Raw genomic sequence first — 115,343 nt, 5'->3', positions numbered from 1 at the left:
CGCGCGCGGGCTGCACGTACGGGTCGTAGGCGACGACCTTCATGCCGAAGGCGCTCATGCGCTGGGCGACCAGGGCGCCGATCCGGCCGAGGCCGACGACACCGAGGGTCTTCTCGGCGAGCTCGACACCCGTGTACTTCGAGCGCTTCCACTCGCCGTTCTTCAGGGCGGCGTTGGCCTGGGGGATGTTGCGCGCGGTGGCCACGAGCAGGCCGCAGGCGAGCTCGGCGGCGGTGACGATGTTCGACGTCGGGGCGTTGACGACCATGACGCCGGCCTTGGTGGCGGCGGAGACGTCGACGTTGTCCAGGCCGACGCCGGCGCGGGCGACGACCTTCAGCTTCCTGGCGGCGGCGATCGCCTCGGCGTCGACCTTGGTCGCGGAGCGGACCAGGATCGCGTCGACGTCGGCGATCGCGGGCAGCAGCTCCGCCCGGTCCGCGCCGTTGCACCGGCGGATCTCGAAGTCCGGGCCCAGGGCGTCGACGGTGGCGGGCGACAGCTCTTCAGCGATGAGTACGACGGGTTTGCCGGTGGCAGCAGTGCTCACGTGAGTCCTCACAAGTCCATTGCGGACGGCCGTCCCGACGGCCGCTGGCGGTGGAGGGAGCGGCACCGGGGAATTGCGGGGCGTTCCCGCGTCGTTCGGTGCGTGCTCTCGACGTGCCGGGCGAAGGTCCTCGTAGCGGAGCTACTCGGGCCTTTGGCCGGTGCGGCGAGAGTGCGTGCCGGGCGGCGTGGGGGCGTGCCTGCAATTTCTCGGTGTCGCTTAGCCGCGTGGAAGACGCACGACGCTGTGGGCCCGACGCGAATGTTGAACAGCAGTGTAGTGGCGCGGAGGGGATCGCCATGCGCCTGACTGGAAGGATCACTCGTCCGTGGCTGGACACGGCGGATGAATTGAGCCCCTGGGGGTCCCCCCTGCTCTTCAAGAGCTTGGGGGAGACTGAGGAGCGGGGTCCGGGGCGGAGCCCCGAGGCGTCAGCCCCGGACCCGAGCACCCCTACTCCTCGTCGTTGACCCAAGACATGAGCTTGCGCAGCTCCTTGCCGGTGGTCTCCAGGAGGTGGTTCTCGTCCTGGGTCTTGTACTCGTTGTACTTCTTCAGACCGCCGTGGTACTCGTCCATCCACTGCTTGGCGAAGGTGCCGTCCTGGATCTCGGCGAGGACCTTCTTCATCTCGGCCTTGGTGGCGTCCGTGATGATGCGCGGGCCGGTGATGTAGTCGCCCCACTCGGCGGTCTCGGAGACGGACCAGCGCATCTTCTCCAGGCCGCCCTCGTACATGAGGTCCACGATCAGCTTCAGCTCGTGGAGGCACTCGAAGTACGCGATCTCCGGCTGGTAGCCGGCCTCGGTCAGGGTCTCGAAGCCCGCCTTGACCAGCGCGGCGGTGCCGCCGCAGAGCACGGCCTGCTCGCCGAACAGGTCGGTCTCGGTCTCCTCGGTGAAGGTCGTCTTGATGACGCCCGCACGCGTGCCGCCGATGCCCTTGGCGTACGACAGCGCCAGCTGGAAGCCGTTGCCGGTGGCGTCCTGCTCGACGGCCGCGATGCACGGGACGCCGCGGCCCTCCTCGTACTGGCGGCGGACCAGGTGGCCCGGGCCCTTCGGGGCGACCATGCAGACGTCGACGCCCTCGGGGGCCTTGATGAAGCCGAAGCGGATGTTCAGGCCGTGGCCGAAGAACAGCGCGTCGCCGTCCTTGAGGTTGTCCTTGATGGACTCCTCGTAGACCTGGGCCTGGATCGGGTCCGGCACCAGGATCATGATGACGTCGGCCTCGGCCGCCGCCTCGGCGGGGGTGACGACGCGCAGGCCCTGCTCCTCGGCCTTGGCCTTGGACTTGGAGCCCTCGTGCAGACCGACGCGGACGTCGACACCCGAGTCACGGAGCGACAGCGCGTGGGCGTGGCCCTGGCTGCCGTAACCGATGACCGCGACCTTGCGGCCCTGGATGATGGACAGGTCGGCGTCGTCGTCGTAGAACAGCTCGGCCACTGGGAATCTCCTATGTGTGCTGGTGTTGCGTCCCACCGTACGGCGGGCGGGGGAAGGGAAGTCTGCCGGTCTCGCCATGCGGGCCGGTCGTCGTGGAGCTACGCGCTGCGGTCGAGCGCCCGCAGGCTGCGGTCCGTGATCGAGCGGGAGCCCCGGCCGATCGCGATGGTGCCGGACTGCACGAGCTCCTTGATGCCGAAGGGCTCCAGCATCTTGAGCATGGCCTCCAGCTTGTCGCTGCTGCCGGTCGCCTCGATGGTGACGGCCTCCGGGGAGACGTCCACGGTCTTGGCGCGGAACAGCTGGACGATCTCGACGATCTGGGAGCGGGTCTCGTTGTCGGCGCGGACCTTCGCCAGGACGAGTTCGCGGGCGACGGCGGCGCCCGGCTCCAGTTCGACGATCTTCAGGACGTTGACGAGCTTGTTGAGCTGCTTGGTCACCTGTTCGAGCGGCAGGTCCTCGACGTTCACCACGATGGTGATGCGGGAGATGTCGGGGTGCTCGGTGACGCCCACGGCGAGGGAGTCGATGTTGAAGCCGCGGCGCGAGAACAGGGCGGCGATCCGGGCGAGGATGCCGGGGGTGTTCTCGACCAGGACGGAGAGCGTGTGCTTGGTGGACATGGCTCTGGGTCTCTCTTTCGCTCTCGGTCTCAGTCGTCTTCGTTGTCGCCGAAGTCGGGGCGGACGCCCCGGGCGGCCATGACCTCGTCGTTCGAGGTGCCCGCGGCGACCATCGGCCAGACCTGGGCGTCCTCGTGGACGATGAAGTCGACCACGACCGGGCGGTCGTTGATGGCGTTGGCCTCGGCGATGACCTTGTCGAGGTCCTCGGGGCGCTCGCAGCGCAGCGCCACGCAGCCCATCGCCTCCGACAGCTTCACGAAGTCCGGGACGCGGGTGCCCTTGTTCGGGCCGATGTCCTCGGGGCCGCTGTGCAGGACGGTGTTGGAGTACCGCTGGTTGTAGAAGAGCGTCTGCCACTGGCGGACCATGCCGAGGGCGCCGTTGTTGATGATGGCGACCTTGATCGGGATGTTGTTCAGGGCGCAGGTGGTGAGCTCCTGATTGGTCATCTGGAAGCAGCCGTCGCCGTCGACCGCCCAGACCGTGCGGTCGGGCATGCCGGCCTTGGCGCCCATCGCGGCGGGGACCGCGTAGCCCATGGTCCCGGCGCCGCCGGAGTTGAGCCAGGTGGCGGGCTGCTCGTACTCGATGAAGTGCGCGGCCCACATCTGGTGCTGGCCGACGCCCGCCGCGAAGATCGTGCCCTCCGGGGCGAGTTGCCCGATGCGCTCGATGACGTGCTGCGGGGAGAGCGAGCCGTCGTCGGGCTGGGTGTAGCCGAGCGGGTAGGTGTCGCGCCAGCGGTTGAGATCGTTCCACCAGGCGGTGTAGTCGCCCGTGTGGCCCTCGGTGTGCTCGGCCTGGACGGCCTGGACGAGGTCGGCGATGACCTCGCGGGCGTCTCCGACGATCGGCACGTCGGCGGCGCGGTTCTTGCCGATCTCGGCCGGGTCGATGTCGGCGTGGACGATCTTCGCGTACGGGGCGAAGCTGTCCAGCTTGCCGGTGACGCGGTCGTCGAAGCGGGCTCCGAGGGCGACGATCAGGTCGGCCTTCTGCAGCGCGGTGACGGCGGTGACCGCACCGTGCATGCCCGGCATTCCCACGTGCAGCGGGTGGCTGTCGGGGAATGCGCCGAGCGCCATCAGTGTGGTGGTGACGGGCGCTCCGGTGAGCTCTGCCAGGACCTTCAGCTCGGCGGTGGCCCGGGCCTTGAGGACACCACCGCCGACGTACAGGACCGGGCGCTTGGCCGCCGTGATGAGCTTGGCGGCCTCGCGGATCTGCTTGGCGTGCGGCTTGGTCACCGGCCGGTAGCCGGGCAGGTCCTGCTGCGGCGGCCAGGAGAACGTCGTCTGCGCCTGCAGCGCGTCCTTGGCGATGTCCACGAGGACGGGGCCCGGGCGGCCCGTCGAGGCGATGTGGAAGGCCTCGGCGATGGTGCGCGGGATGTCCTCGGCCTTGGTGACCAGGAAGTTGTGCTTGGTGATCGGCATGGTGATGCCGACGATGTCCGCCTCCTGGAAGGCGTCCGTGCCGATGGCCTTGGAGGCCACCTGGCCGGTGATCGCGACCATCGGGACGGAGTCCATGTGGGCGTCGGCGATCGGGGTGACCAGGTTGGTGGCGCCGGGGCCGCTCGTCGCCATGCAGACGCCGACCTTGCCGGTGGCCTGCGCGTACCCGGTGGCCGCGTGGCCCGCGCCCTGCTCGTGGCGGACCAGGACGTGCCGGACCCGGGTGGAGTCCATCATCGGGTCGTACGCGGGAAGGATGGCGCCGCCGGGAATGCCGAACACCGTGTCGGCCCCGACTTCCTCGAGAGAACGAATGAGGGACTGCGCACCCGTGACGTGCTCGACGGGGGCGGCGTGCTGTCCTGAGGTTCGGGGCCGCGGCTGCGGATGGTGGGCCCCGGAGGCCTGCTCGGTCATCGGCATTCTCTTCTCGAAGCTGAGGGTTTTTGCGGGGGTTTGGCGGGGTTTTGGCGGGTGCCGGTGCAACAAAAAACCCCTCGTGCCGTGAGGCAAGCGAGGGGAGCGCGCCGGGTGCGGTCGCAAGGATTGACGGTATTCGGACCGGTCAGTCCCAGCTTCAGCCGACGCGCTTTCCAAGTACGAGAATTCGGGTGCGCATGGCATTGACCCTCCCCCCGGCACGCAGTGCCTGTCAAGTAGGTGGGACGGGGGTCTCATCATGTGAACGGGCATAGGCCGCGGAGCCGCCCGTGAACGCCGCCGCGGGACCGCTCCCGTACACCCCCGCGGGCCCTCCGTACGCCGCCGGGGGGCCGCCCGCGAGCACCCGTTCGGCGGGGCCGCGCGGCACCGGATACTCGCCGATCGTGAGCGCCCGGCGCAGCCGGTACTCGTCGAGGGGTCCGGCGAAGGCCACGCCCTGGCCGTGCGTACAGCCCATCGCGCGGAGCGCGGCCACCTGCTCGGGCAGGTCGACGCCGTCGGCCACGGAGACCAGGCCCAGATCGCCCGCGATGCGCAGCAGACCGGAGGTGATCTTGTGCAGGCGCGCGGACTCCACGACGCCCTCGACCAGGTCGCGGTCCAGCTTCAGGATGTCGACGGGGAGCCTGCGCAGGGCCGTGATCGCCGCGTATCCGCTGCCGAAGCCGTCGAGCGAGATGCGGACGCCGAGGCGGCGCAGGGAGGCGAGGCGGCGCTCCAGCTCGTCGAGCGGGACCCGGGGGTCGCAGTCGGCGAGCTCGACGATGAGCGCCCCCGAGGGCAGGCCGTGCCGGGTGAGGAGGGCCTCGATGGAGCCCATCGGCATGGAGCGGTCCAGGAGGCGGCGCGCGCTCATCCGGACGGCGACGGGCACCGCATGCCCGGCCCGGCCGCGCTCGGCGGCCTGCTCGATGGCCGCCTCGAACATCCAGCGGCCGAGCTCGGCCGCGCGGCCGGCGTCCTGGCCCTCCCTGGTCTCGGAGACCCGCAGGAACTCGGCGGGCGTGAAGAGGATGCCCTGGGCCGAGCGCCAGCGGGCCTGCGCGGCGACCGCCGTGATCCGGCCGTCGTCCAGCGAGACCACGGGCTGGTGGAGCAGGGCGAACTCGCCGTCGTGCAGGGCGGCGCGCAGCCGGGTGGCGAGCTCCGCCTTACGGACGACGTCGGCCTGCATCTGCGGGGCGTACAGCTCGACGCGGCCCTTGCCGGCAGCTTTCGCGCGGTACATCGCGAGGTCGGCGTTGCGCAGCAACTCCCCCGCGCCGATGCCCGGTTCGGCGAAGGCCACGCCGATGGAGGCCGCCACGCGCACGTCGTTGCCGTCGATGGCGTAGGGCTGGGACAGGGTGATTCTGAGACGGTCGGCGAGCTCGTAGATGTGCCGTTCTCTCGCGGCCTGGTCCCTGGTCCCGTCGCCGACGATGAGGGCCGCGAACTCATCGCCGCCGAGCCTGGAGGCGGTGTCGCTCGAACGCACCGCCTCCTGAAGTCTGCGTGCCGCCTGGATGAGGAGTTCGTCACCGGCCTGGTGGCCGATGGTGTCGTTGACGGCCTTGAAGCCGTCGAGGTCGATGAAGAGCACCGCGGTGCCCCGGTCGGTCACCCGGCGGCCGGTCAGGGCCTGGCCCACGCGCCGGGTGAACAGGGCGCGGTTGGGCAGGTCGGTGAGCGGGTCGTGCTCGGCGTTGTGCTGCAACTGCGCCTGGAGGCGGACCCGTTCGGTGACGTCTCTGCTGTTGAAGATGAGGCCGCCGTGGTGGCGGTTGACGGTGGATTCCACGTTGAGCCACTCGCCGTCGCCGGACTTGAAGCGGCACTCGATGCGGGTGGTGGGCTCCTGCACGGGGTTGGCGGCGAGGAATCTGCGGATCTCGTGGACGACCCGGCCGAGGTCCTCGGGGTGCATGAGCGCGGCCAGTTCGGAGCCCACGAGGTCTTCCGCGTCGCGGCCGTAGACACCGGCGGCGGCGGGGCTGACGTACCGCAGGATGCCGTTGGGCGCGGCGATCATGATGACGTCGCTCGAACCCTGGACCAGGGACCTGAAGTGGTTCTCCTTCTGGGCCAGTTCCTGGGTGAGGGTGATGTTGTCCATGAGCATGATGCCCTGGCGGACCACGAGGGCGAGCACCACGGTGCCGCCGGTGAAGAGGACGACCTTGTCGACGCTCTCGCCGCTCAGGACGGTGTAGAGGATCCCCAACGTGCAGACGGCCGCGGCCAGATACGGCGTGAGGGCGGCCAGCGATCCGGAAATCGGGCGGGTCAGGGCCGCCCGTGGGGCGTCGGGGCCGCTGTCGTACGACACGCGTGCGTGGCCGGGGGCCGGCGCCCCGCGCGTCTGCCAGGGGGCGGCCCACGGGGCGTAGGCCAGGAGCAGTGAGCCGGCGAACCATCCGGCGTCCAGCATCTGGCCGGAGTGGTAGGTGTGCTTCAAAAGCGGTGAGGTGAACATCGCGTCGCACATGACCGTCAGGGCCAGCGCGCCGATCGCGGTGTTCACGGGAGCCCGGTGCGCGGGCGACCGTCTGAAGTGCAGCGCGAGGACCATGCTGACCAGCGCGATGTCGAGGAGGGGGTACGCGAGCGAGAGCGCGTTGCGCGTGACGCCCTTGTCCTCGAAGCGTGCCGCGCTCGCCAGGGCCAGGCTCCAGGAGAGCGTGAGCAGCGAGCCGCCGATGAGCCAGGCGTCGAGGCCGAGGCAGACCCAGCCCGCGCGCGTCACCGGGCGCTTGGCGAGCACCAGGAGGCCGATGATGGCGGGCGGGGCGAAGCACAGGAAGAACAGGTCGGCGAGGCTGAGTTGGGGAACGGCGCGGTCGAGCACGACCTCGTACCAGCCCCATACGCCGTTGCCCAGGGCGGCCATGGCCGAGGAGAGCGCGAAGAGCAGCCATGCGGATCGAAACCGGCTGCGACGCGTGCGCGCGTACCGGAAGCAGGAGACCGCGGCGACCGCGGCGGCGGCGCTCAGCCCGAAGTCGCCCATGATCTGGGCCAGTCGGCCCGATCCCCAGCCGAGCGCGGAGCCGGTGGCATAGGCGCCGCAGATCAGCAGGAGCGCCATCTGGGAGGCGAGACCGCGGCCGCCCGGCAGCGGGCGCCGGACCGGCGGCGTCCTGGGGGGCAGTGTCCGCATGCCCCCGTCCAGGACGGCGGTCGAGGTCGCGGGGGCGTTCATCGGGCCGCCTTGGTCCGTGCCGCTCCCGTGTCGGCCCGGCCGGCACCTCGACGGGGCCTGCAGGGTCGCTGATGCGTGCGTCGGCGGCCGCTCGCGCGGCTCCCGACTCGCCTGCGCCTGCGGGCCGGTGTGCGCCAGAGTCGCCGGCTGCGGTCCCGCCGCGTCGGATCGTTCGCCCATAGGCCGTACATCGCCCGTCGCCCCCCTCGCAGTCTGATGTCGCAATCCCCGGCGCCGAACGGTCGACGACGCATCCCCAGTCGGGACGATACACCAGACTCGTCACTCAGGGACATAGCTCCTCTACGCTCCGTGACTACGGGCGGAGAAGCGGACACAGGGCGCACGCGGTCGGGTGCGGAGCGTGCACAAGGCGTGCTCAATCGATCAACTGCCCGTGATCAGCACGGTGTTGTCGAGCGCCTCCCCGGCCGCGTACCTGGTCAGCTGCGCGGCCAGCAGACGCTTGGCGCGCGGCGCGAAAGCGGACGACGAGCCGCCCACGTGCGGGCTGATGAGCGCTCCGCGAGCGTGCCACAGCGGGTGGCCCGCGGGCAGCGGTTCGGGGTCGGTCACATCGAGGGCGGCGGTGATACGGCCGGACTCCAGTTCGGCGATGAGCGCCTTGGTGTCGACCACGGGGCCGCGGGCCACGTTCACGAGCAGCGCGCCGTCCTTCATGCGCGCCAGGAACTCCGCGCCGACCAGCCCACGCGTCGCCTCGGTGAGCGGCGTCGCGAGGACGACGACGTCCGCGTCGGGCAGCAGGGACGGCAGCTCGGCGAGCGGGTGCACGGGGCCGCGCTCGGTGGCACGGGCAGAGCGCGCGACGCGCGTCACCCGCGCACACTCGAAGGGGGCGAGCCTGTCCTCGATCGCCGCGCCGATCGACCCGTACCCCACGATGAGCACGGACTTGTCGGCGAGCGCCGGATAGAAACCGGAACGCCACTCCTCCTGCCGCTGCCCCTCGACGAAGCGCGGGATGCCCCGCAGCGAGGCGAGAATCAGCGCGAGCGTGAGCTCCGCGGTGCTGGCCTCGTGCACACCGCGTGCGTTGCACAACCGCACACCGGGCGCGAGGAACTTGATTCCCGGCTCCACGTGGTCGATGCCCGCGGTGAGGGTCTGCACCACGCGTACGGAGGTCATCTCGGGCAGCGGGCGCACGGCGGTCTCCGTGGTCTTCATGTAGGGCACCACGTAGAAGGCGCAGTCGGCCGGGTCCGCGGGGAACCGGGGACCGCCGTCCCAGAACCGGTAGGTGAGTCCCGCGCGGGACGCATCGGGCAGCCCTTCGATCTCGTGCGGTTCATACGGAAGCCATACGTCTGTGGTCATGGCTGGAGGCTAGTGCGCGCCGGCCGCCGGCCGCCCGCGGGGAGGCAGCGGTCGGGGCCGGGGCGCCAGCGGTTAGTTTTGGTGATCTCCGGACGAGGAGCGGGAGGGTACGGCCAGGTGGAGCGCAGGACGATCGGCGCGGGGGCGCTCGAAGTGGGCGCCGTCGGACTCGGCTGCATGCCGATGAGCTGGGCATACACCGGCTCCCGGCAGCGCGGCGACGCGTCGCTGCGCACGGTGCACGCGGCCCTGGACGCCGCCGGCGGGGCCGGGCACGGGGTGACGCTGCTGGACACCGCGGACATGTACGGGCCGTTCACCAACGAACTGCTGATCGGCAGGGTGCTCAAGGAGCGGCGGGCCGAGGCGTTCGTTTCGACCAAGTGCGGGCTGCTCGTCGGCGAGCAGCACATCGTCGCCAACGGCCGCCCCGGGTACGTGAAGCGGGCCTGCGACGCGTCGCTGCGCCGCCTTCAGACGGAGACGATCGACCTGTACCAGCTGCACCGGCCCGACCCCGAGGTGCCCATAGAGGAGACCTGGGGCGCGATGGCCGAACTGGTCGCCGCGGGAAAGGTGCGGGCCCTCGGGCTCTGCGCGATGGGGGCGCGCTCGCACCGGCGTGCGGCGCCGGGGCGGCCGGGGCCCGGGGCGCACGACGCGACGATCCGGCAGCTGGAGCGGGTGCAGCAGGTCTTTCCCGTGACGGCGGTGGAGGCCGAGCTGTCCGTCTGGTCGCCGGAGGCACTGGACGCGCTGCTGCCGTGGTGCGTGGCGCGCGGGGTGGGCCTGCTCGCCGCGATGCCGCTGGGCAACGGCTTCCTCACCGGGACGCTGACGCCCGGCCAGGGTTTCGAACCGGACGACCTGCGGGCCCGCCACCCGCGCTTCACCGCCGAGATGATGGCGGCCAACCAGCCGCTGGTGGTGGGGTTGCGCAAGGTGGCTCAGCGGCACGGCGCGACCCCGGCCCAGATCGCGCTGGCGTGGGTCCTCGCGCAGGGCAGGCACGTGGTCCCGATACCCGGCGCGAAACGGGAGCGGTGGGCGGTGGAGAACGCGAAGGCGGCACAGGTGCGGCTGACGGAGCGGGACCTGGCGGAGATCGCGGCGCTGCCGGCGGCGCTGGGGTCCTGGGACTGAGCGCCGGGGGCCGGGCACCGGGGCCGACACCGGGGTCGCGGGCCGGGGATGTGCCGTGCCCTCGATCTCGTGGCGGCGGAAGGGGAACCTGAGGGGCGCGAGCGGTGTATGAACAGGAGAAGCCGCTGCGTCGAAGGGATCCTGATCGTGCGACGACCTGCTGTTACGGCCGTGACGGCCGCTGCCGCCCTCCTCTTCGCGGCCGGGTGTGCCTCCGGCGGCGGTGGCGGGCCCGACCACCGCCGGAGCCCCTCGGAGTCGGGGAGGTCGAGCCAGTCCCCCACCGGCACGTCGGGCGCCGAAGCGCCACCGGAGAAGGGCTCCGCCAAGGTCACCCGCACCCTGGCGACGGGCCTCGAATCCCCCTGGGGCCTCGCGCCGCTGCCCGGCGGCGACCTGCTGGTCTCATCCCGCGACAAGGGGACGATCACCCGGATCGACGGCAAGACGGGCAAGAAGACGGGGCTGGGCTCGGTGCCGGGCGTCTCCCCCGGCGGCGAGGGCGGCCTGCTGGGCCTCGCGCTCTCCCCGTCGTACGCGTCGGACCACCTCGTGTACGCCTACTTCACGACGGAGTCCGACAACCGCATCGCCCGCATGCTGTACGACGAGAAGAAGCCCTCCGGCGAGCAGCTCGGCGCCCCGGACACGATCTTCAAGGGCATCCCCAAGGGCATGATCCACAATGGCGGCCGGATCGCCTTCGGCCCCGACAAGATGCTGTACGCGGGCGCCGGGGAGACGGGCGAGACCGGTCTCGCCCAGGACAAGAAGTCCCTCGGCGGCAAGATCCTGCGCCTCACCCCGGAGGGCGAGCCCGCCCCCGGCAATCCCTTCGACGACTCCCCCGTCTATTCGTACGGCCACCGCAATGTGCAGGGCCTCGCCTGGGACGAGCAGAAGCGGCTGTGGGCCTCGGAGTTCGGCCAGGACACCTGGGACGAGCTGAACGAGATCAAGGCCGGCGGGAATTACGGCTGGCCGGAGGTCGAGGGCAAGGAGGGCAAGGAGGGTTTCCGCGATCCGGTGGCCCAGTGGAAGACCTCCGAGGCCTCACCGAGCGGCATCGCCTACGCCGAGGGTTCCGTCTGGATGGCGGGCCTGCGCGGCCAGCGGCTGTGGCGGATCCCGGTGCGGGGCGTGGAGGGCACACCTAAACCGCAGGACTTCCTCAAGGGTGAGTACGGCCGCCTGCGCACGGTGCTCGCGGCGGGCGGCGACAAGCTGTGGCTGGTCACCAGCGAGACGGATGGGCGGGGCACGCCGGAGAAGGGGGACGACAGGATCCTGGAGGTGACGGTGGAGTAGTCAGGCGGCCGGGTCGGCGCCGGGGCCGTGGCCCGGTCGCGCCTCGGCGTCCGGTGACTCGTCCGCGTCCGGTGACTCCTCGTCCCGCGGCGACTCGTCGGCTCGTGGGGTCGGTACGGGTGGGCGTACGACCACCTTGCCCGAGGAGAGGTCTATCGGTCCGCGTCCCGGGTCGCCGTCGGCCAGGTCGACCCGGGTCAGCTCCAGGCGCTTCTGCTCGTCGTCCGTGTGCTTGCGCCCCGGCGCGAACAGCGCCTCGATCGCGTTGAACACTGCGCCTCCCAGGGGCCGGGTCTCTGCTGTCAAGCGTAAGCGAGGCCGCGGAAAACCGGCCCTGTCCGGGAAGTCGCAGGTGGGGCGGGTCAGGCCGTCAGCGCGCGACCTGCTCCCCGGCCGTCGGGAACAGCCGCAGCCGGTGGGCGAGTGCGGCGGCCTCGCCGCGGCCGGTGACGGACAGCTTGGCGAGGATGTTGGAGACGTGGACGCTCGCCGTCTTCGGGGAGATGAAGAGCTCCTCGGCGATCTGCCGGTTGCTGCGGCCCACCGACACCAGGCGCAGGACGTCCCGCTCCCGGCTGGTCAGGCCCAGCGCCTCGGCGGGGTCGGCCGGGGCCGCAGGGGCGTGTGCGGCCTCGGCGGGGTACAGGGTGAGGCGGGCGCGCTGGGCGAGTCCGGTGATGGAGTCGGCGAGCGGGCGGGCGCCGAGCCGGGCGGCCACTTCACCCGCCCCGCGCAGCAGTTGGGCGGCGCGGTCGCGGTCGGTGGTGTCCGGGGCGAGGAGGGATTCGGCCAGGCGCAGGTGGGCGTGGGCGAGGTCGTAGGGGCGCTCCAGGGGTTCGAGGGCGGTGACGACGGCCGTCCAGTCGGCGGGGCCGTCGCGGCCCTCGGCGCGCCGAAGCTCGGCGCGCGTCCACTCGTCGTAGGCGCGCCAGAGGGGGACGGGGGTGGCGAGGGTCTTGGCGACGGCGCGGATGCGTTCGACGGCGGCGGGGCGGCCGGGCTCGGCGGCGGGGAGTCCGCGGGCGTCGGCCTCCATGGAGGCGGCGGCGAGCAGCAGGGGCCAGCCGTACCGCTGGGTGCCGAGGGGGAAGCCGGTGGCGAGGGCGCGTTCGAGCTCGGCGCGGCCGTCGAGGATGCGGCCCTCCCCCGCGGCGATGCCGAGGGCGATGCGGATGAGCGGCAGGGTGTACTGGGGCTGCGGGTCATGGCTGCCGTAATGCTGGTGGGCGGCCTGCACGTGCCGGATCGCGGCGGCGTGGTCGCCGCTGAAGAGCGCCATGCGCGCGGAGCACAGGGCGGCGGACCCGCGCGGTTTGGAGCTCTGCACGCGGCGCTGGGTCTCCGCGACGGCCTCGGCGGACTCGTCCCAGCGGCCGAGGGCGAGCAGGGACTCGGCGGCGTTGGCCCAGATCCATCCCTCGGTGTCGACCAGGCCGTACTTCCGGCAGAACTCGATGCCCTCCATCGAGACCTTCACGGACTCGGCGGAGCGGCCGACGCTCTCCAGGGCGGAGGGCAGGTTGATATGGGCCCGGCTGAGGTCGGTGATCAGGCCCTCTTCGACGACGCGGTCCCGGACCTCGTACATCTCGGCGAGGCCGGCCTCGGGGTCGCCCGCTTCGATGAGGAGGTTGCCGCGGGTGAGGCGGGCGTTGAGCTCGATGGTGTCGGCCTTGACCATGCGGGCGTACTCGACGGCGCGTTCGGCGGCGGCCAGGGTGTCGGGGCCCGGGTCGTGGAGCATGCCCCAGGAGGCGCGGTGGACGAGGACGTCGGCGTGCACCTCGGAGGGCGGCAGGCCGCGCATCAGCTCCTGGGCCCTGGCGATCTCCGTCCAGCCGTCGCCGCGGCCGAGGGTGGAGACCAGGCGGGAGCGGGCCACCCAGAACCAGGCGGCGCGCAGCGGGTCGCTTTCCTCGTCGAGGAGGCGCAGGGCGCGCTTGGTGATCTTCAGGGCGCGTTCGCGTTCGCCGCAGAGGCGTCCGGCGACGGTGGCCTCGGCCATCAGGTCCAGGTACTGCAGCGGGGTGGCGGTCTCGTCACAGCCGCAGACCGGGTAGCCCTCGACGTAGTCGGCGGGGCGCAGTTCGTCGCGTACGGCGTCGGGGGCGTCGTCCCACAGCTCCATCGCGCGTTCGAGCAGGCGGAGTTGTTCGGCGTAGGCATGCCGGTGGCGGGCCTCGAGGGAGGCGTCGAGGACGGCGGGCAGGGCCTTGGCGGCGTCGTGCGCGTGGTACCAGTAGGTGGCGAGGCGGGTGGCGCGCTGGTCGGCGGAGACGAGGGTGGGGTCGCTCTCCAGTGCCTCGGCGAAGCGGCGGTTGATGCGGGAGCGCTCGCCGGGCAGCAGGTCGTCGCTGACGGCCTCGCGGACCAGGGAGTGCCGGAAGCGGTAGCCGTCGCCGTCCGGCGAGGCGTGCAGGATGTTGGCGCCGACGGCGGCGCGCAACGCCTCGATCAGGTCGTCCTCGCCGAGCCCGGCGACCTCGGCGAGCAGTTCGTACTCGACGGTGGAGCCGCCCTCGGCGACGATCCGCGCCACCCGCTGGGTGTCCTCGGGCAGTTCCTCGACGCGGACCAGGAGCAGGTCGCGCAGGGAGTCCGTCAGGCTCGCGCAGCTGCTGCCGTGCGAGGCGACGGCGAGTTCCTCGACGAAGAAGGCGTTGCCGTCGGAGCGGTCGAATATGTCGTCGACCAGGCTCTGTTCGGGCTGGGCCGCGAGTATGCCGGCCATCTGGCGGGCGACCTCGTCCTTGCTGAAGCGGCCGAGTTCGATGCGGCGCACGGTGCGCAGCCGGTCCAGTTCGGCGAGCAGGGGGCGCAGCGGGTGGCGGCGGTGGATGTCGTCGGCCCGGTAGGTGGCGAGCAGGACGAGGCGGCCGCCGCGCAGGGTGCGGAAGAGGTAGGCGAGGAGGTTGCGGGTGGAGGTGTCGGCCCAGTGCAGGTCCTCCAGCGCGACGACGACGGTGCGGTCGCGGGAGAGGCGTTCGAGCAGGCGCGCGGTGAGTTCGAAGAGGCGGGCCATGTCCTGCTCGTCGGAGCGCCCGACGGGGGCGTGTCCCGGCGGGGCGGGCGCGGCCAGTTCGGGCAGGATCCTGGCGAGTTCCTCCTCCTGGCCCTCGGCGGCGGCGGCCAGTTCGTCGGGGAGGCTGCGGCGCAGCGAGCGCAGCGCGGTGGAGAAGGGGGCGAACGGCAGGCCGTCGGCGCCGATCTCGACGCAGCCGCCGACCGCGACGACGGCGCCCTGCTTCTCGGCGGCGGCGGTGAACTCCTCGACGAGGCGGGTCTTGCCGACCCCCGCCTCTCCGCCGAGCAGCAATGCCTGGGGCTCGCCCGGGCCGGGGCCCCCGGCTCTGTCGAGCGGGGTGCCCGTGGCGCGGGCGAGTGCTTCGTTCAATACGCCCAGTTCATCGGTGCGGCCGACGAACACGGGACTGACGGACCTGGTCTCCACAGCCGCGAGCATCGCACAGTGCGTGGTCGCCGTGTCACCCGATATCCGCGGAGTGGACAGCGGCACCGGGCCCCTCATCTCAGGCGGCCCGTGTGAAGCGGGACTTGAGGAGTGAGGTGGTCACCCGCCCCTCGGCTTCGTCGCGTGCCGAACGGCGGGCCGCGGCGCGGATCTTGCGGGCCTCGCCGATCAGGCGGCGGCGGTCGGCCTCGCGGGTCAGCTCGGCGGCGCGCATCTGGTGCATCTCGTACTCGAACATCTCGTACCCCTCGGGTTGTCGGTGATCTCGCCGGTGTCGTTCCCTGCGATGACTCCACTTTCGTCTCCCAGGGGGGTCGCCCACATCGGGCGGCTGCCGCATCTGTGCGGGGTGAGGGGCCTTAGGTACGGCGAAGGGCGGGGCGGGGGCCTTAGCCCCTGCCCCGCCCCTGCCTTATGTGCGGGCGCGAGTGCTCAGGAGGGTGCCGAGGGCAGCCCGAGGAGCAGGTCGGAGTACTTGGCGACGGCGAGGATCAGACCGATCACGCCGAGCGCGACCCCCGCCCACGCCACGGACTTGATCCACGGCGCCTGTTCCCTGCCGGGGTCGCCGAAGGCGGGCCTGACCAGGACGAGGAAGCCGACGACGAGCGCGGAGAGCGCGAAGATCCCGGCGACCAGCGCGGTGGCCTGCCAGGAGTCGCCGTACATGGCCTGGAGCTGGTCGGAGACGCTCGCGGACTGCTTGGTCTCCAGCTGTCCCATGATGTTGGAGCGGGCGCCGGCGATCGTGCCGAGCCAGCCGCCGGAGAGGCCGATCACGCCGAGCGCGGCGGCGACGACGGCCGCGGCGCCCTGGCCGACGCCGGTGGACCGGGCGGACCGGGCCGTGGCGTCGTACGCGTCGTCGGCCTCGGCCGCGTCCTCATCCGTCTCGGCGCCGGCGCCTTCCGCGTCGGCCTCGGCCGCCCGCTTCTCCGTCTCCGACGTGTCGGAACCGGTCGCTTCCTCCGTCCGGTCGGCGTCCTCGGCGCCGGTGGCAGCCTTGGCCCCGGTCGCGTCCTCTGTCTTGGTACCCATGCTGCGCACCGTACGGACGGAGTCTGAGAGCTCTCTTAACGAACGGCGGCGCCGGCCGCCGAGCCGTCCCGTGCCGCCCGCCACTCGGGGGCGAGGACGGACCAGACCTCCATGTCGTGCCGCTTGCCCTGCCAGGGGAAACTCTCCCGCAGCACGCCGTCCCGGGTGAAGCCGAGCCGCTGGGCGGCCGCCTTGCTGCGTTCGTTGAGCGAGGAGACAAGCCACTCCACGCGGTGCATGCCGCGCTGGTCCACGGCCCAGTCGATGAGGACCTTGGAGGCCTTGTTGACCAGGCCTCGCCCGGCGGCGGACGGTTCGAGCCAGACGCCGATCTCACAGCCGTCGACGCTCGTGTCGAAGATCCGGAAGAGGACGCCGCCGACGAGGGTGCCGTCCAGCCAGATGCCGTAGAAGCGGCCGGTGTCGGCGGCCTGCTTGTCGGCGTAGATCTGGAGGTGCCTCCGCGCGGATTCGACGTCCTTGACGGTCGCGGTGAACGGCACCCACGGCCCGGCGTACTCCCTGGCCCGCTCGACGTGCTCCAGGAACTCCTCGGCCTGCCACGGTTCGAGGGGGCGCAGCTCAGCGCCCTCGGCCAGCGATATCGCGAACATCCTGCTCCTTCAGCCCACTCACGTCGTCGTCCAGCTCCCGCTGTTCCGGGATCTTCGCATGTGCGTCGCGCGAGTTCGAACGACATTCGGGCGGCTCGATGCTGATGCGCGGCAGGAGGCGGTCCAGACGGCGCGGCAGCCACCAGTTGGCGCCGCCGAGCAGGTGCATGAGGGCGGGTACGAGCAGGGTGCGCAGCACGAACGCGTCGAGTGCGACGGCGGCCGCGAGCGCGATGCCGAACATCGCGATGACCCGGTCGCCGCTGAGGACGAAGGCGAGGAAGACCGAGATCATGATCACGGCGGCGGAGTTGATCACGCGGCTGGTCTCGGCGAGGCCGACGCGCACGGCCCGCCGGTTGTCGCCGGTCTCCAGCCACTCCTCGTACATCCGGCTCACCAGGAAGACCTGGTAGTCCATGGAGAGCCCGAAGAGCACGGACACCATGATCACCGGCAGGAAGGGTTCGATCGGCCCGGCTCTGCCGAGCCCGAGCAGTTCGCTCCCCCAGCCCCACTGGAAGACCGCGACGACGATCCCGAAGGCCGAGGCGACCGCGAGGACGTTCATCAGGGCGGCCTTGAGCGGGATGCCGACGGACCGGAAGGCGAGCAGGAGCAGGACGCAGCCGAGCCCGATGACCACGCCCACGAAGAGCGGCAGCTTGCCGACGATGACCTCCGCGAAGTCGTCGTAGCTCGCGGTGACACCGCCGACCCGCATGTGCGGGGAGCCGCCCGCCTCGGCGCGCGGCAGGACGTCCTCGCGGAGCCGGTCGACGAGGGCGCTGGTCGCCTCGGACTGCGGGGCCGAGTCGGGGACGACGGTGAGGAAGGCTGCGCGGCCGTCGCCGTCGTACGTCACCGGGCTGACGGAGGCGACGCCGGGCGTCGACTTCAGGGTCGCGGCGAGGTCGTCGACGGCCACCCGGCCGCCGGCCCCGTAGACCTCGCCGACCAGGGTCAGGGGGCCGTTCACGCCGGGCCCGAAACCGTCGGCGAGCAGGTCGTACGCCTGTCGGGTGGTCGCCTTCTGCGGGTTGTTGCCCTGGTCGGAGGTGCCCAGGTGCAGGGCGAGGGCGGGCAGGGCGAGCACGGCCATGACGAGGGCCGCGAGCGCGCCGAGGAGCCGGGGGCGGCGCTCCACGAAGGCGGCCCAGCGGGCGGCGAGGCCGGTCGGCAGCTCCGGTTGGGGCCCGTGCTCGGCAAGTCTGCGGCGCTCGCGGCGGCTGAGGGCGCGCGGGCCGATCCAGGCGAGGAGGGCGGGCAGCAGGGTGACGGAGGCGGCGACGGTGAGGACGACGGTCAGCGAGGCGGCGACGGCGACGCCGTTGAGGAAGCTGAGCCGCAGGATGAGCATGCCGAGCAGGGCGATGCAGACGGTGGCGCCGGCGAAGACGACGGCGCGTCCGGTGGTGGCGACCGCGCGTTCGGCGGCGACGGCGACGGGCAGGCCGCGTTTGAGGCCCTTGCGGTGCCGGGTGACGATGAACAGGGCGTAGTCGATGCCGACGCCGAGCCCGATCAGGGTCCCGAGCATCGGCGCGAAGTCCGCGACGGTCATCACGTGGCCGAGCAGCACGATGCCCGCGTAGGCGGTGCCGACGGAGACCAGAGCGGTGGCGATGGGCAGCGCGGAGGCGGCGAGCGAGCCGAAGGCGACGAAGAGGACGACGGCGGCGACGGCCACCCCGACGACCTCGGCGACCTGGGCGCCCTTGGACTCGGTGAGACCGACCGCGGTGCCGCCGAGCTCGACCCGCAGATGGTCGGAGCGGGCCTTGCCCGCGAGGTCGACGACGGCCTGTGCGTCGGCCTTGTCGAGGTCGTCGGCCTGCTCGCGGAAGGTGACGGAGGCGTACGCCGTGCGGCCGTCGGCGCTGATCCGGGCGGCGCCCCCGGTCGTGTAGGGGCCGGTCACGGAGGCCACGACGGGCAGCTCGGAGATCTTGTCGAGCGTGTCGGTCATCGTCTGCTCGACGTCGGCGGCGCGGACGGAGGTGCCGGGGCCGGTCTGCCAGACGACGGTGTCGCTGTCGCCGCCGAGGCCGTGGAAGTTCTCGTTCAGGAGGCGGGCCGCCCGGCCCGATTCGGTGCCCGGCACCTCGTAGTCGTTGGAGTAGGCGGTTCCGGCGACCGCGGCGGCGGAGGCGGCACCGCCGAGGGCCAGCAGCCACAGCAGGACGACGACGAGACGGCGCCTGACGCACCACCGGGCGAGAGCTGCCACGGACTGACTCCCTGGATGTTTCGTGGATCTTCACCGGGAGCGACAGTCGACCGACCGGGGGCCCGCAAAGAACGCATGAGTGGCGACATGTGCGCCGGAGTCACTTTGACAGCCATTGAAGATCCTTGGTCCCTTTCGTGGCCATGCTCACAAGGGCACAAGGAGTGTGCGGTGGCCGCGTGCGGCGCGCGCGGGCTCCGGGCGGGGCCTCGCGCGCCGCGTGCGGCCGGGGGCGTCAGCCCGAGACGCTGGCGCGCCCGTTCTCGATGTGCCCCATGAGCCTGCGCCGGAAGGCCGGATCGCCGTCGGCGGTCACCTCGACGTCGTACCAGCCGTGCTCGCCGGTGGTGTGCCAGGCGACGGTGCGGCTGCTGCCGGGCTTGACGCGGACGGTCCGCGACCGCGACCTGATGTCGCTCTCGTCCACGTAGCCGAGCGGCTTGACGGTGAAGACGAGCGGGTGGCGGCCGCGGTTGGCCAGGGTGAGGTGGATCTCGCGGTGGGTGAGCGCGGAGGAGACCCGCGCGCCGCCGCTGCCTCCCTTGCCGCCGCCGGAGCCCTCCTTGGCACCCTCCTTGGCGCCCGCGAACTCGCGCCGGAAGCCGTTCGGCCCGGTGATGGTGAAGGCGTACGTGTCGCCGGGCACCGGCACGGTCCAGGAGCCCTTGCGCACGACGTCCTGATGCTGCGGGATGCGGAACTCCCCGGCGTACGGGTAGAGCGCGAAGTGCGCGCTGGAGCTGCCGCCGTTGCGCAGCCGCACCGTCAGGGTGCCGTCCTCGCCGGGCCACGCGTCCGCGTCGGGCTGGTAGGGCAGCGGGCGGGCGCGGCGGACGCCGGGCTCCTGGACCGGCATGGACTGCTCCAGGGGCGGCTGCGGGGCCCAGCGGCCGCTGAACGCGGGGATGGGGCCCGGCTGTTCGACGTCGGGCTGCCGGTGGCCGCGGCGGAAGTCGAAGGCGCCGGTGAGGTCGCCGGTGACCTTGCGGCGCCAGGCGCCGATGTTGGGCTCCCGCACCCCTGTCCACTTCTCCAGGAAGCGGACCACCGAGGTGTGGTCGAAGACCTCGGAGCAGACGTAACCGCCGACGGTCCACGGCGAGACGACGAGCATCGGCACCCGCACGCCGAGCCCGGTCGGCCGGCCCTCCCAGCGCTCCTCGCGCTCCTCGGGGCTGTCGCCGCCGGGCACGGGCGGCGGCACGTGGTCGAAGAAGCCGTCGTTCTCGTCGTAGTTGATGAAGACGGCGGTGCGCCGCCAGACCTCCGGGTGGGAGGCGAGGGCGTCGAGCACCTTGTAGACGATGGTGGCGCTGTGGATGGGCGAGGAGACGCTGGGGTGCTCGGAGTCGAGGGCGGAGGGCACCAGATAGGTGACCTTCGCGAGCTTGCCGGCCGCGACGTCCGCGGCGAACTCCTCGGCCAGCCTGCCGGTCGGCACGCGCCGCAGCCCGCGCTCGAAGAGCGACCGCTCGTGCCTGTTCAGCGTGGCGACGCCCTGCTCCAGGGTGGCGAGCAGCCGGGCGCGCTCGGTCTCGTCCCGGGCGTCGCGCACCTTGGCGTAGAAGGCCTCCATGTAGGTGAGGCCCGTGGGGGCGAGTGCCTTGCGGGCGATGGCCTTGAAGGTGGTGAAGAACTCGATCTGGTTGTCGGTGAAGTTCTCCCACTCGGTGTACGTCCGCCAGCTCACGCCCGCCTTCTCCAGGCGCTCGGCGTAGGTGCCCCAGCCGTATCCGGGGTGGGTGCCCTCGTCGTACGCGTCGTTGCCGACGGCCCGCCTGCCGTTCGCCTCGTACCCCGTCTTCCCGCTCCAGAGGTGGTTGCGGTTGGGGCTGGTGGAGCTGTGGATGGAGGAGTGGTAGGCGTCGCAGACGGTGAAGGTGTCGGCGAGTTCGTAGTGCAGCGGGATGTCCTCGCGCGTGTAGTACGCCATGGTGGCCGCCGTCTTGGCGGTGATCCAGCCGTCCGTCCAGCCGTCGTGCCAGGCCTTGGCGCCGCCACCCCAGGAGTGGTCGAGCGCGCCGATGTACTGGAGGTCCTTCTTCTGCGTCTCGGCGGCCTGCCGGACGGGGAAGGGCAGGACGGTGCGCAGGGCGCCCGGCTGCTCGAACACGCTCGTGCCGCCGGGGAGCCGGATGGCGTTGCGGTCGCCGAAGCCGCGCACGCCGCGCAGGGAGCCGAAGTAGTGGTCGAAGGACCGGTTCTCCTGCATCAGGATCACGACGTGCTCGATCGCGTCGAGGCCGCCGCCGCCCGGCCGCTCGTGCGCGAGTGCCTCCTGCAGCGACGGCGGCAGGAAGGAGCCCGCGGCGGCGGCGCCGAGCGCGCCCCCGCCGATCGCCATCAGACGTCTGCGCGATATCTCCGGAGTCACGTACGACCTCCCAGTAGTCCGGGCCGGTCCTCGCGGAGCCGGCCGGCAGCCAATGGTTCTCTGCTGATCCATTGGCCTCCTCGGCGGGGACGCTAGTGACGCCCGGTTTCCTTGTGAAGGCCGAGGACCGAAGTAGAGGTGAACGTCCGGGAGTTCGCCGCCGCCGTCCATCCCGGAGGGCGTTGTCAGTGCCGGATGTCACCCTCTGGTCATGGATCTCTCCACCCGCATCGCCGCCTTCACGGACCTGGTCGGACCGCCGCCCGACCCCGCCCCGCCCGTCGACTGGGCAGCCGTCGAGACCTGGCTGGAAGTACCGCTCCCCGCGGAGTACAAGGCGCTCGTGTCGGCGTACGGCCCGGTCGAGATCGGCGACCCGGCCACCGCCTCCGTCCGGCTGCACACCCCGTGCGTCAGCGCCGACGGGCGCTATGAGTACGCGTCATGGGTGGCGGAGACCCACCGGCACTCCGCGATCCGGCCGCGGATGTTCCAGCGGAGCGAGCGCGAGGAGCGCCGCTTCCTGCCCGACGAGGGCGGACTGCTCGCCTTCGCCACCACCTCGGGCGGCGACCACCTCTTCTGGGACACCTCGGTCTCGAAGGACCCGGACCTCTGGCCGGTGGTCCTCATGACGACGTCCATCGCGGTGGGCGCGGCGGAGCCCTGGGTGGCGTACGAGGTCCCCCTCATCGACCTGCTGTCCGCCGCGGTCCGCGCGGGCGTGCCGGACCCCGGCGAGCCCGGCGGCCTCCTCGGCCCCCTGGCCGCCACCGTGCGCACCTGGGCGCCACTGGCGGGAGCCGTGCCCTGGACCCCGCCGCCCCGCGGCAGTTACGTGGACGGCCCGCAGCACGCCGCGCTCACCGAGGGCGAGGGCCTTGCCGCCGTCACCGCGCTCATACCGCCCCCGCTCACCCCCCACCTGGGCGAGGCCACCTGGGAGGAGGTCTTCGAGCGGCTCGGCACCCGCCTGCCCGCCGACTTCACGGCGCTCTGCGAGCGGTACGGCGCGGGGAACTGGAGCTGGTGGATCGACATGCCCGCCCCGCTCGCCCTGACCGGCCGCTTCGGTCTCGCCGCGGGCGTCGAGGAGATGCTGGAGGGGTACGGGCGGCTGCGCGAAGCGCACCCCGAGTACTACCCGATGCCCGCCTGGCCCGAGCCCGGCGGCTTCCTGCCCGCCGTCTCGACCATCGACGGGGACCAGATCGGCTGGTGCGCCGAGGGCGACGACCCCGATCTGTGGCCCGTCGCCGTCAATCCCCGGCACGCGGACCAAGGGCCCCCGCTGGCGGCGAACTTCACCGAGACGCTGCTCGACTGGCTGCGCGGCGGCCGTCCGGCCACCGAGGGCTTCTTCTGGCTGCGCAGGGACCAGGACCCGCTGGAGCACATGTTCTTCGAGCCGTTCGCGCCCCCGCGGGCGGACGAGCACTGACCCGCCCCGCCCATACGCGCCGGGCCGGCCCTCCACCGATGCGGAGGCTCCGGATACGCCGAAGGGGGCGGCGCCCCGACCGGGTGCGCCGCCCCCTCACGCAGGGGTCCGGGACCGTCAGCCCTCGCTGACGCCCAGCTTCTCCAGGATCAGCTCCTTGACGCGGGCCGCGTCGGCCTGGCCACGGGTGGCCTTCATGACCGCGCCGACCAGCGCGCCGGCCGCCGCCACCTTGCCGCCGCGGATCTTCTCCGCGACGCCCGGGTTGCCGGCGATGGCCTCGTCGACGGCGGCCGTCAGCGCGCCCTCGTCCGAGACGACCTTCAGGCCGCGCTTCTCCACGACCTCGTCCGGGGTGCCCTCGCCCTTCAGGACACCCTCGATGACCTGGCGGGCCAGCTTGTCGTTGAGGTCGCCCGCGGTGACGAGCTCGGTCACCCGGGCGACGTGCGCCGGGGTGATGGCGAGCTCCTCCAGAGCGACGCCCGACTCGTTGGCGTGGCGCGACAGTTCGCCCATCCACCACTTGCGGGCCGACGCCGCGTCGGCGCCCGCCTCGATGGTGGCGACGATCGGCTCGACCGCGCCCGCGTTGAGGATCGACTGCATGTCGTGCTCGCTGATCCCCCACTCCTCGCGGAGGCGGTTGCGGCGCACGCGCGGCATCTCGGGCAGGCCGGCCCGCAGCTTCTCGACCCACTCGCGGGCCGGGGCGACGGGGACCAGGTCGGGCTCCGGGAAGTACCGGTAGTCCTCGGCGTTGTCCTTGATGCGGCCGGACGTCGTGGAACCGTCGTCCTCGTGGAAGTGGCGGGTCTCCTGCACGATGGTGCCGCCGGAGCTCAGGACCGCCGCGTGGCGCTGGATCTCGAAGCGCGCCGCGCGCTCCACGGAACGGAGCGAGTTGACGTTCTTCGTCTCGCTGCGCGTGCCGAACTCCCGCTGCCCGTGCGGGCGCAGCGAGAGGTTCACGTCACAGCGCATCTGGCCCTTGTCCATCCGGGCCTCGGAGACGCCGAGCGCCTTGATGAGCTCGCGCAGCTCGGCGACGTACGCCTTGGCGACCTCAGGAGCCCGCTCGCCCGCGCCCTCGATCGGCTTGGTGACGATCTCGATGAGCGGGATGCCGGCGCGGTTGTAGTCCAGGAGGGAGTGCGAGGCGCCGTGGATGCGGCCCGTCGCGCCACCGACGTGCGTGGACTTGCCGGTGTCCTCCTCCATGTGGGCGCGCTCGATCTCCACGCGGAAGACCTCGCCGTCCTCCAGCTGGACGTCCAGATAGCCGTTGAAGGCGATCGGCTCGTCGTACTGGGAGGTCTGGAAGTTCTTCGGCATGTCCGGATAGAAGTAGTTCTTCCGGGCGAAGCGGCACCACTCGGCGATCTCGCAGTTCAGCGCGAGGCCGATCTTGATCGCGGACTCGACGCCGATCTCGTTGACGACCGGCAGTGCGCCGGGCAGACCGAGACAGGTGGGGCAGGTCTGGCTGTTCGCGTCCTGCTTGAGCGTGGTCGAGCAGCCGCAGAACATCTTGGTCTTGGTGCCGAGCTCGACATGGACCTCGAGGCCCATGACGGGGTCGTACGTCGCGAGGGCTTCCTCGTACGACACCAGGTCAGAAGTGACAGTCACGGTGAAACTTTCCCTCTCAGCCCAGCAGGACGTCGTCGTCGCCGAGGCGCTTGAGCTCCCGCAGGAGCAGCGCGACGCCGGTGGCGATGGCGGCAGCGGAGACGACGGCGTCCACGAGACGGAGCGTGTCGTTCTCGTAGCGGGCCTTCTTGGCCTGCTTCAGCACGGAGACCGCGCCGAACGCGGTGGTGCCGATCGACAGGTACGTGCCGGTCTTGGACTTCTTGAAGCCCTTGGCCTTGTTCAGTGCACTCACAGCGACGGTGCCTCCTCAAGCAGCGGGTGTCCCCACTTTTCCACGAAGGCGGCCTCGACGGCGGCTCCGACCTTGTACAGCCGGTCGTCCTTCATGGCGGGGGCGATGATCTGCAGTCCGACGGGCAGGCCGTCCTCCGGCGCGAGGCCGCAGGGCAGCGACATGGCGGCGTTGCCCGCCAGGTTGGTCGGAATGGTGCACAGGTCCGCGAGGTACATCGCCATCGGGTCGTCGGCGCGCTCGCCGATCGGGAAGGCGGTGGTCGGCGTCGTCGGGGAGACGATCACGTCGACCTGCTCGAAGGCGGCCTCGAACTCGCGGGTGATGAGCGTGCGGACCTTCTGGGCGCTTCCGTAGTACGCGTCGTAGTAGCCGGAGCTCAGCGCGTACGTACCGAGGATGATGCGGCGCTTGACCTCGTCGCCGAAGCCGGCCTCGCGGGTCAGCGCGGTGACGTCCTCGGCCGAACGGGTGCCGTCGTCGCCGACGCGCAGGCCGTAGCGCATGGCGTCGAAGCGGGCGAGGTTCGAGGAGCACTCGGAGGGCGCGATCAGGTAGTACGCGGAGAGCGCCAGGTCGAAGGTGGGGCAGTCCAGCTCGACGATCTCGGCGCCGAGCTCCTTGAGGAGCTCCACGGACTCGTCGAACCGCTGGACGACACCGGCCTGGTAGCCCTCGCCGCGGAACTGCTTGACGACACCGACGCGCATGCCCTGTACGGAGCCGTTGCGCGCGGCCTCGACGACCGGCGGGACCGGGGCGTCGATGGAGGTCGAGTCGAGCTCGTCGTGGCCGGCGATGGCCTCGTGCAGCAGCGCCGCGTCGAGGACGGTGCGGGCGCAGGGGCCGCCCTGGTCCAGGGAGCTGGAGAAGGCCACCATGCCGTAGCGGGAGACGCCGCCGTAGGTCGGCTTGACGCCGACCGTGCCGGTGACGGCCGCCGGCTGGCGGATGGAGCCACCGGTGTCGGTGCCCATCGCCAGGGGGCTCTCGAAGGCGGCGAGGGCGGCGGAGGAGCCACCGCCGGAGCCGCCGGGGATGCGGGTGAGGTCCCAGGGGTTGCCGGTGGGGCCGTACGCGCTGTTCTCGGTGGAGGAGCCCATGGCGAACTCGTCCATGTTGGTCTTGCCGAGGATGACGACGTCGGCGGCCTTCAGGCGCTTGGTGACGGTCGCGTCGTACGGCGGGATCCAGCCCTCGAGGATCTTCGAGCCGACCGTGGTCGGCACGCCCTCGGTGGTGAAGATGTCCTTCAGCGCGATCGGGACGCCGGCCAGCGGGCCGAGCTTCTCGCCCCTGGCGCGCTTCTCGTCGACGGCGCGGGCCTGCGCGAGGGCGCCCTCGCGGTCGACGTGCAGGAAGGCGTGCACCTTCTCGTCGACGGCCTCGATACGGGCCAGGTGGGCCTCGGTGACCTCGACGGCGGTGAGCTCGCCGGAGGCGATCCTCGACGCGATGTCGGCGGCGGTGAGCTTGATGATGTCCGTCATGTTCTTAGTCCTCCCCCAGGATCTGCGGCACCTTGAAACGCTGCTGCTCCTGGGCCGGGGCGCCCGAAAGCGCCTGCTCGGGGGTGAGCGACGGACGGACCTCGTCCGCGCGCATGACGTTCGTCAGCGGCAGCGGGTGCGAGGTCGGCGGTACGTCTTGGTCGGCGACCTCCGAGACGCGGGCGACCGCGCCGATGATGTCGTCGAGCTGTCCGGCGAAGTGGTCGAGCTCCTCGGCCTTCAGCTCCAGACGTGCAAGGCGGGCGAGGTGGGCGACCTCCTCGCGCGTGATGCCAGGCATGCGGCGATCCTCAGGGGTGGTGAGTGTGTGGTTTGTGGCCCAATCCTATGGGGCGGGGCGGCGTGCCCGTTAAACGGTTTACTCGCCGCCGCTCCGCGGCCGTTCTCCCCGCGCCCCGCGACCGCCGGACGGCGGCCCCGGCCCCGGCCGCCTACTGGACCACGTGACCCGAAGAGTGCCCCACGTCGGAGCCCTCGGCGGAGGCCGCGGCCGCCTCCGCGGCGACGTCTGCGGGCCTGCGCCAGCCGCGGGAGCCCCGCGCCCGCAGCCATGCCGTGGTCTCCTCGGCGGGCATCGCCGCGGCGACCAGCCAGCCCTGCACCGCGTCGCAGCCGAGGTCCCGCAGCCGCTCCCACGTCTCGTCGTCCTCGACGCCCTCGGCGACGACGAGCAGCCCGAGCGAGTGGGCGAGGTCCACGGTGCAGCGGACGATCTCGGCGTCTTCGTTGTCGACGGCGAGCCGGGCGACGAAGGAGCGGTCGATCTTCAGCTCGCTGACCGGGAGGCGGCGCAGGTGGACCAGTGAGGAGTACCCCGTGCCGAAGTCGTCGAGGGACATCTTGACGCCGTGTCCGGTGAGCCCGGCCAGGGTGTCGGCGGCGCGCTGCGGGTCCTCCAGGAGGACGTGCTCGGTTATCTCCAGCTGCAGCGCCCCCGCGGGGACCCCGTGGCGGGCCAGGCGCGCCGCGACGGCTCCGGCGAAGCCGGGCGTGTGGACGTCGCGCGGTGAGACGTTGACGGCGACGGGGACCTTAAGGCCCTGCGCCTGCCACTTGGCGACCTGGCCGAGGGCGGTCTCCAGGACGTACTCGGTCAGGTGCGGCATGAGGCCGGAGGACTCGGCGATGGCGATGAACTCGTCGGGCGGCACCTTGCCGCGCTCCGGGTGCACCCACCGCACCAGCGCCTCCAGGCCCGCGACCTTTCCGTCGAAGCGGACCTTGGGCTGGTAGTGGAGCTCGACGTCGCCCGCGTCGAGGGCCCGGCGCAGGTCGCCGAGGAGGCCGAGGCGGTCGGGGGTGTTGGAGTCCCGCTTGGACTCGTACACCTCGACGCCGGTGCGGTCCCGCTTCGCCTGGTACATCGCGACGTCCGCGCGCCGCAGGAGGCCTTCCGCGTCGAGCGCGTGGTCGGGGAAGACGGCGAGGCCGGCGCTGGCCTCCAGGACGAGGGTCAGACCGTCCAGGTCGAGCGGGGAACCGAGCGCGGCGACCAGCTGGCGCGCCACGCGGGTGGCCGAGGTCGTGGAGTCGGCGATCGGCAGCAGCACGGCGAACTCGTCGCCGCCGAGGCGCGCGGCTTCCGCGCCGCGGGGCAGCGCGAGCCGCAGCCGGTCCGCTATCTGCAGCAGCAGCCGGTCGCCCGCGAGGTGGCCGAGGGTGTCGTTGACCGAACGGAAGCGGTCCATGTCGATCAGCAGCAGGGCGGCCCGCGCCCCGATCCGCTCGGCGTCGTCGAGGGCGGTCCAGGTCCGCTCCAGGAGCCACTGCCGGTTGGGCAGTCCCGTGAGGGGGTCGCGCAGCTGCTCCTCGGCGCGGGCGCGGGCGATCCAGAGGGTGGAGTCGAGGGCGACCAGCGGGATGGCGAAGAGGGGCAGCAGGATCGGCAGGGAGACGGCCACCACGCAGATCAGCGGGGCGATGCCGAGCAGCGCGACGCCGAGGAGCCCCTGCCGGACCAGGGCGGTGCGGGTGACGGTCGGCAGGGCCCCGGGGCGCGGCGCGTGGATGTACCAGAGCAGGACGCGGGTGACGGCGAGGTACGCGACGGCGACCAGGGCCACTTGGGGCGCCGTGTACAGATCCCAGGTCTCGGGGAGCCACGGCGACTCGGCGCTCGGCGAGGTGCCGAACGCGGCGAGGGCGAGGGCGCCCGCGCCGATGCCGAGGATGTCGACCGCGCCGTGCACGAGGCCCTGGCGGCGGCGGTTTCTGCGGGCGACGCCGACGAGGACGACGAGGGTGAGGCTGACCATGCCGGCGGGCACCCAGCCGTAGAGGAGGAGGACGGCGACGGTGAGGGCGCCGCCCGAGCCCGTGCCGCCCCACCAGCGGTCGCGGCCGAGGGCGACCAGATGGCCGACGATGAGGCCGGTGAGGACGGCGAGGGACCAGCCTGCGGCGCCGGACGGGAAGAGGGCGTGCCGGCCCGTGAGGGCCTGGAAGAAGCCGGTGCCGAGCAGCACGGCGGCGGCCGTGACGACCGCGGCGGGCAGCAGCGGCCAGGGGTCGCGGATGTCCTGCGCGGCGGTGGCCGCCGTGCCGGTCAGGGGCGCGGGGCTCTCCGCGGGGGGACGGGCGCCGGAGGTCCAGGCCCGCTCACGGGGTTCGACGGCGGTGGTGACCGTGCCGGATCCGCAGCCGGCCGCGGTGGTGGTGTGGGGTGCGGTGGCCGTCGCCGTGCGGCGGCCGCGCAGCCAGGCGCCCGGCGCGCGCCACAGGCGCGCGCGCAGCCGTGAGTCCGGGGCGGCGCTCTCGGTCGGTTCCATTCCCGTCCCTCTCACAGCCGGCGGTGCCCACGCCACGCGGACTCGGCCAGGAATCGGCCGCGCCCCGACATTCTTCCCCCGGCCCTCGGCGAGCGACGAGATGCACTGCTCCCGTGCTCGCGCCGGGTGGGGGATGCCCCCTTCCAAGCTCTTGATGAGCAGGAGATACCCCGTTCGCAGCGGGGCACGGCAGGCGCACACCTCAACAGTAGGCCGCAGAAGGCTTCTACGGGCAGCGGTCGACCACGGTTGCCCGAATGCGACCCGGCCACCCGTATGCATCTGGTATGCGCTGAACGGGTGGCCTTCAACCGCTACTCCTCGGTCGGAAGCGCGACTTCTTTCGCCGCGTCCGGTCCCTGTTCGAGCAGGACAACGAAGCCTTCCTCGTTGAGAACCGGAACCTTCGCTTGCATGGCCTTGTCGTACTTGGAGCCGGGGTTGTCGCCGACGACCACAAATGAGGTCTTCTTGGAAACGGAACCGGTCACCTTGGCCCCCCGGCTCTGCAGCGCCTCTTTTGCGCCATCCCGGGTGTAGTGCTCGAGCGTTCCGGTGACGACCACCGTGAGCCCTTCGAGCGGACGGGGGCCCTCGTCCTCGCCGCTCGTCTCCTCCTCCGTGCGCACCCCGGCAGCCCGCCACTTGCGCAGGATCTCCCGGTGCCACTCCTCGGCGAACCACTGTTTGAGTGAGGCGGCGATGACCGGGCCCACGCCGTCGGTCTCCGCCAGCTCCTTCTCGGTGGCCTGTTCGATCCGGTCGATGGAGCGGAACTCCCGGGCCAGCGCCTCGGCGGCCACCGGGCCGACGTGCCGGATCGAGAGGCCCGTGAGGACCCGGGCGAGCGGCCGGTCCTTGGCCGCCGCGATGTTCTCCAGCATGGCGAGGGTGTTCTTCTTCGCCTCGCCCTTCTGGTTGGCGAAGAAGGTGACGACCTTCTCCTCGCCGGTCTTGGGGTCGCGCTTGGGCAGGCCGGAGTCCTGGTCGAGGACGTACGACTTGATGGGGAGGAGCTCCTCGACCTTCAGGTCGAAGATGTCGCCCTCGTCGAGGATGGGCGGCTCGGCGGGCTCCAGGGGCCTGGTGAGCGCGGCGGCCGCGACGTATCCGAAGTTCTCGATGTCGAGGGACTTGCGGCCGGCCAGGTAGAAGAGACGTTCACGCAACTGGGCGGGGCACGTCTGGGCGTTGGGGCAGCGCAGGTCGATGTCGCCCTCCTTCATGGGGCGCAGCGCCGTGCCGCACTCGGGGCACTCGGCGGGCATCACGAACTCGCGCTCGGTGCCGTCCCGCAGGTCGACGACGGGGCCGAGGATCTCCGGGATGACGTCTCCGGCCTTGCGGATGACGACGGTGTCCCCGATGAAGACGCCCTTCTTCTTCACCACCTCCTGGTTGTGCAGGGTGGCGAACTCGACCTCGGAGCCGGCCACTGTGACGGGCTCCACCTGGGCGTACGGCGTGACGCGGCCGGTGCGGCCGACGCCGACCCTGATGTTGATGAGCTTGGTGTTGACCTCCTCGGGCGCGTACTTCCAGGCGATGGCCCAGCGGGGGGCGCGGGAGGTGGAGCCGAGCCGACCCTGGAGGGGGATCTCGTCGAGCTTGACGACGACACCGTCGATCTCGTGCTCCACGGAGTGGCGGTTCTCCCCGAAGTACGCGATGAAGTCGCGGACGCCCTGGATGCCGTCGACGACCTTGTTGTGCTTGGCGGTGGGCAGGCCCCACTCGTGCAGCAGGTCGTAGGCGTGGCTGAGGCAGTCGATGTCGAAGCCCTCGCGGGCGCCGATGCCGTGCACCACCATGTGCAGCGGGCGGGTCGCGGTGACGCGCGGGTCCTTCTGGCGCAGCGAACCGGCCGCGGCGTTGCGCGGGTTGGCGAAGGGCTTGTCGCCCGCCTCGACCAGGCGGGCGTTGAGCTCCTCGAACTTCTCCATGGGGAAGAAGACCTCGCCGCGGATCTCCACCAGGGCCGGGACGCGGTCGCCCTTGAGGCGCTGGGGGATGTCCGCGATGGTGCGGACGTTCGGAGTGATGTCCTCGCCGGTGCGGCCGTCGCCGCGGGTGGCGGCGCGGGTCAGCCTGCCGTCCTCGTACGTGAGGTTGACGGCGAGGCCGTCGACCTTCAGCTCGCACAGGAAGTGGAAGTCCGGGGAGCCGACCTCCTTGGCGACGCGGTCGGCCCAGGTGTCGAGCTCCGCGTCGTCGAAGGCGTTGTCGAGGGAGAGCATGCGCTCGCGGTGCTCGACCGCCGTGAACTCCGTCTCGTACGAACCGGAGACCTTCTGGGTGGGCGAGTCCGGCGTCCGCAGCTCCGGATACTCCTCCTCCAGGGCTTCGAGGGAACGCAGCAGCTTGTCGAACTCGGCGTCGCTGACGACCGGCTGGTCCTTCACGTAGTACCGGAAGCGGTGCTCCTCGATCTGTTCGGCCAGCTGGGCATGGCGATCGCGTGCCTCGGCGGGCACAGAGCCTTGCTGTTCGACAGCCACCGTTTCGTCCTCCCGTTACTTCATACCCAATTACTCAGGGTTGTCTGCGAGCGATCTCGCCGCTCTGACACAGTGGGCGAGCGCCGCGCGCGCATACGCGGGCGAAGCGCCCGCGAGCCCGCACGACGGAGTGACCACGACCGACTCCGCGAGTGATCCCGGATTCAGCCCCAGCCTGCGCCACAACGTCCTGACACCCATGACGCTACCGGCAGGGTCCGACAATCCGCCGTCCACGCCCGGCACGACACCGGCGAAGAGCCGCGTGCCCGCCTCGACCGCCTCCCCGATCGCCTCGTCGTCACGCTCGGTGAGGAGGGAGAAGTCGAACGAGATCGCGTCGGCCCCGGCGCGCCGCAGCAGCGCGAACGGCACGTCGGGCGCGCAGGAGTGGATGACGGCCGGACCCTCGCCCCGGACGCCGAGGACGTCCCTGAGGGTGCTCTCCACGACCTGCCGGTCCACGGCGCGGTGGGTGCGGTACTCGCTCGCCGTCTTGACCCGGCCGCGCAGCACGGCGATGAGCGAGGGCTCGTCGAGCTGCAGCACCACCTGGGCGCCGGGCACCCTGCGGCGCACGTCGGCGAGGTGCTCGCGCAGGCCTTCGGCGAGGGATCCGGCGAGGTCGCGGCAGGCTCCGGGGTCGGAGAGCGCGGCCTCGCCGTTCCTGAGCTCCAGGGCGGCGGCGAGCGTCCACGGGCCGACGGCCTGGACCTTCAGCGGCCCCTCGTACCCCTGGGTGAACTCCTCCAGGGCGTCGAGGTCTTCGCCGAGCCAGGCCCTGGCCCGCTTGGTGTCCCGGCCCGGACGGTCGCCGATCCGCCAGCCGCTGGGCTCCACGCGCGCGTACAGGTCGACGAGGAGTCCCGCCGTGCGGCCGATCATGTCGGCGCCGGGTCCGCGCGCGGGCAGCTCCGCGAGGTGGGGCATGCCCTGCCCGGGTCCTTCGAAGGTGCCGGTGACGGTCTTGGCGGCCTCGCGGGCGTCGCCGCCGGGCAGCGAGCCGATCCCGGTGGCGGGGCCCCAGGTGAACGTGTCGCTCATCGTCCCGGCCGCACCGTCAGGTCGTTGACCTCCGCGTCGCGCGGCAGGTCCAGGGCCATGACGATCGTCGTGGCGACCGACTCGGGGTCGATCCAGCGGGACGCGTCGTACTCCTTGCCCTCCTGCTGGTGGACCTTGGCCTGCATGGCGCTCGCGGTGCGCCCGGGGTAGACCGACGTGACCCGCACGCCGGCCGCGTGCTCCTCCTGGCGCAGCGAGTCGGCGAGGGCCTTCAGGCCGTGCTTGGAGGCGGCGTACGCGGCCCACTCGGGTCCGGCGCTGAGGCCCGCGCCCGAGTTGACGAAGACCACGTGGCCCTGGGCGAGCCGGAGTTGGGGCAGGAAGTGGCGGGTCAGTTCGGCGGGCGCGATGAGGTTGACGTTGAGCTGGTGGCGCCAGGACTTGGGGGTGAGCTCGCCGACCGGGCCGAGGTCGACGACGCCCGCGATGTGGAGGAGGGAGTCCACCTGCGAGGGCAGCGACTGGTGCCCGAAGGCCCAGGAGAGCTTGTCGGGGTCGGAGAGGTCGCCGACGAGGGTGCTCGCGCCGGGGAACTCGGCGGTGAGCTCCTTGGCGCGGCCCGCGTCCCGCGCGTGCAGGACGAGGTCGTCGCCGCGTGCGTGGAGGCGGCGGGCGACCGCCGCGCCGATGCCGGAGCCCGCCCCGGTGATCACATGTGTAGCCATACCGCCATGCTCGCATCACTGGGTGCCGAGCGATTCCTCCAGGTACGCGAGCGCGCCCACCGGCTCCTCGGCGAAGAAGACCAGGTCGGTCAGGGGGACGGGCAGGAAACCCTCGTCCTCCATGCGGCGGAACTGCTCCTTGAGGCCGTCGTAGAAGCCCGCGGAGTTGAGCAGGACCACCGGCTTGGTGTGCTTGCCGTGCTTCTTCAGCTCCAGGATCTCGGTGGCCTCGTCGAGCGTGCCGGTGCCGCCCACCATGATCACGACGGCGTCGGCCTTGGCGAGGAGCAGGGCCTTGCGCTCGGCGAGGTCGCGCGCGACGACCATTTCGTGGGGCTCGGTGACCTGCCTGGCCTTGGCGGCGAGGAAGTCGACGGAGACGCCGACGAGCCGCCCGCCCGCCTCGTGCACACCGTCCGCCACCACCTTCATCAGGCCGCTCTCGGAGCCGCCCCACACCAGGGTGTGGCCGCCCTTGCCGAGCAGTTCGGCGAATTCCCGGGCCGGGCGGGTGTAGCGGTCGTCGAGGTCGGCGGCGGAGAGGAAGACGCAGATGTTCATGCGGCCACGGTACGTTCCGTGCGGAAGGCACTCGTCGAGGAGGGCATCACATGACCGAGGGACACCGGATCACCGTCGAGCAGGGCACGGAGCACGTGCGCGTGGAGCGCGACGGGCAGGTCGTCGCGGAGAGCCGTCGCCCGCTGCTGCTGCGCGAGACGGGCTGCCCGGTGCGCTACTACCTCCCTCCGGAGGACGTGCGCACGGAACTGCTGACGCCGTCGGAGACCACCACGTACTGCCCGTTCAAGGGCACGGCCTCCTACTGGTCGCTGCCGGGCTCCCCCGACGCGGTCTGGGCGTACCGGGAGCCGAAGGCGGGCGTGAGCGGCATCAAGGACCACTTCTGCTTCTACGAGGCGGACGTCACGAAGCAGCCGTGAACGTCCTCCGGTAGGCGACCGGGGAGACGCCGAGCACCGCCCGCATGTGCTGGCGCAGCGAATTGCCGGTGCCGAACCCGGCCCGGTGGGCCACCACGTCCACGGGCAGGTCGCTGGATTCCAGGAGCTGGCGGGCGAGTTCGATGCGCTGGGCGGTCAGCCAGCGGCCGGGAGGCATGCCGGTCTCCTCCTGGAAGCGGCGCGTGAACGTCCGCAGGCTCATGCGCGCGTGGGCGGCCAGCTCGCCCAGGGAGAGGGGCTCGTGGAGCCTTTCGAGGGCCCACGCGCGCGTGGCGGCCGTCGTGGCGAGCGTGGGCTCCGGGACGGGCCGCTCGATGTACTGGGCCTGCCCGCCGTCGCGCCAGGGCGGTACGACGCAGACGCGGGCGACGTGGTTGGCGACGGCGGCGCCGTGGTCCCTGCGGATCACGTGCAGGCAGAGGTCGATGCCGGCCGCGACGCCCGCCGCGGTCAGGACGTCGCCGTCGTCCACGAAGAGCACGTCCGCGTCGACCTTGATCCGGGGGAAGGAGCGCTGGAAGTCCTCGGCGACGTGCCAGTGCGTCGTCGCGGGGCGCCCGTCGAGGACGCCGGTGGCGGCGAGGACGTACGAGGCGTTGCAGAAGGACACGATCCGGGTGCCCGGCCTGATCCGCCCGAGCGCGGCGGTCACCCCCTCAGGGAGCTCGTCGCCCTCCATGCCCCGGTCGAAGCGGCGGGTCGGCGGGATGACCACGGTGTCCGCCTCCGCCAGGGCCCCCGGGCCGTGTTCGGCGGCCACGGTGAAGCCGGAGTCGGTGCGCACCGGGCGCCCGTCCACCGTGCAGACCACGACGTCGTAGAGCGGCCGGCGCAGTTCGTCCTCGGCGCTGCCGAACAGCCGGGACGGGATGCCCAGCTCGAAGGCGTACACGCCGTCCAGGGCGAGGACGGCCACCCGATGCGCTCCCTTTGCGTCACTTGCTCCACCGCACTCCATGGCCGAATTCTGTCACATCATGGCCAAACTGCCAGCACCGCGGCGCACGGCACCGACGCACTCTGGTCCCACGAACCGTTCCCGAAAGAGGAAGACCATGAAGATGCGTGCCGTCACCCCCCGCGCCTGGGGCGCCCCCGAGAACCTCGTCCCCGTGGAGGTGGACCGCCCCGAGCCCGGCCTGACCGAGATCCTGGTCCGGGTCCACGCGGCGGGCGTCAACCCCGTCGACTGGAAGACCCGCGCCGAGGGCGCCTTCGGCAGCTGGGGCGACACCCCGATCCTCGGTTACGACGTGTCCGGCGTCGTCGAGGAGGTCGGCCCCGGCGTGACCCTCTACCGGCCCGGCGACGCGGTGTTCGGCATGCCCCGCTTCCCCGAACAGACCGGCGGCTACGCCGAGTTCGTGGCGGCGCCCGCGCGCCGCTTCGCCCCCAAGCCGCGGGGCATCGACCACATCCAGGCCGCCGCCCTGCCGCTGGCCGCGCTCACCGCCTGGCAGGGGCTGATCGAGACGGCGAAGCTGCGCGCCGGGCAGCGGGTGCTGATCCACGCGGCCGCCGGCGGCGTCGGCCACCTCGCCGTACAGATCGCCAAGGCGCACGGCGCGTACGTGATCGGCACCGCCCGCGAGGAGAAGCACGCCTTCCTGCGCGGCCTCGGCGCGGACGAGGTCATCGACTACACGCGCGTGGACTTCGCCGAGGCGGTGCGCGACGTGGACGTGGTCCTCGACGGGGTCGGCGGCGCGTACGGCGCCCGGTCCGTGGAGATCATCCGGCCCGGCGGTCACCTGGTCACGCTGCCCGACCCGGGCGGCCTGCCGGACCCGGCGCGGGCCGCGGAGCTCGGCGTGCACACCGGCTGGACGATCGTCGAGCCGGACCGCCTCGGCCTGCTGGAGATCTCCCGCCTGGTCGACGAGGGCAAGCTGCGCGTCGAGATCGACACGGTCGTCCCCCTGGATGAGGCGGCGAAGGCCCACGCACACGGCGAACAGGGGCGCACCCAGGGCAAGATCGTGCTCCGCGTCGCCTGACATCGCCGAGACGTGGCTCACGCTCGGAAGACCGCTCTATCTTGCCGCACCTCGCCACAGGCTCGGCTCCACATCCGCGAAGCGCCGCTCCAAGTCCTCGAAGTCCGTCAACACGGACTTCATCACGCGCCGGAAGGCCGCCCCGTGACCGCCGGTCCTCAAATGGGTGAGCTCATGGACAAGCACTAGGTCGATCAGAGACGGGGAAAGCTGCATCAAGGCCCAGTGCAGGGCAATGCGGCCGTCGTGTTCACACATTCCCCAGTGTTCGCCCAGGTCACGTGCCTCCACCGCCGCCGGATGCACTCCCGCCCGCGCGGCGAGTGGAGCCGCCCGGGACGTAAGCCAGCGGCTGCCCCGAACGCTGTACCAATGAGCGAGCTGCCGGACACCCTCCGACCTGCTGGCGGGCCGCGGCAGCTCCAGCCAACCCTGGTGCAGCCGGACTTTCCCGGGCATCCCCTCGGGGAGCACTCTCAGGCGGTAGCGGCGGCCGAGGTAGGAGTAGCTCGCACCGCTGACCAGCTCCTTGACCGGTGCCCCAGGGCGAGGCCCGCGTCGCCGCACTTCGGCCGCCAGTCGTGGCAGGCGTGAGCGCACAGCCTCAGCGACAACGGACGGCTCGGCATCCGCAGGGACGGCGAAGAGCAACGTCCCGTCCTCGGCGACCTCAATGCCAAGGGTCTGCCGACGTGGTCGCACGGCAACCTGCCACTGCCACTCCTCGGGCAGCGACAGCGCGGCAATGGCCGATTCGACAGTGACGCCCACGCCGTATTCGTATCACTCGGCACTGACAGAGCGGTGTACACAGCCGCCGGGGCGAGCAGCCAAATCAGGCAACCGGCCTCCCCGTCGGTCAGGTACGTGACGGCCGGTCGCCACGGTGCAGGAAATCCTCGTACCGGGCCTCGGCCAGCTGTACCAGCTCGGCCGCCACGTCGGCGGTGTACTCCCACTCCAGACGCAGGTACTGCTCCACCCTTATACGCAGCTTCTTGCGCGCTTCGTTGCGGGTCGCCGGGGACGTCATGAACGACGGGGCGCGCACGAAGTTCACGATCTCAGCAGTGATCGTGCGCGTCACCCCATGCAGGTCTTGCTCCTCCGGCAGCGGCAACATTCCCGCTTCCTCCAACGCCTTGACCAGGGCCCGGCACACAGGGCCCTCGGTCAGCGGATCAAGCCCTGCCGCCACGTCCGCGCTGCCCGCCTCAGCCTCCGCCTCGTTTACGTCGCCGACCAGACGAGCGAGGTCGGCGGCCGCCTGTTCGCTGTCCTGCCGCATGCGCTGCACGATGGCGTCCAGACGCTCACTGAACCTGTCGTACGTGGTCCGGTCCCCGGCAAGGCGCGCGGTGATGCGAGTGCGCAGCGAGCTTTCCATGTACGCGATCCTCGCCCGCGGATCGGAGTTCGCATCGACGCGTTCCATGAAGTCAGGGTCGCTCAGATCCACGCGCGGCACGCGAAGTTCGGCCTGGTTCGCCTCCAGATGGCGGGCGATGAGCTGACGCACCTTGGCGCCGTAGCGGCGCGGGCTGAATTCGTCGCGCCCGTCGAGGTAGCGGCGGCGCACGTCGTACTGGATCTCGCCGAGGCGTCCGGCGAGCCGCTCATACAGCAGTGCGGCAGGGCGGGGCAGGACCGCCCCGAGTGCAGTGAGGAAGTCGCGGACGATTTCGTCGAACTCGCCGCGCATGATCGGGTCGCGCAGTGCGGCCAGTAGGTCCTCGCGGCGGCCCTCGTCCTCAAACGTCAGAATGCCCTGGGTGTCGTACGCGGCGAAACTCTGCCCGTCCTGCCCGTCCAAGAAGCGGGCCATAGCGCGGTGCAGGTCGGCCAGGAGCCGGTCGGCGGCGGCGTCGGCCTGGAGAAGCAGTCCGTCGCGGGTCGGCTGGTCCTGCGGATACCGGCCGTCCTCGTCGCGCTCTAGGTGGTCGGCGTCGACGCGTTCGTATCCGTAGACCTCACGTAGGTGCCGCTGGTCGTACTCGCGCAGCAGCCGGGCGAGGCGCGAGCCGACGCCCGCGTAGTCGACGACGAGGCCCCACTTCTTCGACCGATACGGCCGGTTGGTGCGGGCGACGGCTTGCAGCAGGTTGACACCGGTGATGGCACGGTCGAGGTACAGGACCTGCTCGACCGGCGCGTCGAAGCCGGTGAGCAGCATCGACTGGACGACGAGGAAGGCCATCGGCCCCCCGCCGTTCTCGGCGCCAGCCGCCGTGTCACCGTCTTCTTCCTCCGGTACGTCGTCACCCCCTGCGGGGTGCCATTCATCAGCCCCGGCAGAACTGCCGCCGAACCCCTGGCCCGCCCCCCCATGTGTGTCGGCTTCCCAGGACGGATCGCCTGCCGGCTCCCACGCATCGCCAAGGCCTGCAAGGAAGCGCTCGACGTACTCATCCTGCCGTGACTTGAGTTTCCAGCGGCGCCAGCTTTCCGGGTCGCTGCCGGGAACGGTCGCGGACCGCTCGGAGATGACGACAGCGGCGTCGATGGACCGCAAGATGTGGCTCTGGTCCCGGATGGTGAGCAGCTCGCGCGTCGCCTCGTCCGCTTCGAGAGCGGCCATCGGATCGTGCACGAGATCGGGGTCCAGGGCCTCGACCTCGGCAAGGAGCCGGTCGCGGGCGGCGAGCAGGGCGTCGCGGTACCGGACGGCCGCGAGCCGCGAGACGGCGACGACCTGGGCCCCGAACCGGTCCGGCAGGGCGTTCACCGCCCAGTGCCGCAGCATGTGCTCGGCCTTGGCCGCGATGACCGTCGGGGCCTCCTGGATCTCCTTGCGCCGGGCGAACTTCCGCAGCACACGACGCCGCCGCTCTGGATCGCTGGGCACCTGCTCGTCGAAGCGCGCGTCGAGTGCGGCCCTCCGGACGACCTCCAACGGCACGTCCCACGCTTCGTATCGTACGGGCACGACGGAGCGGTCAGCCTCCGCGTCCCGCAGCGTGTAGGTGTCGGCGAAGGGGCCGAAGATCTCTTCGGTGTGCTTGCGGGCATCGTTGATGATCGGCGTGCCGGTGAAACCGATGAAGACGGCGTTCGGCAACAGCGCGCGCAGCCGGGCGTGCTGCCAGCCTTCGTGACCACGGTGGGCCTCATCCACGAGGACGACGATGCGGGAACTCTCGTTGGCCGGGACGTTGTGCAGGTGGGCGGGCTCGTCGGCGCCTTCCGCCAGGGTCTCTTCCCTTCCGTCGTCGGCACTTTCGTCGCGCCGTGCCTTCTGCAGCATGACGAGGACGACGTCGGGGACGTCCACGGCGAGCTGCTGGCGAGCATGCGGCACCGTGGCGGCGCGGTGGATGGTCTCCTCGGCGGCGGCCAAGGACCGGCGGATCTGCTTCTCCAGGTCCCGGCGGTCAGTGACGACGACGACCTTGTGCGTCTTGAGGTCGGGGTCACTACGCAGATGCCGTACGAGAAAGGCCATGGTAAGGCTCTTGCCTGAGCCCTGCGTGTGCCAAACGACACCACCGCGAGGGTTGGGCGCGTTCCCCGCGCAGATAGCCCTGTGCCGCTCCCGCAGCCGGCCCGCGAGGGAAGTGACGGCGCGAAACTGCTGGTAACGGCCGATCACCTTGACGGTGTGGCCGCCTTGGAGACGCTCGGTGGTGAAATCCTGTACAAGTGTCAACAGATGCCGAGGTGTCAGCAGCCCAGCTGCCAGCACCCCCATCGCCGTCTCACGTCCGGCGGCGGGGGCGGGCGCGGTGGTGCGCCATGGGGTGAAGTACTCGGGGTCGGTGGTGACTGTTCCCACCTCGGCATGGTCCCGGTCGGTGGCGACCAGAACTTGCGCGAAGCGCGTGAACGCCGTGACGGGGTCGGGGGCATACACGCCCGCGTACCCGATCACTTGCGCGACGGCGGCATCCAGGGCGGACCGGCTGTCGTTGCCGGAGGTCAGCGGGGCTTTGCATTCGATGACCACCCAGGGCAGGCCGTTGACGAAGAGGACGAGGTCGGGGGCGACAGTGCGGGTGGGGCCCCCGTCCCGCTCGACGCGGAACTGGGAGACGGCAAGCCAGTCGTTGCCGTCGGCCTGGTGCGGTCTGTCCGGGCGCCTGAACTTGCCGTCCCAGTCCACGAGTCGTACGAACTCGGGGTCGCCCTCTTCCCAACCTGGTAGAGCTCGGGCATTGACGCCATCCCGTAGGAGCCGGGTGGCCTGGAGGTTCCCTGTCACCCCCAGCTCGGCACGACCCTGTCCCCGGCCGGTGCCGAGGACGAGGACGAGCAGCGCGTCCAGCTGCGCGGCGCTGAGCCATGTCCGCTGCCCATCCGGGCCGGGATTGATGCGGGAGACGGCCGCCTTGAAGCGGTCGGGGTAGACGGTCTCGGTGAACGACTTCCGCCCGGATGTCTGCGGCACGTTGGCCGGCGCACCGGGTGGGGCACCCTCCAGGTGTTCCCAGCCCGCATCCATGAGCTGCTCGATCAGCGGCCGCTCGGTCTTGTCATACTCGGGCAGCACACGCTGCCCCTGCCGCTCCTGCCGCCCCACTGCCGAACTCCCGCCCGTCGCCGCCCCATTGCGTCCACCCCGCCACCCGTACGGGGCATGTGGACGACTCTACTCGGGCGGGTGGGGATCCTGCGGGTCAGGCGGTGAGGGCAGGCGCAGGCCCTCCGTCGGACGGTGGCAGGGCCAGGTTCAACTCGAACCCAGAGGGTCGTGCCGCCCTGCCACGCGATCGCCGACCGCTGGGGCGGCTACCCCAAGGGGCGGGGGGAGGCGAGCAGCCCGCGCCCGCCGTCGGCCTAAGGCGCAGTACCCGTACTGGGGACCAGCCAGGCTGCCCCGGCAGCACGGGCAGATCGGGACTCATGTCCCAAACCCTGACGCGCAGTATGGGATGCAGCCACTGGAGCCGTAAGGAGGCGGTGCCTTACGTGTGCCGTACGAAATTGGTCGTCAGCTTGGAGGTGAGGAGTTCCGCGCGGTCCGCGAGTTCGGTGAGCTCGTGGGCGTGAGCATGGCGCGCAGGGTGAGGCGTGCGATGCCGGGGCCGGGGGGTTGGGCATTCGTAGTGCCATTGGGCGGCGAAGGGGAGTTTGCCTGAGGGAGGCGAGGGTGGGGAGGAGGTAGGTGGTCGGGGTGAGGGCTGGGGGCGTGAGCTGCGTGATCTGGTTCGGGGCCAGGGGGAGAGGTCGAGGTCGCGTCCAGGCGGGGGGTGAAGGGGACGGGACGAGGTTCGCGTTCGTGGTCGAACCCGTGGCCGAGCTCCGGCTCTGCTCTGCGCTCACATGGCACCTCCTGGGGGCGCGGTCGTGACTGAACAAGTGGGCTTGGACCATGAGGCGTTCCGGCTACCGGTGGGCCGGTGGCCGTGCCGCGCCGAACCTGCCTTACTCGGCGGCCAGGGCAGTGCGGTGCGCTTCCGGGTTCCGGAGGTGGGACTAGTGGAACGGCTCACACCGTAGGGCATGTGAGCTCATTAATGAGTTGAGTCTCACCGTCGAGTGAATGACGCATGTACTCACCAGGCGAGGATCTCTTCGTTCCAGACTGGTCGCCCCCACGAGAGAAGGCCCATGGCACCACGAGGCTCCCTCACCAGCGCAAGCGCCGCCCAGCCACAGAAAAGCGGCGCGTGCGTAAGCAAACAGGTATCTCCATTCAAAAAGCCACCTCGCTCCTCGGTTAAGACCGGACGATGATCTCTAACATCGGAGCCGGACGCACTGGTCCAAGTGGCTCTAACAAAATCCTTTGATCATGTGACTGGCGACTTGTCCGCTCGTTGGTCTGGTCGTGAGGAAGCGTCAGTCACGGCCGTGGATCGCGTCGGTCGAACTGTGATCGCTCACCAAGCCGTTGCCGCCCGAACCAGGTCCGAAGCTGGTCGAGGAGCGGCCGCGGGTGCCGGACCGGCAGGCCTGCGCGGGAGCCTGTCCGTCCTGCACACCCGTATCCAGTGGGAGTACCTGCTCCAAGAGCTCAGCTTCGGATCTGGCATGACCTGCCGGCGACGGCTGGCCGCGTCGAACGAGGCCGGTGTCTGGGCCCAATTCCATGTGGGCTGCTGCAGAAGCCGCGCTCGAAGGACAAGCCGGATTGGTCCCGGGCGGCGATCGACTCCTCGCCCGTCAGTGCGGCCTGGCGAGGCCCAAAAGCGGGCCCAGCCCCGTCGACCGCGCGCCCGGCCAGGCAGCAAGCACCACGTCATCGTCTAGCTCCTGCCCCTGCCCGACAAGATCCCGGCAGTCGCAGGCCGGGATGGCAGACCCCGCCGGCAACCGGACGATGGGCTATGAGGCAGACGGCGAGGCCAAGGAACGCTTCGTGGATGTCATCGCGTCGTTCCCAGCGGATCTGCAGGCGGCGGGCTACGTCCCATGCCTTTGTTAGGACCTCTAAGCGACGAGCGTGTGCGCCACTCGCCTGGCACTACAAATGTCCTAACCCGGCGCTGGTCGACGCACTCGCAGCCATGACGGGGCCTCCGCAGGTGAGGTACCGGTGGGACGGCTTCCGGAGTTAGTTGCCCGAGGGCCACCTCGAAGTATCGGAGGTGGAGCATTACCCCACCCGCGTCCGCGGCTCAGACGGTTCACTTGCCTGGCCCGTTCCAGATGGAAGATCACACCCGCGTCATCTTCGAGTTCGTAATGCCGAAGCTTTGCAGTAGAGGTCAGCATCGGCTGAGGTGGCAGGTTATCCTCGACGGAGGCAACCCCACGCCGTATGTCGGCATATCCACGAGGCCGCTTTGCGCCTTGCGTACGGCGGCCGTGACGTGGCACGCGCTCAGTTGAAGCATCTTGCGGACACCGTCGACCGCCAAAACGTAACGCTTCTCGTGATTCCGTTCATTAGTGGAGCCTTCTACGGGGCCGGATTGTCGATCCTCTAGGCGGAGGGGCCAGTTCCTCAGTTGAACACAGTTCGACTGCGTGCCCCACTTGGCTCGGACTTTATGAATGCCCCCACTCCGTTGGCGAGCTATCCTTCCCTTCTAGACCTGATGGAGCGGTCGGCGCTAGCCCCTGACGAGTCGCGGGAGCTCATCCGGTCGATCGCACGCGAACTGCGAGAGGACTGGCACGTGACTGGGCGCATATGCCAGCGTTCACCATTCTCTCCCGACAAGGACCCCACTGCGTCGAGGTCGCCGGAACAGCGGATGGCGCGTGTCCCACTGCGCGAAAGTGACAGCCCGCCGGCGTCCTGACGACGAAGCGGGGCGCGTTGCTCTCGCTCATCCAGAGCGCGAAACCGGGCGGCACTCCCTGGCACCCGCTCTCGTGACGTATGCCCCGCCCTTGAGTGCGGTGCGGGGTCGGCACGTACCCAAAGGTGCGCCCGCTCTGGCGCCCTCAGCGCATACGACGCCGCTTGAGAGACCGTGGCATCCCCCCTTGTTGCAAGAAATCCCAGTGACATGCCGTAAAGTGCAGCGTTTCACTGGGGCTTTCCGCAATCCCACCAACTTCGGCGGATTCACCGCCGTCCGCCCACGTGAGGCAACATGGCCATCAGACAGCGCAAGCCGCCGCAGGCACACGAGCTTTGGTCATGAGGAGGTCCTCTACTACCGCCTGCTGAACTGTACGGAGCTTGTGGATCCGCCTGGTGATTATTGCGACCCTCCGCTCGTACGCTGCCTGCGCGCGGACGATGCGGCGTTGCTCGCCCACGGTTGGGAGCGGGATCTTAAGGGACTTGACCAGCTCCGCACTGATCTTGACCATGCTCTCACTCGTCCCTCTGGCCCCTGCCGTCACCGTTCTGCGGACCGCGTCAGAGCGCAGAACTGTCTCCAGATAGTCGGAAAGGCACCGCTCCTCGTTAGGGCGCAGTCGCATCATCAGGTCCGGATAGATGCATGGGTGGCCGGTGGACTTGAACCGGCCTACGAGGCCAACCAGTTCCCTGGTGTTGGCTCGACTCATCAGCAGATCCCCATCGGCCAACAAGGCTCCATGCGCCAACGGTGTATCCGGGACATTCTTCAGCTGAACCGGAGCGAAACCGTTGGCTGTGAGGCAGCCCAGTCCCAGCGCCTGAACGCCTGTCCAGCTGGGCACTGGCTTTGGCGAGTAGCCATTCCTCGGGTTCTCACGGAGCACCTCCTCAAGCACCACGCCCTCTCCTTGCGCAGAGTCACGCAACGATGCTGCCAGCGTTGCCTCCGAAACCACTCGCAATTTCCCCCGCACCCGCTCCAGCCCCCCGATCCGCCGCTCGAACGCCGCGTGCGCGGCGACGATGCGGCGCTGTTCCTCCAGCGGTGGCACCCCGATCTCCAGGGCCTGAAGGCGCTCCGTGTCCAAACGCCCCGTGCCGTGACTCGTATCCTCCACCATGGCCAGGATTTCGTTGGTCCGAGCCTGGATCGCGTGCGCAAGGAAATGCGGATCAATCCCCTTGGCTGGAATCAGCGCCTTGCAGTCCTGGCCGAAGGCCAGTTCCCGCTCGGCCACTCCGATGCGGAACTCCGACTTAAGGCTCATGCCGCGCACGATGAACAACGTCGTGCCCTTGCCCACGAGGCGAGAACCATTCTGCACGCCGAGTCTCGTCAGTCGACGCTCTGAGTCCGTCAGTCGGAAGCTTTTCAGGCTGGCCCCGCTGATCCACGGAACGTCACCGCCCCAGTAGGCAGGGTTCGACGTGCTGGGAGTCCCGCCTGACAGCCACGTCCCCGCATCGCCGAGTGACACATAACGCCACCCGACCCAACGCTCACCGCCCATAACCCAACTCCTTTAGCCACTTACCCAGCTCCCCCTCAGCTGCCAAGCTCTCCCCTTCAAGCTCCTCCAACGACACCGCGTACTTCTCCGCCCAACGACGGAACGCCGCAATCAGCTCACGGCGGCCGACCGCAACGGCGGCGTCCAAGCGAGCCGTAAGGCTCTCGTTCAGGACTGTCAGGACCACCTCGCGCGTCCGGCCCTCGTCCGCCAGCGCCAGCTTCGCGGCCGCAAGCAGATCCGGAACGAACCGCTCCTCCAGCGCCTTGCGCTTCTTCGTCGCGGCTGTGCGCTCCTTCTTGCGTAGCGCGAACTGCTGCTCCAGGCGGGCCAGTTCCTCCTGGGACACCGGCGGGGCGGCATCCTCGCCGGAAGCAGAGGAGCCGTCCGCGCCGTCCCCGTCCTCGAAGTCTGAGTCCTCCGCGGCCCCGGAGTCATCCGACTTCGCCGCCGCCAGCGCCTCCGCCGCCTCCTTGTACGCCGCGTCGGCCGCAGCAGAGGCCGCTTCCGCCGCCGCGTACGCCTCAAGAAGATCCGGGATCAGCAGCCGCACCACCGGCCGGTACATGGCCTTGCGTCGGTCTGCGGCGGACACCGTGGTGCGCCGCGCAGAACCCGCCACCACAGCCGCAGGCGATACGATCGCCTCCGCCGAGTCGACCCAGCCCTCCAAGACCCGCTCGAACCCGCCGGCTGCCAGCGCCTTCATGTCGTAACGGGACTCCGTCCACCAGTCGGCGACGATGCCCGCCGTGCGGTACCGGTCGAGGACGCCGACGCCGCCGATGGCCTGGGCGAAACCTTCGAGAAGCCCGGCTCGCAGGTCCATCAGGCGGCCGTCCTTGGCGAGGTGTACGAAGAGTTCCTGACCTTTGGCCCACCAATCCTCGTACGCCGTGCGCAGCGCCGCCTCGCGCGGTGCCGCCAGCTCCGGGATGCGGGCCGCGCTCGCTTCCGGACCCTCCGGGAGGAAATCGTAATACGCCGGGTCGTCGGCCCGCACAGCGAAGAGCGACGTGGCGTCGACGCCGTACGCGTCGAACAGTTCCTTGCGCGAGGCCACCTCGGCGACCGGCACACCTCCGTAGAGGTGCGCACGTACATCCTGTGGCTCCGCAGGTGGCGAATTGTCCACCCAGCGGCGGATGTTGAGGTTGGCGTCGGCCGCGAGGAGATCGTCACGGCTCACGAACTTTGAGTAACCCGCCTCCGTCCGACCTTCCTGGAACACCGTGACGATCTTCTCGACGTGTTCGGGACCGAGTTCGTTCTGCTTGCTGCCGGGCGTGAAGTCGCGGTCGGCGTTGATGAACAGGACCCGCTTGGCCCGGTCGGGCTTCTTGCGGCCCGGACGGCGCAGGATCAGGACGCAGGCCGGGACCCCCACCCCGTAGAAGAGGTTCGGGGCGATGCCGATGACCGCCTCCACGCAGTCGTCGCGCAACAGCTCGATCCGGATGTCACGTTCCTTACCGCCGCGGAAAAGCACACCGTGCGGCATGACGACCGCGACGACGCCCTCTTCCTTGACCACCCCGAGCATGTGCTGGGCGAACATCAGGTCCGCCTTCTTGCCCTTCTCCGGGGCCCAGCCCCACTTCATGCGGGCGCCATGCCGTTCCTCGGCCTCCTCGACCGAGGGCCGGTCGTAGAGCTGGGAGAACGGCGGATTGGACAGGACCTTGGTGAAGGTGAGCAGGCGGCCGGTCTTCGGATCGATGTGGAGCGGCTGCGTGAGGGTGTCGCCATGCTTGAGGTCGAACTTCTCGACGCCGTGCAGCACCATGTTCATACTGGCCATCGCCCAGGACTCCGGCTTGACGTCCTGTCCGTTGACACCAAGGTGCTCGGGCTTTCCGCCGTGCTCCTCGACGTACTCCTTGGCCGCGATGAGCATGCCACCGGAGCCCATGCAGGGGTCGTACACCGTCTCCTGCGGCCGGGGGTCGACCAGGCGCACCATCATGCGCACCACGGAACGTGGGGTGTAGAACTCGCCCCCGCTCTGGCCGGCGCTGTCCGCGAAACGAGCGAGCAGGTATTCGTAGGCGGCGCCCAGCATGTCCGGGAACTCGAAGTCGTCGTTGCGCAGCCGGTGCATGCTGAAGTGCCGGATCAGGGACTTCAGCTCGGTCGTCGTGAAACGGGGGCGGTTGCCGATCTGGGCGTTGAACTTGATGTGGGTGGTGACTCCCTCAAGGCGCTCGTTGCCCTCCTCCAGGGCGGCGAGAGCCATGTCGATCTGCTCGCCGACACGATCGGTGAGCACCGAGATGCCGGGCGCGAAGCCTTCCTCCAACTCCGGGTCACGGTGTGGGCCCGCCCACCAGCGGGCGCGCGGCGGAACGTAGTAGACGTGCGGGTACCTGTCCGGGTCGTCGGCTTCCTGTCGGGCCCGCTCCGGATCCTTGGTGATCGCCAGCCGCTCGTCGTAGACCCGCTCCCACTCCGGCTGAAACTCGTCCGACGAACGCTTGAGGAACAGCATCCCGAAGATGTAGTCCCGGTAGTCGGAGGGCTCCATGCGCCCGCGCAGGATGTCAGCAGCCGCGAACAGGTGCCGTTCGAGTTCGGGCAGGGTGAGTCTGGCCACGCGCCGGTCCTTCGGTTGCCTGAGTGAATGGGGAAGTCACCCGGCAGAGTAATCCGGTCGAGGGCTTGGACGGAAACCGTTCGCTCCGCTCGTTACGTATCCTCCGTGCCGATGCCGAGGCTGGCAACAAGGCGCCACACGTCCGAGGACGGGTCGCGTCGCAACGGGTCACATCCGGACGCATGCCCGCTGCGGCGGGTCCACTGCTCGTACGTCTCGGTCCCGGGGCCCGGGATCGGCGAAATGTCCAGGTCCCTGGCCGAGCACTCGCCATACGGGCACTGCGCCACCAGCTTGCGGGCGTTACGTACGGCGTTACGCGTTCGCTCTCGCTTCGGGCCGAGGAGGGACTGGCCGCGCTGTGTGCCAAGCCCCTTGCCGCGGTCGCCCGACTGCTGGTCGTAGTCCTCGAAGCCCCTGGCGTCCCGGTGGCCACGCAGCCGGTTGAGGACCGTGTCGTTCCGTCCGTCCTCCTGGCTGCTGAAGTACTGGAAGTGGAGCAGCAGCCACAGCTCGAAGGAGGGGTGGGAGAGGGCGACCTGGACGCCGTGCTCGGCGGCCTTCCTCATGGCTTTTGGGATCTCCTCGTCGCGCGAGTCGAGGGCGTCGCGGTCGAAGAGGGCCCACTTCTCGGCGTCCGGCGCCGTGGCCGTGGCGAGGACCAGGTCGACGACCTGCCCGGGGCGCAGCCCGTTTGAGTGCGGCGGGGCGCAGAAGTGCAGGCGGAAGCCGCTGCCTTCAGCCTTGCCGTACGTGTCGTTGAGCAGCTTGATGTAGTCGCGTTCCGTCTTCGCGCCCTCGGCGGCCACGTAGATGACGCGGCGCGACTGGTCGGCGTACGAGGAGACCGGGCGACGTACGGCCCCGGCGGCGAAACGGTCCGTGCGACGGCGGCCCCGCTCCTGACTGTCTCGTCTTCTGCTGCTCACGCTGTCGCCTTCAGCCCCTCTTCGAGCACCGCGATCTGGCGGGCGATATCCCCGCTGGAGAGTCGTGGCACGCCGCCGTAGTGACCGTGCAGATAGCGGCGTTCCAGGTTCTCGTCCTTGCGCGCCTTGCGGGCGGCGGTGAGCGGGTAGAGCGCGGTCTCCCCGCCCTCGTGCTTGAGCGTGATCCACACCTGGTCACGATCGAGTGGGCGCTCCGCGACCGAGGGCCCGAGCAACGTCGCATCATGAGTCGTGAAGATCAGTTGCGCGGTGCGGTGGTTGCTCTCGCGGTCCTGGAAGAGACGGATCACCTCGGCGGCGAGCAGCGGGTGAAGGCTGGAGTCGAGTTCGTCGGCGAGGAGGATACCTCCTCGGTCCAGGACGTGGAGCAGAGGGCCGAGGAAAGCGAACCACGCGTGCGTGCCCAGCGATTCCTGCTTCCAGAAGTCGAGGGGGCGGGCAGTGCCGTCCGCGGACTTATGTAGAAGCTGAATGTCGCCGGTCTCCGGCTCGACCGTGACATCGGAGATACCGAGGTCGGCGGCGCGCAGAAGCAGCTTGAAACGCTCTCGCAGCGAGTCGTCGGCTCGCGCGCTGTCCATGATCAGATCGCGGGTCCAGCGGGTCCGGGCGCGTACGTCGTCGCCTGAGGTGACCAGCCACAGGTTGTCCAGGAACCAGCGGTGGACAGCGGCAAGCTGTGGGTTGTTCATGGTCGCCGCTACGGTGAGCAAGAGGGAATTGGGGCGAGTGAAGGACACGTACGAGTCCTTCGGGCCTCGCAACCCCGTGCCGGGGAACTTGAATTCCCCGCCCTCGCCCTCCCCCCGGTCCGCCTCACGGTCGAACCAGACTTGGCGCCGTCCTGAAGGATAGGCGTGCAGCCACTCCCCTTCGACCCGCTCGTCGGAGAGCTCGAAGCCATAGGTGTACCGGACCGGATTCTTGTTGCCGAGCAGCAAGTCCACCTCGAAGAGGCTGGTCTCCTCACGGGCCCGCGGGTCGAGATCAAAGGGCTCGCGCGGCACCCCCTCGCTCTTGCCCCACTCGGCGAAGGACTCCCTGACGGCCCTGCGCATGAAACGCATACCCGAAAGGAGATTCGATTTACCCGAGCCGTTGGCCCCGAAGACTCCGACTGTGGGCAGTACCGACACTGGTGTGCCCTCGGATCGGGCGCGAGTGTCCCGCCCCGTGCCCTCGTTGAACTCGGTGGCGACGAGCGACAGCTCCTGTTCCTCGCGGATGGACCGGTGATTGGCTACGCGAAAGCTGAGTAGCACAGCCGACCTCCCAGTGAAGACAGTCTCGCGGGCCACTGCCTCAGGCCTCTTCTTGCGGATTACCCGTAACAAAGAGCCTATGACGAAGGTCGATGATGCGCCAGAGCGACGTCAGCCTTGGCTGACGCCTGCCGTCGCCCGCTCCGTCGTCGCGATCGTCGCCGAGCCGACCACGCGCGTACCGTCGTAGAGCACGATCGCCTGGCCGGGGGCGACACCGCGGACCGGCTCCGTGAAGGAGACCCGCAGCTCCGAGCCGTCGACGAGCTCGGCGGTGACCTCGGTCTCGCCGCCGTGGGCCCGCAGCTGCGCGGTGTACGTCCCCGGGCCCGAAGGTGCCGTCCCGCACCAGCGGGGCTTCACGGCGGTCAGGCCCGTCACGTCAAGGGCGGCGGCGGGGCCGACCGTCACGGTGTTGTTCACCGGGGAGATGTCCAGGACGTAGCGCGGCTTGCCGTCGGGGGCCGGGGTGCCGATGCGCAGGCCCTTGCGCTGGCCGATGGTGTAGCCGTACGCCCCTTCGTGGGTGCCGAGGACCGCCCCTGACTCGTCCACGATGTCGCCCTCCGCCTTGCCGAGGCGGGCGGCGAGGAAGCCCTGGGTGTCGCCGTCGGCGATGAAGCAGATGTCGTGGCTGTCGGGCTTCTTGGCGACGGCGAGGCCGCGCCGCTCGGCCTCCGCGCGGATCTCCTCCTTGGTGGTGACCGTGTCACCCAGGGGGAACATCGCGTGGGCGAGCTGCTTCTCGTCGAGCACCCCGAGGACGTAGCTCTGGTCCTTGGCCATGTCCGAGGCGCGGTGCAGCTCGCGGCTGCCGTCCTCGCGGACGATCACCTTGGCGTAGTGGCCGGTGACGACCGCGTCGAAGCCGAGGGCGAGCGCCTTGTCGAGGAGCGCGGCGAACTTGATCTTCTCGTTGCAGCGCAGGCAGGGGTTGGGGGTGCGGCCGGCCTCGTACTCGGCGACGAAGTCCTCCACCACGTCCTCGCGGAACCGCTCGGCGAGGTCCCACACGTAGAACGGGATGCCGATGACGTCCGCGGCGCGGCGGGCGTCGCGCGAGTCCTCGATGGTGCAGCAGCCCCGCGCGCCCGTGCGGAACGACTGCGGGTTCGCCGAGAGCGCGAGGTGCACTCCCGTCACGTCGTGTCCGGCTTCGGCGGCGCGGGCGGCGGCGACGGCGGAGTCGACGCCGCCGGACATGGCGGCGAGGACGCGGAGGGGGCGCTGCGGGGTCTCGGTCAAAGTCATAGCCCTAACAGAGTACGGGGCGGCGGGAACCGGATGCCCGTGAGTAAGCGTTGACGATCTCATGGGGGCGAAAACCGAGGGTGCGGGTGCGGGCGGGAAGCCGGGGCGGCGGGGGATCGACCGGCGCACCCTGCTGATCGGCGGTGCCGCGGCGGCGGCCGGCACGGCGCTGCTCGCCAGGGGCGGGCTGGGGCGGCTGCCCGGGGTGGTGAAGAAGCGCAAGGAGGGCGAGGTCGACGCCCGCGGCGCGCAGTGGACGGCCGCCTCGGACTACAACTGGCGCCGGGCCGACCGCCCCGACGACTACCCCATAGACCGCGTCGTCATCCACGTCGTCCAGGGCGGGTATCAGACGGCGCTGCGGGTCTTCAAGGACCCGGCGCACGGCGCCGCCGCGCACTACGTGGTGCGCAAGGACGGGCACGTCGCGCAGATGATCCGCGAGCTGGACGTGGCCTTCCACGCGGGCAACAAGAGCTGGAACGAACGCAGCATCGGCATCGAGCACGAGGGCTTCGTCGACAAGAAGTCGTCGTTCACGGACGCGATGTACGCGGCGTCGGCGCGGCTCACCGCCGGGATATGCGAGCGGTACGACATCCCCGTGGACCGCGAGCACATCGTCGGCCATGTGGAGGTGCCGGGCACGGACCACACGGACCCGGGTCCGTACTGGGACTGGGACCGGTACATACGCCTGGTGCGCGCCGCGCGGGACCGGCCGAAGAGGCCGCGCGCGTCCCCGAAGGGCCGGGCGGGCCCTAGCTGAGCCCCGCCGAGCGCGCCCGTTCGACCGCCGGGCCGATCGCCGCCGCCACCGCGTCGACGTCCGCCTTCGTGGACGTGTGGCCGAGCGAGAAGCGCAGCGTGCCGCGGGCGAGGTCGGGGTCGGCGCCGGTGGCGAGCAGGACGTGGCTGGGCTGGGCGATGCCCGCGGTGCACGCGGACCCGGTCGAGCACTCGATGCCCTGCGCGTCCAGGAGCAGCAGGAGGGAGTCGCCCTCGCAGCCGGGAAAGGTGAAGTGCGCGTTGGCCGGAAGCCGCCCCTTCGGGGACGGGTCGCCGCCGAGGATCGCCTCGGGGACCGCCGCGCGGACGGTGGCCACCAGATCGTCGCGGAGCGCGCCGACCTCGGCGGCGAACCGCTCGCGCCGGGCCGCGGCCAGCTCACCGGCGACGGCGAACGCGGCGATGGCGGGCACGTCCAGCGTCCCTGAGCGCACATGCCGCTCCTGGCCGCCCCCGTGCAGTACGGGCACGGGGCTGTACTCGCGTCCGAGCAGCAGCGCGCCGATGCCGTACGGGCCGCCGATCTTGTGGCTGGAGACGGTCATCGCGGCGAGTCCGGACGCGGCGAAGTCGACCGGGACCTGGCCGTAGGCCTGCACCGCGTCGGCGTGCAGCGGTACGTCGAACTCCCGGGCCACGTCGGCCAGTTCACGGACAGGCATGAGGGTGCCGATCTCATTGTTGGCCCACATGACGGTGGCCAGGGCGACGTCGTCGGGGTTGCGCCCGATGGCCTCGCGCAGCCCTTCGGGGTGCACCCTGCCGTACTGGTCGACGGGCAGGTATTCGACGGTGGCGCCCTCGTGTTCGCCGAGCCAGTGCACGGCGTCCAGGACGGCGTGGTGCTCGACGGGGCTGGCGAGTACGCGGGTGCGGGCGGGCTCCGCGTCGCGCCGCGCCCAGTACAGGCCCTTGACGGCGAGGTTGTCCGCCTCGGTGCCGCCCGAGGTGAAGACGGTCTCGCTGGGGCGCGCGCCGAGCGACTCGGCGAGCGTCTCGCGGGCCTCCTCGACGGTGCGTCGCGCCCGCCGCCCCGCCGCGTGCAGCGAGGAGGCGTTGCCGGTGACGGCGATCTGGGCGGTCAACGCCGCAATCGCCTCCGGGAGCATCGGAGTGGTCGCTGCGTGATCGAGGTAGGCCATGGTGCGCACGATTCTACGAGCCGTGCGGGGCCCTACGCCCCGGTGGTATCAGCCTGCGAGACCCCAGGACACGGTGTTGTCCATCGAGACGAGCACGGCGAGCACGAGGAGGTCGGCGACGCCGAGCCCGAGTCCGAGCAGCGCGCGGCCCTTCCGGGCGGTGCCGCGCCACAGGGCGATGCCCGCGAGGACGATCGCGACCGGGCCGAGAAAGATGTTCAGGACGAGCAGGCCGAGCAGTCCGAGGACGAAGGAGGCGACGGCCATGCCGTCGGTGTCCCGCCGCCCGGTGGGGCGCTCCGCGGGCCGCGCCTGCGCGGTGTTCCCGGTCGTGTGCTCGCGGGTGTGCTCGGTCGTGCTCTCGGTGGTGCGTTCTGCGGTGATGGCCATGGTGCGACTCCTGACAGGTGGAGGTGTCGTACGGAGTGGATCAGCGGTGCCCGACGGGGTCAGCGGTGCCGCGCGTGACGCTCTCGGAGTGCGAAGACCAGGAGCCACACGCCGATGACGACAGCGGCGATCAGGCTGACCGGCAGCGGGGCGTGAGCCACGGAACCCATGGCGACACCCAGCAGCAGAAGGGCGGCGACAAGGAAGAGCATGAGAACCCTCTCGTTGGGTGAACGCTTGTGGTTACAGTTGTTCACTGACTTAGAAGTCTACTCCCTCTCCGGCTTTCAAAACTCGGAGAACAGTTGTTAACTGCATGGCATGAGTCACACCCTCGGCATCCGGCAGGCCCAGAAGCAGAAGACCCGGCAGGCGCTCCTCGACGCGGCGCTCCAGCTGCTGGAGGAGCAGAGCCTGAGCAGCCTGGGCCTGCGCGAGGTCACCCGGGCCGTGGGCGTCGCCCCCACCGCCTTCTACCGGCACTTCCGGGACACCGCCGACCTGGGCGTGGCCCTCGTCGAGGACACCCTCGGCAGCCTGCACACCACCCTCACCGCGATGCTGGCGGCGGAGACCGGCGACAGCGAGCAACGCATCACGGGCACGGTCGAGTTGATAGCCGGATACGTCCGCGCCCACCCCGCCCATGTCCGCTTCATCGCCCGCGAGCGGCACGGCGGCGTCCGCGCGGTACGGGACGCGATCGGGTCCCAGCTGGCCCTGTTCGCGCGCGAGGTGGCGGAGCAGTTCGCCCGCGAGACACCGACATCGCGGTGGAGCGAGGACGATCTGCTGATGCTCGCCGGGATGTACGTCGACCACATGGTGATGACGGCGTCGGCGTTCCTGGACGCGGGCCCCGGGACGGCGGCGGAGGCGCGGGTCGCCGATGTCGCGCGCAGGCAGCTGCGCCTGATCGGACTGGGCCGCCGCCACTGGCAGGACGAGGGCTGACGCCCCCGCCACGGGAGGCGGCGGGCGGCCCGGGCGGATGAGGCCCTCGACTCCCCCGTAAGGAGCAACTAGCCTTACGCTCATGACCGACGATGCCCGTGACCCCTGGACCCTCGACCGGACCTTCGCCGCCACCACCGGCACGGTCCGCTGGGCCGCCCTCGGCCCCGCCGACGCCCCACCCGTCGTCCTCGTCCACGGCACCCCCTTCTCGTCGTACGTCTGGCGTGCCGTCGCCCGCGCGCTCTCCCGCGAACACCGCGTCCACGTCTGGGACCTGCCGGGGTACGGCGTCTCGGAGATGCGGACCGGACAGGACGTGACGCTCGCGGCCCAGGCCCGGGTCCTCACCGAACTGCTCGACCACTGGGGCCTGGAGCGGCCCGCCGTCGTCGCCCACGACTTCGGCGGGTGCATCGCGCTGCGGGCGCAGCTGCTGCACGGTGCCGACTTCGAACGCCTCGCCCTGGTCGACCCGGTGGCGCTCGCCCCCTGGGGCTCCCCCACATACCGGCTGCTCGGCGAGAACGCCGAGGTATTCAGCCGGCTGCCCGCGGAGCTGCACCGGGCCCTGGTCCGCGAGTACGTGAGCTCGACCAGCCCGCGCGGGCTGCACCCCGGCGTGCTCGACCGCCTCGTCGAGCCGTGGTGCTCGCCCGAGGGCCAGAGCGCCTTCTACCGGCAGATCGCCCAGAACGACCAGCGGTTCACCGACGAGATCGAGGGGCGGTACGGCGAGTTGAGCCTCCCGGTGCTGATCTGCTGGGGCACGCGGGACCCGTGGATCCCGGTGGCCAGGGGTGAGGAGCTCGCGCGGCTCATTCCCGGCGCCCGGCTGTCCCTGATCGAGGGTGCAGGCCATCTCGTGCAGGAGGACGCGCCGGCCGAACTCAGCGGTGAGCTGGCCCGTTTCCTCGCGGACCGTACAGCTCGCTGACCGCGGCGGCGGCCCTGGCGAGCTCGTCCCGCACCTCGGGCGGCGAGACCACCTCGACGTGGTCGGTGAAGGGCAGCAGCAGCTTCGCCTCGCCGACGGCTCCGTAGCCGAGGCGGACCGTGACCCACTCGCCCTCGCCGTCGCGGTCGGGGGGCTCGGTGACCGCGGAGCCGTTCATGCGCAGGAACTGGTCGAGGCGCTCGCGCCGCACCCGGGCCAGCACGTCGACGCCGCCCGGCCGCTCCTCGACCCGGCGCTTCAACACGTCCCACACATCGGCGAGTTCGACCCCCGCGCGCCGTTCGACCGGGGCGTCGCTGAGGGTCGCCGAGGCGACCCGGTCGGCGCGGAAAAGGTGCGGGGCCCCGCTCCGGTCGGCCACCAGGTACCAGATCCCGGCCTTGGCGACGAGGCCGTACGGATCGACGGTGTACGCCCGCGGGGTCTGCTCGCCGCTGTGCCGGTAGGTCAGCCGCAGCCGGCGGTCGGCGAAGACCGCGTCCCGCAGCACCTCCAGGTCCACGGTGGGGTGCGGGCCGCGCATCCAGCGCGCGTTGTCCACGAGGACGCGGCGGCTCGCCAGCTCCGCGGCGGGCCGGTGCGGTTCGGGCAGCGCCGCCATCACCTTGCGCAGCGCGGAGCCGAGCGCGGCGTCCAGGCCGAGCGCGGCGTGCGCGCCCCGGGCCGCGAGGATGAACAGCGCCCGCGATTCGTCGGCGGTCAGCCCGGTCACGTCGGTGCGGAACCCGGCGAGCAGTTCGATGCCGCCGTGCCGGCCCCGCTCGGCGTAGACCGGGACACCGGAGGCGGACAGGGCCTCGATGTCGCGGTAGATGGTGCGCACGGAGACCTCCAGGCGCTCCGCGAGCTCGTGCGCGCGGACCCGGCCGCGGGTCTGGAGCAGCAGCAGGATCGAGAGCAGCCGGTCGGATTTCACCCGCCCAGGATCTCCCACGCCCGCCGCGGGCCCGCCCCTACCCCAGCCGTACGCGGGCCAGTTGGCGCGACTGGGCGACCAGCCGGTCCGCGCTGTCCCAGACCTCCGCGTCCTCCTCCAGGAAGCCGCCCGCGAGGTTGCGGGTGGTGATCGAGACGCGCAGCGGGCCCGGTGCGGGGCGGTGGCGGACGTGGACCGTCAGCTCCACGGTCGGGACCCAGCCGGTGAGGCCCATCTCGAAGGCGGTCGGCGGCAGCGCGTCGACGGTCAGCAGCAGCGACAGCGGGTCCGCGTCGCGGCCGTCCGCGAGCCCGAACCAGCCCCGCATCTCGCCCCTGCCGGACGGCTGCCCGAGCGCCCAGCCGAGCGTGGCGGGGTCGAGCTTGAGGAAGAGGCGGTCGGCGATGGCGGAGCTGCCGGGCACCGGCCGGTGGTCGGGGGCGTCCTGCGCGCCGAAGCACTGGTCGAGCGGCGGGATGGCGGGGGGTTCGGCCGTGGTGCGGACGTCGTCGGGGAGCGCGTCGAGGTCGCCGTACGAGGCGAGGACGCGGATCCGCTCGACCTCGCGGCCCTCGTCGTCGTACTGGAAGAGCGAGGCCTGCCCGGTGGAGAGGGACCGGCCGCCGCGGACCACGTCCGTGCGGATCACGGCGGGGCCGGGGGCCGACGCGGTGAGGTAGTGCGCGGAGACGGTGAAGGGGTCGGCGTGCGGGAGGGCGTCCGCGAGCGCGCGGCCGATGACGGCGAGGAGGTAGCCGCCGTTGACGGCGCTGATGATCGTCCATCCGGCGGAGAGTTCGGTGTCGTAGACGCCGGGCTCCCGCCGGGTGACCGCCGTGTCGCGGTCGAACTCGCTGTCGCCGATGGAGGCCGTCGATGCCTCCGATGCTGCCGTTGCCATGCCAGCAACGTACAACAGGTAACTACTGAGCGGTAGCTTTTCTTGTCACGGGGTCTCCTGGACCTCAGCTTCCACGGCCGTGGAGCGCCGGTTCCAGGCCCGGGGCGCCCGCCAGTGGTAGTGCAGCGCGAGCAGCCGCAGGACGAACGTCGTCACGACGGCGAAGCCGCTGGTGAGGGCCGACAGCTCGTCGGCGCGGATGGCGAGGGCGACCATCGTCGCGCCCACGATGGCGGGCACGGCGTACAGGTCACGGTCCCAGCGGACCAGCGAGGGCACCTCGTTGGCGACGATGTCGCGCAGCACGCCGCCGCCGACCGCGGTCATCAGGCCGAGCGCGGCCGACGCGGTGAGGCCGAGGCCGTAGTCGTACGCCTTGGTCGTGCCCGAGACGCAGAAGAGGCCGAGCCCCGCCGCGTCGAAGACGTTCACGGCGAGCTGGGTGCGCTCCACCTCCGGGTGGAGGAAGAAGACCAGGGCCGCGGCGAACAGCGGGGTGATGAAGTACCCGAGGTCGGTGAAGGCGGCCGGCGGCACCGCCCCGATGACCAGGTCGCGGAAGAGCCCTCCGCCCAGCGCGGTGACCTCGGCGAGGACGGCGATGCCGAAGACGTCGAAGTTCTTGCGCACGGCGAGCAGCGCGCCGGAGATCGCGAAGACGAAGATCCCCACGATGTCCAGCGCGTGCTGGACGGAGGGGGTGAACAGGTCCAGGAGCACGCGCCATTCTTACCCGACCCCGGCACGCACCCCGCGCCGCCCTCACCCGGACCCGGGACTCACCGCGAGGGAAGAGCCGGCTTTCCCTTCGTGAAGAGCCAGGTGTGGAAGAGCTGGTCGAGCTGCTCGCCGGAGATCCGCTCGGCGAGTTGGATGAAGTCGGCGGTGCTCGCCGTGCCGTACCTGTGCTGCTTCACCCAGGCCTTGAGCAGGGCGAAGAAGTCCTTGTCGCCGATGCGCTCCCTGAGCACCTGGAGCGTCATCGCGCCGCGCTGGTAGACGGCCGAGGCGAACATGGTGTCGCGCTGCGGGTCGCCGACGGTGATCTGCCAGAAGGCGGAGTCGGCGGGCCGGGCGTCGTAGGCGGCCCGGAAGGCGTCGTGCGCGGTCGCCCGGCCCTTGTGCTCGCCCCAGAGCCAGGGCCCGTACGTCGCGAAGCCCTCGTTGAGCCAGATGTCCCGCCAGGTGGCGGGCGAGACGGCGTCGCCGAACCACTGGTGGGCCAGCTCGTGCACGATCGTGTTCTCCGAGCGCACGGCCGAGTAGATCGGCTTGGTCTGCGTCTCCAGGGAGAAGTCGGCCTGCGGCATGTCGTCGACGATCGCGCCGGTCTCCTCGAAGGGGTACGGGCCGAAGACCTTCGACCAGTGGTCGGTGACCTCGGCCGTGATGCCGTACACGTCGACGTCGCCCCTGGGCAGCGTCGGGTCGATGGCGACGTAGATGGGCGTCCCGCCCGGCGTCTCGCCGGTCCGCACGTCGAACTTCCCGATGGTGGCCGTCGCGAGGTACGTGGCCATGGGCTTGGTCGAGCGCCAGTGGGCGACGCGCTGGTCGCCCTTGCCGTACGTGCCCACCAGGCGGCCGTTGGAGACCGAGGTGAGCTCCTTGGGCGCCTTGATGCGGATGTCGAAGGCGGCCTTGTCGGAGGGGTGGTCGCTGGACGGGAACCAGGTCGAGGCGGCGTTGGGCTCGCAGGCGACGAAGACGCCGTCGGCGGTCTTCATCCAGCCGTAGTCGGAGCCGAAGACGATGGGGCCGCTGAGCGGTTCGGGCACGCCGCCGTAGGTGACCCGCACGGTGAACGTCTTGTTCTTGCGCAGGGCCTCGCGCGGCGTGATGCGGATCTCGTCACCGGTGCGGGTGAACCGGGCGGGTCTGCCGTTCACCTCGATCCGGGTGACCGTCAGCTTCTGCAGGTCGAGGTCGAAGGAGGAGAGGTTCTCCGTGGCACGCGCGGTGATCGTGGTGCGGCCGTCGAGGCGGTCGGTCGCCGGGTCGTAGGCGACGTCGAGTCCGTAATGGCGTACGTCGAAGCCACCGTTGCCCAGCTGGGGGAAGTACGGGTCGCCGACGCCCTCGGAGCCGGGGTGGGGCGCGGGGGCCGCGGCGATGAGACAGAACGAGAGCGCCGCGGTCGCGAGCGCTCCCAGACGTGCCGAACGGGAGAGTGCCATGAGTCTTCCCTTCGAACGCGTTCCGATGGGGTGTCCGTGGAGACGGACACGCAGACTCTGCACTCTCCCGTTAGGGCATGTACATGACCCGGGGCGCGTACTTCGCCCGGGTCAACTTGGCTTACGCCTCAGTCGACTTCTGACCCTTGTCCTTCGCCACGCCGCTCTCCGAGACGTCGCTCTTGGCCGCGTCAGTCTTCGCCGCGTCAGTCTTCGCCGCGTCAGTCTTCGACACGTCACTCGTCGAAGAGCCGGCCGCGGCGGCCTCGTCCGCCTTGGTCGTCAGTGTGACGACCTCGATCGCCTCCTTGGCCGCCGACAGGAGCCTGGTGTCCTCGGGCGCCTGGTCCTCCGCGTTCTCGGGGTGGTGGCAGGCCACCTGGTGCCCGGTGGCGAGCGCGGTCAGCGGCGGCTCCTTCGTCTTGCAGATCTCCGTCGCCTTCCAGCACCGCGTGTGGAAGCGGCAGCCGGTGGGCGGGTCGATCGGCGAGGGGACGTCGCCGCGGAGCAGGATCCGCTCGCTCTTGGTACCGCGCCGCCTGGGGTCGGGCACCGGCACCGCGGAGAGCAGCGCCTTGGTGTACGGGTGCATCGGCGTGGCGTAGAGGTCCTTGCGGTCCGCCAGCTCCACGATCTTGCCGAGGTACATCACCGCGATGCGGTCCGAGACGTGCCGGATGACCGACAGGTCGTGCGCGATGATCACGTACGTGAGACCGAGCTCGTCCTGGAGGTCGTCCAGGAGGTTGACCACCTGGGCCTGGATGGAGACGTCCAGGGCGGAGACGGGCTCGTCCGCCACCACGAGCTTCGGGCGCAGGGCGAGCGCCCGGGCGATGCCGATGCGCTGGCGCTGGCCGCCGGAGAACTCGTGCGGATAGCGGTTGTAGTGCTCGGGGTTGAGCCCGACGCGCTCCAGCATCTCCTGCACGGTCTTCTTCACGCCGCCCTCGGGCTTGACGCCCTGGAGCTTGAACGGCGCGCCGACGATCGTGCCGATGGTGTGCCGGGGGTTCAGCGACGAGTACGGGTCCTGGAAGATCATCTGGACGTCGCGGCGCAGCGGGCGCATCTTGCCGGTGTTCAGATGCGTGATGTCCGTGCCCTCGAACTCGACGCGGCCGCCCGAGGGTTCGAGCAGCCGGGTGATGAGCCGGCCCATCGTCGACTTGCCGCAGCCGGACTCGCCGACCACGCCGAGCGTCTCACCGGGACGTACGTCGAAGGAGAGCCCGTCCACCGCCTGGACGGCCGCCACCTGGCGCTGGAGCAGCCCCTTCTTGATGGGGAAGTGCTTCACCAGGCCGTCGACCTTGAGCAGCGGCTCGGGCGAGCTCTTCGGCTGCGCCGGGATCGTCATCTCCTGGCCCTTCACGTCGTCGTTCACAGCTTCGGCGCAATCTCTTCGGTCCAGATGCGGGTGCGCTCGTCCTGCGACATGTGGCAGGCCGAGTAGTGCCCCTCGGCCACGAGCCGCAGCTCCGGGCGCTCACGCCGGGTGATCTGGTCCTTGGGGATGTCCGCGTAGGGGCAGCGCGGGTTGAAGGCGCAGCCGCTCGGCAGGTTGATCAGGCTGGGCGGGGAGCCCTTGACGGGGATGAGCCGCTCGGTCTCCTCGCGGTCGATGCGGGGCATCGACCCCAACAGGCCCCAGGTGTACGGGTGCTGGGGCTCGTAGAAGACCTTCTCGGCGGTGCCGCGCTCGACGCACCGGCCGCCGTACATGACCAGGAGCTCGTCCGCCATCTCGGCGACCACGCCCAGGTCGTGCGTGATCATGATGACGGCGGAGCCGAACTCCTTCTGCAGGTCCCGGATGAGGTCGAGGATCTGCGCCTGGACGGTGACGTCCAGGGCGGTGGTCGGCTCGTCCGCGATGAGCAGTTCCGGGTTGTTCACCAGCGCCATGGCGATCATCGCGCGCTGGCGCATGCCGCCGGAGAACTCGTGCGGGTAGGCGTCCACGCGCTTGTCGGGCTGCGGGATGCCGACCCGGTCGAGCATCTCGATCGCACGCCTGCGGGCGGTCTTCTTGTCGACGTCGTTGTGGACCCGGTACGCCTCGGTGATCTGCTTGCCGATGGAGTAGTACGGGTGCAGCGCGGAGAGCGGATCCTGGAAGATCATCGCCATCTCGCGGCCGCGCAGCTTGCGCACCTCGTCCGGCGGTGCGCTCAGCAGCTCCTTGCCGTCGAGCCAGATCTCACCGGAGATCTGCGCCCGGCGGGCGCCGTACTGGCCCGCGGTGTGCAGGCCGAGGATGCCGAGCGAGGTGACCGACTTGCCGGAGCCGGACTCGCCCACGATGCCGAGGGTCTTGCCCTTCTCCAGCTGGAAGCTGAGCCCGTCGACGGACTTGACCACGCCGTCGTCGGTCGGGAAGTGCACCTTGAGGTCGCGCACCTCGAGGAAGGCGGAGGGAGCGGGCGAGTCGGCGACGGGTTCGCCCACCGCGGCTCCGCTCTTGGACAGTTCGGTCATCCCAGCCTCACTCGCGGGTCGATGACGGCGTACAGAAGGTCGACGACGAGGTTGGCCACGGCGATCGCGAGCGCCGCGCACAGGGTCACGCCGAGAATGACGGGCAGGTCCTTGCTGCTGATGGCCCTGACCGCTTCGAGGCCGAGCCCCGGCAGGTTGAACGTGGACTCGGTGAGCACGGCGCCGCCCATGAGGACGCCGAGGTCGAGTCCGAAGACGGTGAGGATCGGCGTCATCGCGGAGCGCAGCGCGTGCTTGCGGATGACGGTGGCCTCGCCGAGCCCCTTGGCGCGCGCGGTGCGGATGTAGTCCTCGCCGAGCACTTCGAGCATGGTGGCGCGGGTGAGACGGGCGTACATCGCGGCGTTGAGGAAGGCGAGGACGATCCACGGCAGGATCAGCGTCTGGAGCCAGACACCGGCCGAGTCGTCGGTGCTGAGGCTGTCCGCGATCTTCACCCAGCCGAGGTTGTGGACGAAGATGCCCATCGCGATCATGCCGGTGAAGAAGACGGGGAGCGAGACGCCGCCGAGGGCGACGGTCATCGCGGAGCGGTCCCAGACGGTGCCCCGCTTGAGCGCGGAGACGACACCGGTGGCGACACCGGCGGCGAGCCACAGGACGCAGGCGCCGGCGGCGAGCGCGCCGGTGACGGGCAGGGCGTCCTTGAGGGTCTCCCAGACGGGTGCCTCAGTGCGGAAGGAGTAGCCGAAGCAGGGCGCCGGGCAGTGCGTGACGTCACTGCCGTTGACGTAGTCGCGCCCCATCGGGATGCCCTTGATGAACTCCCAGAACTGGACGAGCAGCGGGTCGTCGAGTCCCAGTTTGGTCCGGATGCCTTCGATCTGCTCGGCTCCGGTGGCCTTGCCGGCGAAGAGGACTGCGATGTCCTGTCCCGCCCACTTGGGCAGCATGAAGAAGACGGTGAAGGTCGCGAGCAGTACGACCAGCACCATGATGATTACGGCGATCAGGCGCCGGATGAGATAAGCAAGCACTGTGCGCGGCCCGGCGGTGGCCGGAGCCCCCTCGTGAGGGGCTCCGGCCGTCGCCCGGGGCCATCACCTGCCCTTCGGACTGGCGGGATTCGGCGGCGGTGGGGCGGTCAACTGCGTGTGACCGGACGGGGAGTTACTTGACGACGCCCAGCGAGGCGTAGTCGTAACGGCCGTTGTAGCCGTCCGACATGTAGGCGTTGGTCAGCCGCGACCCGCGCCAGGTGATGTTCTTCTCGTAGAGGAAGGGCATCCAGTCGGCGTTGTCGAGGATCCGCTTGTCGAGTTCCTTGTAGATCTCGCCGGCCTTGGCCGGGTCGGTCTCGGCGATCGCCTTGTCGAAGAGCGCGTCGACCTTCTTGTCCTTGATCTGGGACTCGTTGTAGTTACCGGTCGGGTTCAGGAAGCGGCTGTCGAACAGCGGCTGCGCGTAGCCCTGGCCGGACGGGAAGTCCGGGCCCCAGCCGCTCATCGTCATGCCGTAGCCGCGCTTCTTCACGACGGACGGCGAGCCGGTGATGCTGGAGGTGTCGGCGCCGTCGAGGGAGTCGACCTGGACGTTGATGTTGACCTTCTTGAGGGCCTCCTGCAGCGCCTCCGCCGCGTCGACCTCACCCGGGTTGTTGCTGCGGGCGGTCAGCTTGGTGGTGAAGCCGTTCGGCTTGCCGCACTGCTTGAGCTCGTCCTTGGCCTTGGCGCGGGAGGCGGCGTCCGCCTTCTCCTTGGCCTTGCCCTTGAGGGAGCTGCGCTTCAGGACGCCGTACGGGTCGTAGTCGCTGTGGCCCGGGATCGCCTTCGGGAAGGTGCTGTTGGCGACGTCACCGGCCGCGATCTTGCCGCCGCGGGTCTGCTGGATGCTCGCGAAGTCGGTCGCGTAGAACACGGCCTTGCGGCAGTGCACGTTGTCGAACGGCTTGGCGTTGTGGATCAGCGCGACGTAGCGCACGAAGGACGTGTGCATGTTGTCGACGTTGCCGCGGTGGTCGGTGACGGCGCTGACACGGCCGGACTGGGTCATGCCCGTGCCGTTGAGGTCGACGTCGAAGTCACCCTCCATCAGCTTCTTGTCGTTCTCCTCCTGGTTGGCGGAGATCGTCACGTCGATCTTGTTGGGCAGCGCGGCGCGGATCGGGTCCGAGGACTTCTTCCACTTGTCGTTGCGGACCAGCACGATCTTCTTGTTGGACTTGTACTCCTGGAACTTGTACGGCCCCGAGGAGAACGGTCGCTGCGTGTACTTGGCCTTCGTGTCCTTGGACTCCTTCACCGGCGAACCGGTGGGCATGGCCAGGAACTGCTCGAAGTCACCGTTGCGCTTGGGCAGCTTGAAGATGATCGTCTGGTCGTCGGGGGTCTCGATCGCGTCGAGGCCGCCCTTGTCCTTGTAGGGACCCTTGTACTTCGTCTTCGGGTCCAGCGTCTGGCGGATGTACCCCGGACCACCGGTGATGGTGTCCGTCGCCCAGATGCGCTCGATGCCGTACTTGACGTCCTTGGAGGTCAGCTTGGAGCCGTCCTCCCAGGTGAGACCGGGACGCAGCTTGTACGTGTAGGTCTTGCCGTCGTCGGAGATCTTCGCCGTGGAGGTGGCGAGGTCCGGGACCAGCTTCGTGCCCGCCTTGCCCGGCTTGGTGTCGTACGTCACCAGCTGCCGGGTGTAGAAGCGCATGAAGTCCCACGTCATGCCGTAGTAGGCGCGCTGGGGGTCGGCGGAGTCGAGGTCCTGCTTGCCGACCATCTTCAGCGTGCCCCCCTTCTTCTTGGAAGGGTTGGCGATCTTGTTCAGTGCCGCGTTGTAACCGGCACCCTTCGAGTCGCTGTCGCCACCGTCACCGCCGCCGCACGCCGTGGTGGTCACCAGCGCCGCGACGACGAGGGCCGCACCGCTGGTGAGCCGTCGTTTCGTGGAACCTGTGGGCATTTTCTCGTAACCTCCGAGATCGCGGTCCCTGGCCTAGTGCTGCCGGAGAACCATGGTTAAAGCCACCTGACATGCGGCAGGGGCAAGCCAATTGGGACCTTCTAGCGCGTCCCCTTCGGGTCGAGCGCGTCACGCAGCCCGTCGCCGAAGAGGTTGAAGGCCAGCACGGTGATGAAGATCGTGACGCCCGGGAAGACCATGAACATCGGGTCGTGCTCGTACGTCTTGAGCGCGTCGCGCAGCATGCCGCCCCACGAGGCCGTCGGCGGCTTGACGCCGGCGCCGAGGAAGCTGAGGGCCGCCTCCGTGAGGATGTTGGTCGGGATCATCAGCGTCGCGTAGACGGTGATCGGGGCGACCAGGTTGGGCAGCAGCTCGCGGAACAGGATGTGGCGCTTGCCGCCGCCGAGGCTGCGGGCCGCTTCCACGTACTCGCGCTCACGGAGCGAGAGTGTCTGGCCTCTGACGATCCGTCCGACGTACGGCCAGCCGAAGAAGCCGATGACCATGACGAGGATCGCGACGCGCACGCTGGTGCCCTCGAGACCCAGCAGGTCGTCGGGGAGCACGGAGACGAGCGAGATGATGAAGAGCAGCTGCGGGAAGGAGAGCAGTACGTCCATCACGCGGCTGATCAGCGCGTCGATCCAGCCGCCGAAGTACCCGGCGATGATCCCGAAGAGGGTGCCGAGCGCCACGGCGACGATCGCCGCGAGGAACGCCACCAGGAGCGAGATCCGCGCACCGTAGACGATGCGGCTGAAGACGTCGCGGCCCTTGTTCGGCTCGAGTCCGAAGAGGAAGTCGCCGCTGACACCGCCCAGCGAGCCCGTGGGCAGGCCGGTCAGCTCGTCGAGCTTGTCCTGGTGGAAGTCGTTGGGCGGGTGACCGAGCAGGCTCACGATCAGGGGCGCGAAGACCGCGACCAGGACCAGGAGCACCACCGTGATGCCGCCGGCCAGGGCGACCTTGTCCCGCTTCAGCCGGTTCCAGGCGATCTGCTTGAGGGACCGGCCCTCGACCTTCTTCACCCCTGCATCAACTGCGGGAGCGACGTCCTCTGTCGGGTCCGCGTCCGCAGGTGTGTCATGCAATGGTGCCGTCATCGTGGCAGGGACCCCTCTCAACCGGTGGTGACCGGCCCGCACTTGCCGCTGTAGCGACGTGATCAGTCCGTCGTACACAGGGGCGAAGGCCCCTTGGAGCGGGAGTCTTCATCCACGTCGCGATCTGTTACCAGACTTGACGGGGAATGGATGCGTAACCGTGATGTGGCCTGCCCCCTTCCGGTATCCGGACATCGTGAGCGATCAGTCGGACTGTCGCATCTCGACCAAATCCCCTCCACCGCAGCTCGGTTCACCATGCCTGACCTCCAAGGATCGGCACTTTTGGGCCCGCCGAGGCACGCGCGCCGACGGGCCGGAGCCCTCGCTTCGAGGGCGTCCGGCGAGGCGCAACCGCCACAAACCCAACTCGCCTTTCCAGAGGCCGCATTGATGGCCACTCCCCCCATACGCACCTCCAATGTGACGCACGTCACGCCACTCTGCGTGGTGACCGTTTCGCCCCGTGTCACCCATTTACGTTCTCCGCAAAATTCCCATATCGGACGCTTGAAATTGCGGACTAATTTCATCCGCAATCATGTTTGAGGTTCCCCTGAGGAACGCTTAAGGCACTTTCTCTAAACCCCTTGATGCCGCAGTTTCCCATCGCTAACTTCATCCCCGTCAACGAAACGTCTGACCAACACGGGGAAAAATGAGAGCCGCAATCAAGCACACCCTGTACTCGACCACTACAGCGGCAGCGCTGGTACTCGGTAGCTTCGCCCTTACTCCGGGTACGGCGACGGCGTCGGAGAACAGCGCCCAGCAGTGCGACGTCTTCCACTTCTACACGGTCAAGCCCTACGGGAAGTCCATCTTCAAGAGCCGGGGCCCCGCGATCGGAAAGTACAACAGCAGCTCCGGCTCCTCGTGGCTCACCATCTCGGTGAAGACCAACAAGAGCCGCTCGTCAACGTGGATCGGTGAGGCCGGTGGCAGCGTCTCCTGGGGCATCGGGAAGATCGAGGCGAAGACCAGCTACTCGGTGACGAAAAAGGTGTCGGCCGGCGCGACCGTGACCAACCGCATGAAGGTGGACGCGAAGAAGCGCGGTTTCACACAGCCGGGCGTCCTGTACCGAAAGTTCCTGATCACGAAGTACCGGCAGAACGGAAACTGCAGCACCACAAACCTCGACTCCTGGACCATGAAGGGCATCGTGGCAAAGCTTCATTTCGCCGAATGCCAGACAAAGCGAGCCAGCTGCAAGCCCAAGCCGTAGCCTTCTCCAAATAATTCACTTCGGGGGACGTGAATTACCGCTGTGTCCGCCCTTCGGGGCGGGCACAGCATTTTTCGTGCCGGGTCGCGGCGTGCCATTCGAGTTCTCTGTCGTCGCAGGCGCGAACGCCACTCCGCGGCCACATGAATTTAATCCGTCTTCCCGTAAATTCGTGCCGAGGTCCGTGAAAGGCCTGATGGACCCCGGTCATCGCACAGCCGGCGGACCAGCCGTGCGCCGCCGCGTCAGTACGATCGCGGCGCGACCCCGGGCGGCGGGTACCCGTAACCCGCGGAGGCTGCCGGGGCCGGCTGGGATTCGCGGTCGTAGAACGGGCGGGTGTTGGCCCGTAGCCACATCGCTACCGGGTCGTAATCGTCGGACATCGCCACCGTCGAGACGGGCAGGCCCTCGGGGACGGCGGGGATGGACTGCTGCATCATCGTGCGGACCGCGTCGACGGACGGCGGCGACGTGTCGTACACGTCGAGGCCGATGGCCAGATAGGGCGCCCCGAGCGCGGGCTGCACCCAGGCGCGGCGCAGCGAGCGGACCGCCGGGGTGCGGTGCGCGTTCTGCGTCAGGAGGGCGTAGAACTGGGGGATCTCGATGCTCGGCTCGGTGAGCCTGAGCGGGCCGGCGGGCAGCAGGTCCAGGCCGGTGGCGATGCGGCGCAGATCGAGCCAGGGGATGCCGACGCCGCCGCCCGGCGCGTGCGGGTTGAGCCAGAGGCCGTAGTGGTCGGGGTAGAGGGTGCGGGCGACGTCGATGCCGCGCACCACCTCGTGGCTGCGGTTCCAGCCACTTGCGGAGAGCTCCTGGGCGGAGGTGACGCAGGGGGCGTAGCCGAGGGCGTCGACCTCCATGTTCCCGTACTGGGCGTCGGGCGATCCGGCCCGGCCGTGCCAGAGCAGCATCCACACCTGGTCGGCGGCGAGCGCGTGCAGGAGTGCCTCGTACGCGTCGTAGCGTCCGGGGGTCACCTGGCGCAGCAGCTGCTCGACCTGTCCCCGGGCGCCCGAACCAGCTCGTGCAGGGGAGACCCCATCGCCCGCGGCCGTGCCCGACGCACTCACCCGTAACCGCCCCTTCGCTTCGCACCCGACCATCCGGGAACCCCGGCGCCCGGCACGGACGTGCCCCGGCCGGGTCATGGAACCAGCTTAAGCGGCGATCCTGACACGGACTTGACGTACGACACCTCAGGTCCCGCCGTACGGGATCCGTGTCCGGCGGACCGCCGCGGCTCAGGCCGGGCGGTGGTAGAAGGGCCGCACCCGGCCCCGCAGCCAGTCGCCCACCGGGTCCTGCGCCACGTCGAGCAGGACGAGGTTCACCGGCCACGGGACCGGGACCTGGCCGAGGGCGCGGCCGAGGGCCTCCATGGGCAGGTCGCGGGCGTTGCCCTCCCAGGTGGACAGCTCGACGCCGACGAAGAGCGTCGGCTCGTCGGTCTCGACGGTCGCCAGGCAGCGGCGCGCGGTGAGGACGACGCCGGTCGCCTCGAACTCCCGGCCGGCGGCGGCCAGGAAGTCCACCGGGTCGTGCTGCCAGTCCGGCTCGTACAGGCGTACGCGCCCGCCGGTGGCGGGGCCGTCCAGCTCGGTGCGGCCGGCCCGGGCCAGCTCGGCGACGGCGGCCGGCGGCAGCGGCACGCCGACGGTGCCGTCCGGGTTGAGGGCGATGCCCAGCTGCGGCGGCAGCCCGCGCGCGAACTCCACGGCGGGGGCGACGGTGCACCCCATCCGGTCCGCCGCGCCGCCGAGCGCCTGGCGGTACTGCTGCTCGGAGCTGAAGACGGGGACGTACGCCTGGCCCTCGATCTCCAGGGTCGGCAGGTCGAGGGTGCCGCTCTCGGGGCCGCCGCCGTTCGGCAGCGGGACCCATATCGGGCTGCGGCCGAGGACCTCGACGATCCGGGCGCCCGCTGCGGCGGGGCCGCCGAGGGAGGCGGCGAGGACCTCCTCCAGTTCGTTGCCCGGCCACCCGCCGTACGGATGGGCGTGTGCCTGCGCCGGAAAGTCCATCTGTCCGTCCAACCCCTGCTCGCGACCGCTCTGCCTGCGGCTCGAACCCTAGCGCCGGGCGGCTCAGCGGTCGAAGGCGATCCCCCGCAGCACCCGCGCCGCCGCCCGGTCGAGCAGCACCGCGGAGCCGCAGCCGCGCGGCAGGTCGCCGCGCTCGGTGGCGGCGACGAGGCGGCCGACGGTCCTGCGGTGGCGCCCGAAGGCGTACCGGGAGACGCCGCGGCCGCGCTCCTGCTGGCCCCGCAGCGCCGTGTCCACGGGGACGTCGAGGAGCAGCAGGTGCAGGGCGGTGCCGCGGCGGGCGGCCTCGCGGGCGAGCCAGCGGCGCACCCAGGTCTGGGTGCCGCAGTCGTGCACGACGACGCTGGCCCCGGAGCGCAGGGTGCGGCGCAGCGCGGCGTAGTGCGCGACGCGGACCAGGGGGCGGTAGACCGCGTACGGCAGCAGGGCCGGCATGCGGCGGGCCCACCGGTCGCGGGTGTCCTGGGAGTCGATGCGGGGGCCGGTGACGGCCTGCCGCATCAGCGTGGACTTCCCGCCGCCGGGCAGCCCGGAGACGACGACGAGGTCGCCCTCGCCGAAGGTGAGGCGGTGCGGGCTGTGGCCGGCCCGCTGCCGCAGGTCGCGGACGACGGCCACGGGAAGCGGGCCACAGCTCTCCGCGGCCGGGGCGGCGGGCTGCCCGGGCAGCGCCACTCCCGTCGTCGTGGCGTAGGCACTGGTCCTGGTGCGCACCGTGATCGGCCTCCCCATAGCGGTCACGAACTGCTTCCCCGGCAAGTGTAAAGAGAAGGTAATGCGGCACAAGTGGATTCGGGGCCTCGGGATCCGTGGCCGGTCGCGGGTCCCCCAGGACAGGGTCGCGTGCAATGATGTGCCCGCCAACTCCATACCGGCCGTTTGAATCCGCGCGGGAGAGTCCCCGGTACCAGCCACGCTGTGTCCTCGGGGCGCCGAAGGAGCAAGTCCCTCCCTTGAATCTCTCAGGCCCCGTACCGCGCGGGCGAGGCACATCTGAAAAGCGGGCCGCCCCGGCGGTCCCACCCAAGGTGCAAGCCGGGCGTCTCGGATACCGAGATGCTCCCGGCGAACCTCTCAGGTTCGATGACAGATGGGGAGGATCGACCTCGCCCGTCATGCCCTGGGAGTTTTCTTCATGAGCACTGCCCCCCGTCTGACCGCCCTCGACGCCGTCCATCGGTCGCTCGGCGCGACCATGACCGATTTCGCCGGCTGGGACATGCCGCTGCGGTACGGCAGCGAGCGCGACGAGCACAACGCCGTGCGCACCAAGGCCGGCCTCTTCGACCTGTCGCACATGGGCGAGATCACGGTCACCGGAGCCGGGGCCGCCGACTTCCTCAACTTCGCGCTGGTCGGCAACATCGGCTCGGTCGGCGTCGGCCGCGCCCGCTACACGATGATCGTCGCCGAGGACGGCGGCATCCTGGACGACCTGATCGTCTACCGCCTCGGCGAGACCGAGTACATGGTGGTCGCCAACGCCTCCAACGCGCAGGTCGTGCTCGACGCGCTGACCGCCCGCGCCGACGGCTTCGACGCCGAGGTCCGCGACGACCGCGACGCGTACGCGCTGCTCGCCGTCCAGGGCCCCGAGTCCCCCGGCATCCTCAAGCGGCTCACGGACGCGGACCTGGACGGGCTGAAGTACTACGCGGGCCTGCCGGGCACCGTCGCGGGCGTGCCCGCGCTGATCGCCCGCACCGGCTACACCGGCGAGGACGGCTTCGAGCTCTTCGTCTCCCCCGGTGACGCGGAGAAGCTGTGGGGCGCGCTGATGGAGGCGGGCACGTCGGCCAGCATGGTCCCGGCCGGGCTCTCCTGCCGCGACACGCTGCGCCTGGAGGCGGGCATGCCGCTGTACGGGCACGAGCTGACCGACCGGCTCACCCCGTTCGACGCCGGGCTCGGCCGGGTCGTCAAGTTCGAGAAGACCTCGCAGTCGGAGACCTTCCTGGGGCGCGCGGCGCTCGCCGCCGCCGCCGAGCGGGCCGAGACCGCGCCGCCGCGCAAGCTCGTCGGCCTGATCGCCGAGGGCCGCCGCGTCCCGCGCGCCGGCTTCCCGGTGGTCGCGGACGGCAAGGTCATCGGCGAGGTCACCTCCGGCGCCCCGTCGCCGACGCTCGGCAAGCCGATCGCGATGGCGTACGTCGACGCGGAGCACGCGGCCCCCGGCACGCCGGGCGTCGGCGTGGACATCCGCGGCACCCACGAGCCGTACGAGGTCGTGGCCCTGCCGTTCTACAAGCGCCAGAAGTGACCCCACGCACATCTTCCCCGTTCCGCAGCACCCACCCGCGTACAGGAGAATTCAGGTCATGAGCAACCCCCAGCAGCTGCGTTACAGCAAGGAGCACGAGTGGCTGTCGGCCACCGAGGACGGTGTGGCGACGGTCGGCATCACGGAGCACGCGGCCAACGCGCTCGGTGACGTCGTCTTCGCCCAGCTTCCCGCGGTCGGTGACACGGTGACCGCGGGCGAGTCCTGCGGCGAGCTGGAGTCGACCAAGTCGGTCAGCGACCTCTACGCCCCGGTGACCGGTGAGGTCGTCGCCGCCAACCAGGACGTCGTCGACGACCCGTCGCTGGTCAACTCCGCTCCCTTCGAGGGCGGTTGGCTGTTCAAGGTCCGCATCTCGGGCGAGCCGGACGACCTGATGTCCGCCGACGAGTACACCGCTTTCACCGCCGGCTGACCCATACCGATAGGGATCGTGTGATGTCGCTTCTCAACACCCCTCTCCACGAGCTGGACCCGGAGGTCGCCGCCGCCGTCGACGCCGAGCTCCACCGCCAGCAGTCCACCCTGGAAATGATCGCCTCGGAGAACTTCGCTCCGGTCGCCGTCATGGAGGCCCAGGGGACGGTCCTCACCAACAAGTACGCCGAGGGCTACCCCGGCCGCCGCTACTACGGCGGCTGCGAGCACGTCGACGTCGCCGAGCAGATCGCGATCGACCGGATCAAGGACCTGTTCGGCGCCGAGTACGCCAACGTCCAGCCGCACTCGGGCGCCTCCGCCAACCAGGCCGCCCTCTTCGCCATCGCCCAGCCCGGCGACACGATCCTCGGTCTCGACCTGGCGCACGGCGGCCACCTCACCCACGGCATGCGCCTGAACTTCTCCGGCAAGCAGTTCAACGTGGTCGCGTACCACGTCGACGAGGCCGGCCTGGTCGACATGGCCGAGGTCGAGCGCCTCGCCAAGGAGAACAACCCGAAGGTGATCATCGCGGGCTGGTCGGCCTACCCGCGCCAGCTGGACTTCGCCGAGTTCCGCCGGATCGCCGACGAGGTCGGCGCGTACCTGTGGGTCGACATGGCGCACTTCGCCGGCCTCGTCGCCGCCGGTCTGCACCCGAACCCCGTGCCGTACGCGGACGTGGTGACCTCCACCACGCACAAGACGCTCGGCGGCCCGCGCGGTGGCGTCATCCTGGCCCGCAGCAAGGAGTTCGCGAAGAAGCTGAACTCCGCGGTCTTCCCCGGCTTCCAGGGCGGCCCCCTGGAGCACGTGATCGCCGCGAAGGCCGTCTCCTTCAAGGTCGCGGCCTCCGAGGAGTTCAAGGAGCGCCAGCAGCGCACCCTGGACGGCGCCCGCATCCTCGCCGAGCGCCTGGTCCGGGACGACGCGAAGGCCGTCGGCGTCGACGTCCTGTCCGGCGGCACGGACGTGCACCTGGTCCTCGTCGACCTGCGCAACAGCGAGCTCGACGGCCAGCAGGCCGAGGACCGCCTCCACGAGGTCGGCATCACGGTCAACCGCAACGCCGTCCCGAACGACCCGCGGCCCCCGATGGTCACCTCGGGCCTGCGGATCGGCACCCCGGCGCTGGCCACGCGCGGCTTCCAGGAGGAGGACTTCCGCGAGGTCGCCGACATCATCGCCGAGGCCCTCAAGCCGGGCTTCGACGCGGACGCCCTCAAGGCCCGCGTGACGGCGCTGGCCGACAAGCACCCGCTGTACCCCGGCCTGAAGTAAATTTCGTACCCGTTTGTCCGTACGCTTTTGTTCGTACGCACGAAACGTCGGGGCACCCCGCACACTGGACAGTGAGCGAGGTGCCCCGCACCACGTAGCCCACGTGTTCGTAGTTCCTGCACCGCCTTGTACTTCTGCACCACCCAGGCAGACAACGGCGTCTACCAACCACCATTGGAGTTTCCCGTGGCCATCTCGGTCTTCGACCTGTTCTCGATCGGCATCGGCCCGTCCAGCTCCCACACGGTCGGCCCGATGCGCGCCGCCCGCATGTTCGCGGGACGCCTGAAGAACGAGGGCCTGATGGCCCACACCGCGGCGATACGGGCCGAGCTCTACGGCTCGCTCGGCGCGACCGGCCACGGCCACGGCACCCCCAAGGCCGTCCTGCTCGGCCTGGAGGGCGAATCGCCGCGCACGGTGAACGTGGAGAGCGCCGACGACCGCGTGGACGAGATCAAGAGCAGCCGCCGCATCAACCTCCTCGGCATGCACGAGATCGACTTCGACTTCGACGAAGACCTGATCCTGCACCGCCGCAAGGCCCTGCCCTACCACGCCAACGGCATGACGATCTTCGCGTACGACCGGGACGGCGCCCTCGTCCTGGAGAAGACGTACTACTCGGTGGGCGGCGGCTTCGTCGTCGACGAGGACGCGGTGGCCGGCGAGAACCCGATCGTGCCGGACGACACCGTCCTCAAGTACCCCTTCCGCACCGGTGACGAGCTGCTCCGGCTCGCCGAGGAGACCGGCCTGTCCATCTCCGCGATGATGCTGGAGAACGAGAAGGCCTGGCGCACCGAGGAGGAGATCCGCGAGGGGCTCCTCGACATCTGGCGGGTCATGCAGGCCTGCGTCTCCCGCGGCATGTCCCGCGAGGGCATCCTGCCCGGCGGCCTCAAGGTCCGCCGCCGCGCCGCGAACTCCGCCCGCCAGCTGCGCGCCGAGGGCGACCCGCAGGCCCGCGCCATGGAGTGGATCACCCTCTACGCGATGGCCGTGAACGAGGAGAACGCCGCGGGCGGCCGCGTCGTCACCGCCCCCACCAACGGCGCCGCCGGCATCATCCCCGCCGTCCTGCACTACTACATGAACTTCGTGCCCGGCGCCGACGAGGACGGCGTGGTCCGCTTCCTCCTCGCGGCCGGCGCGATCGGCATGCTCTTCAAGGAGAACGCCTCCATCTCCGGCGCCGAGGTCGGCTGCCAGGGCGAGGTCGGCTCCGCCTGCTCGATGGCGGCGGGCGCACTCGCCGAGGTCATGGGCGGCTCCCCCTCCAAGGTCGAGAACGCCGCCGAGATCGGCATGGAGCACAACCTCGGCCTGACCTGCGACCCGGTCGGCGGCCTCGTCCAGATCCCGTGCATCGAGCGCAACGGCATGGCGGCGGTCAAGGCCGTCACCGCCGCGAAGATGGCGATGCGCGGCGACGGCTCCCACAAGGTCTCCCTCGACAAGGTCATCAAGACCATGAAGGAGACGGGCGCCGACATGAGCGTCAAGTACAAGGAGACGGCGCGGGGCGGGCTCGCGGTGAACATCATCGAGTGCTGACCGGGCGGCCCGGCCCGGGCCCGGCCCGGGGGCGTCAGCAGGTCGTGTCGGGGGCGATTCGTTTCAGGTCGATCAGGTAGGCGTCGACGGCGCGCGAGACACAGGCGTTGCTGCGGCCGTACGCGGTGTGGCCGACGCCGTCGTACGTCAGGAGCATGCCGCCGGGGAACTGCCCGGCCAGGCTCCGCGCCTCCTCGTACGGAGTCGCCGGGTCGCCCGTCGTGCCGACCACCAGGGGCGGGGGCACGTCCTTGGCCCTGACCCGGTGCGGGCGCTGACGGCCGGTGCCCGCGGGCCAGTCCTTGCAGGTCAGCTCGTCGACGACGCCGGACGTGCCGTACACGCCCGCGGCCTTCTCGGCGAGGCCGAGGGCCTTCCAGTAGGGGCCGGGGGTGTGCGGGTGCGGCACCTCCAGGCAGTTCACGGCGATGAGCGCCTCGTCGTCGTTCCCGGTGGCGCGGGGGCGCGGGCGGTGGCGGGACTCCGTGGCCGGACCGGACTTTCTGGCCGCACCGGCGCCCTCCGCCATGCGGGCGAGCTTCGTGCCGTCGCCCTCGTTGGCTGCGGTCAGCGCCGCCGACAGCTCCTCCCAGTCGTCCTCGGGGCTGTACATCGCGCCGGTGACCACGTCGAGCAGTGTCCTGGCGTCGACGTCGTACAGCTCCTCGTCGTCGACCGGCAACGGCTCGCGCGCCGTCCGCTCGTACAACCTCCCGACCAGCGCCGAGATCTCCGCCGGGGTCGCGCCGGGACAGCTGTCGCCCGCGATGTCCGCACAGAACTCGGCGTAGTCGTCGACCGCAGCGCGGAACCCCCTGCCCTGGCTCAGCGCCCGCTCCCGCCAGTCCAGGGACGGGTCCATGGCGCCGTCCAGGGCAAGGGCGCGGACGCGGTGCGGGAACTGTTCCGCGTACGAGGTGCCGAGGCTCGTCCCGTACGACCAGCCCAGATAGGTGAGTTTCCGGTCGTCGAGGGCCGCCCGCAGGATGTCCAGGTCCCGGGCGGCGTTCTCGGTGCCGACGTGCGGCAGGACGCCGCGGCTGCCCTTCGCGCACGCGGCGGCCTGCTCGTCGGCCTCGGCGAGCGCCTGTTCGCGGTCGGAGGCGGTACGCGGGGTGATCGGCTCGGGAGCGGCCCCGGCATCGTCGTCCCCGGACCCTCCATCCGCATCCGTGTCCGTCTCCGTATCCGTCTCCGCGCACTTGACCGCCGGGACGCTGCCGCCCACGCCCCGGGGGTCGAAGGAGACGATGTCGAAGCGGGCCCGCACCCGGGCCGTGAAGGACTCGGCGCCGTCCGACTTCATGTCGCTCACCCCGGAGGCGCCCGGTCCGCCCGGGTTGTAGACGAGGGAGCCGATGCGCCGGGCCGGGTCGGCGGTCGCCGCCTTCGCCACCGGCAGGACGAACGTCTTCCCGTTGCGCGGATGGGCGTAGTCCATGGGAACGGTCAGGCGCGCACAGCGCAGGTCACCGCACTTGCGCCAGGTCAGCCGCTGCCCGTAGAACCGCGCGAGCTCGGGGCGCGAGGCACCCGCGACCCGGTCGTCGCCCGCCCCGCCGCCGTCCGGGGCGGGCCCGTCCGGCGCGGTGCAGCCGCCGAGCGCGAGCGCCGTGAGGACGGCCAGGGCGAGGGGGCGCCGGCGGTCCCGGGGACGGCGGCCGGGACGGGGACGGGGCGGGACGGCGGGGTTCAACGGTGCTCCCAGGGTCGGGCCGGACCGGCTGCGGTGCCGGCGCGTGCCGAGGCGGCGGGCCTCGCCTCGCCCTGAGAGACGGGGGCGGCGCCCGCCCCGCTCCGCCGCCCACGAAAAAACCACGGTGGCGCACCTCACTCACCATCGGCGATGGTCGTACTCCCTGCCGGGGCGGGTCGGGGCTGCCGCTACCCTGACCTCCGTCAGTAGTGCACGAAGAAGGGGTGGATCCGGTGGCGGACATCGAGGAAGCGCGCAGGACGTTCGAGCAGTTCGACGCGGACGGCGACGGCTTCATCACGGCGGCCGAGTGGAAGAGCGCCATGGCCAAGATGGGCGACTTCTACCAGACCGAGGCGGTGGCCGAAGCCGTGATCGGCGCGAAGGACACCAACGCGGACAAGCGCCTCTCCTTCGACGAGTTCTGGGCGAGCCTGAACAAGTAGAGGTCGGCGCGGAAGGGCAGGGGCCCGCACACACGGTGTGCCGGGCCCCTGCCCTTTTGGGGTTCGGGGTTCGGGTTCGGGGCTCAGGGTTCGGGGTTCAGCGGTGGGTGCGCACGTTCCACCGCCCGTCCCTGCGCTCCAGGCGCACCGGGTGGTCGAAGCACTTGCCGATCAGGTCGCTCGTGAGCACCTCGTCGACGGCCCCGGCGGCGAGCGCCCGGCCCTCGCGCAGGAGCAGCGCGTGCGTGGTGCCCGAGGGCAGCTCCTCCAGGTGGTGCGTGACCAGGACGGTGGCGAGCTCCGGGTGGGCCCCGCGCAGGGCGTCCAGGCTGTCGAGGAGTCCCTCGCGCCCGGCGAGGTCGAGTCCGGTGGCCGGCTCGTCGAGCAGGACGAGGCGTGGCCTCGGCATCAGGGACCGTGCGATCAGCGTGCGCCCGCGCTCGCCCTGGGACAGCGTCGGCCAGCGCGCGTCCGTGCGGTGCGCGAGGCCGAGCAGGGCGATCAGTCGGTCGGCCCGCTCCTCCTGCCCGGGCGTGGGCCGGCGGCGCGGCACCGGCTCGATGCTGTTGGTCAGGCCGGTGAGGACGACCTCGCGGACGGTCAGCGGGGAGCGCAACGGGTGACGCGGGTTCACATGGCCGACGTAGGCCCGCAGCTCCCGCAGGTCGACGCCGCCCAGCCGGTGGCCGAGTACGTCGACCGTGCCGTGCGTGGGGTGGGTGACGGCACCGCAGAGGCTGAGCAGGGTCGACTTCCCGGCACCGTTCGGGCCCAGCAGGGCCCAGTGCTCGCCGGGGCGGACGGTGAAGGTGACGTCATCGAGGATCGGCCGCCCGTCGCGGACGACGGTGACGCGGTGGGCTTGCAGGACGGGGGGTGTGGGTGCAGGGCGCTCGGGGGGCTCGGGGGTCACCGGGTGGTTCCCGCGCGGTTCACGGCGGCGAGTACGGCCTGTACGGATGCGGTCAGGACGGAGGTGTCCAGGCCCGCGCCCCAGCAATCCACGTCGCCGACGCGGCACCGTACGTACGCGACGGCCTCGCTGGCGCCGCCCTCCGCCACCGCGTGCTCGGCGTAGTCGAGGATGCCGACGGTGATCCCGGCGGCGGCGAGCGCGTCGACGAAGGCGGACAGGGGGCCGTTGCCGGCGCCCTCGAAGTCCCCTGTCCTGTCCCCCACTTGAAGGGTGCAGACGAACCGGTGCGCGCCGTCCGGGGCCCGGTCGGTCGTCCAGGAACTCAGCACCACCTCGCCGTCCTGCCCCGGCACGACGTACGTGGCGCGGAACAGCTCGTACAGCTCCTTCGCCGTCGCCTCACGCCCGCTGTCGTCGGTGGCCTCCTGCACCACACGCGAGAAGTCGGGGCGCATGGCGGAGGGCAGGTCGAGGCCGTACCGGGTCTGCAGCAGATACGCCATACCGCCCTTGCCCGACTGGGAGTTGACGCGGATGACGGCCTCGTAACTGCGCCCGATGTCGGCCGGGTCGATCGGCAGGTACGGCACGTCCCAGGGAGCCTCGCGCTCCGGCACGCCCAACTCGGCGGCGCGGCGGGCGTGATGGGCGAAACCCTTGCTGATGGCGTCCTGGTGGGTACCGGAGAACGCGGTGTGCACGAGATCGCCCGCATACGGATGGCGGGGGTGCACGGGCAGGCGGTTGCAGTGCTCGACGACCTCGCGCACCGCGTCGATGTCGGAGAAGTCGACCATCGGGTCGACGCCTTGGGCGTAGAGGTTGAGGGCGAGGGTCACCAGGTCGACGTTGCCGGTCCGCTCACCGTTTCCGAACAGGCAGCCCTCGACGCGCTGGGCACCCGCGAGCACGGCGAGTTCGGCGCAGGCCACGCCGGTGCCGCGGTCGTTGTGGGGGTGGACGGAGAGGATGACGGAGTCGCGGCGCGCGAGGTTCCGGTGCATGTACTCGATCTGGTCGGCGTACACGTTCGGGGTCGCGATCTCGACCGTCGCCGGCAGATTGTGCGTCACGGGGCGGTCGGGGCTCGCGTCCCACAGCTCGGTGAGGCCGTTGCAGACCTCCAGGACGTAGTCGGGCTCGGTGAGGTTGAACGTCTCCGGCGCGAACTGGAACCGGATGTCGGCCTCCGGCCGCTTCCCGGCCAGCCGCGCCATGTGCGCGGCGGCCTCCTCGACCACGCCGTACACCTCGTCCCGCGACCGCCCGAGGACGGTGTCGCGCCAGACGGGCGACGTCGGGATGTAGAGGTGCACGACGGCACGCGGCAGCCCCTCGATCGACTCGAAGGTCCGGTCGATCAGTTCGGGCTTGGCGGGCGTGAACACGACGACGGTCACATCGTCGGGCAGCGCACCGCCCGCCGCCCGCCCGGCCAGATACCGCACGAACTCGAAGTCCGTCCGGCTCGCCGACGGATAACCGACCTCGATCTCCTTGAACCCCATCGAGACGAGCAGATCGAAGAAGCGCCGCTTGCGCTCGGTGTCCATGGGCTCGGCGAGCGCCTGGTTCCCGTCGCGCAGATCGACGGGCACCCACAGGGGCGCCCGCTTGATCCGGGCACCGGGCCACTTCCGCTCCCCGCCGGACAGGACGGGAACGTCGACCCGGTCCTGGTAGGGGCGGTAGCGGTGGTGGGGCATGGGGCCGGGGCGCTGGGGGTTCCAGGGGTACGGCGGGGGTGTGGGCGTCTGCGTCTGTGCCTCTGGCTGGGTCTGTGTCTGGGTCTGTGTCTGGGTCTGTGTCTGGGTCTGCATGGGGGCTGCTCCTGAGCTCGGTCGGGAGACCGGCAGCACGACACCCCGCGGCGGGGTGCCGGTCGTTTCAGGCCCCGCCGCGGCAGCCGAGAAGGAGGAGACCGCGGAAGATCATGGGGGCAGCGTAGCGAGATGTTCGCTCCTCAGACAAGTACTTGTCTGAGGAGCAGAGGAGTACTTGCCTGAGGAGTACTTGCCTGAGGAGTACTTGTCGGAGGGGTACTTGTCGGAGGGGTACTTGTCAGACAGGTGGTACTCCTCAGACGAGTAGGGCAGGCGGAAGTTCCGATAGGTTCTGCTCTGCTCCGCCCTCCTCGTCCGATCCGCCCCGAAAGGCCCGCCGATGCCGCTCGGCTCCGTACGCCCCAGTCCCCTCGTCGAACAGGCCGCCGACCGCCTGCGCCAGCAGATCTCCCGCGGCGCCTGGCCCGTCGGGACGAAACTGCCCGGCGAGACGACGCTGGCCAAGGAACTCGGCATCGGGCGTTCCACCGTTCGCGAGGCGTTGCGCGCGTTGGCGGGGGCCGGGCTGGTGCAACCGCGGCAGGGTGCCGGCGTCTTCGTCATCGCGACGGAGCCCGTGGCGGACTGGCCGACCCGGCTGCGGCGGGCGGCCGTCGCGGACGTGTACGAGGTGCGGATGCTTCTCGAGGTGCAGGCCGCGGGGCTCGCCGCCCGGCGCCGTACCGATGAGGACATCTCCGCGATGCGGGCCGCCATGGAGGGGCGCAGGGCGGCGGCGACGAAGGGGGACGCGGCGTTCATCGACGCCGACATCGCGTTGCACGCCGCGGTGGTGGCGGCGGCCCGCAATCCCGTGCTGACCGATCTGTTCGCGGAGTTCGCGCCCGTACTGCGGGAGGGCCTGATCGAGTTGCTCGAACTGACCGACGTACGCGCCGAGGAGGCCAACCACGGCGACGCCTCCCACGCGGAGCTCGTACGGGCGGTCGAGGCGATGGACTCGGAGGAGGCGGCCCGGGTGGCGCAGGCCGAACTGCGGCAGACGTTGCGCTTGTTGACCACGTCGAGCTGAATCCCGTGACGGGGCCCCGGGTCCCGCGTCCCTGAGTCCCCGAGTCCCCGAGCCCCCGGGGCTAGGTGAGCGCGGTGATGATCTGTCGTGTGGCCTCGGCGATGAGGGCGTTGCTGGGGTGGTCGTCGCGGGCGGGGCGGTCGGTCATGACGGCCAGGACGAGCGGGCGGTGCCGGGCGGCCAGACGACGGCGATGTCGTTGGCCCTGCCCCAGTTGCCCGTGCCGGTCTTGTCAGCCACCGTCCAGCCCCCGGGCAGGCCGGCGCGGATGCGCTCGGCGCCGACCGCCGCCGCGTTGTGCAGGAGCCAGTCCTTGAGCAGGGCGCGTTTGCGGGCGGGCAGCGCGTCGCCGAGGACGAGTTCGCGGTAGTCGGTGGCGATGGCCCTGGGCGTGGTGGTGTCGCGCGGGTCTTCCTGGCGTACGTCGTTGAGTTCGGGTTCGTAGTCGTCCATGCGGCTGACGGTGTCGCCGAGTCCGCGCAGGTAGGCGGTGAGCCGGGCGGGGCCGCCGATGTCGCGCATCAGCAGGTTGCCCGCGGTGCCGTCGCTGTGGCGGACGGCGGCGTCGCAGAGCCGGCGGATCGTCATGCCGGTCGCGATGTGGTCCTCGGTGACCGGGGAGATGGAGTCGACGTCGGCGGCGGTGTAGGTGACGCGGTCGTCGAGGTGGGTGAGGGGGTTGTGGTGCAGGACGGCCGCCGCGGCCAGCGTCTTGAAGGTGGAGCAGAACGCGAAGCGGTCGTCCGCGCGGTGGGTCAGCTCCGCGCCGCTGCCGGTCGCCAGGGCATAGACGCCCAGACGGGCGTCGTGCCTGCGCTCCAGCGCGGCGAACCGCGCCGCGAGCCGCGCGGGGTCCGGTTTCGGGGTCTTCTCGGGCCGACCCTGGCTGTGGCCCCCGCCCCGACCGCTGCCCCGTTCACGGTCCGACGGCGAGGGTGTCCCGGAGGCGGCGTGGTCGTCGCCCGCCTCGCATCCGGCCAGCGGCAGGAGCGCGGCCGCGGCCAGGAGTGCGCGCCGGGACGGACCGTACGGCTCCACGGACACGCACCGCACCTGCTCTCCCTCGTCGATCACGGGCCCACCGACCCGACCGCCCAGCCCATCCAAGCCGAGCTCAACCAGCCCAGCCCTCGCAGGCTAACCCTCAGCCCCACCCCCCTCCCCCTCGCCGCCCCCTCCCCCATCACCACCACCCCCGCCATACAACCGCGCCGAAGCATCCACATGCGCGAGCCTCCGCATGGCGTTGAACACCGCCTCGCCCAGCACCGTGCCGATCACCACGCTCTCCACCCGGTCCTCGACCGCGACCCTCCGGTCGACGTAGCCGAGGTCGGCGCGGGCCACGAGTTCCGCCGCGTCCGCGTACTCGTCGAGCAGTTCCGCGAAGGCTCCGTGGCCGAGCCGGGCCAGGGTGGCAAGGGCGCGTGAGAGGTCCTCGGCGGCCGGATTCGACTCGTGGGTCCGCCAGCCGCGCCGGGCGATCAGTTCCTGGACGGTCCGGTGGGCGGTGGCCGCTTCCGCGTCGTCGTCCGTGCCGCCGTCCGTGCCGAGGCGGGCGGCGGCGGCGCCGAGCACCTTGTGCAGGGGCCGGCCGGGGTCGTCGACGGCGCCGAGCACCTCCGCGATGGCCGCCACCTTGAGGCCGCCGACTTCGAGGAGCGCGCGGATCAGCCGCAGCCTGCGCTCGTGCGCGTCGCCGTAGTGGGCCTGGTTGGGGCTGGTCAACTCGCCCTGGGGCAGCAGCCCTTCCCGTACGTAGTACTTGATCGTCGGCACCGGGACGCCGGTCCTCCGGCTCAGTTCGCCAATCCGCACGGCCTGCCCACGCTCCTGTTCGTCCTGTTCATCCTGTTCGCCCTGTCCACCCTGACAGTCCCGGCGTCACCGTTCGCGCAGCTGCTCTTCTTGGCGGTACGGGCTGCCCCTCACCCGGTGGCGCGCAGTTTCCGGTACTGTCCCGGCGCCATGCCGAACTCCCGCTTGAACGCCTTGGCGAACGCGAACTCCGAGGCATAGCCCGCCCGTTCGGCCACCGTGCGCAGCGGAGCGCCGTCCGGCTCGCGCAGCCGGCCCGCTGCCGTGGTCATCCGCCACCACGTGAGATAGGCGAGCGGTGGCGTCCCCACCGTGGCCGTGAACCGGCGCGCGAAGGGGGCCCGCGACAGACCGCCGAGCGCGCCGAGTTCGCCGACCGTCCAGGGGTGGGCGGGGTCACCGTGGATCGCGCGCAGCGCCGCCGCGACCGCCGGGTCCGCCAACGCGGCCGCCCAGCCGGAAGGGGCTCCGCCACCGTCGCGCATCCGCAGCCACCAGGTGCGCAGGATCAGCAGGAGCAGCGTGTCGAGATACGAGGTGACGATGGAGTCGGAGCCGGGCTGTGGGTCCTCCAGCTCGGCGGCGAGCAGGGAGAGCACCGCTCCCAGCGGTTGACCCAATGAGCCCGATCGTCCCAATGAGCCCGGTCGCCCCGCGCCGTCCCCCGCGGAGACGTGCACGACGTCCGGCAGTTCGGAGAGGAGAGGGTGGGTCCGGCTCTCGTCGAGAAGGTACGCACCGCAGATCATCACGGTCGACCGCGACCCGATCTCCACCGCTCGCGCCGCCCGCGGCCCGGACCCGGCGCCGTCGGGCGGCTGAGCGAACTCCCCGACGGGCGCGCCCGGTTCACTCACCAGCTCGTACGCGCCCGCGGGCGTGACGAAGGCGACCTCGCCCGGCCCGATCCGCAGGGGTTCCGTCCCGCGGTCGGCCATGACGAGCCAGGCTTCCCCCTCCAGGACGGCGTGGAACCCGGCCCCGCCGGCCCCGGCGAACCGCGTGCCCCACGGCGCACGCCTCCTCGTCAGGGAGGAGTGGGGGCGTCCGGTGCGCATGGCCGCGACGGCGTCGCTGAGTACATCCATGGCAGCACCGTAACCGCAGGTGCGGGCAGCCGCGTGGGGGTCCCCGGGGTGCGGTCCGCACGCGAGACGAACGGACATCGGCGCGGGACCGACGAGCATGGTCCGGCCTCCGGGCGCCCGCCTAACGTCCTTTCCATGACGACGAAGATCGCACGCACCGTACTGTTCGACGAGACCGGCGGCCCCGAGGTCCTGCGGATCGAAGAGGTTCCGGTGCCCGCACCCGGGCCCGGCGAAGTCCTCGTCCGCGTCGAGGCGTTGGGCCTCAACCGCGCCGAGGTCCTCTTCCGCGCCGGGGAGTACTACTACCAGCCCACCCTGCCGGCCTCCCGGCTCGGCTACGAAGCCGCCGGCACCGTCGAGGCGGTCGGCCCCGGGGTGACAACCCTCGCCCCCGGCGACGCGGTGATGACGGGCCCCGGCATCGAGATGAGCGCCCAGGGCGTACACGCCGACCGCGTGGTCCTGTCCGCCGGCTCCGTACTGGCGCGCCCCGCCGGGGTCGACGCGGTGACGGCGGCGGCGACATGGCTGGCGTACTCGACCGCGTACGGCGGCATGCTGGAGACCGGCGGGCTCAGGACCGGCGACCACGTGGTGGTCACGGCGGCGTCCAGCGGGGTCGGTGTCGCCGCGCTGCAGACCGCCGCGCGGATCGGCGCGGCCCCGATCGCGGTCACCCGCACCGGCGAGAAGCGGCAGCGGCTGCTCGACAACGGCGCGGCCCTGGTGATCGCCTCCGAGACGGAGGACGTCGTGAAGGAGGTGCTGCGCTTCACCGGCGGACAGGGCGCGGAGCTGATCTTCGACGCGGTGGGCGGGCCGGGCCTGGCGGAGCTCTCCCGGGCGGCGAACTCCCCGGGGACCGTGGTCGTGTACGGCTCCCTCGACCGGCAGCCCATGGCGGTGCCGCTCAACTGGCCGGTGAGCGTGCACGGTTACTCGAACCCGCACCTCTCGTCGACGCCCGAGGGGCTGCGCCGCATCAACGCGTTCATCGCCTCGGGGCTGCGGGACGGCACGTTCCGGCCCGTGGTCGGTGAGGTCTTCGAGGGGCTGGACCGCATCGCGGACGCGCACCGGCTGATGGAGTCCAACGCGCACGTGGGGAAGATCGTCGTGCGACTCACTCCATGACCGGCCCCCCCCGCCCCACGACCGGACTCCGGACCCGCCCATGACCGGACTCCCCCGACCAGGTGATTCATCTCCACCGGCGGAATACCCGACCCCTTCCGGAGGTTACCTCCGTTACGACAGCGGAACACCGGAAGGGCAGTCATGAAGATCGGCATCATCGGCGCGGGCAACATCGGCGGCAACCTCACCCGTCGTCTCACCACCCTCGGCCACGACGTCTCCGTCGCCAACTCGCGCGGCCCGCACACCCTGACCGCCCTCGCCGAGGAGACCGGTGCCAAGCCCGTCACCGTCGAAGAGGCCACGAAGGGCGCGGAGGTGGTCGTCGTGACCATCCCGCTCAAGGCCGTCCCCGACCTGCCCGAGGGCTTCCTCGACGGCGCGGCCGAGAACGTGGCCGTCATCGACACCGGCAACTACTACCCGCAGCAGCGCGACGGGAAGATCGCGGAGATCGAGGAGGGCCTGACCGAGAGCCGCTGGACGGAGCGGCAGATCGGCCACCCCGTCATCAAGGCCTTCAACGGCACCTACGCCCAGGACATCCTCGACAAGCCGCGCCCCAAGGGTGCCCCGGACCGGGTCGCCCTGCCGGTCTCCGGCGACGACGCGGCCGCGAAGAAGGTCGTGCGCGACCTCATCGACGAGCTCGGTTTCGACACCGTGGACAACGGCGGCCAGGACGAGTCCTGGCGCCAGCAGCCCGGCACGCCGGTGTACGGCCACACCGGCGGTGTGGACGAGATCCGCGCGGCCCTGGACGCCGCCTCCCCGGAGCGTACGGCGGAGTGGCGCGCCTGACCCCACGGACCGGGGACGTCAGGGCGTGGCCCAGTCCCGCATCGCGGCCTCGCTCGCGAACGCGGCCACGTTCTTGTCCAGTGGTGACGACGTGTACTGGTGGATCGTCCACTTCGCCCGGATGCGCGGCTTGCCCGCCGTCACGTAGTCGGCGATCCACAGTCCGTCGCCCGCGTACGAGGTGGTGTCGTGGTTGAGCCAGAAGTCGCGGTTGCAGTAGAGCATGACCTTGTATCCGGGCCGCAGCCGTTTCACCTCCCGGATGAAGCGGTCCTTCTCGCCGTTGCTGGCGCGCGTCCCGTCCCCGGTGCGCTCCCAGTCCACCGCCAGCACGTCGCCGGTCTTCTCGGGTGACTTGCTGAGGAAGTACTCCGCCTGGGCGGTGATGTTCCCGGGCCACAGGAAGTGGTAGAACCCGACCACGCAGCCGCCGTCGCGGGCCCGCTTGGTGTGGGCGGTCAGTTTCGGGTTGATGTACGAACGGCCCTCCGTCGCCTTGATGATGACGAAGGAGAGGCCGTCCGTGCTGAAGGTCGTCTGGTGCGAGCTCACGTCGATGCCACGGATCACGGGCGCCTCCGGGGGTGGGGGGAAGGCAGGTGCCTGGGCTCCCTGAACTTCCTGAACTGCCCTTTTCGTGCCCGGTGTCGGCCGCGGCCAACCGCGAACCGGTGACGCCCGCGGGTCAGTCGCTCAGCGGAAGATCCCCGTGTGGCCGAGCGAGTAGCGGCCCGGCTGCGGGTAGACCGCGAGGCCGTGCGGGCCCTCGCCGACCGGGATGCGGGCGAGCTGGACTCCGGTACGGGTGTCGATCGCGTACACCTCGGAGTCGTAACGGCCCGACAGCCAGAGCGTGTTGCCGTCGGCCGAGACGCCGCCCATGTCGGGGCTGCCGCCCTGCGGGAGCTTCCACTTCTTGGTGAGCTTCTTCTTGGGGAAGTCGAAGACGGAGATGGTGCCCTCGCCGCGGTTGGAGATGTACATCTCCTTGGAGTCGCGGCTGACGTACAGGCCGTGGCAGCCCTTGCCGGTGGGCAGCAGCTTCGGCTTGGTGAACTTCTTGCCGTCCAGGATCCACATGCCGTGCGCCATCATGTCGGCGATGTAGAAGGTCTTGCCGTCCGGGGACATCTTCACGTCCTGCGGCATGGCGCCCTTGAAGGGGATCTTCTGCTGGCCGACGACCTCCATCTTCTCGGTGTCGACCTTGAGCAGTTCGCCGGAGAACTCGCAGGAGACGATGAAGTAGCGGCCGTCCATGGAGAAGTCGGCGTGGTTCACGCCGGCGCAGGTCACCGGGACGGTCTTGACGCGGTTCATGGTCTTCGGGTCGCGGAAGACGAGTTCGCGGTCCATGGAGGCCATCACGATGGCGTGTCTGCCGTTCGGCGTGAAGTAGAGGTTGTACGGGTCGGAGACCTCGACGGTGCGGCCGGGCTTTCCGGTGACGGGGTCGATGGCGGTGAGGCTGTCGCCGAGGTCGTTGTTGACCCAGAGCGTCTTCATGTCCCAGGACGGGACGACGTGCTGGGGCTGGTTGCCGACCTTGATGGTCTTGATGACCTCGTACTTCTCGGGGTCGATGACGGAGACCGTGTTGGAGTTGGTGTTGGGCACGTAGACGCGGTTCAGGAACTTCTTGGCCACGGGCTGCAGGGCGTTGGGCCGGTCCGCCGCGTAGGCGTCCTTGGGGTCGAGGACGGGCGGCATGCCGGGCAGGCCGGGTGCCGCCTTCGGCTTGGCGGGCTTGCGCACGCCCTCGGTGCCGAGCGCCTCGTCGGCGTGGTGGTCGGAGCCGCAGCCGGCGAGGACGGCGAGCACGGTGCCGGCGGCGACGACGGCCGCGGCGCGCTTGGTGAGGTTGGGTTTCTGGGACATCAGGTCAGCAGCTCCGTGGTCGTGACCGCGCGCAGGCCGCGGCGTTCCAGTTCTTCGAGGACGGCGGGGAGCGCGGCGACCGTGTCCGCGTACCCGAAGTGCAGGCTGACGACGGATCCCTCGCGGATCTCGCCGGCGATCGTGCGGGTGACGGCCGGGGCGCCCGGCGAGGTGAAGTCGAGGGAGTCGACGTCGTACGAGAGGACGTGCGGGTAGCCCGCGCGGCGGGCGAGACGTTCGACGAGGGGGGTCGCCGTCCGGGCGCGCGAGGGACGGAACCAGGTGCCGATGGAGCCGGTGAGGCGGCGCAGGCGGTCCGCGCAGCCGGTGATCTCGGCGTAGGCGTCGGCCTCGGACATGTCGTTGATGCCGAGGTGGTGGTGGGTGTGGTTGCCGAGGTCGTGGCCGCCGTCGAGGATGCGGCGCGCGAGGTCGGGGTGGTCGTCGAGCCAGCCGCCGACGGCGAGCACGGTGACCTTGGCGCCCGCTTTCTCCGCCTCGCCGAGCAGCGTCTTCGCGATGGCCGGGTCGCCCTGGCCGTGGAAGGTGAGGGCGACCTGGGGGCGGGTGCGGGGGCCGTGGGTGATCTGGGCGGGGAGGCCGGGGAAGCGGCGGGGGGCGGGGGCGGCGGCCGGGGCGGGGCGGCGGGCCTTGCCCGGGGGGCCGGGGGGTGTGGTGGCGGGTGGGCGGTCGGGGGCGGGGCCGGCCGCGGCGCACCCGGTGGTGAGCGCGCCCGCGGCGAGAAGGCCGACGCCCGCGCACAGGGCTCTGCGGCGGTCGGTCTCGTTCACCCGCCCATTTAATGGGAAAAACATGGAAAAGATGCTGATTGCCCGCTTAGGGACCCTTGCGGGTCGGGGCCCCTGCGGTGGTTTCCGGCGCGGCGGGGGTTGCGTATCGCCTGTCACAGCTGGCGCTTAACCAGCGTTTACCAGGCAGGTGTCCCATCTCACCATGGATTCACCTCTAAACTGTCACTGTTTGCCCGAATATGTACGGGTCGGGGCTTTTGGCGTGGCGACGCCCGTCTGCCATAGTCGGGGGCACGACCCCCATTGACCCGGGCTCAGGTCGTCACCGGTGACCGTGGATCACACCCCACCTTCCACGGCACTCCGCGAAGCCCCCATCGCGCCGGACCACGGCCGCCGGGGGCTTTCGCGTATCAGCGGTCGGCGACCCGCATCTCGAACCACGTCGTCTTGCCGCGGGGCAGCAGGTCCACGCCCCACCGGTCGGAGAGCTTGTCGACGAGGAACAGGCCGCGGCCGCTCAGGTCCATCTCATGGACGGGCATCAGGCAGGGCAACCCGCGCGAGGGGTCACGGACCTCCACGCGGATCCAGCCGCGCCGGCGCTGCATGCGCAGGCCGAAGACGCGGGCGCCGGTGTGGCGCACAGCGTTCCCGACGAGCTCGGAGACGAGCAGGATGACGTCCTCGGTGAATTTCGGGGAGAGCCCCCAATGGCGCAGGACGACGACCTGGGCGAGGCGGCGCGCGATGGCGGCCGACTCCGGGCGCGAGGGCAGCGGCACTTCCGCGTCCGTCGGATTGCCGAACAACTCGAGCGCCTTGAGCGCGTGTTCGTCCTCTACCGCCGGCGACCAGCGGGCCGCGGTCGCACTGCCCTGCCGCCGCGGCCGTTCATAACCCTCCAGCCCCGCCATGCCCCCCATCATGGCCGCCCAGAGCGCTCTCCGGGGCCGTTCCGGCGGAATAAGCCCCCCGGAACCATCCATTCCGGGGGGCGGGCTTGACATATGCCAGTGGCAGCCCATGACCCGGGAATCCGCGCCGACCTGCGGTGACTTCCCGCTTACGGGTGATCACCGACCGCCCGGGCACCGCGAGACTTAAGGGTTTGTTAAGCCGGTGATAATCCGCCCCTTCGGGGGACATGCTCACTGACGCCCATTCAACTCGACGTCTCAGGCGGCCAGTTCAGAGGAACTTGGCCTTGCCGGGACCCTCCTCGACGAAGCTCCGCATGCCCCGCTCGCGGTCCTCGGTGGCGAACAGGCCCGCGAACCACGTCCGTTCGATGGCCAGACCCGTGTCGATGTCGGTCTCCAGGCCCGCGTCGACGCACTCCTTGGCCGCGCGCAGCGCGATGGCCGGTCCCTGGGCGAGGCGTGCCGCCCACGCGTGGGCCTGCTCGTACACCTCGGCGGCGGGCACGACGCGGTCCACCAGGCCGATGGTGAGCGCCTCGGGCGCCTTCACGTGGCGGCCGGTGAAGATGAGGTCCTTGGCCTTGGAGGGGCCGATCAGGCGCGCCAGGCGCTGGGTGCCGCCCGCGCCGGGGATGAGGCCGAGCAGGATCTCGGGCTGGCCGAGCCTGGCGTCGTCCGCGGCGATGCGGAAGTCGGCGCAGAGGGCGAGTTCGCAGCCGCCGCCCAGCGCGTAGCCGGTGACGGCGGCGACGACGGGCTTGGGGATGCGGGCCACGGCGGTGAAGGAGTCCTGGAGGGCGCCGGAGCGCACGACCATGGCCGCGTGGTCCATGGCCTGCATCTCCTTGATGTCCGCGCCCGCCGCGAAGACCTTCTCGCCGCCGTGGATCACCACGGCGCGGACGTCGTCGCGGCGCGTCGCCTCCTCGGCGAGCTCCTTGAGGCGGTCCTGGGTGGCGATGTCCAGGGCGTTCATCGGGGGGCGGTCGAGCCGGATCGTGCCGACGCCTTCGGCGACTTCGAGGTGTGCAGTCATGACAGGCACGTTAGCGGGGGTCAACGGGGAAGGGCCCGGTGCACTTGGTCACAGTGCACCGGGCCCTCACGTTCGGCGGGAGTGGGGGCCTAGGCCTTCCACTGCTCCCACGACATGTTCCAGCCGTTGTAGCCGTTGTCGGGCTGGATCTTCTTGTCGGCGGAGTTCTTCACGACGACGAGGTCGCCGATCATGGAGTTCTCGAAGAACCAGCCGGCGGGCGTCTTCTTGCTGTAGCCGCCGCGCACGTCGCTCAGGCCTATGCAGCCGTGGCTGGCGTTGGTGTTGCCGAAGGCGCCGCCCGACCAGTAGTTGCCGTGGATGAACGTGCCGGAGGTGGACAGGCGCATGGCGTGCGGGACGTCCTTGATGTCGTACTCGCCGCCGAAGCCGACGGTCTCGCCGTTCATCCGGGTCACCTGCAGCTTCTCGCTGATGACCATCTCGCCGTTGTACGTGGTGGTGCCGGGGGCGCCCGCGGTGATCGGGATCTTCTTGATCTGCTTGCCGTCGCGGACGACCGTCATCTGGTGCGTCTTGGCGTCGACCGTGGAGACCTGGCTGCGGCCGATGGTGAAGTTCAGGGTCTTGGCCTGCTTGCCGTAGACGCCGGGCCGCCCCTCGACGCCGTCGAGGTTGAGCTTGACGGTGACCTTCGTGCCGGCCTTCCAGTACTTCTCGGGGCGGAAGTCGAGGCGGTCGTTGCCGAACCAGTGGCCCTCGACCGGCACCGACGGCTCGGTCTTGATCTCGATGGCCTTCTCGACGGCCTCCGGGTCGGTGATGCCGCGCGTGAAGTGCACCGAGAACGGCATGCCCACGCCGACCTTCGAACCGTCCTCCGGCGTGAACTGGCCGACGAAGGTGTTCTTCGGGGTCAGCGTCGTGAAGTCGGTGTCCTTGGCGGACGCGCGGCCCTCGGAGTCCTTCGCCACCGCGTGGACCTTGTACTTCGTGGCGGCGGCGAGGTGGTGCGCGGGCTTCCAGCTGGTGCCGCCCGCGGTGATCCTGCCGGGGACCGGATTGCCCTTGCTGTCCTCGACCTTGACCTCGGAGAGCTTGCCCTTCTCCGCGCCTATCTTCAGGGCGCCGCTGGTGGCCACGGAGTCCGCGCCGTCCTTGGGGGCTATCGTCACGACGGCCGCCGAGGGGGCGTTCTTGTCCGCATCGCCCTTGCCGTCACCGTCGCCCGCGTCCGAGCCGCCCCCGCCGCATGCCGCCACGAACAGCAGCGTCACCCCCGACGCCACCGCCGTCAGACCTCTGGCGCCCCGCCGCCGCACGCGCGATCGCGCGCCAACCGACGTCCCCGATATCGGTCGCCCGTTCAAGATTCCGTCTCCCCTCGCACGGCCTGGATCCAGGCCCGCACCCCGTTGCACCTGCCCGTTTCGGACACGCGCCAGCGATAGATAACCACACGGTTCCCGGCGATGACTCCCCGCCAATGTCACCGTTCCGTTCCAACTGCCCCGGGGTGCGGGCAGACCATGATCACCCGGTGGTTCCCCGGCCGGTCACCCGGGGAACACCTCGCCGTCCCCTTGGGGTTCAGCCGTTCCTCACCCAGTCCTTCCACTCCATGTTCCAGCCACCGAGGCCGTTGTCAGGAGCGACTTTCCTGTCATTGCTGTGGACGACCTCGACGACGTCCCCGATGAGGCTCCGGTCGAAGAACCAGCCGGCCGGCGTCTTCGAGCTGCCGCCCTTGACGTCGCGCAGGCCCACGCAACCGTGGCTGACATTGGTGTTGCCCGGGGCGTCCGGTGACCAGTAGTTGCCGTGCAGGAAGGTGCCGGAGGTGGTCAGGCGCATGGCGTGCGGCACGTCGGGGATGTCGTACTCCCCGCCGAAGCCGACGGTGCGGCTGTTCATGCGGGTCACCTCCAGCATCTCCGTCACCACCATCTTCCCGTTGTACGTGGTGGTCTTGGGGGCGCCCGCGGTGATCGGCAGGGTGGAGATCAGCTCGCCGTCGCGGCGTACCTCCATGGTGTGTTCGGCGGCGTCGACCAGGGACTCCTGGCGGCGGCCGATGGTGAAGGAGAAGCTCTTGTCCTGCAGGCCGTAGACGCCGGGGGCGGCCTCGACGTCGCGCAGCCGCAGGCCGACGGTGACCTTGGTGCCGGGCTTCCAGTACTTCTCGGGGCGGAAGTCGACGCGGCTCTTGCCGAACCAGTGCGGGCGGATGTCGACGGCCGGCCGCGCGGTGACGTGGATGGCGCGCTGGACGGCGTCGCGGTTCTCCACCTCCCGGTTGAACTCCAGGGAGACGATCATGCCGGTGCCGACCGTGGCGCGGTTCTCCGGCGTGACGTATCCGGTGAACCGCTCGTCGGGGACGTACGTGCGGAAGGTGGTGTGGCGCGCCGAGCGGCGGCCGTGGCCGTCCATCGCGACGGCGTCGATCTTGTACGTGGCGGCGAGCGCCAGCGGGCCGTCGTCGAGGGGCCGCCACGTCAGGCCGTCGTCGGCGATGCGGCCCGGCACCTCGGTCCTGCGGGCGTCCTGGGTGCGGACGACCCGCACCGACTCCAGGCGGCCGTCGGGGACCCTGACCTCGATGTGTTCGTCCGGCTTGATCCCCTTGCTGTCGTCACCGGGCGTCACCCGGATCGCGTCCGCGGGCGAGCGCGGTTTCCCCATGAATCCGTCGGGCCTGTCGGCGGAGCAGCCGGACGCCGCGGCCAGCAGACCCGCCCATGTCACCACCGCGGCCAGCGCGGCCCCTGCGCGCCGTGCGCGCCTCGCAACCTGTCTCACGTGGGTCCCAACGACCGTCCCCCTGCCGGGGAAACGTGAGTGCGACGCGCACGGTGGGCAGAACAGTGGGGAGGACGACGTGGGGGAGGTGCGGCCGGGACGCCGCACGCCCTTCTTCGCGCGTCGGCCGACGGAGCCGCGGGAGGCTGACAGGTGTCGAGCGCACCCGAGCAAGAGGCAGTGCAGAAGGCGCGGGCAGGGGGGCGCGCCACGACCGAGCGGCCCGCCCCCGCGGTGAACGGGAGCAGGCGGGCCGCGGCCCGTGCCGCGCCGACGCGGCCGGTGTGGCCCGGGGCGCCGACGCCGCTCGGCGCGCGTTTCCGGGTGGGCCCCGACGGCGTGGCGGGCACCAACTTCGCGCTGTGGGCGGGCGGGGCGGAGGCCGTGGAGCTGTGCCTGTTCGACACGGAGGGGGGCCGGGTCGTCGAGACGCGCTGCCGGCTGACCGAGCTGACGCACGAGATCTGGCACGGTTTCGTGCCGGGCGTGCGTCCCGGGCAGCGGTACGGCTACCGCGTGCACGGCCGCTGGGACCCGTGGACGGGCGCCCGCTGGAACCCGGCCAAGCTGCTCCTCGATCCGTACGCGCGCGCGGTGGACGGCGGGCCTGGCAACGACTACGGCCGGCTGCCCGCCGAGGTGTACGGGCACGTGCGCGACTGGCCCCAGCAGCATGTGGCGGACACGGTCCGCGACGAGCGGGACTCGGCGCCGTACGTGCCCAAGGGCGTGGTCGTGCACGACGACGCGCCGGACGACGAGTGGACGGACGACCGGCGCCCCAAGACGCCGTGGGCGGATTCGGTCATCTACGAGCTGCACGTGCGCGGCTTCACCAAGCTCCATCCGGGGGTGCCGAAGGAACTGCGCGGCACGTACGCGGGGCTGGCGCACCCGGCCGCGCTCGACCATCTCGTACGGCTCGGGGTGACGGCGGTCGAGCTCCTGCCGGTGCACCAGTTCGCGCACGAGGACCATCTGCTCCGCCGGGGCCTGCGCAACTACTGGGGCTACAACTCGATCGGCTACTTCGCCCCGCACGCGGCGTACGCGGCGACCGGCACCACGGGCCAGCAGGTCGGCGAGTTCCGGCGGATGGTGCGGGCGCTGCACGAGGCCGGCATCGAGGTCATCCTGGACGTGGTCTACAACCACACGGCGGAGGCCGGGGAGCTCGGCCCGATGCTCTCCCTGAAGGGCATCGACAACCGCGCCTACTACCGGCTGCGGCCCGGCGACGCCCGGCGGTACGCGGACTACACGGGGTGCGGGAACACCCTCCAGGTCGTCCAGCCGCACGTGCTGCGCCTGATCACGGACTCCCTGCGGTACTGGGTGACGGAGATGGGCGTGGACGGGTTCCGCTTCGATCTGGCGGCGGCGCTCGCGCGCTCCTTCCACGACGTCGACATGCTCTCGCCGTTCCTCGCGGTGATCGCGCAGGATCCGGTCCTGCGGCGCGTGAAGCTGATCGCCGAGCCGTGGGACGTGGGGTCGGGCGGCTATCAGGTGGGGGCGTTCCCGCCGCTCTGGACGGAGTGGAACGACCGCTACCGGGGTGCGGTGCGGGACTTCTGGCGGGGGGCGCTGCCGGACGTACGGGATCTGGGGTACCGGCTGTCGGGGTCGAGCGATTTGTACGCGTGGGGCGGGCGCAGGCCGTACGCGTCGGTGAACTTCGTGACGGCGCACGACGGTTTCACCCTGCGGGACCTGGTCAGTTACGAGCGCAAGCACAACGAGGCCAACGGCGAGGGCAACCGGGACGGTTCGGACGACAACCGGTCGTGGAACTGCGGCGCCGAGGGCGAGACGGACGACGGGGGCGTGGTGGCGCTGCGGCGCAGGCAGCTGCGCAACCTGATGACGACGCTGCTGCTCTCCACCGGGGTGCCGATGCTGGTCGCGGGCGACGAGATGGGCCGTACGCAGCGCGGCAACAACAACGCGTACTGCCAGGACAACGAGATCAGCTGGGTCGACTGGGGGCTGCGCGAGGAGCCGGGGTGGCGCGCGCTGTACGCGCTCACCGCCCGCCTCATCGAGCTGAGGCACCGCCATCCGGTGCTGCGCAGGCGGGCCTTCTTCTCCGGGCGGGCCCATTCGGCGGACGGGCTGCGGGATCTGGCGTGGTTCACGGCGGGCGGTACGGAGATGACGGAGGCCGACTGGTACGCACCCACCGCCACGCTCGGCATGTATCTGTCGGGACGCGACATACCGGGCCGTGACGCCCGGGGCGCGCCCATCACCGACGACAGTTTCCTCGCCGTCCTGCACGCGGCCGAGGCGCCGTCGCCCTTCGTGCTGCCGGGGCCGCCGTGGGCCGACGCGTACGAGGTCGTCGTGGACACCGCCGTGGAGGAGCAGGACGCGGCGCCGGGGAGCGTGCACCGGGCGGGCGCGGTGATGACGGTGGCGGGGAGGTCGGTGGTGCTGCTGCGGGTCGTCGAGGGCTGACGGCGACCGCTCCGGGGTGCGGCGGGCCGCCCGTACCCCGGGATGATCACGATTGGTCCGTACCGGAGTATTGCCCGGGCCCCGGGGTGACTCCAAGCTCGCCTCATGGACCTGGAGTTGCGGCACCTGAGGACGATCCGGGCGATCGCCGACGCGGGCAGCCTGACCAAGGCCGCCACCGCGCTCGGGCTCGCGCAGCCCGCGCTGAGCGCGCAGCTGAAACGGATCGAGCGCGCCCTCGGCGGCGAGCTCTTCGAGCGGGGCCGGCACGGGGTGCGGGCCACCGCGCTCGGCGAGTTCGTGCTGGCCAGGGCCAGGGTCGTGCTGCCGGCGGTCAGCGGGCTGCGGGAGGAGGCGCAGCGGTTCGCGCGGTCCTGGGAGGGCGGGGCGGGGTTCCGGCTCGGCGGCATCCACGGGCCGCTGCTCGGCGCGCTGGTGGACCGGCTCGCCGCCGCGTACCCGGGGGTGCCCGTGACGACGCACACCTCCTGGTCCGAGCGGGAGATCGCGGCCCGTACGGCGTCGGGCCGGCTCGACTTCGCGCTGGTGGGCACGTGCGGGGCGAGCGCGCCGCCCAAGGACGGGCTGCTCACCTGGCGGGAGGTGGCCCGCGATCCCGTCTTCGTGATGCTGCCGACCGGCCATCCGCTGGCCGGCCGGCCGGAGATCGAGCTGGCGCTGCTCGCGGACGAGGCGTGGACGGACGTGCCGGGGGACGGCTGTTTCGCGGAGTGCTTCGCGGCGGCGTGCGCGCGTGCGGGGTTCACGCCGTCGTGCGTGTACGAGACGGATGTGGCGTCCTGCGTCCATCTGGTGCAGGTGGGGCGGGCGGTGGGGCTCTGCCGGGCGACGTTCCCGCCGACGCCGGGGCTGGTGACCAGGCCGCTGGCGGGGGCGCCGCTGTACTGGCGGCATCTGCTGGGCTGGCACCCCGCGGCGCCGGCCCACGACACCGCGGCCGCCGTCTTCTCGCTGGCCCGGGCCGCCCACGCCGAGGCGGCGGCGCGCAGCGAGAGCTACACGGCGTGGCTCTCCGCGCCGTCGCCGCCCACGGGGTGACGGCGCCGTCCCGGCGCCCCCGCCGCCGCGTTCCATAACGCCGGTACGAGGGGTCGGCTGACAGCTACTGGCGGGCAGTTGAGGCTTCTACGGTGTGGGCGATCCCCCGCTCGTCCCCGGCACATCGAGGAGACCTCGTATGCTCCCCACCTCTCACCGGCGCCTCACCGCGGCGTGCGCCGCGGTGGCCGCGGCCGGCGCGCTGGTCCTCGCCGGTCTCCCCGGATCCGCCTCCGCGCAGACCGACCCCGGCGCCCCGGCGCCCTCCGCCGCCGAGACCGCCGCCGTCTCCACGACCCCTGCCGGAGTCCTGCGGGCGATGCGGCGCGACCTCGGCCTCACGACGGCGCAGGCCGAGGCCCGTCTGGTCAACGAGGCCGAGGCAGGCGCCGTCGCGGGAGCGCTGCGCGCCGCGCTCGGCCGTGACTTCGCGGGCGCCTGGGTGGGCGGCACCACCTCCGCACGGCTCACCGTGGCGACCACGGACGCCGCCGACGTCCCCGTGATCGAGGCGCGGGGCGCACGGGCCGCCGTGGTCGGGCACTCCACCGCGCAACTGGACCGGGCGAAGCGGGCGCTGGACCGGGCGGCGCGGAGGACGGCGACGCGTGACGCGCCCGTCTGGTACGTCGACGTGCGCGCCAACGCGGTCGTGGTGCGGGCCGTGCACACCCCCGCGGCGAAGTCCCTCGTCTCCGCGGCGGGCGTGGACCCCTCCCTCGTACGCCTCGTGCGGACCGCGGAGCGGCCGAGGCCGCTGTACGACCTGGTGGGCGGGGACGCGTACTACATGGGCGGGGGCCGCTGCTCGATCGGCTTCCCGGTCACCAAGGGCACCCAGCAGGGCTTCGCGACGGCGGGGCACTGCGGGCGCGCCGGCACGGCGACCAGCGGATACAACCAGGTGGCCCAGGGCACGTTCCAGGCATCCGTCTTCCCCGGCATGGACATGGCCTGGGTCGCCACCAACTCCCAATGGACCGCCACCCCGTACGTGGAGGGCCAGGGCGGCCAGCGGACCGGCGTCGGGGGCTCCACACAGTCCCCGGTGGGTGCGTCGGTCTGCCGGTCGGGCTCCACTACGGGGTGGCACTGCGGCACGATCCAGCAGCACAACACCAGCGTCACCTACCCCGAGGGCACCATCAACGGGGTGACGCGCACGACGGTCTGCGCCGAGCCGGGTGACTCGGGGGGCTCCTACATATCCGGCAGCCAGGCGCAGGGCGTCACCTCGGGCGGTTCCGGCGACTGCTCCAGCGGCGGCACGACGTACTACCAGCCGATCAATCCGCTGCTCCAGCAGTTCGGCCTGACGCTGAAGACCACCGGCGGCGGCCCGGGCCCGGGTGATCCCGAGCCGGGCGGCACGTGGGCGGCGGGCAAGGTCTACGCGCCGGGCGACACGGTCACCTACGGCGGCTCGACCTACCGGTGCCTCCAGGGACACCAGGCCCAGCCGGGCTGGGAGCCGCCGAACACCCCGGCGCTCTGGCAGCAGGCCTAGGGCCGCCCCGGGTCCGGGTCCGGGTCCCGGTCTCAGCCGAGGATTCCCCTGCTGTACGCCGTGGCCACCGCCGCCGCACGGTCCTTGACGCCGAGCTTGCCGTAGATGTGGGTGAGGTGGGTCTTGACCGTGGCCTCGCTGATGAAGAGTTCGGCGGCGATGGCGCGGTTCGACGTGCCCTTGGCGACGAGCGCGAGCACCTCCCTCTCACGGGTGCTCAGCGGTTCGTTGCCGGGGGCACGCACGCGTGAGACGAGCCGGGAGGCGACCGCGGGCGAGAGCACCGTGCGCCCTTCGGCCGCGGCGCGGACCGCGGTGAACAGCTCCTCGCGCGGGGCGTCCTTGAGCAGGTAGCCGGTGGCGCCCGCCTCGATGGCGGGGAGCGTGTCGGAGTCCGTGTCGTACGTGGTGAGGACCAGGACGCGGGCGCGGGCGCCGCGGCGGGTGAGCTCGGTGATCGCGTCGACGCCGTTGCCGCCGGGCATGCGCAGGTCCATCAGGACGACGTCCGGGTCGAGTTCGGCGGTCAGCGCCACGGCCTCCACGCCGTTCGACGCCTCGCCGAGCACCTCGAAGCCGGGGGCCGAGCGGAACATGCCGCGCAGGCCGTCGCGGACGACGGGATGGTCGTCGACGAGGAGGAGGGTGATCGCGTCAGTGCTCATGGCGCACCAACGGTACGCGAGCCGAGACCGCGGTGCCGCCGCCCGGCTCCGACTCCACGGTGAGCGACCCGGCGATGCGTTCGGCCCGGGCCCGCATGCCGTCGAGACCGAAGCCGCCCGAGCCGCCGCGCGCCACCGTGGCCAGCGGGTCGAAGCCGCGGCCGTCGTCGCGGACGTCCAGGCTGACCTCGTCGCCCATGAAGGAGAGGGTGACGCCGAGACGGCCGGCCCCGGCGTGCCGGGCGGCGTTGGACAGGGCCTCCTGGGCGATGCGCAGCAGGGTCGCCTCGATCTCCTCGTGGAGGTGCTCCGCGGTGCCGGTGACGGTGAGGTCGGCGCGCACGCCGGTGCGCTCGGCCCACTCCGCGACGGTCTTCTCCAGCGCCTCGGGGAGGCGGTCGTTCTCCAGGGGCGCGGGCGAGAGGTTGTGGACGGAGCGGCGGGCCTCGCCGAGGCTGTGCCGGGCGAGGTCGGCGGCCCGGTCCAGGTGTTCGCGGGCCAGCTCCTGGTCGGCGGTGCCCGCGACGACCTGGAGCTGGGCGATGATGCCGGTCAGGCCCTGCGCGATGGTGTCGTGGATCTCGGCGGCGAGCCTGCGCCGCTCGTCGGCGACGCCCGCCTCCCTGGCCTGGACGAGGAGCTGGGCGTGGAGAGCGGCGTTCTCGTCGAGTGCCTGCTGCAGGGCGGTGTTGGTGCGCTCAAGCTCGGCGATGGTGGCGGCCGCGTCGAGGGCGCGCCGGTCCTCCTGGGCCGCGAGGTGGGCGAAGACGGTGAGCAGGGCGACGTTCACCGCGAGGAGTCCGCCGAAGACGCCCCAGCCGAGCGCGTCGTCCGGCGGCAGCCCGCCGGACTGGGAGCCCGCCATGATGACGGCGGTGGCGAACAGGCCCGGCTTGACCAGGCGCGGGGGCAGCAGCCGTTCGGCGCCGAAGTAGCCGACGACGGCGTAGAACGCGAAGAACGGGTTGATCCAGGTCAGCACGAAGGCGATCGCCCAGCGCAGGCCGTAGTAGACGGTGCCCGCGGGCGAGGGGCCGGACCGGGAGCGGGTCCGGGCGCCCCACACCAGCTGGAGGGCGACGGCGGCGCAGACCAGGGCCGCGCTCACATACCGGTCGCCGCGGTCCATGCCGACGACTTCGCTGGTGGCGGCGGCCATGAGGACGCCGAACCCCAGCAGGACGTAGGGCCCCCAGCGGTGGAACATGCTCCACCGCTCCTCGATCGACTTCGTGGCGTCGGCCGTGCTCGTACTCACCGGACCAGTCTCGTCGACGGGCCGGGCCAGGACGGTCACTCCCATCGGAACCAGCGCGAGGCGCCCGCCGACAGGGCCACGGCCCACAGCGCGAGGACGCCCAGGTGGGCCCAGCCGGGCCAGCCGCCGCCCGCCGCCTCGTTCAGCGCCTGGGAGGCGGCGCCGAGCGGGGTGGCCTCGACGGCGCGGGCCAGCCCGTCGGGCATCGCCTGCACCGGCAGCCAGACGCCCGCGCTGAACATCATCGGGAAGAAGACGGCGGAGCCGATCGCGGTCGCGGCCTTCGTGGTGCGGGCGAGCGCCGAGACCAGCGCGCCGAGCGCGAGCCCGCACAGGACGGCCAACAGCAGCGCGAGGGCGTAGCCGAAGGCCTGGCGCGGCAGCGGTACGTCGAAGGCGAGGCGGCCCACGGTCAGCGAGAGCAGCGCTGAGACGAGGGCGGCCGCGCCGTGGATGCCCATCTGCGCGCCGAGCACGGCGCTGGGGCGCACCGGCGTGGCGGACATGCGGCGCAGGATGCCGCGCTCGCGGTAGCCGGTGATGAGCGGCGGCATGGCCTGCACGCCGGCCATGATCAGGGAGAGCAGGACGGTCACGGGGACGTACGCGTCGACCAGGCGCAGGCCGCCCAGTGAGGCGTCGGCCTCCCGGAACGACGGGATGGAGCCGAGGATCACCAGGAGCAGGGTGGGGAACGCCATGATCCAGAAGAGGGCGCCCGGTTCCCGGCGGAAGAGGCGGAGCTCGGCCCGCAGGACGGCCCCGGCGGCCCGGTCGACGGGGCGCCGCGGGGCGGGGGCGTGCGATGCGGAGGTGGCCGTGGTCATGCCGAGGCTCCCGTCAGGTCGAGGAAGGCGTCGTCCAACGTGGCGTCGGCGACCCGGAGTTGGTGGGCGGTGATGTGGTGCCGGGCGAGCAGGGTGATGGCGGCGTCGACGGTGTCGTCGGTGCCGTTCAGGGTGTAGCGGCCGTCGCGGTGCTCGACGGAGGTGACGGCGGGCAGCGCGGCGAGGAGACGCTCGTCCAGCGGCGCGGACGGCGTGAACGACATGACCGTGGAGCTCGCGGACCTGCGGACCAGGCCCGCCGGGGTGTCGAGGGCTGCGACCCGGCCCTTGTCGATGACGGCGACCCGGTCGCAGAGGCGCTGGGCCTCCTCCATGAAGTGGGTGACGAGCAGGACGGTGACGCCGCTGTCGCGGACGTCCTCGATGAGCTCCCAGGTGTCGCGGCGGGCGCGCGGGTCCAGGCCGGTGGTCAGCTCGTCGAGGACGACGACCTTCGGGCTGCCGATGAGGGCGAGGGCGATGAACAGGCGCTGCTTCTGGCCCCCGGAGAGCTTGCCGAAGCGGCTGTCCAGCTTGTCGGTCAGGCGCAGCCGCTCGGCGAGGGGCCGCCAGTCGGCGGGGTCCGGGTAGAACGCCGCGTACAGCTCGAGGGCCTCGCGCACGGTCAGCTTCGGCTGGAGCTCGCTCTCCTGGAGCTGCGCGCCGAGGATGCGGGTGAGGCGCTCGTGGTCGGCGACCGGGTCGAGTCCCGCGACGCGCACGGTTCCGGCGTCGGGGACGCGCAGCCCCTCGACGCATTCGACGGTGGTGGTCTTGCCGGCGCCGTTCGGGCCGAGGATCCCGAAGATCTCGCCCTCCTCGACGGTGAAGGAGACGCCGTCGACGGCGGTCCGGCCGCCGTAGGCCTTCTTGAGTCCGTGCACTTCGATGAGGGGCATGCGTCGAGAATCGCCGGTGGGCGGGGGTGCGGACATCCCCCATCGCGCTCGAAGCAACATCAGCTGATCGGTTGATGGGCGGGTACGACTTCGTGGCGCGGGGCCACCCGGCTTCGTGGCGCGGAGCCGCCCGGCGGGCAAAACTCGGTGGGCTCTGTCAGTGGCAATACGTAGGCTCGCCCCTGATGCCGAAATCAGCTGCCCCCACCGAAAAGCGGTCCACCGTACGGACGTTGCTGCGCCTGTGGCCGTACGTGCGCCCGATCCGGATCCGTCTGATCACCGCCGCCCTGATCGCGGTCGTCGCCTCCTGCACGGGGCTCGTCTTCCCCCTCGTGCTCAAGTGGATGGTGGACGGGCCGGTGGCCGACCGGGACCCGACCGGGGTGTGGCTCGGGGCGCTGCTGCTGCTCGTGCTCGGCGTCGCCGAGGCGCTGCTCTTCGGGCTGCGGCGGTGGCTGGTCGCCCGGCCGCTCGCGGGCGTCGAGGCGGCGATGCGGGCCGATCTCTACCGCCATCTGCAGCGGCTCCCGGTGGCCTTCCACGACCGGTGGGCGTCCGGACAGCTCCTGTCGCGCGGCACGACGGATCTGATGCTGCTGCGCATGTTCCTCGCCTTCCCCCTGACGTTCCTGCTGGTCAACGGCGCGACCATCCTGGTCGGCGTGATCATTCTGCTCGGGCAGGACTTCACGCTCGGCCTGGTGCTCCTCGCGCCGGTGGTGCCGATGGTGATCGCCCTCGCGTACTACGAGGGGCGGTACACCGCCGCGGCGCGGCGCGCGCAGGACCAGGTCGGCGATCTGACGACGGTCGTCGAGGAGAGCGTGCTGGGCATCCGCATCATCAAGGGGTTCGGCCGCCACCGCAGCCAGGCGCGGGCGTTCCGCGAGCTGTCGCACACGCTGCGCGGCACCGAGCTGGTCAAGGCGCGGATCCTCGCCGCCATCTACGCGGTGATCATGGCGTTGCCGGAGGCCGCGATCGGGGTGGCGCTGGTCCTCGGCACGGTGCGGGTCGCGGACGGCGGTCTGTCGGCGGGCACGCTGGTCGCCTTCCTCTCGACGGCGCTCGCGCTGCGCTGGCCGGTGGAGTCGATCGGTTTCCTGCTTGCGATGAGCCAGGAGTCGGCGACGGCGACCGAGCGGTACTTCGAGGTCATGGACGCCGAGCCGGAGGACACGGCCGTCACCGCCGCGGCCCCGGCGCGCCCCGGCGGCTCCCGGCCGGACGACGACACGCTCGGCGGACTCCGCTTCGAGGGCGTGGAGTTCAGGTACCCCGACGCGCCGCCGGACGCCCCTGCGGTCCTCGCCCGCGTCGACCTGCACGTGCGCCACGGCGAGACCATGGCGCTGGTCGGCGCGACCGGCAGCGGCAAGACGACGCTCACCGCGCTGGTGCCGCGCCTGCACGAGGTGACCGGCGGCCGCATCACGCTGGACGGCGAGGACATCACGGCGATGGACCGCGAGCGGCTGCGCACCCTCGTCGCCGTCGCCTTCGAGGAGCCGACGCTGTTCTCCGCGACGGTCGGCGAGAACGTCCTGATGGGCGCGGACGGCACCGCGGGCGACGCCGAGCTGCGGCGGGCGCTCGACGTGGCCCAGGCCGACTTCGCGCACGCCCTGCCGCAGGGCACCGGCACCCAGGTCGGCGAGCAGGGCCTGAGCCTCTCCGGCGGGCAGCGCCAGCGCCTCGCGCTGGCCCGCGCGGTGGTGGGCCGGCCCCGCTTCCTCGTACTCGACGATCCGCTCTCCGCGCTCGACGTGCACACGGAGGCGCTGGTGGAGGCGGCGCTGCGGCGCGTCCTCGCGGACACGACCGCGCTGATCGTCGCCCACCGCCCCTCCACCGTGCTGCTCGCCGACCGGGTCGCCCTGCTCTCCGGCGGCCGTATCACGGCGGTCGGCACCCACCAGCAACTGCTGCGGGAGAACGCGGAGTACGCGTGGCTGATGTCGGGGGCGGAGACCGCCGACCACCCCGGCGCCGATGCCCCCGCCGGCCCGGACCGCGCCACCGAACCTCCCGCCGCCGACCACCCCTCCGCCGTCCCCGCCGCCGAGGAGGCCGCCCGATGAGCTCGTCGACATCCGTACGGGAGAAACCCGTCGACCCCGAAGAACCCGAAGGAGCCGCGGGAGCCGCAGGACCCGAGGAGCCCGGAAGCACCGGCCGTCCCGGCGACGCGAGCGCGGGCGCCGGCGCACCGGACGACCCGTTCGACAGGGACGAGCTGCCCGCTCCCCCGGGCGCCACCCGCGCCCTCCTGCGCTCGCTGCTCTCGCCGCTGCGCGGCCGCGTCACGCTCGCCGCCGTACTGCTGCTCGTGCAGCAGGCCGTCGTGCAGGCCGGTCCGCTCCTCGTCGCCTACGCCATCGACCGCGGCGTACCCGCCGTGCGCGCCGACGACTACGGCCCGCTGATCGCGGTCGGCGCCGGCTATCTGGGCTGCGCGGCCGCCTCCGGCGCCCTGCAGTACGCGTTCATCATCGCCTCCGCACGCGTCAACCAGGACGTGCTGCTCGATCTGCGCGGCCGCATCTTCCGGCACGCGCAGGCCCTCAGCGTCGACTTCCACGAGCGGTACACATCGGGCCGGCTGATCTCCCGCTCCACCACCGACCTGGAGTCGCTGCGCGAACTGCTCAGCGAGGGCCTGCAGGAACTCATCACGGTCCTGCTCTCCTTCGTCTACATCTCGGCGATGCTGCTCTGGCTCGACCTGGGTCTCGGCGCGGTGGCTGTGGCCTCGTTCGTGCCGCTCTACCTCCTCGTACGCCTCTATCAGCGGCGCGCGGGAGCGATGTTCCGACAGCGCTCCACCGCGATCGCCGCGGTCATCGTGAAGTTCGCGGAGACGATGAACGGCATCCGGCCGGTGCGGGCCTTCCGCCGCGAGCGGGCCAACGACGCGGAGTTCGGTGAGCTCAACCACCGCCACGAGCGCACCAACGGCGACGCCATGCTGGAGATGGCCCGCTATGTGGTCGGCTCGCGGCTCGTCGCCAACACCGCCGTCGCCGCCATCGTGCTGTGGGGCGCCCAGCGGGTCGCCGACGGCGGGCTGGCGCTCGGCGTGCTGGCCGCCGCCGTGCTCTACCTGCGGCGCCTGTACGACCCGATCGACCGGCTCGGCATGTTCCTCAACTCCTACCAGTCGGCGGCCGCCTCCCTGGAGAAGGTCGCGGGGCTGCTCGCCCAGGCCCCGACCGTGCCCGAGCCCGCGGCGTCCGACGCGCGCCCGCTGCCGGTCCTGGCATCGGACCACCCGGGCCGCGAGGTGCGGTTCGACGGGGTGCGGTTCGCCTACCGGACGGGCGGCGAAGTGCTGCCCCGCTTCGACCTGACGCTGCCCGCGGGGCAGACGGTGGCCGTCGTAGGCTCCACGGGCGCGGGCAAGTCCACGCTGGCCAAGCTGCTCGCCCGCTTCTACGACCCGACGGACGGCCGGGTCCTCCTGGACGGCGTGGACCTGCGCGAGCTCGACGGCGCCGAGCTGCGGCGCGGGGTCGTGATGGTGACGCAGGAGGCTTTCCTGTTCTCCGGGACCGTCGCGGAGAACATCGCGATCGGCCGGCCCGACGCCACCCGCGAGGAGATCGAGCGCGCCGCCAAGGCCATCGGCGCGCACGACTTCATCACCTCGCTGCCCGACGGGTACGACACCGACGTGCGCAAGCGGGGCGGCCGGATCTCCGCGGGCCAGCGGCAGCTGGTGGCCTTCGCGCGGGCCCTGCTCGCCGACCCGGCGGTGCTGATCCTCGACGAGGCGACCAGCTCGCTCGACATCCCGGGCGAGCGGGCCGTGCAGCGCGCAATGCACACGGTGCTGCGCGGCCGCACGGCCGTGGTGATCGCCCACCGGCTCTCCACCGTGGAGATCGCCGACCGGGTCCTCGTGATGGACCACGGCCGGATCGTCGAGGACGGCCCCCCCGACGACCTCATCACGGGCACCGGGGCGTTCGCCGACCTCCACCGGGCGTGGCGGGACAGCGTGGTGGGCTGAGGCGGCGGACGACCGGGCGTTGACCGCCCGACCGGAGTGACGGCACACGACAGACGGGGAGTTGATCCGACGGCATGGCTGAGACAGGCACGGACGCGAGTACGGAGACGGGCGCGGGTACGGGGACGGGCGCGAGGGCCGGTGACGTCCTCACCATCCCCGAGGCCTACCAGGGCTACCCGGGCATCGCCTACGGCGGATACGTGGCGGGGCTGCTCGCCGGGCGCTCGGCGACCCGCACGGTACGGGTCGACTTCCGGGCCGCGACCCCGGTGGGCTCCCCCCTCCGGCTCACCGGACCGGACGGCGGGGGCGCCCGGCTGACCGACACCGCCGGCACCGTGCTCGCGACGGCCACGCCCGTCGCGGACCTGCCTGCGGCCGTTGCGCCGCCCGCGCCGTCCCTGGCGCAGGCCACGGCGGCCTCCGAGGCGTTCCGCGCGGCCGGGCTGACCGGACTCGCGGCCGACGGCACGCCGATCGACTGCTTCGGCTGCGGCCACCGGGCGCCGGGCAGGGGCCTGCGCCAGCACTGTTCGCGGGTGCCCGGCCGCGACGTGGTGGCGGCGGCCTGGTCCCCGCACCCCGCGTTCGCGGACGCGCGGGGCCGGCTGCGGTCCGAGATGCTCTGGGCGGTCCTGGACTGTGCGACGGCGTGGGCCGGCATCCACCTCGGCGGCCTGCGCACCGGCGCGGTCACGGCCTCGCTGACGGCGACCCTGCTGCGCCCGGCGGCCACGGGCGAGGAGCACATCACGTATGCCTGGCCGATGACGCAGGCGGGCCGCAAGCACACGATGGGCGTGGCGGTGGCCACGGCGCGGGGCGAACTGTGCGCGGTGGGCGAGGCGTTGTGGATCAACCCGCGGGAGGGGAGCCGGCCCGCCGAGTGAGCCGGCGTGAAGGGGGCCCGGCGGGGTGAGAGCCGCGCCGGGCCCCCTTTTGCGTGGCGTCACAGGAGTGGACCACCGGCGAAAAGCAGCCACATGCCGCCTGTCCCGGAGTCGTACGCCGCTTTCGAACAGGGCGGCGCGCGGCACCGTCGCGGAGGCCCGGCAGAGGTGCGTACGGAGCCGTCGTACCGCTCGCACCGGGTGGTACGGACCCCGGCGCGGAACCATCGTTGGCCTGCGCTCCCGGCGTGCGCCGGGGGGTGGGAAGGGGGTCGCGCCGGGGCCCGGAGCATGCCCAACCGGACCGCCGCCCACCCCCGGAGCGCGCCGTTCCAAGCTTCCGTAAAACGCGGCCGGGCCTCGGTCGCCGCCCCCGAAAAGGCTTGGCAGGATCCCGCGCACGGGGCATGTCCGCCCCCGGAGCGCGAGGCGTCCTGGGCCCGCGCGCCGGACCGCGCCACCCTACGGCGCGGGGTGGAGATCACCTCGCCCCGGGCCAACCGGAATGGCCCGCCGCAAGTCTGCGGGAGCCGCCCGTGCCGGCGGCCGGGACGGCCGTAAAGGGCCTGCGGCCGGACTCCGCATACCGAACGTGCCCCACCGGCCAACGGACTGATTCCGGCCAACTACTGATGCGCACCTGACAACGACGGCCCTCTGGTGCCACTCTTCCCCTCGACCGTCGCACGGCTTTCAACAAGGCGACGGTTTCTCTTCACGCAATACCCGTTGTGCTTCGCCCAGTTCTGCGTTCCGCCTTGCTCTGCCCGGAGGGCGACCCAGCCATCCGGTAGTTCTGGCCGCGCTACCCACGCGGCCGCGCAGAAGGAGTCCGTGTTGAGAAACACCTCCCACAGACCCACCTCCCACAGCCGTTCGGTCCGCACCCGTGCGACCGCCGTCGGCGCTCTCTCCGCAGTCGCCGCGCTCCTCGCCGTAGCCGTACAGGCGGGCCCCGCCTCGGCCGACGGCGCACGCGCCGACGCCCCCAAGGCCGCTGCCCAGAAGCTCGGCAAGGTCGACCCCGGCGCCCTGGCCGTCAAACTCTCCCCCGCCCAGCGCGCGGAGCTCATCCGCGACGCCAACGCCACCAAGGCGGAGACCGCCGCCGACCTCGGTCTCGGCGCCAAGGAGAAGCTCGTCGTCCGCGACGTCACCAAGGACCGTGACGGCACGGTCCACACCCGCTACGAGCGGACCTACGGCGGGCTGCCCGTCCTCGGCGGCGACCTGGTGGTCGACACCGCGAAGTCGGGGAAGACCGAGGGCGTCACCAAGGCCGCGCGGGCCCAGCTCAAGGGCGTCGACACGAGCGCCGGCATCAAGGCCTCGGCCGCCGAGAAGCAGGCGCTCGGCGCCGCGAAGGCCGCCGGTTCGAAGAAGACCGACGCGGACCGGGCGCCGCGCAAGGTCGTGTGGATGGCCAAGGGCGCGCCGGTCCTCGCGTACGAGACGGTCGTCGGCGGCCTGCAGCACGACGGCACGCCGAACGAGCTGCACGTCATCACGGACGCCACCACCGGCAAGAAGCTCTTCCAGTGGCAGGGCATCGAGAACGGCACCGGCAACACGCAGTACAGCGGCCAGGTCACCGTCGGCTCGGTCCAGTCGGGGTCGAACTACACGCTCACCGACTCCGGCCGCGGCAACCACAAGACGTACAACCTGAACCACGGCACCTCCGGCACCGGCACCCTCTTCACGGGTCCGGACGACATCTGGGGCAACGGCTCCCCGTCGAACGCCGAGACCGCCGGCGCCGACGCCGCCTACGGCGCCCAGCTCACCTGGGACTACTACAAGAACGTGCACGGCCGCACCGGTATCCGCGGTGACGGTGTCGGCGCGTACTCGCGGGTCCACTACGGCAACAACTACGTCAACGCCTTCTGGTCCGACGCCTGCTTCTGCATGACGTACGGCGACGGCTCGGGCAACTCGGCGCCGCTGACCTCCATCGACGTGGCCGCGCACGAGATGACGCACGGCGTGACCGCGGCGACCGGCAACATGCAGTACAGCGGCGAGTCCGGCGGCCTGAACGAGGCCACCTCGGACATCTTCGCGGCGGCCGTGGAGTTCAACGCCAACAACGCCCAGGACAAGGGTGACTACCTCGTCGGCGAGAAGATCGACATCAACGGCGACGGCACCCCGCTGCGGTACATGGACAAGCCGAGCAAGGACGGCGGGTCCAAGGACTCGTGGTACTCAGGCATCGGCAACATCGACGTGCACTACTCGTCCGGTGTCGCCAACCACTTCTACTACCTGCTGAGCGAGGGCAGCGGCAAGAAGGAGATCAACGGCGTCCAGTACGACTCGCCGACCTCCGACGGCCTGCCGGTGACCGGCATCGGCCGGGACAAGGCGTCGCTGATCTGGTTCAAGGCGCTCACCACCAAGTTCACGACGACCACCAACTACGCGTCGGCCCGCACCGGCACGCTGGCGGCCGCCGGTGAGCTGTACGGCACCAGCAGCGCCGAGTACAAGGCCGTCGCCAACGCCTGGGCGGCCGTGAACGTCGGCAGCCGTCCCGGTGGCGAGGAGCCCGGCGGCACCTCCTTCGAGAACACCACCGACGTCGCCATTCCGGACAACGGCGCCGCGGTCACCTCGTCGGTCAACGTCACCGGCCGCACCGGCAACGCGCCGAGCACCCTGAAGGTCGGCGTCGACATCGTGCACACGTGGCGCGGTGACCTCCAGGTCGACCTGGTGGGCCCCAGCGGCAAGATCTTCCCGCTGAAGGCGACCAGCAGCTCGGACTCCGCGGACAACGTCAAGGAGACCTACACGGTCAACGCCTCCACCGAGGTGGCCAACGGCACCTGGAAGCTGAAGGTCCAGGACAAGGCCGCGCAGGACACCGGTTACATCAACAGCTGGAAGGTCACCTTCCCGTAAACCGGCCTGAAGGCACCTGAGGGTTTCCTTCGCAAAGAGCACGCAGGGACGCCTCTCCCGCGGACAGCGGGCGGGGCGTCCCTCCCGCGCACCACCGAGCACCTCGAACGCCGCCGCCCCGGGTCGATCAACTCCCCGGGGCGGCGCGCTCGTTCACGGCCTCGTGCCCGTCATCCCGTGTTCGCATTCCGTATGTTGACCATCGCTCAACGAACTATTTCCGGCCAACATCCATCCAGGGGCTGACATGTACCTGGCTCGAATGACACTCTTCCCTCGCACGACACATGAGCCACACCCGCACCGCATCTTTCATGCCCGGGCAGTACCCCACGCCGCCCGGGCCCCCCACAGAAGGAGCCTGCGTGACCCCCCACATTTCCCGTAAGCGCTCAACCCTGGCCATAGCCACCGCTGTTGCCGCCGGAGCCCTCCTGACCGCCGGACTGTCCACCGGCGCGTCCGCCCAGCCGGCCACGCCCTCCGGCGCGCCCGCCGCCCTCTCCACCTCCGCCAAGGCCGGCCTCCTGAAGGACGCGGCCGCCACGACGGCCGCCACCGCCGAGAAGATCGGCCTGGGCGCCAAGGAGAAGCTCGTCGTCCGCGACGTCGTCAAGGACCGCGACGGCACCACCCACACCCGCTACGAGCGCACCTACGACGGCCTGCCCGTCCTCGGCGGCGACCTCGTCGTGCACACCGCGAAGAGCGGCAAGGTCAAGAGCGTCACGAAGGCCACCAAGGCCTCGGTGAAGGTCGCCTCCACCGACGCGAAGCTCTCCAAGGGCGCCGTCGCCAAGTCCGCCGAGTCCACCGCGGCGAAGGCGAAGACCGCCGAGGCCGACGCGCAGTCGCCGCGCAAGGTGATCTGGGCCGCAACCGGCAAGCCCGTCCTCGCCTACGAGACGGTCGTCACCGGCACGCAGAAGGACGGCACGCCCAGCAGACTCCACGTCATCACGGACGCCGCGACGGGCAAGAAGCTCTTCCAGCACCAGGCCATCGAGAACGGCACCGGCAACGGCCAGTACAGCGGCAAGGTCGAGATCGGCTCCAAGAAGGGCACCAGCGGCTTCGACCTGACCGACGACGCGCGCGGCGGCCACTCCACGTTCAACCTGGCCAACGGCGAGGGCGAGGGCAAGCTCTTCACGGACGACGACGACACGTGGGGCACCGGCAAGCCGGACGACCCGCAGACCGCCGCCGTCGACGCCGCCTACGGCGCCCAGGTCACCTGGGACTACTACAAGAACGTGCACGGCCGCGAGGGCATCAAGGGCGACGGCAAGGGCGCGACCTCGCGCGTCCACTACGGCGACAGCTACGTCAACGCCTTCTGGGACGACAGCTGCTTCTGCATGACGTACGGCGACGGCGAGGGCAACAAGAAGCCCCTCACCTCGATCGACGTCGCCGCCCACGAGATGTCGCACGGTGTCACCTCGGCCACCGGCAACATGGAGTACTCCGGCGAGTCCGGCGGCCTCAACGAGGCCACCTCGGACATCTTCGGCACCTCCGTCGAGTTCAACGCCAAGAACCCCGAGGACATCGGCGACTACCTCATCGGCGAAGAGATCGACATCAACGGCGACGGCTCACCGCTGCGTTACATGGACAAGCCCTCCAAGGACGGCCAGTCCCTGGACAGCTGGAGCGCCGACGCGGGCAACGTCGACGTCCACTACTCCTCGGGCATCGCCAATCACTTCTTCTACCTGCTGTCCGAGGGCAGCGGCGCGAAGGAGATCAACGGCGTCAAGTACGACTCCCCGACCGCCGACGGCTCCAAGGTCGAGGGCATCGGCCGCGACAAGGCCGAGAAGATCTGGTTCAAGGCCCTGACGGCGTACTTCACGTCGACCACCGACTACAAGGCGGCCCGCGAGGGCACGCTGAAGGCGGCGACGGACCTGTACGGAGCGGACTCGGCCGAGGTCAAGGCCGTGGGCGCAGCGTGGACGGGCGTCGCGGTGAAGTAAGCGGTCATGTAAGCGGTCATTGCAGCCGGCGGCACCCGGGGGTCCTTCCTCCCCGGGTGCCGCCTTCTTCGTTCACTCCGCCCTGAGCTCGCGGCTGCCCGCCCTGTTCTTCGCGATGTTCCGCGTCTTCTTGGTGCGGGCCGACTCGGCGACCACGGCGAGTACGTCCGGCGATCTCGAGAACTCGGCGAGGTGGCGCTGCATCCAGTCCGTGACCTCCGCCAATTCGTCGGCCGTCGGCACGTGACCGTCCTTGACGGACAGGTGGAACAGCCAGTCGTGGACGCGGCGGCGGATGAACTCACGGAACGACTCCGTCTTGAGCCGCTCGGTCTCCGGCAGCAGTCCGTCCGACCACTGCCGGAACTCGTCGGGACCGGTCACTTCATGCGCGATCGCGTCCACGAGGGCGACCACGGCCGTCTTGGCCCCGCTCTCGTCGGGGTCGCGCAAGATCGCGGCCACGATCGCGCGGTCCCGGTCGCGGCTCGGAGACTCCGCGACCGCCGAGACGACGCGCACGTACGCGGCCGTGCGGACGTGGTCGTCCGCGACGGCTTCGTCGACGTCCACATCGGTGATGCCGGCCTCCGCCAGCAGCGCGGCCACATCGGAATGCAATGTCATCGTTTCTTCCCTACTTGCAGGGTTTCTTGGCACCCTCGGCGGCCTCGCGCTGCTCCTTCGCGGCCCGCTCCTCCGCCTGACTCCGCCTGCCGAGCTTCCTGACGGCGGTCCTGATCTGCGGCTTGAAGTGCTCCACCGCCTGTCGTTGCTTGCTCGAAAGCTCCGGCTGGTTGTGAAGGGGTTTGCCGTTCGCCCCGATTCTGACCTCGCGGCCTCCGCCACCGGTGACATGGGCGTGCGCCGGCTTGTCCACGTCGTACTCGTGCACGACGATCTTGACCCCGTTCTTGCTGACGTCGAGGAGGGAAAGGCCGAGGGGGTCGATCCACATGAACGGATTGGGGACGTAACTGTGCGGCCCGAAGCCACCGGCGAGACCGATCGGGTCCGGCGTGAGGTAGCGGGCGGTCTCGGGGTCGTAGTGCCGGAAGTAGTTGTAGTGCAGCCCCGTCTCGGGGTCGTAGTACTGGCCGGGGAAACGCAGGGGCGTGTAGGCGGTGGCGCTCCGGTTCCAGGCGGTGGTGCCCCAGAGGGTGGTTCTGGTGCGCCAGGCGATGTCGCCCCGCTCGTCGAGGAGTTCGGTCGGGGTGCCGACGAGATCGGTGACGATGGCGTAGAAGCGGGCGTCCACTTCTTCGTCGGTGAGGTGTTTGCGCTCCGTCTGCGCCAGGGGGCACAGGCCGTCGTGGTCCCAGGTGAGGGTCACCGACTCCGGCACACCCGGGGTGTGGCTCGTCTGTTCGCAGAGGGTCATGTCGTCCCAGGTGAAGTCGGTCTGTTCCGCCACACCCTGTTCCGTCATGCGCTGCTTGCATATCCGGCGGCCCAGGGGGTCGTAGAGGTAGCGCCACCTCGTGCCGTCGGGGGTCACCACGGACGTGAGGCGGTCTTCCGCGTCCCATTCGTAGTGCCAGGTGTCGGGTTTGCGGGACAGGCGGGTCTTCTGGCGCAGGGTGGTGCGTCCCGCCGCGTCGTATGCGTAGCGGACACTGCCTGCCGCGGTGATACGGGTACCGGTGTAGGTGCGGGGGCCTGTCGCCTCCTGGCCCGGCATGGGTGCGGGCCAGGAGGCGTCGGTCTGGTTGCCCGCCTTGTCGTAGGCGTAGGTCTCCGTCCAGCCCGCCGCGTGGACCGCCGTCACGCGGCCTGCCACGTCCAGGTCGAAGTTCCGCGTGCCGTTGAGCCGGTCCTCCACGCCGGTCAGATGGTCGTCCGGACGGTACGTGTACACGCGGTGCTGGACAGGCTTGCTGCCCGGGCCCATCAGTTCCTGCTTCGTCAGGCGGCCCACGACGTCGTACACGTTCGTCAGTGTCAGGGCCTCGCCGACCGTGCGGGTGAGTTCCCGGCCCACCCCGTCGTGCGTGAACGCCAGCCTCCGCCCGGACGCGGTCAGTTCGGTGACCCTGCCTGCCGCGTCGTACGTCCAGGTGCTCGTCGCGCCGGACGGTGTGGTGCGGGCGGTGCGGCGGCCCAGCGCGTCGTAGGTGTGGGTCAGGGTGCGGCCGTTGACCGTTTCCGAGATCAGACGGCCCGCCCTGTCCCGCTCCAGGGTCAGCGTCACGTCCGGGCTCACCGCCGCCGTGAGGTCGCCCGTCGCGTCGTAGGTGAAACGCGTGATCGCGGCGCCCGCCACGTCCTGCGTGACCGTCCGGCCCAGCGCGTCCCGTTCGAAGGTGATCTCGTCACCCGTGGCCGTCGTACGGCTCAGCAACTGGCCCGCCGCGTCGTGGGTGTACGTCAGCGTGCGGCCGTCGAAGTCCGTCTCGGCCACCAGTCGGCCCGCCGGGTCGTACTCGTAACTCCAGGTCAGGCCCTGCGGGTTGGTGACCTTGCGGAGCTGGAGCTGGGTGTCGTGGTCGAACTCGTAGCGGACGCCGTCGGGCCCGGTGCGGGCGGCGATCAGGTCGAAGTGCGTGTACTCGTGGGTCGTGACCGCGCCCATCGCGTCCGTGTGCGAGACGCAGTTGCCCTCGCCGTCGTACGTCCACGACTCCGACGAGCCGTCCGCCTCCGTGCGCCGCGCCAGCTTGCCCTCGACCGTCCACTCGAGGCGCGTGGCCGCGCCCGTCGGGTCCGTGATCGTGGTGACGCGGCCGAAGGCGTCGAGGTCGTAGCGGGTCACCGCGCCCAGCGGGTCCGTGACCTCCAGCGGCAGGCCCGCCGCGTTGCAGCGCAGCTCGGTGGTGTGGCCGAGGGGGTCCGTGATGGTGGCCACGGCTCCGGTGGCGTCGTGGGTGAAGTGGTGGGTCATGCCGTCGCGGCCGGTCACGCTGGTGCGGTTGCCCCGCTCGTCCCACGCCTGGCGCTGGACGGAGTCGTCCGGGCCGACGATCTCGACCGGCAAATTGAGGTCGTTGTACACGGCGGTGACGCAGGTGCCGTCCGGGGCACGTGTCGCGATCAGATTGCCGTGCTCGTCCCAGGTGTTCTCGGTGCGGTGCCCGAGCGCGTCGGTGCGGGCGAGCAGGTTGTTGCGGCTGTCCCACTCGGTGTGGACGGTGCCGCCCAGCGGGTCCGTCTCGGAGAGCAGCTGGCTCAGGTCGTTGTAGCGGTAGACGGTGATCCCGCCGAGGGCGTCGGTGTAGCGGGTCTCCCGCTCCTCGGGGCGGTACTCGATGGTGCAGGCCAGGTGGCCGCCGGTGCTCTCGCCGCGGACGCAGCGGTCCTCGTCGTCGTAGGTGAAGCGGTACCAGGTCCGGTTGCTGTCGGTCCAGGACGTGACGCGGGCGTCGGCGTCGTAGTCCAGGCGCAGCCGCACCCCAGCCGACGCGTGGACCGCGGCCAGATTGCCGACCTCGTCGTAGCCGTACGCGACCACTGTCGTGCCGCCGTCCTCGGCGCCGGTGCCGTCGCCGGTGGCGGGGTCGAGCAGGCGCAGCGCGGTGACGCGGTGGTCGTCGGTGTCCACCTTCAGGTGGTAGCCGCCGGTGTGGCGCACCGCCGTGGGTGTGCCGGTAGGGTCGCGCTCGATGTCGATGCGGTTGCCGTTGCGGTCGGTGATGGTCCGCAGCGGCAGACGCCGTTCCGTGTCGCCCGTTCCCGCCGCCTCGGGTGTGGTGGGCAGGAAGTGGCGGACGTGGCCGGTGTACGGGTCGGTGACGGTGACCGTGCCCGCGTCGTCGATCTCCAGGGGCCAGGCGGAGCCGTGGACGGGGAGCACGGGCCGGCCGTCGGACTCGGGGTGGGGGTAGGACAGCAGCTGGCCGTCCTCGGTGACGTAGATCAGGCCCTCGTCGTCGATCTCGACCCGCTCGTCCAGCGTCGAGGCCCAGGAGTCGCCGTACCAGTGGCCCCAGCGGTACGTGGACAGATGCGTGCGCCGGAGGACGAGCGGGAGCAGGCCAGGCAGGGTGACGTCGGTCTGCTCCATGAGCATCTCGCCGGAGATCATGTCGATGGGGTCGCCGTTCTTGCAGCGGCCCTTGGTCGGCTTGGCCTTGCCCGCCGCCTTCTTCATGCCGCCGGAGAGGGCCTTGCGGAGTCCCCCGGAGCGCAGTCCGCGGGCGGCGGCCTTCATGCCCTTGGCCGCTCTGGCGACGGTGGTGAGACCCTTGCCGCCCGGGATGCAGTCCATGGCGGCGAAGGCCACGTCCATGAGGGTGGCCTGGCCCTTTGCGTATTTGCTCAAGGTGTCGGCCAGGACGATCGCGCCCGCGATGATGACGATCGCGGCCAGGATGGGACCGCCGACGATCATCGCGATGACCCCGACGACGGCGACGACGACCTTGCAGACGGCGACGATGGCATCCCAGTTGTCGGTGACCCAGTCACCGAT

89 protein-coding genes, 2 pseudogenes and 2 riboswitches (1 of these 93 running past the window's edge) are annotated in these 115,343 nt (G+C 71.0%); of the genes and pseudogenes, 26 read left to right on the top strand and 65 right to left on the bottom strand.

Annotated elements, in window-relative coordinates:
• The 6 genes from serA to ACZ7DY_RS33190 form a co-directional block, all read right to left on the bottom strand.
• On the bottom strand, window positions 1-550 hold the 5' end (the start) of the coding sequence (gene serA / locus ACZ7DY_RS33215) for a phosphoglycerate dehydrogenase (RefSeq protein ID WP_471142118.1). Its footprint begins 1,055 nt before the window's first position; 550 of the gene's 1,605 nt are visible here — the first part of the coding sequence; it begins with the start codon at window positions 548-550; the stop codon falls past the left edge of the window.
• A gap of 453 nt (window positions 551-1,003) precedes the next feature.
• Complete coding sequence (ilvC, locus tag ACZ7DY_RS33210; RefSeq protein WP_471142115.1) at window positions 1,004-2,002, bottom strand: ketol-acid reductoisomerase; 999 nt, start codon at window positions 2,000-2,002, stop codon at window positions 1,004-1,006.
• A gap of 98 nt (window positions 2,003-2,100) precedes the next feature.
• The gene (gene ilvN, locus ACZ7DY_RS33205; RefSeq protein WP_055568881.1) at window positions 2,101-2,628 is read right to left on the bottom strand and encodes an acetolactate synthase small subunit; all 528 of its coding nucleotides are present in this window, start codon (window positions 2,626-2,628) and stop codon (window positions 2,101-2,103) included.
• 29 nt (window positions 2,629-2,657) lie between these two features.
• Complete coding sequence (locus tag ACZ7DY_RS33200) at window positions 2,658-4,505, bottom strand: acetolactate synthase large subunit (protein WP_471142113.1); 1,848 nt, start codon at window positions 4,503-4,505, stop codon at window positions 2,658-2,660.
• Between the two features lie 235 nt (window positions 4,506-4,740).
• On the bottom strand, window positions 4,741-7,713 hold the full coding sequence (locus ACZ7DY_RS33195; RefSeq protein ID WP_471142111.1) for a putative bifunctional diguanylate cyclase/phosphodiesterase: 2,973 nt from the start codon (window positions 7,711-7,713) through the stop codon (window positions 4,741-4,743).
• Between the two features lie 387 nt (window positions 7,714-8,100).
• Entirely contained in the window at window positions 8,101-9,054 is a 954-nt protein-coding gene (locus ACZ7DY_RS33190; protein WP_471142109.1) for a 2-hydroxyacid dehydrogenase, read from the bottom strand.
• Between the two features lie 117 nt (window positions 9,055-9,171).
• Here ACZ7DY_RS33190 and ACZ7DY_RS33185 point away from each other — a divergent pair, with 117 nt between their 5' ends.
• Together ACZ7DY_RS33185 and ACZ7DY_RS33180 are read left to right on the top strand one after the other, a co-directional pair.
• Window positions 9,172-10,197, top strand: a complete 1,026-nt coding sequence (locus ACZ7DY_RS33185) for an aldo/keto reductase (RefSeq protein ID WP_471142107.1) — start codon at window positions 9,172-9,174, stop codon at window positions 10,195-10,197.
• 141 nt (window positions 10,198-10,338) lie between these two features.
• Window positions 10,339-11,505, top strand: coding sequence for a PQQ-dependent sugar dehydrogenase (locus tag ACZ7DY_RS33180; protein ID WP_471142535.1), 1,167 nt, complete (start codon window positions 10,339-10,341; stop codon window positions 11,503-11,505).
• On the opposite strand, the gene ACZ7DY_RS33175 is transcribed toward ACZ7DY_RS33180, so the two are convergent.
• The 7 genes from ACZ7DY_RS33175 to ACZ7DY_RS33145 all read right to left on the bottom strand — a co-directional run bounded on the left by ACZ7DY_RS33175 (window position 11,506) and on the right by ACZ7DY_RS33145 (window position 21,233).
• Window positions 11,506-11,778, bottom strand: coding sequence for a DUF6191 domain-containing protein (locus ACZ7DY_RS33175; protein ID WP_471142104.1), 273 nt, complete (start codon window positions 11,776-11,778; stop codon window positions 11,506-11,508). It abuts the gene before it with no gap.
• Window positions 11,779-11,875: 97 nt separating this feature from the next.
• Window positions 11,876-14,968, bottom strand: a complete 3,093-nt coding sequence (locus ACZ7DY_RS33170) for a helix-turn-helix transcriptional regulator (RefSeq protein ID WP_471142533.1) — start codon at window positions 14,966-14,968, stop codon at window positions 11,876-11,878.
• 67 nt (window positions 14,969-15,035) lie between these two features.
• Window positions 15,036-15,215: a hypothetical protein gene (locus tag ACZ7DY_RS33165; RefSeq protein WP_471142102.1), complete on the bottom strand. Its 180-nt coding sequence runs from the start codon at window positions 15,213-15,215 to the stop codon at window positions 15,036-15,038.
• 194 nt (window positions 15,216-15,409) lie between these two features.
• Window positions 15,410-16,015: a hypothetical protein gene (locus ACZ7DY_RS33160; protein WP_471142099.1), complete on the bottom strand. Its 606-nt coding sequence runs from the start codon at window positions 16,013-16,015 to the stop codon at window positions 15,410-15,412.
• Window positions 16,016-16,050: 35 nt separating this feature from the next.
• Window positions 16,051-16,629: a GNAT family N-acetyltransferase gene (locus tag ACZ7DY_RS33155; RefSeq protein ID WP_471142097.1), complete on the bottom strand. Its 579-nt coding sequence runs from the start codon at window positions 16,627-16,629 to the stop codon at window positions 16,051-16,053.
• Window positions 16,598-18,859: an MMPL family transporter gene (locus ACZ7DY_RS33150; RefSeq protein WP_471142094.1), complete on the bottom strand. Its 2,262-nt coding sequence runs from the start codon at window positions 18,857-18,859 to the stop codon at window positions 16,598-16,600. Before ACZ7DY_RS33150 ends, ACZ7DY_RS33155 begins: the two co-directional genes overlap by 32 nt.
• Window positions 18,860-19,094: 235 nt before the next feature.
• A complete protein-coding gene (locus ACZ7DY_RS33145) occupies window positions 19,095-21,233 on the bottom strand; it encodes a phosphocholine-specific phospholipase C (protein WP_471142091.1) in 2,139 nt (712 codons plus the stop codon).
• 211 nt (window positions 21,234-21,444) lie between these two features.
• Between ACZ7DY_RS33145 and ACZ7DY_RS33140 the strand changes: the two genes are divergently transcribed.
• Window positions 21,445-22,674, top strand: coding sequence for an SMI1/KNR4 family protein (locus ACZ7DY_RS33140; protein WP_471142090.1), 1,230 nt, complete (start codon window positions 21,445-21,447; stop codon window positions 22,672-22,674).
• Between the two features lie 117 nt (window positions 22,675-22,791).
• Here the strand turns inward: ACZ7DY_RS33140 and gatB are convergent, their stop codons facing one another.
• The 9 genes from gatB to ACZ7DY_RS33095 form a co-directional block, all read right to left on the bottom strand.
• Window positions 22,792-24,306, bottom strand: coding sequence for an Asp-tRNA(Asn)/Glu-tRNA(Gln) amidotransferase subunit GatB (gene gatB / locus ACZ7DY_RS33135; RefSeq protein ID WP_471142088.1), 1,515 nt, complete (start codon window positions 24,304-24,306; stop codon window positions 22,792-22,794).
• 16 nt (window positions 24,307-24,322) lie between these two features.
• Window positions 24,323-24,562, bottom strand: coding sequence for a hypothetical protein (locus ACZ7DY_RS33130; protein ID WP_389716788.1), 240 nt, complete (start codon window positions 24,560-24,562; stop codon window positions 24,323-24,325).
• Window positions 24,559-26,052 carry an Asp-tRNA(Asn)/Glu-tRNA(Gln) amidotransferase subunit GatA gene (gene gatA / locus ACZ7DY_RS33125; RefSeq protein ID WP_471142086.1) on the bottom strand — a complete coding sequence of 498 codons (1,494 nt, stop codon included), beginning with the start codon at window positions 26,050-26,052 and terminating at the stop codon, window positions 24,559-24,561. The genes ACZ7DY_RS33130 and gatA overlap by 4 nt, the downstream gene beginning before the upstream one ends.
• 4 nt (window positions 26,053-26,056) lie before the next feature.
• Window positions 26,057-26,353, bottom strand: coding sequence for an Asp-tRNA(Asn)/Glu-tRNA(Gln) amidotransferase subunit GatC (gene gatC, locus ACZ7DY_RS33120; RefSeq protein WP_010984178.1), 297 nt, complete (start codon window positions 26,351-26,353; stop codon window positions 26,057-26,059).
• 151 nt (window positions 26,354-26,504) lie between these two features.
• Window positions 26,505-28,841 (bottom strand): putative bifunctional diguanylate cyclase/phosphodiesterase, encoded by a 2,337-nt coding sequence (locus tag ACZ7DY_RS33115; RefSeq protein WP_471142084.1) that lies wholly within the window; start codon window positions 28,839-28,841, stop codon window positions 26,505-26,507.
• Window positions 28,842-29,155: 314 nt separating this feature from the next.
• Window positions 29,156-31,339 carry an NAD-dependent DNA ligase LigA gene (gene ligA, locus ACZ7DY_RS33110; protein ID WP_471142078.1) on the bottom strand — a complete coding sequence of 728 codons (2,184 nt, stop codon included), beginning with the start codon at window positions 31,337-31,339 and terminating at the stop codon, window positions 29,156-29,158.
• 30 nt (window positions 31,340-31,369) lie between these two features.
• Window positions 31,370-32,383 carry a methionine synthase gene (locus tag ACZ7DY_RS33105; protein ID WP_471142075.1) on the bottom strand — a complete coding sequence of 338 codons (1,014 nt, stop codon included), beginning with the start codon at window positions 32,381-32,383 and terminating at the stop codon, window positions 31,370-31,372.
• Entirely contained in the window at window positions 32,380-33,069 is a 690-nt protein-coding gene (locus ACZ7DY_RS33100; RefSeq protein WP_471142073.1) for an SDR family oxidoreductase, read from the bottom strand. The genes ACZ7DY_RS33105 and ACZ7DY_RS33100 overlap by 4 nt, the downstream gene beginning before the upstream one ends.
• 15 nt (window positions 33,070-33,084) lie before the next feature.
• Window positions 33,085-33,630 carry an LOG family protein gene (locus tag ACZ7DY_RS33095; RefSeq protein ID WP_471142070.1) on the bottom strand — a complete coding sequence of 182 codons (546 nt, stop codon included), beginning with the start codon at window positions 33,628-33,630 and terminating at the stop codon, window positions 33,085-33,087.
• 50 nt (window positions 33,631-33,680) lie between these two features.
• Between ACZ7DY_RS33095 and ACZ7DY_RS33090 the strand changes: the two genes are divergently transcribed.
• Window positions 33,681-34,013, top strand: coding sequence for a DUF427 domain-containing protein (locus tag ACZ7DY_RS33090; protein ID WP_471142067.1), 333 nt, complete (start codon window positions 33,681-33,683; stop codon window positions 34,011-34,013).
• On the opposite strand, the gene ACZ7DY_RS33085 is transcribed toward ACZ7DY_RS33090, so the two are convergent.
• The gene (locus tag ACZ7DY_RS33085; protein WP_471142065.1) at window positions 33,997-34,992 is read right to left on the bottom strand and encodes a GlxA family transcriptional regulator; all 996 of its coding nucleotides are present in this window, start codon (window positions 34,990-34,992) and stop codon (window positions 33,997-33,999) included. The two genes, ACZ7DY_RS33090 and ACZ7DY_RS33085, sit on opposite strands and share 17 nt — an antisense overlap.
• A gap of 103 nt (window positions 34,993-35,095) precedes the next feature.
• Between ACZ7DY_RS33085 and ACZ7DY_RS33080 the strand changes: the two genes are divergently transcribed.
• Window positions 35,096-36,031 (top strand): NADP-dependent oxidoreductase, encoded by a 936-nt coding sequence (locus tag ACZ7DY_RS33080; protein WP_471142530.1) that lies wholly within the window; start codon window positions 35,096-35,098, stop codon window positions 36,029-36,031.
• A 36-nt stretch (window positions 36,032-36,067) separates the two neighbouring features.
• Here ACZ7DY_RS33080 and ACZ7DY_RS33075 read toward each other — a convergent pair whose 3' ends face one another.
• The 3 genes and pseudogenes from ACZ7DY_RS33075 to ACZ7DY_RS33065 form a co-directional block, all read right to left on the bottom strand.
• Window positions 36,068-36,802: a M48 family metallopeptidase gene (locus ACZ7DY_RS33075; protein WP_471142063.1), complete on the bottom strand. Its 735-nt coding sequence runs from the start codon at window positions 36,800-36,802 to the stop codon at window positions 36,068-36,070.
• Window positions 36,803-36,890: 88 nt separating this feature from the next.
• The gene (locus tag ACZ7DY_RS33070; RefSeq protein WP_471142061.1) at window positions 36,891-40,517 is read right to left on the bottom strand and encodes a type I restriction endonuclease subunit R; all 3,627 of its coding nucleotides are present in this window, start codon (window positions 40,515-40,517) and stop codon (window positions 36,891-36,893) included.
• 1,770 nt (window positions 40,518-42,287) lie between these two features.
• Window positions 42,288-42,371 (bottom strand): annotated as a pseudogene (locus ACZ7DY_RS33065) (IS5/IS1182 family transposase); the annotation flags it as partial.
• Window positions 42,372-42,693: 322 nt separating this feature from the next.
• Here ACZ7DY_RS33065 and ACZ7DY_RS33060 point away from each other — a divergent pair.
• The gene (locus ACZ7DY_RS33060) at window positions 42,694-42,900 is read left to right on the top strand and encodes a Scr1 family TA system antitoxin-like transcriptional regulator (protein ID WP_471142058.1); all 207 of its coding nucleotides are present in this window, start codon (window positions 42,694-42,696) and stop codon (window positions 42,898-42,900) included.
• A 622-nt stretch (window positions 42,901-43,522) separates the two neighbouring features.
• Here ACZ7DY_RS33060 and ACZ7DY_RS33055 read toward each other — a convergent pair.
• The 5 genes from ACZ7DY_RS33055 to mnmA all read right to left on the bottom strand — a co-directional run bounded on the left by ACZ7DY_RS33055 (window position 43,523) and on the right by mnmA (window position 50,793).
• A complete protein-coding gene (locus tag ACZ7DY_RS33055; RefSeq protein ID WP_471142056.1) occupies window positions 43,523-44,743 on the bottom strand; it encodes a restriction endonuclease subunit S in 1,221 nt (406 codons plus the stop codon).
• Window positions 44,733-47,336 (bottom strand): type I restriction-modification system subunit M, encoded by a 2,604-nt coding sequence (locus tag ACZ7DY_RS33050; RefSeq protein WP_471142053.1) that lies wholly within the window; start codon window positions 47,334-47,336, stop codon window positions 44,733-44,735. The genes ACZ7DY_RS33055 and ACZ7DY_RS33050 overlap by 11 nt, the downstream gene beginning before the upstream one ends.
• 92 nt (window positions 47,337-47,428) lie before the next feature.
• Complete coding sequence (locus tag ACZ7DY_RS33045; RefSeq protein ID WP_471142052.1) at window positions 47,429-48,265, bottom strand: RloB family protein; 837 nt, start codon at window positions 48,263-48,265, stop codon at window positions 47,429-47,431.
• A complete protein-coding gene (locus ACZ7DY_RS33040) occupies window positions 48,262-49,548 on the bottom strand; it encodes an AAA family ATPase (RefSeq protein WP_471142051.1) in 1,287 nt (428 codons plus the stop codon). Before ACZ7DY_RS33040 ends, ACZ7DY_RS33045 begins: the two co-directional genes overlap by 4 nt.
• Window positions 49,549-49,659: 111 nt before the next feature.
• A complete protein-coding gene (gene mnmA, locus ACZ7DY_RS33035; protein ID WP_471142528.1) occupies window positions 49,660-50,793 on the bottom strand; it encodes a tRNA 2-thiouridine(34) synthase MnmA in 1,134 nt (377 codons plus the stop codon).
• A gap of 67 nt (window positions 50,794-50,860) precedes the next feature.
• Here mnmA and ACZ7DY_RS33030 point away from each other — a divergent pair, with 67 nt between their 5' ends.
• A complete protein-coding gene (locus tag ACZ7DY_RS33030; protein ID WP_471142049.1) occupies window positions 50,861-51,568 on the top strand; it encodes an N-acetylmuramoyl-L-alanine amidase in 708 nt (235 codons plus the stop codon).
• On the opposite strand, the gene ACZ7DY_RS33025 is transcribed toward ACZ7DY_RS33030, so the two are convergent.
• Genes ACZ7DY_RS33025 through ACZ7DY_RS33015 form a run of 3 tightly spaced genes read right to left on the bottom strand, consistent with a single transcriptional unit; the run spans window position 51,561 to window position 53,332 of the window.
• The gene (locus ACZ7DY_RS33025; RefSeq protein WP_471142046.1) at window positions 51,561-52,730 is read right to left on the bottom strand and encodes a cysteine desulfurase family protein; all 1,170 of its coding nucleotides are present in this window, start codon (window positions 52,728-52,730) and stop codon (window positions 51,561-51,563) included. The genes ACZ7DY_RS33030 and ACZ7DY_RS33025 overlap by 8 nt on opposite strands.
• A 48-nt stretch (window positions 52,731-52,778) precedes the next feature.
• Window positions 52,779-53,120, bottom strand: coding sequence for a hypothetical protein (locus tag ACZ7DY_RS33020; RefSeq protein ID WP_471142044.1), 342 nt, complete (start codon window positions 53,118-53,120; stop codon window positions 52,779-52,781).
• A gap of 59 nt (window positions 53,121-53,179) precedes the next feature.
• On the bottom strand, window positions 53,180-53,332 hold the full coding sequence (locus tag ACZ7DY_RS33015) for a hypothetical protein (RefSeq protein ID WP_355816389.1): 153 nt from the start codon (window positions 53,330-53,332) through the stop codon (window positions 53,180-53,182).
• Between the two features lie 109 nt (window positions 53,333-53,441).
• Here ACZ7DY_RS33015 and ACZ7DY_RS33010 point away from each other — a divergent pair, with 109 nt between their 5' ends.
• Window positions 53,442-54,074, top strand: coding sequence for a TetR family transcriptional regulator (locus ACZ7DY_RS33010; RefSeq protein ID WP_471142042.1), 633 nt, complete (start codon window positions 53,442-53,444; stop codon window positions 54,072-54,074).
• Between the two features lie 82 nt (window positions 54,075-54,156).
• Entirely contained in the window at window positions 54,157-55,011 is an 855-nt protein-coding gene (locus tag ACZ7DY_RS33005) for an alpha/beta fold hydrolase (protein ID WP_471142039.1), read from the top strand.
• Here the strand turns inward: ACZ7DY_RS33005 and ACZ7DY_RS33000 are convergent.
• From ACZ7DY_RS33000 to ACZ7DY_RS32960, 9 genes are all read right to left on the bottom strand, one after another.
• Window positions 54,965-55,948: a helix-turn-helix transcriptional regulator gene (locus ACZ7DY_RS33000; protein ID WP_471142038.1), complete on the bottom strand. Its 984-nt coding sequence runs from the start codon at window positions 55,946-55,948 to the stop codon at window positions 54,965-54,967. The two genes, ACZ7DY_RS33005 and ACZ7DY_RS33000, sit on opposite strands and share 47 nt — an antisense overlap.
• A 37-nt stretch (window positions 55,949-55,985) precedes the next feature.
• Entirely contained in the window at window positions 55,986-56,849 is an 864-nt protein-coding gene (locus ACZ7DY_RS32995; RefSeq protein ID WP_471142035.1) for a thioesterase family protein, read from the bottom strand.
• Window positions 56,850-56,894: 45 nt separating this feature from the next.
• Window positions 56,895-57,569, bottom strand: a complete 675-nt coding sequence (locus ACZ7DY_RS32990; RefSeq protein WP_471142032.1) for a trimeric intracellular cation channel family protein — start codon at window positions 57,567-57,569, stop codon at window positions 56,895-56,897.
• A 59-nt stretch (window positions 57,570-57,628) separates the two neighbouring features.
• On the bottom strand, window positions 57,629-59,026 hold the full coding sequence (locus ACZ7DY_RS32985; RefSeq protein WP_471142030.1) for a M1 family metallopeptidase: 1,398 nt from the start codon (window positions 59,024-59,026) through the stop codon (window positions 57,629-57,631).
• A gap of 121 nt (window positions 59,027-59,147) precedes the next feature.
• A complete protein-coding gene (locus tag ACZ7DY_RS32980; protein WP_471142525.1) occupies window positions 59,148-60,386 on the bottom strand; it encodes an ABC transporter ATP-binding protein in 1,239 nt (412 codons plus the stop codon).
• A 23-nt stretch (window positions 60,387-60,409) separates the two neighbouring features.
• Window positions 60,410-61,507, bottom strand: a complete 1,098-nt coding sequence (locus ACZ7DY_RS32975; protein ID WP_471142028.1) for an ABC transporter ATP-binding protein — start codon at window positions 61,505-61,507, stop codon at window positions 60,410-60,412.
• Window positions 61,504-62,505 (bottom strand): ABC transporter permease, encoded by a 1,002-nt coding sequence (locus ACZ7DY_RS32970; RefSeq protein WP_471142027.1) that lies wholly within the window; start codon window positions 62,503-62,505, stop codon window positions 61,504-61,506. The genes ACZ7DY_RS32975 and ACZ7DY_RS32970 overlap by 4 nt, the downstream gene beginning before the upstream one ends.
• A gap of 133 nt (window positions 62,506-62,638) precedes the next feature.
• Window positions 62,639-64,423 carry an ABC transporter substrate-binding protein gene (locus ACZ7DY_RS32965; protein WP_471142026.1) on the bottom strand — a complete coding sequence of 595 codons (1,785 nt, stop codon included), beginning with the start codon at window positions 64,421-64,423 and terminating at the stop codon, window positions 62,639-62,641.
• 101 nt (window positions 64,424-64,524) lie between these two features.
• A complete protein-coding gene (locus ACZ7DY_RS32960) occupies window positions 64,525-65,529 on the bottom strand; it encodes an ABC transporter permease (protein ID WP_471142025.1) in 1,005 nt (334 codons plus the stop codon).
• Window positions 65,530-66,187: 658 nt separating this feature from the next.
• Here ACZ7DY_RS32960 and ACZ7DY_RS32955 point away from each other — a divergent pair.
• Window positions 66,188-66,757 carry a hypothetical protein gene (locus ACZ7DY_RS32955; protein WP_471142023.1) on the top strand — a complete coding sequence of 190 codons (570 nt, stop codon included), beginning with the start codon at window positions 66,188-66,190 and terminating at the stop codon, window positions 66,755-66,757.
• 245 nt (window positions 66,758-67,002) lie between these two features.
• Here the strand turns inward: ACZ7DY_RS32955 and ACZ7DY_RS32950 are convergent, their stop codons facing one another.
• The 3 genes from ACZ7DY_RS32950 to ACZ7DY_RS32940 form a co-directional block, all read right to left on the bottom strand.
• A complete protein-coding gene (locus ACZ7DY_RS32950; RefSeq protein WP_471142022.1) occupies window positions 67,003-67,833 on the bottom strand; it encodes an enhanced serine sensitivity protein SseB C-terminal domain-containing protein in 831 nt (276 codons plus the stop codon).
• 171 nt (window positions 67,834-68,004) lie between these two features.
• Complete coding sequence (locus tag ACZ7DY_RS32945) at window positions 68,005-68,784, bottom strand: enhanced serine sensitivity protein SseB (RefSeq protein ID WP_471142019.1); 780 nt, start codon at window positions 68,782-68,784, stop codon at window positions 68,005-68,007.
• A gap of 63 nt (window positions 68,785-68,847) precedes the next feature.
• On the bottom strand, window positions 68,848-69,537 hold the full coding sequence (locus ACZ7DY_RS32940) for an AAA family ATPase (protein WP_471142522.1): 690 nt from the start codon (window positions 69,535-69,537) through the stop codon (window positions 68,848-68,850).
• A 148-nt stretch (window positions 69,538-69,685) separates the two neighbouring features.
• A riboswitch (glycine riboswitch) is annotated at window positions 69,686-69,792 on the top strand.
• Window positions 69,793-69,905, top strand: a riboswitch (glycine riboswitch). It abuts the riboswitch before it with no gap.
• A 35-nt stretch (window positions 69,906-69,940) separates the two neighbouring features.
• On the opposite strand from ACZ7DY_RS32940, the gene gcvT reads away from it, so the two are divergent.
• The 4 genes from gcvT (at window position 69,941) to ACZ7DY_RS32920 (ending at window position 74,344) form a co-directional block, all read left to right on the top strand.
• Window positions 69,941-71,065 carry a glycine cleavage system aminomethyltransferase GcvT gene (gene gcvT, locus ACZ7DY_RS32935; protein WP_471142018.1) on the top strand — a complete coding sequence of 375 codons (1,125 nt, stop codon included), beginning with the start codon at window positions 69,941-69,943 and terminating at the stop codon, window positions 71,063-71,065.
• Window positions 71,066-71,123: 58 nt separating this feature from the next.
• Window positions 71,124-71,501, top strand: a complete 378-nt coding sequence (gene gcvH / locus ACZ7DY_RS32930) for a glycine cleavage system protein GcvH (RefSeq protein WP_471142016.1) — start codon at window positions 71,124-71,126, stop codon at window positions 71,499-71,501.
• 23 nt (window positions 71,502-71,524) lie between these two features.
• Window positions 71,525-72,787, top strand: a complete 1,263-nt coding sequence (gene glyA / locus ACZ7DY_RS32925) for a serine hydroxymethyltransferase (protein WP_471142014.1) — start codon at window positions 71,525-71,527, stop codon at window positions 72,785-72,787.
• Between the two features lie 186 nt (window positions 72,788-72,973).
• The gene (locus ACZ7DY_RS32920; RefSeq protein ID WP_471142012.1) at window positions 72,974-74,344 is read left to right on the top strand and encodes an L-serine ammonia-lyase; all 1,371 of its coding nucleotides are present in this window, start codon (window positions 72,974-72,976) and stop codon (window positions 74,342-74,344) included.
• Between the two features lie 34 nt (window positions 74,345-74,378).
• Here ACZ7DY_RS32920 and ACZ7DY_RS32915 read toward each other — a convergent pair whose 3' ends face one another.
• Entirely contained in the window at window positions 74,379-76,040 is a 1,662-nt protein-coding gene (locus ACZ7DY_RS32915; RefSeq protein ID WP_471142009.1) for an alpha/beta hydrolase, read from the bottom strand.
• Between the two features lie 233 nt (window positions 76,041-76,273).
• Here ACZ7DY_RS32915 and ACZ7DY_RS32910 point away from each other — a divergent pair, with 233 nt between their 5' ends.
• A complete protein-coding gene (locus ACZ7DY_RS32910) occupies window positions 76,274-76,486 on the top strand; it encodes an EF-hand domain-containing protein (RefSeq protein ID WP_471142008.1) in 213 nt (70 codons plus the stop codon).
• A gap of 97 nt (window positions 76,487-76,583) precedes the next feature.
• Here the strand turns inward: ACZ7DY_RS32910 and ACZ7DY_RS32905 are convergent, their stop codons facing one another.
• Window positions 76,584-77,399: an ABC transporter ATP-binding protein gene (locus ACZ7DY_RS32905; protein ID WP_471142006.1), complete on the bottom strand. Its 816-nt coding sequence runs from the start codon at window positions 77,397-77,399 to the stop codon at window positions 76,584-76,586.
• On the bottom strand, window positions 77,396-79,108 hold the full coding sequence (leuA, locus tag ACZ7DY_RS32900; protein ID WP_471142519.1) for a 2-isopropylmalate synthase: 1,713 nt from the start codon (window positions 79,106-79,108) through the stop codon (window positions 77,396-77,398). The genes ACZ7DY_RS32905 and leuA overlap by 4 nt, the downstream gene beginning before the upstream one ends.
• Window positions 79,109-79,565: 457 nt before the next feature.
• Between leuA and ACZ7DY_RS32895 the strand changes: the two genes are divergently transcribed.
• Window positions 79,566-80,258 carry a FadR/GntR family transcriptional regulator gene (locus tag ACZ7DY_RS32895; RefSeq protein WP_471142004.1) on the top strand — a complete coding sequence of 231 codons (693 nt, stop codon included), beginning with the start codon at window positions 79,566-79,568 and terminating at the stop codon, window positions 80,256-80,258.
• 61 nt (window positions 80,259-80,319) lie between these two features.
• Here the strand turns inward: ACZ7DY_RS32895 and bla are convergent.
• The 3 genes and pseudogenes from bla to ACZ7DY_RS32880 form a co-directional block, all read right to left on the bottom strand.
• Window positions 80,320-81,302, bottom strand: a pseudogene (gene bla / locus ACZ7DY_RS32890) (class A beta-lactamase).
• 93 nt (window positions 81,303-81,395) lie between these two features.
• The gene (locus tag ACZ7DY_RS32885) at window positions 81,396-82,076 is read right to left on the bottom strand and encodes a MerR family transcriptional regulator (protein ID WP_471142001.1); all 681 of its coding nucleotides are present in this window, start codon (window positions 82,074-82,076) and stop codon (window positions 81,396-81,398) included.
• Between the two features lie 110 nt (window positions 82,077-82,186).
• Window positions 82,187-83,164 (bottom strand): AraC family transcriptional regulator, encoded by a 978-nt coding sequence (locus tag ACZ7DY_RS32880; RefSeq protein WP_471142000.1) that lies wholly within the window; start codon window positions 83,162-83,164, stop codon window positions 82,187-82,189.
• 135 nt (window positions 83,165-83,299) lie between these two features.
• Here ACZ7DY_RS32880 and ACZ7DY_RS32875 point away from each other — a divergent pair, with 135 nt between their 5' ends.
• On the top strand, window positions 83,300-84,301 hold the full coding sequence (locus tag ACZ7DY_RS32875; RefSeq protein ID WP_471141998.1) for a zinc-dependent alcohol dehydrogenase family protein: 1,002 nt from the start codon (window positions 83,300-83,302) through the stop codon (window positions 84,299-84,301).
• 144 nt (window positions 84,302-84,445) lie between these two features.
• Window positions 84,446-85,105: an NADPH-dependent F420 reductase gene (locus ACZ7DY_RS32870; RefSeq protein ID WP_471141995.1), complete on the top strand. Its 660-nt coding sequence runs from the start codon at window positions 84,446-84,448 to the stop codon at window positions 85,103-85,105.
• An 18-nt stretch (window positions 85,106-85,123) separates the two neighbouring features.
• Here the strand turns inward: ACZ7DY_RS32870 and ACZ7DY_RS32865 are convergent, their stop codons facing one another.
• From ACZ7DY_RS32865 to ACZ7DY_RS32835, 7 genes are all read right to left on the bottom strand, one after another.
• Window positions 85,124-85,675: a glycoside hydrolase family 25 protein gene (locus tag ACZ7DY_RS32865; RefSeq protein WP_471141994.1), complete on the bottom strand. Its 552-nt coding sequence runs from the start codon at window positions 85,673-85,675 to the stop codon at window positions 85,124-85,126.
• A gap of 123 nt (window positions 85,676-85,798) precedes the next feature.
• Window positions 85,799-86,983 (bottom strand): YncE family protein, encoded by a 1,185-nt coding sequence (locus tag ACZ7DY_RS32860; RefSeq protein WP_471141991.1) that lies wholly within the window; start codon window positions 86,981-86,983, stop codon window positions 85,799-85,801.
• Complete coding sequence (locus ACZ7DY_RS32855; protein ID WP_471141989.1) at window positions 86,983-87,774, bottom strand: polysaccharide deacetylase family protein; 792 nt, start codon at window positions 87,772-87,774, stop codon at window positions 86,983-86,985. The genes ACZ7DY_RS32860 and ACZ7DY_RS32855 overlap by 1 nt, the downstream gene beginning before the upstream one ends.
• Window positions 87,775-88,148: 374 nt before the next feature.
• A complete protein-coding gene (locus ACZ7DY_RS32850) occupies window positions 88,149-88,652 on the bottom strand; it encodes an ATP-binding protein (protein ID WP_471141986.1) in 504 nt (167 codons plus the stop codon).
• A 274-nt stretch (window positions 88,653-88,926) separates the two neighbouring features.
• A complete protein-coding gene (locus ACZ7DY_RS32845) occupies window positions 88,927-89,694 on the bottom strand; it encodes an enoyl-CoA hydratase/isomerase family protein (RefSeq protein ID WP_471141983.1) in 768 nt (255 codons plus the stop codon).
• 89 nt (window positions 89,695-89,783) lie between these two features.
• A complete protein-coding gene (locus tag ACZ7DY_RS32840; protein WP_471141982.1) occupies window positions 89,784-91,025 on the bottom strand; it encodes a L,D-transpeptidase in 1,242 nt (413 codons plus the stop codon).
• A gap of 220 nt (window positions 91,026-91,245) precedes the next feature.
• Window positions 91,246-92,457 (bottom strand): L,D-transpeptidase, encoded by a 1,212-nt coding sequence (locus ACZ7DY_RS32835; protein WP_471141980.1) that lies wholly within the window; start codon window positions 92,455-92,457, stop codon window positions 91,246-91,248.
• A gap of 153 nt (window positions 92,458-92,610) precedes the next feature.
• Here ACZ7DY_RS32835 and glgX point away from each other — a divergent pair, with 153 nt between their 5' ends.
• The 3 genes from glgX (at window position 92,611) to ACZ7DY_RS32820 (ending at window position 97,483) form a co-directional block, all read left to right on the top strand.
• Window positions 92,611-94,917, top strand: coding sequence for a glycogen debranching protein GlgX (gene glgX, locus ACZ7DY_RS32830; RefSeq protein WP_471141977.1), 2,307 nt, complete (start codon window positions 92,611-92,613; stop codon window positions 94,915-94,917).
• Window positions 94,918-95,022: 105 nt separating this feature from the next.
• A complete protein-coding gene (locus ACZ7DY_RS32825) occupies window positions 95,023-95,976 on the top strand; it encodes a LysR family transcriptional regulator (protein ID WP_471141976.1) in 954 nt (317 codons plus the stop codon).
• A gap of 139 nt (window positions 95,977-96,115) precedes the next feature.
• Window positions 96,116-97,483, top strand: coding sequence for a carbohydrate-binding protein (locus ACZ7DY_RS32820; RefSeq protein WP_471141974.1), 1,368 nt, complete (start codon window positions 96,116-96,118; stop codon window positions 97,481-97,483).
• A 32-nt stretch (window positions 97,484-97,515) separates the two neighbouring features.
• Here ACZ7DY_RS32820 and ACZ7DY_RS32815 read toward each other — a convergent pair whose 3' ends face one another.
• From ACZ7DY_RS32815 to ACZ7DY_RS32800, 4 genes are all read right to left on the bottom strand, one after another.
• A complete protein-coding gene (locus ACZ7DY_RS32815) occupies window positions 97,516-98,148 on the bottom strand; it encodes a response regulator (RefSeq protein ID WP_471141972.1) in 633 nt (210 codons plus the stop codon).
• Entirely contained in the window at window positions 98,138-99,355 is a 1,218-nt protein-coding gene (locus ACZ7DY_RS32810; RefSeq protein ID WP_471142518.1) for a sensor histidine kinase, read from the bottom strand. Before ACZ7DY_RS32810 ends, ACZ7DY_RS32815 begins: the two co-directional genes overlap by 11 nt.
• Window positions 99,356-99,441: 86 nt before the next feature.
• Complete coding sequence (locus ACZ7DY_RS32805; RefSeq protein ID WP_471141970.1) at window positions 99,442-100,233, bottom strand: ABC transporter permease; 792 nt, start codon at window positions 100,231-100,233, stop codon at window positions 99,442-99,444.
• The gene (locus ACZ7DY_RS32800; RefSeq protein ID WP_471141969.1) at window positions 100,230-101,132 is read right to left on the bottom strand and encodes an ABC transporter ATP-binding protein; all 903 of its coding nucleotides are present in this window, start codon (window positions 101,130-101,132) and stop codon (window positions 100,230-100,232) included. Before ACZ7DY_RS32800 ends, ACZ7DY_RS32805 begins: the two co-directional genes overlap by 4 nt.
• 185 nt (window positions 101,133-101,317) lie before the next feature.
• Here ACZ7DY_RS32800 and ACZ7DY_RS32795 point away from each other — a divergent pair, with 185 nt between their 5' ends.
• The 5 genes from ACZ7DY_RS32795 to ACZ7DY_RS32775 all read left to right on the top strand — a co-directional run bounded on the left by ACZ7DY_RS32795 (window position 101,318) and on the right by ACZ7DY_RS32775 (window position 110,935).
• The gene (locus ACZ7DY_RS32795; protein ID WP_471141966.1) at window positions 101,318-103,216 is read left to right on the top strand and encodes an ABC transporter ATP-binding protein; all 1,899 of its coding nucleotides are present in this window, start codon (window positions 101,318-101,320) and stop codon (window positions 103,214-103,216) included.
• On the top strand, window positions 103,213-105,147 hold the full coding sequence (locus ACZ7DY_RS32790; protein WP_471141964.1) for an ABC transporter ATP-binding protein: 1,935 nt from the start codon (window positions 103,213-103,215) through the stop codon (window positions 105,145-105,147). Before ACZ7DY_RS32795 ends, ACZ7DY_RS32790 begins: the two co-directional genes overlap by 4 nt.
• Window positions 105,148-105,221: 74 nt before the next feature.
• On the top strand, window positions 105,222-106,040 hold the full coding sequence (locus ACZ7DY_RS32785) for a PaaI family thioesterase (protein WP_471141962.1): 819 nt from the start codon (window positions 105,222-105,224) through the stop codon (window positions 106,038-106,040).
• An 834-nt stretch (window positions 106,041-106,874) separates the two neighbouring features.
• The gene (locus ACZ7DY_RS32780; protein WP_471141959.1) at window positions 106,875-108,950 is read left to right on the top strand and encodes a M4 family metallopeptidase; all 2,076 of its coding nucleotides are present in this window, start codon (window positions 106,875-106,877) and stop codon (window positions 108,948-108,950) included.
• A gap of 365 nt (window positions 108,951-109,315) precedes the next feature.
• Entirely contained in the window at window positions 109,316-110,935 is a 1,620-nt protein-coding gene (locus tag ACZ7DY_RS32775) for a M4 family metallopeptidase (protein WP_471141956.1), read from the top strand.
• Window positions 110,936-111,007: 72 nt separating this feature from the next.
• On the opposite strand, the gene ACZ7DY_RS32770 is transcribed toward ACZ7DY_RS32775, so the two are convergent.
• Together ACZ7DY_RS32770 and ACZ7DY_RS32765 are read right to left on the bottom strand one after the other, a co-directional pair.
• Window positions 111,008-111,562, bottom strand: coding sequence for a hypothetical protein (locus tag ACZ7DY_RS32770; protein WP_471141953.1), 555 nt, complete (start codon window positions 111,560-111,562; stop codon window positions 111,008-111,010).
• A gap of 10 nt (window positions 111,563-111,572) precedes the next feature.
• A partial coding sequence (locus ACZ7DY_RS32765) for an RHS repeat-associated core domain-containing protein (RefSeq protein ID WP_471141952.1) occupies window positions 111,573-115,343 on the bottom strand: 3,771 nt, incomplete at its 5' end.

It is taken from the genome of Streptomyces sp. NPDC037013 (assembly GCF_055607265.1).
The sequence above is the reverse complement of the archived record's forward strand: the minus strand, read 5'-3'. Positions and strand labels throughout refer to the sequence as shown.

Coding starts and splice junctions, on each gene's coding strand:
- gatA (WP_471142086.1), bottom strand. CDS start 26,052: ATGACGGACATCATCAAGCTCACCGCCGCCGACATCGCGTCGAGGATC.
- ACZ7DY_RS32790 (WP_471141964.1), top strand. CDS start 103,213: ATGAGCTCGTCGACATCCGTACGGGAGAAACCCGTCGACCCCGAAGAA.
- ACZ7DY_RS32940 (WP_471142522.1), bottom strand. CDS start 69,537: ATGGGGAGGCCGATCACGGTGCGCACCAGGACCAGTGCCTACGCCACG.
- ACZ7DY_RS32785 (WP_471141962.1), top strand. CDS start 105,222: ATGGCTGAGACAGGCACGGACGCGAGTACGGAGACGGGCGCGGGTACG.
- ACZ7DY_RS33055 (WP_471142056.1), bottom strand. CDS start 44,743: ATGGGCGGTGAGCGTTGGGTCGGGTGGCGTTATGTGTCACTCGGCGAT.
- ACZ7DY_RS33030 (WP_471142049.1), top strand. CDS start 50,861: ATGGGGGCGAAAACCGAGGGTGCGGGTGCGGGCGGGAAGCCGGGGCGG.
- ACZ7DY_RS32980 (WP_471142525.1), bottom strand. CDS start 60,386: ATGACGATCCCGGCGCAGCCGAAGAGCTCGCCCGAGCCGCTGCTCAAG.
- gatC (WP_010984178.1), bottom strand. CDS start 26,353: ATGCCTGGCATCACGCGCGAGGAGGTCGCCCACCTCGCCCGCCTTGCA.
- ACZ7DY_RS33140 (WP_471142090.1), top strand. CDS start 21,445: ATGGATCTCTCCACCCGCATCGCCGCCTTCACGGACCTGGTCGGACCG.
- ACZ7DY_RS32955 (WP_471142023.1), top strand. CDS start 66,188: ATGAGAGCCGCAATCAAGCACACCCTGTACTCGACCACTACAGCGGCA.
- ACZ7DY_RS32820 (WP_471141974.1), top strand. CDS start 96,116: ATGCTCCCCACCTCTCACCGGCGCCTCACCGCGGCGTGCGCCGCGGTG.
- ACZ7DY_RS32975 (WP_471142028.1), bottom strand. CDS start 61,507: ATGACCGAACTGTCCAAGAGCGGAGCCGCGGTGGGCGAACCCGTCGCC.
- ACZ7DY_RS33005 (WP_471142039.1), top strand. CDS start 54,157: ATGACCGACGATGCCCGTGACCCCTGGACCCTCGACCGGACCTTCGCC.
- ACZ7DY_RS33095 (WP_471142070.1), bottom strand. CDS start 33,630: ATGAACATCTGCGTCTTCCTCTCCGCCGCCGACCTCGACGACCGCTAC.
- ACZ7DY_RS33015 (WP_355816389.1), bottom strand. CDS start 53,332: ATGCTCTTCCTTGTCGCCGCCCTTCTGCTGCTGGGTGTCGCCATGGGT.
- ACZ7DY_RS32860 (WP_471141991.1), bottom strand. CDS start 86,983: ATGTCCCAGAAACCCAACCTCACCAAGCGCGCCGCGGCCGTCGTCGCC.
- ACZ7DY_RS33200 (WP_471142113.1), bottom strand. CDS start 4,505: ATGACCGAGCAGGCCTCCGGGGCCCACCATCCGCAGCCGCGGCCCCGA.
- gcvH (WP_471142016.1), top strand. CDS start 71,124: ATGAGCAACCCCCAGCAGCTGCGTTACAGCAAGGAGCACGAGTGGCTG.
- ACZ7DY_RS33155 (WP_471142097.1), bottom strand. CDS start 16,629: ATGTTCGCGATATCGCTGGCCGAGGGCGCTGAGCTGCGCCCCCTCGAA.
- ACZ7DY_RS32795 (WP_471141966.1), top strand. CDS start 101,318: ATGCCGAAATCAGCTGCCCCCACCGAAAAGCGGTCCACCGTACGGACG.
- ACZ7DY_RS33020 (WP_471142044.1), bottom strand. CDS start 53,120: ATGGCCATCACCGCAGAACGCACCACCGAGAGCACGACCGAGCACACC.
- ACZ7DY_RS33010 (WP_471142042.1), top strand. CDS start 53,442: ATGAGTCACACCCTCGGCATCCGGCAGGCCCAGAAGCAGAAGACCCGG.
- ACZ7DY_RS32880 (WP_471142000.1), bottom strand. CDS start 83,164: ATGGATGTACTCAGCGACGCCGTCGCGGCCATGCGCACCGGACGCCCC.
- ACZ7DY_RS32870 (WP_471141995.1), top strand. CDS start 84,446: ATGAAGATCGGCATCATCGGCGCGGGCAACATCGGCGGCAACCTCACC.
- ACZ7DY_RS32810 (WP_471142518.1), bottom strand. CDS start 99,355: ATGTTCCACCGCTGGGGGCCCTACGTCCTGCTGGGGTTCGGCGTCCTC.
- ACZ7DY_RS33105 (WP_471142075.1), bottom strand. CDS start 32,383: ATGAGCGACACGTTCACCTGGGGCCCCGCCACCGGGATCGGCTCGCTG.
- ACZ7DY_RS32845 (WP_471141983.1), bottom strand. CDS start 89,694: ATGACTGCACACCTCGAAGTCGCCGAAGGCGTCGGCACGATCCGGCTC.
- ACZ7DY_RS33025 (WP_471142046.1), bottom strand. CDS start 52,730: ATGGCCTACCTCGATCACGCAGCGACCACTCCGATGCTCCCGGAGGCG.
- ACZ7DY_RS32895 (WP_471142004.1), top strand. CDS start 79,566: ATGCCGCTCGGCTCCGTACGCCCCAGTCCCCTCGTCGAACAGGCCGCC.
- ACZ7DY_RS32800 (WP_471141969.1), bottom strand. CDS start 101,132: ATGCCCCTCATCGAAGTGCACGGACTCAAGAAGGCCTACGGCGGCCGG.
- ACZ7DY_RS33190 (WP_471142109.1), bottom strand. CDS start 9,054: ATGACCACAGACGTATGGCTTCCGTATGAACCGCACGAGATCGAAGGG.
- ACZ7DY_RS32995 (WP_471142035.1), bottom strand. CDS start 56,849: ATGGCAACGGCAGCATCGGAGGCATCGACGGCCTCCATCGGCGACAGC.
- ACZ7DY_RS32770 (WP_471141953.1), bottom strand. CDS start 111,562: ATGACATTGCATTCCGATGTGGCCGCGCTGCTGGCGGAGGCCGGCATC.
- gcvT (WP_471142018.1), top strand. CDS start 69,941: ATGAGCACTGCCCCCCGTCTGACCGCCCTCGACGCCGTCCATCGGTCG.
- ACZ7DY_RS32850 (WP_471141986.1), bottom strand. CDS start 88,652: ATGGCGGGGCTGGAGGGTTATGAACGGCCGCGGCGGCAGGGCAGTGCG.
- ACZ7DY_RS32960 (WP_471142025.1), bottom strand. CDS start 65,529: ATGACGGCACCATTGCATGACACACCTGCGGACGCGGACCCGACAGAG.
- ACZ7DY_RS32965 (WP_471142026.1), bottom strand. CDS start 64,423: ATGCCCACAGGTTCCACGAAACGACGGCTCACCAGCGGTGCGGCCCTC.
- ACZ7DY_RS33100 (WP_471142073.1), bottom strand. CDS start 33,069: ATGGCTACACATGTGATCACCGGGGCGGGCTCCGGCATCGGCGCGGCG.
- ACZ7DY_RS33080 (WP_471142530.1), top strand. CDS start 35,096: ATGCGTGCCGTCACCCCCCGCGCCTGGGGCGCCCCCGAGAACCTCGTC.
- ACZ7DY_RS32875 (WP_471141998.1), top strand. CDS start 83,300: ATGACGACGAAGATCGCACGCACCGTACTGTTCGACGAGACCGGCGGC.
- ACZ7DY_RS33160 (WP_471142099.1), bottom strand. CDS start 16,015: ATGGGTACCAAGACAGAGGACGCGACCGGGGCCAAGGCTGCCACCGGC.
- ACZ7DY_RS32825 (WP_471141976.1), top strand. CDS start 95,023: ATGGACCTGGAGTTGCGGCACCTGAGGACGATCCGGGCGATCGCCGAC.
- ACZ7DY_RS33090 (WP_471142067.1), top strand. CDS start 33,681: ATGACCGAGGGACACCGGATCACCGTCGAGCAGGGCACGGAGCACGTG.
- ACZ7DY_RS33085 (WP_471142065.1), bottom strand. CDS start 34,992: ATGGAGTGCGGTGGAGCAAGTGACGCAAAGGGAGCGCATCGGGTGGCC.
- ACZ7DY_RS33115 (WP_471142084.1), bottom strand. CDS start 28,841: ATGGAACCGACCGAGAGCGCCGCCCCGGACTCACGGCTGCGCGCGCGC.
- ACZ7DY_RS32985 (WP_471142030.1), bottom strand. CDS start 59,026: ATGGCACTCTCCCGTTCGGCACGTCTGGGAGCGCTCGCGACCGCGGCG.
- ACZ7DY_RS33195 (WP_471142111.1), bottom strand. CDS start 7,713: ATGAACGCCCCCGCGACCTCGACCGCCGTCCTGGACGGGGGCATGCGG.
- ACZ7DY_RS33165 (WP_471142102.1), bottom strand. CDS start 15,215: ATGTTCGAGTACGAGATGCACCAGATGCGCGCCGCCGAGCTGACCCGC.
- ilvN (WP_055568881.1), bottom strand. CDS start 2,628: ATGTCCACCAAGCACACGCTCTCCGTCCTGGTCGAGAACACCCCCGGC.
- ACZ7DY_RS32805 (WP_471141970.1), bottom strand. CDS start 100,233: ATGACCACGGCCACCTCCGCATCGCACGCCCCCGCCCCGCGGCGCCCC.
- glyA (WP_471142014.1), top strand. CDS start 71,525: ATGTCGCTTCTCAACACCCCTCTCCACGAGCTGGACCCGGAGGTCGCC.
- ACZ7DY_RS32945 (WP_471142019.1), bottom strand. CDS start 68,784: ATGGACTTTCCGGCGCAGGCACACGCCCATCCGTACGGCGGGTGGCCG.
- ACZ7DY_RS33170 (WP_471142533.1), bottom strand. CDS start 14,968: ATGCTCGCGGCTGTGGAGACCAGGTCCGTCAGTCCCGTGTTCGTCGGC.
- leuA (WP_471142519.1), bottom strand. CDS start 79,108: ATGCCCCACCACCGCTACCGCCCCTACCAGGACCGGGTCGACGTTCCC.
- ACZ7DY_RS32815 (WP_471141972.1), bottom strand. CDS start 98,148: ATGAGCACTGACGCGATCACCCTCCTCCTCGTCGACGACCATCCCGTC.